The sequence below is a fragment of the Pseudomonas sp. CC11G genome, from assembly GCF_056174845.1.
Genome location: NZ_JBWBZC010000004.1, coordinates 228,635 through 342,845 on the forward strand (window position 1 = coordinate 228,635; position 114,211 = coordinate 342,845).

Genomic DNA, 114,211 nt, shown 5'->3' on the forward strand with positions numbered 1-114,211 from the left:
GGTGAAAAGACCCTGGGCACCGAGTTGCCGCAAGGGACATTGATATTTGCCGATTTGGCGGCGGTTGCCGCGCAGTTACTCCACACCCAATAGGCGGGGATTGCCCGCGACGGATAACGCTAAATGTCGATCGTGCTGGCCATCAGAATCTTCCTCTTCTATATCCTCCTCGGCGTCAGCGCCTTGCTCTGGTGCAGCCTGAGTTTCTTCATCGCACCGTTCCAATCCTTCGAAGCCCGTTATCGCTTTATCAACGTCAACTGGTGCCGCTTTGCGGTCAAGCTGACCGAAGTGATGCTCGGCATCCGCTACGAAGTAAAAGGCGCCGAAAACGTGCCTGCCCGGCCTTGCGTGATCCTCTCCAAACACCAGAGCACCTGGGAAACTTTCTTTCTGTCCTGCTACTTCGCGCCGCTCAGCCAGGTGCTGAAACGCGAGCTGTTGTATGTGCCGTTCTTCGGCTGGGCGATGGCCATGCTCAAGCCCATCGCCATCGACCGCAACAACCCCAAAGCCGCGCTAAAAGAACTGGCCAAGCAGGGCCATGAACGCTTGCAGCAAAAGATCTGGGTGCTGATTTTTCCCGAAGGCACCCGCGTACCGGCCGGGCAAATTGGCAAGTTCTCCCGCGGCGGTACCGCGTTGGCGGTAAACGCCAACCTGCCGGTGCTACCGATTGCCCATAACGCCGGTGAGTTCTGGCCCAAGCAAGGCTGGGGTAAAACCCCCGGCACGATCCAGGTCGTTATCGGCCCGGTGATGCACGCCGAAGGCACCGGCCCGCGCGCCATTGCTGAGCTAAACGAGCGCGCTTTCAACTGGGTCGAAAAAACTCAGCGCGAGATTGGCGCCCTGTATGGCGACAACCCCATCAGCGAAACACCCGTTCAGCTCTAGCAACCAATTGATTTAAAAAGAAAAGCCCCGGCCACCGTGCCGGGGCTTTTGCGTTTGGCCAAGTACTTCACAGATTCCCCAATAGCCCGCTCGCTGTAACGCGACGTTCACCAAGCATCCCTATTGTCGGTTTGCTTGTTTATCTCGTCGGTCCAGTTTTGCTGGCAGTAGTCGCGAGAACACCTCCTTTTTTTGCCCATCTGCATAAGGACTCCTCAGATGACTACTGCCCTACCGTTGGCCCTTTCCCTCGCCGTTTCTGCCGCGCTGCTTTCTTTCTCCACTGTCAGCTCTGCCCATGATCACGATGAGAAAGTCAGCAAGAGCCTGTACAACCGCGAAGCCCGGGGCGACATCACCGAATACGCCGGCGCACGCCGTGTGGGCCGTGACCTGACCGACTCGATCAAGGCGTCGCTGTCCGACCGCAAAGCCAAGAACGTGATTCTGCTGATCGGCGACGGCATGGGCGACTCGGAAATCACCCTGGCTCGTAACTACGCCGAAGGTGCGGGTGGCTACTTCAAAGGCATCGACGCCTTGCCAATTACCGGCCAATACACGCACTACGCGCTGCACAAAGACACCGGCAAGCCGGACTATGTGACCGACTCGGCCGCCTCGGCTACCGCCTGGTCCACCGGCGTCAAAACCTACAACGGTGCACTGGGTGTGGATATCCACGAGAAGCCCCACCAGACCATTCTGGAGCTGGCCAAACTGCGTGGCATGGCCACCGGCAACGTCTCCACCGCCGAACTGCAAGATGCAACGCCGGCGGCACTGTTCTCCCACGTGACCGGCCGCAAATGCTACGGCCCGGTTGCCACCACTGCTCAATGCCCAAGCAACGCCTTGGAGAAGGGCGGTGCTGGCTCGATCACCGAGCAATTGCTCAATGTGCGTCCGGACGTAACTCTGGGCGGCGGCGCCGCCACTTTTGCCGAAGTCGCCAAGGCCGGTAAATGGTCGGGCAAAACCCTGCGCGATCAAGCCGCTGCCCGTGGCTTCGTGCTGGTGGAAGATGCCGCAGCCCTGAAGAAAATTCGCGTCGCCAACCAGAAACAGCCGGTGATTGGTCTGTTCTCGCCAGGCAATATGCCAACCCGTTGGACCGGCCCGACTGCCACCTATCACGGCAACCTGAACCAGGCGCCGGTTACCTGCCAACCAAACGCTGCCCGCACTGCCGCTACCCCGACCCTGGCTGAAATGACCGTTAAAGCGATCGACCTGCTCAAGGACAACCGCAACGGTTTCTTCCTGCAGATTGAAGGCGCGTCCATCGACAAGCAGGACCATGCCGCCAACCCATGCGGCCAGATTGGCGAAACCGTTGACCTGGATGAAGCCGTACAAATGGCCCTGGCTTTCGCTAAAGCTGATGGCAATACACTGGTTATCGTGACCGCGGACCACGCCCACTCCAGCCAGATCGTGGCGCTCGAAACTTCGGCACCTGGTTTGACGCAAGCGCTGAACACCAAAGACGGCGCCGTGATGGCGGTGAGCTACGGCAACTCGGAAGGGTCGTCGCAGGAACACACCGGTACTCAACTGCGTGTAGCGGCTTATGGGCCGCATGCGGCTAACGTTACCGGTCTGACTGACCAGACTGACCTGTACTTCACCATGCGTAATGCGCTGGGCTTGAAGTAAGGTGATTTAAACGGCCAGGGAGGGCCGTTTTAAGCTGTTTAAACAAAAACCCCAGCTCAGCGCTGGGGTTTTTGTTTGTCGGGTTAAAACAGGGGCTTAGAAATCCAGGTTCGAAACCGCCAAGGCGTTGGCTTCGATGAAGTCGCGGCGCGGTTCCACTTCGTCACCCATCAGGGTGTTGAAGATCTGGTCGGCGCTGATCGCATCTTCGATGGTCACTTTCAGCATGCGGCGTGCGTCCGGGTCCATGGTGGTTTCCCACAGTTGGTCCGGGTTCATTTCACCCAGCCCTTTATAGCGCTGGATGCTGTGACGCTTGGTGCTCTCGGCAAGAAGCCAGGTAAGGGCTTCTTTGAACGTGGTAACCGGTTTCTTGCGTTCGCCACGTTTCACGTAGGCGCCTTCTTCCAGCAAGCTGTTCAACTGCTCGCCGAGAGAGGTAACGGTTTTGTAGTCGTTACTGGCGAAGAAGTCGCGGTTGAAGGTGACAAAGTTGGAAACGCCGTGGGAAATCAACTCGACTTCCGGCAGCCACAGGTGACGTTCCTGGTCTTCACGCAGGTTGGTTTTGTACACCAGACCGGATTTCTCCATGGTGCGCAGACGCTCGTTGAGCTTCTCCAACCAGGCTTGCATGCCGGCTTGATCGCTAAGGTTGTCCAGGCTTACCGCCGGCAGGTACACGAAGTGCTCGGTGAGCTCTTGCGGGTAAATGCGCGAGAGACGCTTGAGGGTCTTCATCACCATGCGGTAGTTGTTGACCAGACGCTCCAGCGGCTCGCCGCCAATGCCAGGATCGTTTTCGTTGACGTGCAAGGTGGCGTCTTCGAGGGCCGATTGGGTCATGTATTCCTCCATGGCCTCGTCGTCCTTGATGTACTGCTCTTGCTTGCCTTTCTTCACTTTGTACAACGGCGGCTGAGCGATATAGATGTAGCCACGCTCTACCAGCTCAGGCAGCTGACGGAAGAAGAAGGTCAACAGCAGCGTACGGATGTGCGAGCCGTCGACGTCGGCGTCCGTCATGATGATGATGTTGTGATAGCGCAGTTTGTCGATGTTGTATTCGTCACGACCAATACCGCAGCCAAGGGCGGTGATCAGCGTGCCGACTTCCTGCGAGGAAATCATACGGTCGAAACGTGCGCGTTCCACGTTCAGGATCTTGCCCTTGAGCGGCAGAATCGCTTGGGTCTTGCGGTTACGTCCCTGCTTGGCGGAGCCGCCAGCAGAGTCCCCTTCCACTAAGTACAGTTCGGAGAGGGCAGGGTCTTTCTCTTGGCAGTCGGCCAGTTTTCCCGGTAGCCCGGCGATATCCAGGGCACCTTTACGACGGGTCATTTCCCGCGCTTTACGGGCGGCTTCACGAGCGCGCGCGGCGTCGATCATCTTGCCGACCACGGCCTTGGCTTCGTTGGGGTTTTCCAACAGGAAGTCGGAGAAGTACTTGCCCATTTCCTGTTCGACCGCGGTTTTCACCTCGGAGGAAACCAGCTTGTCTTTAGTCTGCGAGCTGAATTTCGGGTCCGGAACCTTTACCGAAATAATGGCAGTCAGGCCTTCACGAGCATCGTCACCGGTGGTGGCGATCTTGTGTTTCTTGGCCAGACCTTCCTGCTCGATATAGGCGTTCAGGTTACGGGTCAACGCCGAGCGGAAGCCCGCCAGGTGAGTACCGCCGTCGCGCTGCGGAATGTTGTTGGTGAAGCAGAGCAGGTTCTCGTTGAAGCTGTCGTTCCACTGCAGAGCGACTTCAACGCCCACGCCATCGTCTCGCTGAACGTTGAAGTGGAACACCTGGTTGACCGCAGTCTTGTTGGTGTTCAGGTATTCAACGAACGCACGCAGGCCACCTTCGTATTTGAACAACTCTTCCTTGCCGCTGCGCTCGTCCTTGAGAACGATGCCGACACCTGAGTTCAGGAAGGACAGTTCACGCAGACGCTTGGCCAGAATGTCCCAGCTGAAGTGGATGTTCTTGAACGTGTCGGAGGACGGTTTGAAGTGGATTTCGGTACCGGTTTTATCGGTATCGCCCACGGTACGCATCGGTGCCTGAGGCACCCCGTGCACGTAGGTTTGCTCCCAGACTTTGCCGCTACGGCGAACGGTGAGCAGCAACAACTCGGAGAGGGCGTTCACTACGGAAACACCCACGCCGTGCAGACCGCCGGACACCTTATAAGAGTTGTCGTCGAACTTACCGCCGGCGTGCAGTACGGTCATGATGACCTCGGCTGCAGAAACGCCTTCTTCTTTGTGCACATCCACCGGAATACCACGGCCGTTGTCGCGCACGGTGATGGATTCGTCTGGGTGGATGATGATGCTGATGTCGTCGCAGTGCCCAGCCAGGGCTTCGTCGATGGAGTTGTCGACCACCTCAAAAACCATGTGGTGCAGACCGCTACCATCATCGGTATCACCGATATACATACCGGGCCGCTTGCGTACGGCGTCCAGGCCTTTCAGCACTTTGATGCTGGACGAATCGTACGTTTGATTTTCGCTCATGCCTTCACTCCCGATGGTCGTGGGTCTGGGTGATACAGCCATGTTCCACGTGGAACATCGCTACCGGCGTATCCGTGCGCCAGCTTCCCCGCAACAATTCATGGTCTACACAGGTGATAAACACCTGGCAGTTCAAATCTTCTAATAAACGGCACAACGCGTTTCGATGCTGCTCGTCCAACTCAGACGGCAAGTCATCCACCAGATAGATGCACTGGCCGCGTCGTGCCTGACTAACCAAATGCCCTTGGGCAATTCGCAGGGCGCATACCACTAACTTCTGCTGGCCCCGCGAAAGAATTTCGGCGGCGTTATGCGCGCCCAACCGCAAGCGCAAATCAGCGCGTTGCGGACCGGCTTGGGTATGACCGAGTTGCTGGTCGCGCTGGAGCGTGGTACTCAACACGCTCTGCAATTCCCGATCTTTATCCCAACCGCGGTAGTAACTGAGGGTCAGTCCCTCAAGCTCCACCAACTCCCGAAGTACTTCCTCAAAAGCCGGCTTAAGCGCCTGGATATAACTACGGCGATATCCATCGATTTCATCGCTGGCAAGGCACAGTTCGCGGTCCCAGGCCGCTTGCGAAACGGCGTCAAGTGTACCATGCCGCAGCCATGAGTTTCGCTGCCGCAGGGCCTTCTGGAGGCGTTGCCAGGCAGGCATAAAACGAGGTTCCACGTGGAACACTCCCCAATCCAGAAACTGCCGGCGAATCTTCGGTGCGCCTTCCAGCAAGCGAAAACTATCCGGGTTTATCAGTTGCAGCGGCAACGCTTCAGCAAGTTGTGCCGCGCTGCGTGCGTTCTGGCCATCAATACGAATCTGAAATTCACCTTGGCGATCCCGGGAAACACCGAGATTACTTTGTCCACCTTCAGCCAATTCGACCTGACCAAAAACCGTGCACGCTTCCTGCTCGTACTGAATGAACGGGCAAGAGTCGAGCGCTACGAAAGGAGCGGGCGAGGCCGAGCAGGTGAATGGCTTCGAGCAGGCTGGTTTTGCCGCTGCCGTTGGCGCCAGAAAGGATATTGATGCGGGGGGAGGGGGAGAGGGTCACCGGGTGCAGATTGCGCACCGCGGTGACCGTGACGCGACTAAGGGACATCTAGACTCGATTCAGGGTCAGAGGCGCATCGGCATGACGACGTAAGCCGAATCGTCGTTGTCCGACTCTTGTACCAGCGCGCTGCTGTTGGAGTCCGACAGAATCAGGCGAACCTGTTCGGTGGTCATCACGCCCAGCACGTCGAGCAAGTAGCTAACGTTGAAACCGATTTCCAGAGAACCGCCGTTGTAGTCGACAGCCACTTCTTCTTCAGCTTCTTCCTGTTCAGGGTTGTTTGCCTGAATTTTCAGCAAGCTATTGGCCAGCTGCAAACGAATGCCGCGGTACTTTTCGTTGGAAAGAATCGCGGTACGGCTGAACGCTTCGCGAAGTGCCTGACGATCACCCAGTACCAGTTTGTCGCCGCCTTTTGGCAGTACCCGCTCGTAATCCGGGAATTTGCCGTCGACCAGTTTCGAGGTAAAGGTGAACTCGCCAGTGGTGGCGCGAATGTGGTGTTGGCCCAACACGATATCCACGGTGCCGTCTTGCTCGGTGAGTAGACGAGCCAACTCCAGGATGCCTTTACGCGGCACGATTACCTGGTGGCGATCGGCTTGTTCGATACCGGCTTCCATCGAGCACATGGCCAGACGGTGACCGTCGGTGGCAACAGCGCGTAGTACGCCGGTCTGCACTTCGATCAGCATGCCGTTCAGGTAGTAACGAACGTCTTGCTGCGCCATGGCGAAACTGGTGCGCTCAATCAGGCGACGCAGTTTGCTTTGCACCAGGGTGAAGGTGAACGAACCCGGGCCTTCTTCGACAGTCGGGAAGTCGTTGGCAGGCAACGTGGAGAGGGTGAAGCGGCTACGGCCGGCTTTGACCACCAGCTTGGTTTCATCAACGCGGATATCGATCAACGCGTCGTTCGGCAAGCTCTTGCAGATATCCATCAGCTTGCGCGCCGGTACGGTGATTTCGCCGGATTCGGCCGGCTCTTCCAACGTCACACGACCGACCAGCTCGACCTCAAGGTCGGTACCGGTCAGCGACAACTGCTGGCCATCGACCACCAGCAGCACGTTAGACAGCACCGGCAGCGTCTGCCGGCGTTCAACCACGCCAGCGACCAGTTGCAACGGTTTCAACAGGGCTTCGCGTTGAATAGTGAAATGCATGGTCTAGTCCCTTTGCCTCGTGGGCTGCGTAATGGGTCAGGTGGTCAGCGTGCGCAGCAGGTTCTTGTAATCCTCGCGGATATCCGCGTCGGCTTCCCTAAGTTCAGCAATCTTACGGCAAGCGTGCAACACCGTGGTGTGATCACGACCGCCGAACGCATCGCCAATTTCCGGCAGGCTATGGTTGGTCAATTCTTTGGATAACGCCATAGCGACCTGCCGTGGCCGAGCAACCGAACGAGAGCGGCGCTTGGACAGCAGGTCGGAAATCTTGATCTTGTAGTACTCGGCTACGGTGCGCTGAATGTTGTCGACGCTCACCAGTTTGTCCTGGAGTGCCAACAGGTCTTTCAGCGATTCGCGAATCAGCTCGATGGTGATGTCGCGGCCCATAAAGTGAGCGTGGGCGATGACGCGTTTCAACGCGCCTTCCAGCTCACGCACGTTGGAACGAATACGTTGTGCAATAAAGAAGGCGGCGTCGTGGGGCAGGTCGACTTTGGCCTGGTCGGCCTTCTTCATCAGAATCGCCACACGGGTTTCGAGCTCAGGCGGCTCAACAGCCACCGTAAGACCCCAGCCAAAGCGCGACTTCAGACGCTCTTCCAGCCCTTCGATTTCTTTGGGATAACGGTCGCTGGTAAGAATCACCTGCTGACCGCCCTCAAGCAAAGCGTTGAAGGTGTGGAAGAACTCTTCTTGCGAGCGCTCTTTCTTGGCAAAGAACTGAATGTCATCGATCAACAGCGCATCCACCGACCGGTAAAAGCGCTTGAAATCGTTGATGGCATTCAGTTGCAGCGCCTTGACCATGTCGGCCACGAAACGCTCGGAATGCAGGTACACGACCTTGGCATTCGGGTTCTTCTTTAATAGATGGTTACCCACCGCGTGCATCAAGTGGGTTTTACCCAAACCTACGCCGCCATACAAAAACAACGGGTTGTAGCCATGCTTAGGGTTATCCGCCACCTGCCAGGCTGCTGCGCGCGCGAGCTGGTTGGATTTACCTTCGACGAAATTCTCGAAGGTAAAAGTGCGGTTCAGGTAACTAGTGTGCTTGAGTGCGCCTTCGATTTGCACCGTGCGCTCGGTACGCACGGGTGCCGTTTGCGAACTGGCTCCGGCCATAGGGTCGAAGCTAGCGCGTGATGGCTCGCTGTTAACCGACATCACTATGGGTTCTTCGCGTACCTGCGGACTGACGGGGGCAGCAACCGGCTGCTGAGGGGCCGGCATCGGCGAACGGGCAACGGCGGCGCGTTTGCTTCCTATCAATAGGGAGATCGCTGGAGCCATGCCTTCGCTGCGTTCGTTCAGCAGCTCAAGCAGACGGCCCATGTACTTTTCGTTGACCCAATCGAGCACAAAGCGATTTGGCGCGAACACACGCAGTTCATCGCTGGAGGCTTCAACCTGCAGCGGACGAATCCAGGTATTGAATTGCTGGGCCGGCAGCTCATCGCGTAGAAGCTCTACACACTGCTGCCAAAGTTCCACAGACACAGAAATCCCCTAATACAAATAGGCCGCAAGGCCCAAAACAGCCAGCATTGTACCCACACCCAAGGGTAGTTATCCACATGCAGGCGAAAGTTTTCGCCACGTAAAATCAACGTGTTATTCGGTTTTCCATCGAAAAGACACAGCGGATTTAAACCCTGTGGATAACCGCGCCTAAGCCAGCGGGATAACCCTGGGGAGAAGTGCGTGGAAAACTGGCCTGTGCATAAAACGGCGTTTCATCCCCAGCTTATACGCAGCCTTGGTACAGGCTACCCACTTGTTCTGGACAGGGTTATCATTCGCCACAGCCCTTGGTATCAAAGACGTGCAGCACCTTATCCACAGAAAAGGTGCTGGCTAAGAGTAGTTAATATTTCAAAAAAGATTTAAATCTCTCTTCTTAATATTCTTTATTTACCCAAACCTCTCAATCAGACCCTCCCTACAGAAATGTTGGTTGGAAATTGACCTGACCGCCTGGTTTCTCTAGAATTGCCGGTCTCTTAAAACGGGGGCCATTCCGGCCCGTTGTCGACCACCCAGGTAACGCACCATGAAACGCACTTTCCAACCAAGCACTATCAAGCGCGCTCGCACCCACGGCTTCCGTGCCCGTATGGCTACCAAGAACGGCCGCGCTGTTCTGTCCCGTCGCCGTGCCAAAGGCCGTAAGCGTCTGGCCGTTTGATAATTCGGCATCGGTGGTGAGTCAAGACTTCGGTCGGGAAAAGCGCCTGCTGACCCCTCGACAATTCAAGATAGTCTTTGACTCCCCCAGCGGTAAGGTTCCGGGTAAGAACGTCCTGCTCCTCGCGCGCAACAACGATCTCGATCATCCCCGCCTGGGTTTGGTTATCGGCAAGAAGAGCGTCAAGCTCTCTGTTGAGCGCAATCGCCTCAAGCGAGTCATCCGCGATTCATTCCGCCTCAACCAGGACAATCTGGTCGGCTGGGATATTGTGGTTGTCGCGCGTAAAGGCCTAGGTGATCTGGAGAATCCCGAATTGGCTCAACAGTTCGGCAAACTCTGGAAACGCTTGGCACGTAGCAAGCCGAGCCCGGAAGTTCTTCCGCAAGCGGGGGTTGTCGACAGTCCCCATGCGTAAACTGGCACTCGCTTCGATTCAGGTTTATCGCTACGCCATCAGTCCTTTGATGGCCAGTCACTGTCGTTTCTACCCCAGCTGTTCCTGCTACGCGTATGAAGCCATTGAACACCATGGTTTCATACGCGGCGGCTTGCTGACGCTCCGTCGGCTAGGTCGTTGTCACCCATGGAATCCCGGTGGTTACGATCCGGTTCCAGGCGCCCCCATTTCCCGACCCCTTCGATGGCCGAGTAATCATGGATATTAAACGCTCGATCCTGATCGCCGCGCTCGCAATCGTGTCCTACGTCATGGTTCTCAAGTGGAACGAAGACTATGGCCAAACGGCTCTGCCGACTGCGAATACCGCCGCTGCGACCAGCAACACCGCTGCGCTGCCCGACGTCCCTGCTGCCAATACTGGCGCCAGTGACGTACCAAGCGCGCCGTCCGCCCAACCGGAAGCAACTGCTGCTGCGCCTCAAGCCAGCAAGGACCTGATCCGCGTTAAGACCGACGTACTGGAGCTGGCCATCGATCCAAGCGGTGGCGACATCGTTCAGCTGACCCTGCCGCAATACCCACGTCGCCAGGACCGCCCGGACGTTCCGTTCCAGCTGTTCGACAACGGTAACGAGCGCACCTACCTGGCCCAGAGCGGCCTGATCGGCAGCAATGCACCGGATTCGGCCGGCGGCCGTGCGGTGTGGCAGAGCGCCCAGAAGAGCTACCAATTGGCTGACGGCCAGAACACCCTGGTGGTTGATCTGACTTACGCCAAAGACGGCATCAACTACATCAAGCGTTACAGCCTCAAACGTGGCTTGAACCTTGAGTGCTCGGCCAAAGAGCAGGAACTGAAAAAACCAGGTTGCGTCGATCCGTCTTCCTACCAGGTTGATGTGCGTTACCTGATCGACAACCAGAGCAGCACCGCCTGGGCCGGCAACATGTACGCCCAGCTCAAGCGCGACAACAGCGATGACCCGTCGAAGACCGCCGCCACCAGCACCGCTACGTACCTCGGTGCAGCGATGGCGACACATGATTCGGCCTACAAAAAAGTGTCGATGAAAGACATCGACAAAGCCCCGGTCAAAGAAACCGTCAAAGGCGGCTGGGTTGCTTGGTTGCAGCACTACTTCGTGACTGCCTGGATTCCAAACCAGGACAACGACAACAGTGTGCAAACCCGCAAAGACACCCAAGGCAACTACATCGTCGGCTTTACCACCCCAAGCGTCAGCGTTGCGCCGGGTAGCAAAGGCGAAGTATCGGCCATTCTCTACGCCGGTCCGAAAATCCAGAAGCACCTGGGCACCCTCGCCCCAGGCCTGGAACTGACCGTCGACTACGGCATTCTGTGGTTTATCGCTCAGCCGATCTTCTGGCTGCTGCAACATATCCACAGCATCCTCGGTAACTGGGGCTGGTCGATCATCGTGCTGACCATGCTGATCAAAGGCCTGTTCTTCCCGCTGTCGGCTGCCAGCTACAAGTCGATGGCGCGCATGCGTGCCGTGGCGCCGAAACTGGCTGCCCTGAAAGAACAACATGGCGATGACCGGCAGAAAATGTCGCAAGCCATGATGGAGCTGTACAAGAAAGAGAAGATCAACCCGTTGGGGGGCTGCCTGCCGATTCTGGTGCAGATGCCGGTTTTCCTCGCCTTGTACTGGGTGCTGCTGGAAAGCGTCGAGATGCGTCAGGCACCTTGGATGTTCTGGATCACCGACCTGTCCATCAAAGACCCGTTCTTCATTCTGCCGTTGATCATGGGCGCCACCATGTTCATCCAGCAGCAGCTGAACCCCGCGCCGCCGGATCCGATGCAAGCCAAGGTGATGAAAATGATGCCGATCATCTTCACCTTCTTCTTCCTGTGGTTCCCGGCCGGTCTGGTGCTGTATTGGGTAGTGAACAACTGCTTGTCCATCACTCAGCAGTGGTTTATCACCCGCAAGATCGAAGCCGCTACCAAGGCCGCCAACGCCTAAGCCTGGCTTGCTAAGCTGAACAAGCGCCCTGCCCGAGCAATACGTGGCGGGGCGTTTTGCTATTTGCCCCCTGCTATGTCCGAAGAGAAGCGCCATGAGCAACGTCCGAGAAACCATTGCAGCCGTCGCCACCGCCCAGGGGCGCGCCGGTGTCGGCATCGTCCGCGTTTCCGGCCCCAAGGCCCAGGCGATTGCCGAAGCCATCAGCCAGCGCCAACTGAAACCGCGGTACGCCCATTACGGGCCGTTCCACGGCGAACAGGATCGGGTGCTCGATGAAGGCCTGGCGTTGTACTTTCCCGGCCCGAATTCCTTTACCGGAGAAGACGTATTGGAGCTGCAGGGACACGGCGGCCCGGTGGTGCTCGATTTGCTGTTGCGGCGCTGCCTGCAGCTGGGCGCCCGTCTCGCCCGCCCAGGTGAATTCAGCGAACGCGCCTTTCTCAATGACAAGCTCGACCTGGCCCAAGCCGAAGCGATCGCCGACCTGATCGAAGCCAGCTCGGAACAAGCGGCGCGCAACGCCCTGCGTTCTTTGCAAGGCGAGTTTTCGCGGCGTGTGCATGGCCTTACCGAACGGCTGATTTCCCTGCGCATCTATGTGGAAGCGGCCATCGACTTCCCGGAAGAAGAAATCGACTTCCTCGCTGACGGCCATGTGTTGGCGATGCTCAACGACGTGCGCAGCGACCTGACAGCCGTGCAGCGCGAAGCCAACCAGGGCGCATTGCTGCGTGACGGCATGACGGTGGTGATCGCCGGGCGCCCCAACGCCGGAAAATCGAGCCTGCTTAACGCCTTGGCAGGGCGAGAAGCGGCCATCGTGACGGAGATCGCCGGCACCACCCGCGACGTATTGCGCGAACATATCCACATCGACGGTATGCCGCTCCATGTGGTGGACACGGCGGGTCTACGCGACACCGATGACCAAGTGGAGAAGATCGGCGTGGAGCGCGCGCTGAAGGCCATTGGCGAGGCTGACCGCGTGCTGTTGGTGGTCGACGCTACGTCAGCTGAAGCGGTCGACCCTTTTGCGCTCTGGCCAGAGTTCCTCAGCCAACGCCCGGATATGGCCAAAGTCACCCTTATTCGCAACAAGGCCGACCTCACCGGTGAGCCGGTGGCGCTGGAAGTGAGTGAGGACGGCCACGTCACCATCAGCTTGTCCGCCCGTTCCTCAGCCGGCCTCGAACTGCTGCGCGACCACCTTAAAGCCTGCATGGGCTTCGAGCAGACCGCAGAAAGCAGCTTTAGCGCTCGCAGACGGCACCTGGAAGCGTTACAGCAGGCCAGCCAGTCTCTTGAGCATGGTTATGCACAGCTTACCCTGGCCGGCGCCGGCGAGTTACTGGCCGAAGATCTGCGCATTGCCCAGCAGGCATTGGGCGAAATCACCGGCGCATTCAGCTCGGATGATCTGCTAGGCCGCATCTTTTCGAGCTTCTGCATCGGCAAATAGTCTTCGCCGCTTCATTTAAACCCGGTCAGACCGGGTTTTTTTTATGTCTTAAAATCATCAACAGGCTCGAAATAAACCCTGTGGATAACCGCCCCTAAGCCCAGTCGATAACCAGGGGGCAAAGCTGGGGATGAAATGGCCTGTGCACAAGTAGGCGTTCCATCCACAGGTTTAAGGCGGTTATCCAGAAGGCTCCGGACTAGATGACCACAGCCTTATACAATTCCATCCACCGCGTCAGTGCTGGCTTGCAGCGTTCTATCCACAGAAAACAGGCTCATAAGTAATAAACATAAAAACAAAGCTTTAAAAAAATTCTCTTCTCTCTTTCTTTATTAACCGACCTACTTGGCCAACCTGAACCATTGGCTATTTTTTGTTCAAAAGGCTTCTTTCAAACCGGCTAAATCCCTATACTTGCCGCCTTTCCGCTTTTCCAAGTACGCCGGGCCGTCAAAAGCCGCCGGGTCAGTTAAAAGCCTCCCCCAATTCTCAACAGGCACGAGGTGCGTGGTGGATTTCCCTTCCCGTTTTGATGTCATCGTTATCGGCGGCGGCCATGCAGGCACTGAAGCAGCGCTCGCTGCTGCACGCATGGGCGTGAAAACCCTGCTGCTGAGCCACAACGTCGACACCCTCGGGCATATGAGCTGCAACCCTGCCATTGGCGGCATCGGTAAAAGCCATCTGGTGAAAGAAATCGACGCGCTCGGCGGTGCCATGGCTGAAGCCACCGACAAAGGTGGTATCCAGTTCCGTGTGCTCAACAGCCGCAAAGGCCCGGCGGTACGCGCCACTCGCGCTCAAGCCGATCGCATGCTGTACAAAGCAGCGATTCGCGAAACATTGGAAAACCAGCCGAACCTGTGGATATTTCAGCAATCCTGTGACGACCTGATCGTTGAACAGGACCAGGTGCGCGGCGTAGTCACCCAGATGGGCCTGCGTTTCTTCGCAGAATCCGTGGTCTTGACCACCGGGACGTTCCTCGGTGGACTTATCCACATTGGTCTGCAGAACCATTCCGGCGGCCGCGCCGGTGATCCACCTTCGATTGCTCTCGCCCACCGTCTGCGTGAACACCCGCTGCGCGTCGGTCGCCTGAAAACCGGTACGCCGCCGCGTATCGATGGTCGCTCGGTCGATTTCTCGGTAATGACCGAGCAACCTGGTGATACCCCGATTCCCGTCATGTCGTTCCTCGGCAACAAGGAACAGCATCCCCGTCAGGTCAGTTGCTGGATTACCCACACTAACGCCCGGACCCACGAAATCATCGCCGCCAACCTCAACCGGTCGCCGATGTATTCCGGGGTTATCGAAGGCATTGGCCCACGCTACTGCCCGTCGATTGAAGACAAGATTCACCGCTTTGCCGACAAAGACAGCCACCAGGTGTTTATCGAGCCTGAAGGCCTGAATACCCACGAGCTGTACCCCAACGGCATTTCCACCTCGTTGCCGTTCGACGTGCAACTGGAATTGGTGCGCTCCATTCGCGGGATGGAAAACGCCCATATCGTTCGCCCGGGCTACGCCATCGAGTACGACTACTTCGACCCGCGCGATCTGAAATACAGCCTGGAAACCAAAGTGATTGCCGGCCTGTTCTTTGCCGGGCAAATCAATGGCACAACCGGCTACGAGGAAGCGGGAGCGCAAGGCCTGCTGGCCGGTGCCAACGCCGCATTGCGTGCGCAGGGCAAAGACAGCTGGTGCCCGCGTCGCGACGAGGCCTACATCGGCGTGCTGGTCGATGACCTGATCACCCTCGGCACCCAAGAGCCGTACCGCATGTTTACCTCGCGTGCCGAGTACCGCCTGATCCTGCGTGAAGACAACGCCGACCTACGCCTGACCGAAAAAGGCCGCGAGCTGGGCCTGGTCGATGACCGCCGCTGGGCCGCGTTCTGCGCCAAGCGCGAAGGCATCGAGCAGGAAGAGCAGCGTCTGAAAAGCACCTGGGTGCGTCCGAACACGCCGCAGGGCGATGCCATTGCCGAGCGTTTTGGCACGCCGCTGACCCACGAGTACAACCTGCTCAACCTGCTGACCCGCCCGGAAATCGACTACGCCGGTCTGATCGAGGTTACCGGCCCGGGCCATGACGACCCGCAGGTGTCCGAGCAAGTTGAAATCAAGACCAAGTACGCCGGCTACATCGATCGCCAGCAAGACGAAATTGTCCGCCTGCGTGCCAGCGAAAACACCAAGCTGCCGGCCGATATCGACTACGCCGCCATCGCCGGTTTATCCAAAGAGATTCAAAGCAAGCTTGGCCAGGCCCGCCCGGAAACCCTGGGGCAGGCTTCGCGTATTCCAGGTGTGACGCCGGCGGCCATTTCCCTGCTGATGATCAACCTGAAAAAACGCAGTGCCGGTCGTGAGCTGGAGCAAAGCGCCTGATGTCCATGGTTACCGCGCAACACGCCGAAGAATTGTCCCGTGGTGCCGCCGAGCTAGGCGTCGAACTCAGCGAACAGCAACACAGCCAACTGCTGGCCTACCTGGCCTTGTTGATCAAGTGGAACAAGGCTTACAACCTGACCGCCGTGCGCGACCCCGACGAAATGGTCTCGCGCCATCTGCTCGACAGCTTGAGCGTGGTGCCCTTTGTCGCCGAAGGCGGCAGTACTTGGCTGGACGTTGGCAGTGGCGGCGGGATGCCGGGCGTTCCCTTGGCGATCCTGTTCCCCGAGCGCCAATTCACCCTGCTGGACTCCAACGGTAAGAAAACCCGTTTTCTGACTCAGGTGAAACTCGAACTCAAGCTGACCAACCTCGAAGTTATCCACAGCCGAGTCGAGGGCTTCACGCCGCCGACGCCGTTCACCGGTATCTGCTCACGCGCCTTCAGCTCGCTGCAGGACTTTTCCGAGTGGACCCGCCACCTGGGCGACACCGATACCCGTTGGTTGGCCATGAAAGGCGTGCACCCCGACGACGAGCTTCAAGCCCTGCCAGCCGACTTTAAATTGGCTGCAACGCACGTCCTCAAGGTTCCCGGTTGCCAAGGTCAACGGCATCTGTTGATACTGCGCCGCATCATATGATCGGGACTGACGCTGACCATGGCTAAAGTATTCGCCATCGCCAACCAGAAAGGCGGTGTGGCCAAGACCACTACCTGCATCAACCTGGCGGCTTCACTGGTTGCGACCAAGCGTCGTGTGCTGCTGATCGACCTCGATCCACAGGGCAACGCCACCACTGGCAGCGGTGTGGATAAGTTGGCCCTGGAGCATTCGATCTACGACGTGTTGATCGGCGAATGCGATCTGGGTCAGGCCATGCAGTTTTCCGAGCATGGCGGTTACCAACTGCTGCCGGCTAACCGCGATCTGACTGCTGCCGAAGTGGCGCTGCTGGATATGCCGGCCAAGGAAAACCGTCTGCGCGAAGCGCTGGCGCCGATCCGCGAAAATTACGACTACATCCTCATCGATTGCCCACCGTCTCTGTCAATGCTGACAGTCAACGCGCTGGTCGCAGCCGATGGGGTGATCATTCCGATGCAGTGCGAGTACTACGCACTGGAAGGGCTTACCGACTTGGTGAACTCGATTCAGCGCATCGGCAAGCTGCTGAACCCGTCGTTGAAAATCGAAGGCCTGCTGCGCACCATGTATGACCCGCGCATCAGCCTGACCAACGATGTGTCTGCCCAACTCAAAGAACACTTCGGTGATCAGCTTTACGACACCGTGATTCCCCGCAACGTACGTCTGGCCGAGGCGCCAAGCTTTGGCATGCCGGCCCTGGCGTACGACAAGCAATCCCGTGGCGCCCTCGCCTACTTGGCACTGGCCGGTGAACTGTCCCGGCGTCAGCGCAATGCCACCCGAACCGCAAAAGCATAAGGATTATCCATGGCCAGCAAAAAACGAGGTCTCGGACGCGGACTGGACGCCCTGCTGGGCGGCACCAGTGTCAACGGTTTGCAGGAAGAAGCCGCGCAGGTCGATACCCGTGAGCTGCAATATGTGCCACTGGACCTGATTCAGCGCGGCAAGTACCAGCCGCGCCGCGATATGGACAGCACCGCTCTGGAAGAACTGGCTCAGTCCATTCGCGCCCAGGGCGTGATGCAACCGATTGTGGTGCGGCCGATCGGCACCGGTCGTTTCGAGATCATCGCCGGTGAGCGCCGTTGGCGCGCGAGCCAGCTGGCTGGTCTGGACAAGATTCCCGCCATGGTTCGCGAAGTGCCGGACGAAGCCGCCATCGCCATGGCGCTGATCGAAAACATCCAGCGCGAAGACCTCAATCCGATTGAAGAAGCCGTGGCCTTGCAGCGTCTGCAGCAAGAGTTCCAGCTCACTCAGCAGCAAGTGGCCGAAGCGGTGGGTAAATCGCGGGTGACCATCACCAACCTGCTGCGGTTGATCGCCCTGCCCGAAGAAATCAAAACCCTGTTGTCCCACGGCGATCTGGAAATGGGCCATGCCCGTGCTTTGCTCGGTTTGCCGGCAGAACAACAGGTTGAAGGGGCGCGACATGTTGTCGCACGAGCTCTGACTGTGCGCCAAACCGAGGCACTGGTTCGCCAGTGGTTGAGCACCAAAGAGAAGCCGGTAGTGGCCGCCAAAGTCGATCCGGACATCAGTCGGCTCGAACAGCGCCTGGCTGAGCGCCTGGGCTCTCCAGTGCAGATCAAGCATGGGCAGAAGGGCAAAGGGCAGCTGGTTATCCGCTATAACTCACTGGATGAGCTGCAAGGGGTTTTGGCCCACATCCGATGAAGCCTTTCCCGACATATTCAGTTATGTAGCGTGTGATCGGAAATCACTACCGAGCAGTTGAATAGGGGGGATCGCCCCCTATACTCTGCGCGCATTTTGTCGGCACAAACTATGCCAAGTCGTTGATTTACGGCGACTGACACCAGAGGCCGAAAGCCGGAGAAACCTGTGATGGATGCACGCACGCCCAACCGCCTGCCCTTCCATCGTTTACCGGTGTTTCCCGTGCTGTTCGTTCAACTCGTCGTATTGCTGTTGGCTGCCGTCGTTTTGTGGCAATGGCGCGGTACGGTAAGTGGGTACTCTGGCGCGCTCGGCGGTTTGATCGCCTGGTTACCGAACATGTATTTCGCCCAAAAGGCTTTCCGGTTTACCGGAGCTCGGGCGGCCCAAGCGATAGTCCGGTCTTTTTATGCCGGTGAAGCGGGCAAGCTGATTCTTACGGCAGTGCTTTTTGCGCTGACGTTCGCAGGGGTGAAACCATTGGATGCGCTGGCAGTATTCGGCGTGTTCTTCCTGACCCAGTTGGTCAATTGGTTCGCACCGCTGCTCACTAGAACAAGATTTTTGAGACCTTAGGGCGTTTGAGGCAAACATGGCAGAACAAACCGCTTCGGGCTATATCCAGCACCACTTGCAGAACCTGACTTTCGGGAAAACGCATACCGGTGATTGGGGCTTTGCCCACACTGCACAAGAAGCCAAAGAAATGGGTTTCTGGGCATTCCACGTCGACACCCTGGGCTGGTCCGTTGCCCTGGGTCTGATCTTCATCCTGCTGTTCCGCATGGCGGCCAAGAAAGCCACCTCCGGCCAACCTGGCGGTCTGCAGAACTTCGTTGAAGTGATGATCGAGTTCGTCGACACCAGCGTTAAGGACAGCTTCCACGGCCGCAACAAGCTTATCGCGCCCCTGGCTCTGACCATTTTCGTCTGGGTGTTCCTGATGAACGCCGTCGACTTGGTGCCGGTGGACTGGATTCCACAGCTGGCCATCCTGATCACGGGCGACCACCACATTCCGTTCCGCGCCGTTTCCACCACAGACCCGAATGCCACCCTCGGCATGGCCCTGTCGGTGTTCGCGCTGATCATTTTCTACAGCATCAAAGTGAAGGGCATCGGTGGTTTCATCGGTGAACTGACTCTGCATCCATTCGGCAGCAAGAACATCGCGGTTCAGATCCTTCTGATTCCGGTCAACTTCCTGCTGGAGTTCGTCACCCTGGTCGCCAAGCCTATTTCGTTGGCACTGCGGTTGTTCGGCAACATGTACGCCGGTGAGCTGGTGTTCATTCTGATCGCTGTGATGTTCGGCAGTGGTCTACTGTGGCTGAGCGGCTTGGGCGTGGTGTTGCAGTGGGCGTGGGCGGTATTCCACATCCTGATCATCACCCTGCAAGCGTTCATCTTCATGATGCTCACCATCGTTTATCTGTCGATGGCGCACGAAGACAACCACTGATAGCGCGCAAGCGCTGTGAGTGAGCGGCCCCTGCCTGGGGCCGCAGCCCGCAAGGGCAGGCAAGTTCGCTTTACTGCTTTACCTTAAAAACCTTAAACCAATACGACATAAAAGTCGGGAGGAAAGATGGAAACTGTAGTTGGTCTGACCGCGATCGCCGTAGCACTGCTGATTGGCCTGGGTGCCCTGGGTACCGCCATTGGTTTCGGCCTGCTGGGCGGCAAATTCCTGGAAGGCGCTGCGCGTCAGCCGGAAATGGTTCCAATGCTGCAAGTTAAAATGTTCATCGTGGCTGGTCTGCTCGACGCCGTGACCATGATCGGCGTTGGTATCGCACTGTTCTTCACCTTCGCGAACCCCTTCGTTGGTCAACTCGCAGGCTAATCACTCGTTTACGAGTGATTGGTTTGCCGGACAACGAACGAGCGAGGTGTTGGCGTGAACATTAATGCAACCCTGATTGGCCAGTCCGTTGCCTTCTTCATCTTTGTGCTCTTTTGCATGAAGTTCGTGTGGCCTCCGGTCATCGCGGCTTTGCAAGAGCGTCAAAAGAAGATTGCTGATGGTCTGGACGCTGCTAGCCGTGCAGCTCGCGACTTGGAGCTTGCCCACGAGAAAGTGGGTCAGCAACTGCGCGAAGCCAAAACGCAAGCAGCTGAAATCATTGAGCAAGCCAAAAAGCGCGCTACCCAGATCGTCGACGAAGCTCGCGATCAGGCCCGTGTTGAAGGTGAGCGCCTGAAGTCTCAGGCTCAGGCCGAGATCGAACAGGAATTGAACAGCGTCAAAGACGCCCTGCGCGCCCAATTGGGTGGCTTGGCTGTCAGCGGTGCTGAGAAGATTCTGGGCGCCACTATCGACCAAAACGCGCATGCGGAGCTGGTTTCCAAACTGGCAGCCGAAATTTAAGCGAGGGCGCGATCATGGCAGAACTGACCACGTTGGCCCGACCTTACGCCAAGGCAGCTTTTGAGTACGCTCAGGCCCACCAGCAACTGGCCAATTGGTCAGCCATGCTCGGCCTGGCTGCGGCGGTGTCGCAAGACGCCACCGTACTTAGCGTGCTTACGGCCCCGCGTTTGACGAGTACAGACAAGGCCACCACCTTCATTGAGGTGTGTGGTGACAAGTTCGATGCCAAGGTACAGAACTTCATCCAGGTATTAGCCGAGCACAACCGTATCGAGCTACTGCCGCAAATCGCCGAATTGTTCGAGCTGTTGAAAGCCGAGCAGGAAAAATCGGTTGATGTGGATGTAACCAGTGCCTTTGCATTGAACGACGAACAGCAAGACAAACTCGCCAAGGTTCTCAGTGCACGGCTCGGCCGGGAAGTGCGCCTGCACGCTGCGGAGGATGCCAGCCTTATTGGTGGCGTCGTAATCCGCGCCGGCGACCTGGTAATCGATGGCTCAGTCCGCGGCAAAATCGCGAAACTAGCCGAAGCATTGAAACTTTGAGTTTGAAGGGGCAGCAGAGCAATGCAGCAACTCAATCCTTCCGAAATTAGTGAAATCATCAAGGGTCGCATCGACAAGCTCGATGTGGCCTCCCAAGCCCGCAACGAAGGCACCATCGTCAGCGTGTCTGACGGTATTGTGCGGATCTACGGTCTCGCCGACGCTATGTATGGCGAAATGATCGAGTTCCCGGGCGGCGTCTATGGCATGGCCATGAACCTTGAGCGCGACTCTGTCGGCGCCGTGGTTCTGGGTGCATACCAGTCGCTGGCTGAAGGCATGAGCGCCAAGTGCACCGGCCGCATCCTCGAAGTTCCGGTTGGTCCGGAACTGCTGGGTCGCGTAGTCGATGCCCTGGGTAATCCTGTCGACGGTAAAGGCCCGCTGAACAACGTCGCTACCGACGCGGTTGAAAAGGTTGCACCAGGCGTGATCTGGCGTAAATCGGTCGACCAGCCAGTGCAAACTGGCTACAAGGCCGTCGATGCCATGATCCCGGTTGGTCGCGGTCAGCGTGAGCTGATCATCGGTGACCGTCAGATCGGTAAAACCGCTCTGGCCATCGACGCCATCATCAACCAGAAAAACAGCGGCATTTACTGCGTCTACGTGGCAATCGGTCAGAAGCAATCGACCATCGCCAACGTGGTTCGCAAGCTGGAAGAAAACGGCGCGTTGGCTAACACCATCATCGTCGCTGCCAGTGCCTCCGAATCCGCTGCGCTGCAATTCATTGCACCGTACGCCGGTTGCACCATGGGCGAATACTTCCGTGACCGCGGTGAAGATGCGCTGATCGTTTATGACGATCTGTCCAAGCAGGCTGTGGCGTATCGCCAGATCTCCCTGCTGCTGCGTCGTCCACCAGGCCGCGAAGCCTACCCAGGTGACGTGTTCTATCTCCACAGCCGTCTGCTGGAGCGCGCATCCCGCGTTTCCGAAGAGTACGTAGAGAAGTTCACCAACGGCGCTGTGACTGGCAAAACCGGTTCCTTGACCGCTCTGCCGATCATCGAAACTCAAGCTGGCGACGTTTCCGCGTTCGTTCCGACCAACGTGATTTCCATCACCGACGGTCAGATCTTCCTGGAATCGGCCATGTTCAACTCCGGTATCCGTCCGGCAGTGAACGCCGGTGTTTCGGTATCGCGTGTTGGTGGTGCCGCTCAGACCAAGATCATCAAGAAGCTCTCCGGTGGTATCCGTACCGCTCTGGCTCAGTACCGTGAATTGGCCGCTTTCGCCCAGTTCGCTTCTGACCTGGACGAAGCCACCCGTAAGCAGCTTGAGCATGGTCAGCGCGTTACCGAGCTGATGAAGCAGAAGCAATATGCGCCGATGTCCACCGCCGACATGGCGTTGTCCCTGTATGCCGCCGAGCGTGGCTACCTGGTCGACGTCGAGATCGCCAAGATCGGTAGCTTCGAACAAGCGCTGATTGCTTACTTCAACCGCGATCTGGCCGAACTGATGGCCAAGATCAACGTGAAGGGTGACTTCAACGACGAAATCGACGCTGGCATGAAAGCCGGTATCGAGAAGTTCAAAGCCACCCAAACCTGGTAAGCCGCGATGGGGGCCTCGGCCCCCATCCTGCTAGCCGATAGGTGTACCTATATAGGTGTTGCATGGCAGGCGCAAAAGAGATTCGCAGCAAGATTGCGAGCATCAAAAGCACGCAAAAGATCACCAGCGCCATGGAAAAGGTCGCTGTCAGCAAGATGCGCAGAGCACAAATGCGCATGGCTGCCAGCCGTCCTTACGCGGAGCGTATCCGCCAGGTGATTGGTCATCTGGCCAACGCTAACCCGGAATACCGTCACCCGTTCATGATCGACCGCGAAGTTAAGCGTGTTGGTTATGTGGTGGTGAGCAGTGACCGTGGTCTGTGCGGTGGCTTGAATACCAACCTGTTCAAGGCCCTGGTCAAGGACATGGCGGCAAACCGCGAACAAGGCGTAGAGATTGATATCTGCGTAGTAGGCAGCAAGGGTGCGGCGTTTTTCCGCAACTTCGGCGGTAACGTCGTCGCTGCAATCAGCCACCTGGGCGAAGAGCCGTCGATCAATGATCTGATCGGCAGCGTCAAGGTGATGCTGGATGCCTACCTGGATGGCCGTATTGATCGCCTGTCCGTGGTTTCCAACAAGTTCATCAACACGATGACGCAGAAGCCGACAGTGGAACAGTTGATTCCGTTGGAAGCCGATCCGGATCAAGATCTCAAGCATCACTGGGACTATCTCTACGAACCCGACGCCAAAGAGCTGCTTGACGGCCTGATGGTGCGCTACGTGGAGTCGCAGGTGTACCAGGCGGTGGTCGAGAACAACGCTGCTGAACAAGCAGCCCGGATGATCGCGATGAAGAATGCGACTGACAACGCCGGTGATCTGATCAGCGATCTACAGCTGATCTACAACAAGGCACGTCAGGCGGCGATCACCCAAGAGATCTCGGAAATCGTTGGCGGCGCTGCCGCGGTTTGATACCGGTTCAAATATTCAGAGGATCCAGCTATGAGTAGCGGACGTATCGTACAAATCATCGGCGCCGTGATCGACGTGGAATTCCCACGTGATCAGGTTCCGAGCATCTACGACGCCTTGAAAGTTCAAGGCGCCGAAACCACCCTCGAAGTTCAGCAGCAGCTGGGCGACGGCGTGGTTCGTACCATTGCGATGGGCTCGACCGAAGGCTTGAAGCGCGGTCTGGACGTCAGCAACACCGGCGCAGCCATCTCCGTACCAGTCGGTAAAGCGACCCTGGGCCGGATCATGGACGTACTGGGCAACCCAATCGACGAAGCCGGTCCGATCGGCGAAGAAGAGCGTTGGGGCATTCACCGCCCAGCACCGTCCTTCGCGGAACAAGCTGGCGGCAACGACCTCCTGGAAACTGGCATCAAGGTTATCGACCTGGTTTGCCCGTTTGCCAAAGGCGGCAAGGTTGGTCTGTTCGGTGGTGCCGGTGTTGGTAAAACCGTAAACATGATGGAGCTGATCCGTAACATCGCGATCGAACACAGCGGTTATTCCGTGTTCGCCGGTGTGGGTGAGCGTACTCGTGAAGGTAACGACTTCTACCACGAGATGAAGGACTCCAACGTTCTCGACAAAGTAGCCTTGGTCTACGGTCAGATGAACGAGCCACCGGGCAACCGTCTGCGCGTAGCGCTGACCGGTCTGACCATGGCTGAGAAATTCCGTGACGAAGGTAACGACGTTCTGCTGTTCGTCGACAACATCTACCGTTACACCCTCGCCGGTACCGAAGTATCCGCACTGCTGGGCCGTATGCCTTCCGCGGTAGGTTACCAACCGACCCTGGCCGAAGAGATGGGCGTTCTGCAAGAACGTATTACTTCGACCAAGCAAGGTTCGATCACTTCGATCCAAGCGGTATACGTACCTGCGGACGACCTGACCGACCCGTCGCCAGCGACCACCTTTGCTCACTTGGACGCCACCGTCGTTCTGTCCCGTGACATCGCCTCCCTGGGTATCTACCCAGCGGTAGATCCACTGGACTCGACTTCGCGTCAGCTCGATCCGAACGTGATCGGCCAGGACCACTACGACACCGCTCGCGGCGTTCAGTACGTTCTGCAGCGCTACAAAGAGCTGAAAGACATCATCGCGATCCTGGGTATGGACGAGCTGTCGGAAACCGACAAGCAACTCGTATCCCGCGCTCGTAAGATTCAGCGCTTCCTGTCGCAGCCGTTCTTCGTGGCTGAAGTCTTCACCGGTGCTTCGGGTAAATACGTTTCCCTGAAAGACACCATTGCTGGCTTCAAAGGCATCCTCAACGGTGACTACGACCACCTGCCAGAACAAGCGTTCTACATGGTTGGCGGCATCGAAGAAGCTGTCGAAAAAGCCAAGAAACTGTAATCCCAGCGCCCGGCAACGGGCGCTAATCAGGGTAGGGCAAGCAAATGGCTATGACAGTCCATTGCGATATCGTCAGCGCAGAAGGCGAAATCTTCTCCGGTTTGGTGGAGATGGTGATTGCGAGCGGCAGCTTGGGTGATCTTGGTATCGCCATGGGTCACGCGCCGTTGATCACAAACCTGAAGCCGGGCCCGATTCGTCTGATCAAGCAAGGCGGCGACACCGAGGTGTTCTACATCTCCGGTGGTTTCCTGGAAGTGCAACCGAACATGGTTAAGGTTTTGGCCGACACCGTGCAACGTGCAGACGACCTGGATGAAGCTTCTGCTCAAGAGGCCGTTAAGGCCGCTGAGAAAGCTCTGCAAGAGAAAGGCTCGGAGTTCGACTACAGTGCCGCCGCTGCCCGTCTGGCCGAGGCTGCAGCCCAGCTGCGCACCGTTCAGCAAATTCGCAAGAAGTTCGGCGGCTAAGCCCGCAGCTCTTCATCGCGATGAAGTAAAAGGGTAGCCTTGGCTACCCTTTTTCTTTTTCTGAAATAGGCTTTTCCGCCCGCATAGGGCCAGCGTTCCACCTCGTAGTTGCTCCAGAAGTTCTTGTGCATTCCTCGTTGAACACCGTGTTCACCGAACCCCCAAAATTCACCCTGCTCAGGACCCCGCCCCATGTCACTCGATATCGTTATCCTCGCCGCCGGCCAAGGCACCCGCATGCGCTCCGCATTGCCCAAGGTGCTGCACCCCATCGCCGGCAAATCCATGCTGGGACACGTTATCGACACGGCGCGCAAATTGGCGCCCAGCAGCATGCAGGTGGTGATCGGCCATGGCGCCGATAAGGTCCGGGAACAGCTCGCCGCAGACGACCTGAGCTTCGCGCTGCAGGCCGAACAGCTCGGCACCGGCCACGCCGTGGCGCAGGCGCTTCCCAAACTCTCGGCAGACATCGTGCTGATCCTCTACGGCGATGTGCCGCTGATTGAAGAGCACACCCTGCAACGCCTGCTTGCCTTGGTGAACGAGCAGCAGCTCGGCCTGCTGACCGTCGAGCTGGCCGACCCCACCGGCTATGGCCGCATCCTGCGCAATGAACAGGGCAGCGTGCAGGCCATCGTCGAGCAGAAAGACGCCACCGACGCCCAACGCGCCATTCGCGAAGGCAATACCGGCATTCTCGCCGTACCGGGCAAACGCCTCGCCGATTGGCTAGGTCGCCTGTCCAACAGCAACGCCCAGGGCGAGTATTACCTCACCGACGTGATTGCCATGGCGGTGGCCGATGGCCTGGTAGTTGCCACCGAACAGGCCGGCGATGAAATGGAAGTGCTCGGCGCCAACGACCGAATCCAGTTGGCCCAACTCGAACGCCACTACCAATACCGCGCTGCCCGCCGCCTGATGGCACATGGCGTGACCCTGATCGACCCTGCACGCTTCGATGTGCGCGGTGACGTCACCGTGGGCCGCGACGTGCTTATCGACGTCAACGTCATCCTCGAAGGCCAGGTGGTGCTGGAAGATAACGTGCAGATCGGCCCGAACTGCGTCATCAAAAACACCACGCTGCGCAAAGGCGCCATCGTCAAAGCCAACAGCCACCTCGAAGGTGCCGAAGTGGGTGAAGGCGCTGACTGCGGTCCGTTCGCCCGTTTGCGCCCTGGGTCGGTACTGGGTGCCAAAGCCCATGTGGGTAACTTCGTTGAACTGAAAAACGCCGTTCTGGGTGAAGGCGCCAAGGCCGGCCACCTCAGCTACCTGGGCGACGCCGAAATTGGCGCGCGCACGAACATCGGTGCCGGCACCATCACCTGCAACTACGACGGCGCCAACAAGCACCGCACCGTGCTGGGCGCCGACGTATTTATTGGTTCCAACAGTGCCCTGGTGGCGCCGGTCACCCTGGGAGATGGGGCTACCACCGGTGCCGGCTCGGTGATCACTGCTGACGTTCCCGCCGAAACCCTGGGCGTGGGCCGCGCCAAGCAGCGCAACATCGAAGGCTGGAAGCGCCCGGTCAAAAAATAACGCCTGACCGATCTCCAGCAAATTTCCCCTTGACGCAAAACCTTCGGTTTGTTTTGATTCGCGCACTTATCTTTCGAATCGAAACTTACGAATGTCGAAGCGCAACACACCGCAACGTCGCCACACCATCCTTGCCTTGCTCGCCGAGCACGGCGAGGTGAGTGTCGATGAGCTGTCCAAAGCCTTCGCTACCTCCGAAGTCACCATCCGCAAAGACCTCGCGGCACTGGAAACCAACGGCCTGCTCTTACGCCGTTACGGTGGCGCTGTAACGATGCCTCAAGAGCTTATTGCCGACAGCGCGCAACCGGTTTCCCAGTACAAACAAGCCATCGCCCGCGCCGGCGTCGCCTGCATAAAGGAACACGCGCGCATCATCATCGACAGTGGCACCACTACCGCCGCGATGATTCCGCAGCTCGGTCACAAGCCTGGCCTGGTGGTCATGACCAACTCCCTGAATGTGGCCAGCGCCCTGAGCGAACTGGAACACGAGCCCGTGCTGCTGATGACCGGCGGCACCTGGGACCCCCACTCCGAATCCTTCCAGGGCCAGGTCGCCGAACAGGTGCTGCGCTCCTATGATTTCGACCAACTGTTCATCGGCGCCGACGGCATCGACCTGGCGCGCGGCACCACCACCTTCAACGAACTGCTGGGCCTTAGTCGCGTCATGGCTGACGTGGCCCGCGAAGTGATCGTGATGGTCGAGTCCGACAAAATTGGCCGCAAGATTCCCAACCTGGAACTGCCCTGGAGCAGCGTCCAAACCCTGATCACCGATGACCGCCTCGACCCCGAGGCGCGAGCATCCATCACCGCGCGTGGGGTCAACCTCATCTGCGCGGCGTTACCTGCTTAAGGAGAAAGTTATGTGTGGCATCGTCGGCGCCGTCGCTGAGCGCAACATCACCGCCATCCTCGTCGAAGGTCTGAAACGTCTGGAATACCGCGGCTACGACAGCGCAGGCCTGGCGGTTTTCAGCAATGAGGGCGTACTCGAGCGCCGCCGCCGCGTCGGCAAAGTGAGCGAACTGGAACAGGCCCTGGCCGGTGAACCGCTGGCCGGCCGCCTCGGTATTGCCCACACCCGTTGGGCCACCCATGGCGCGCCGAGCGAGCGCAACGCCCACCCGCATTTTTCCGGCAGCGACCTGGCGGTGGTGCACAACGGCATCATCGAAAACCACGAAGTCCTGCGCAAACAGCTGCAAGGCCTGGGTTACGTATTCAGCTCGGACACCGACACCGAAGTCATCGTCCACCTGCTCGACCACAAGCTGAAAGAACTCGGTGATCTGACCATCGCCCTCAAGGCCACGGTCAAAGAACTGCACGGTGCCTACGGCCTGGCCGTGATCAGCGCCAAGCAACCCGACCGCCTAATCGCCGCCCGTAGCGGCAGCCCGCTGGTGATCGGCCTGGGTCTGGGCGAGAACTTCCTCGCCTCTGACCAGTTGGCCCTGCGCCAGGTCACTGACCGCTTTATGTACTTGGAAGAAGGCGATATCGCCGAAATTCGCCGCGACAGCGTGCAAATCTGGACCGTCGACGGTCAGCCGGTAGTGCGCGAAAGCGTGCAATACCACGAAGGCGCCGAAGCCGCCGACAAGGGCGAATACCGCCACTTTATGCTCAAGGAAATCCACGAGCAGCCCAAGGTCGTGCAACGTACCCTCGAAGGCCGTTTGGGCACCGACCACGTGCTGGTTCAAGCCTTCGGCCCGCAAGCGGCCGAGCTGTTCGCCAAGGTGCAGAACGTACAGATCGTGGCGTGCGGCACCAGCTTTCACGCCGGTATGGTCGCCCGTTACTGGCTCGAAGAACTGGCCGGCATTCCCTGCCAAGTCGAAGTCGCCAGCGAATTCCGCTACCGCAAGGTGGTAGTGCAGCCAGGCACCCTGTTCGTGAGCATCTCGCAATCCGGCGAAACCGCCGACACCCTGGCAGCCCTGCGCAACGGCAAGGCTAAAGGTCCGAGCAACGGCGGCTACTTGGCCAGCCTGGCGATCTGCAACGTGGGCATTAGCTCTCTGGTGCGTGAGTCCGATCTGACCCTGCTCACTCAAGCCGGCCCGGAAATCGGCGTCGCCTCTACCAAAGCCTTTACCACCCAGTTGGTGGCGCTGATGTTGCTCACCCTGTCGCTGGGCCAAGTGCGCGGAACCCTCGCTGCGGGTGTAGAAGCCGAACTGGTGGAAGAATTGCGCCGCCTGCCGACCCGCCTGGGCGAAGCCCTCGCCATGGACGGTACCGTGGAGAAAATCGCCGAACTGTTCGCCGAAAAACACCACGCCCTGTTCCTTGGCCGTGGCGCGCAATACCCGGTGGCCATGGAAGGCGCGCTCAAGCTCAAGGAAATTTCGTATATCCACGCCGAAGCCTACCCGGCCGGTGAGCTGAAGCACGGCCCGTTGGCGCTGGTCGACGCCGATATGCCGGTGGTCACCGTGGCGCCGAACAACGAGCTGCTGGAAAAGCTCAAATCCAACCTGCAGGAAGTGCGCGCCCGTGGTGGCGAGCTGATTGTCTTCGCGGACGTGCAGGCCAACATGAGCAACGGCGAGGGCACCCACGTCATCAACATGCCGCATATCTCCGACGCCCTGGCGCCGATTCTCTACACCCTGCCGTTGCAGTTGCTGTCCTACTACGTGGCCGTTTTGCGCGGTACCGACGTAGATCAGCCACGTAACCTGGCCAAGAGCGTCACCGTGGAATAACTCCACCCGCTACCACACAGTGAGATTTTTCATTGAAAGTGGTTGAAAGTATTTTTATGTTTTTCGCTTAAAAACGAATAAATACTTTCTTTAATCGGGTTTAAGCCCAGTGACAAGAAAACCATGTGCTAGTATTTTTTCAAATTGGTCCTGAAATTGAAGAAATACTGCCATGCCGAAAAAAACCGCACCCCTCCTGCCATCTGCGGAGCGGCTGCTGCGCCAGTTGGGCGAACGAATTGAACTCGCCCGCAAGCGTCGCAAGATAACCGCGACACAGATGGCGGCGCGCGCCGGTATGAGCGCCCCCACGTTGCGAGCCCTGGAGAGCGGTAGCCCCGCAGTGACCATCGGCGCCTACGTGTCTGTGTTAGTAGCGTTGGGGCTGGAGAAGGACCTCGAACTGCTTGCACGCACCGACGAGTTAGGCCGAGATCTGCAAGATGCGGAGTTGAAAGGGCGTTCTTCAGTCGAGCGCATCAAGCCAACGCTGACTCCGTCGCGCACGGCGCCAGGGGACAATCTGGTGCTCGCTGCTGCGCAAGAGAAAATCCCGACGTCAGCTGCCGCTGCCAGCCGAAGCCAGACCAGTTCTGAACTGGCGAAGGCGATTTTAGGGGACGACGATGCCTGAACGGATCTTCGTGTACGCCGACTGGAATGAAATAGAACCGGTGTTGCTTGGCACCCTTCACGCCCGCAGATTGGCAGTTTCCGAGCGAATGGAGTTCGAGTACGCGCGAGCTGTTCTGCACACCCGTCATACGCACATTGCAATTGACCCTCGAATTCAGCCCTACGAGGGGCGGCAATACCCTGCAGGCAATATTTTTGGTTGTTTCGCTGACTCCTCGCCTGATCGTTGGGGGCGCCTGCTCATGGACCGTCGCTTGGAACGAGATAAGCGCGCAGGAATAGCTGCGCAGGACGTGCGGCTATTCGAGTCGGATTACCTCATCGGTGTGCATGACGCTTACCGGGTAGGGGGCTTGCGCTTCAAGGTGGCCGAAGACGGAGAGTTCCTGGATAGCCATGCGCAGCAGGCGGCTCCGCCTATGGCCCGTATGCGTGAGCTGGAAGAGGCTTCGCGTCGTTTCGAAGCGGGCGAGGATCAAGGGGCTCAGGGACAGGACTGGATTCGGATGCTCATTGCTCCAGGCGGCTCGCTGGGTGGCGCAAGGCCCAAGGCAAGCGTCGTCGATGATGATAATTCCCTGTGGATAGGGAAGTTCCCGAGCAACAGGGACACCCATGATGTGGGCGCCTGGGAGATGGTCGTCAACACCTTGGCCCAAGGCTGCGGGCTGAATGTGGCAGAAGGAAAAGCGCAACGGTATGCGAGTGAACATCACTGTTTCATGGTCAAGCGCTTCGACAGAACAGCCAAGGGCGGTCGGCGGCATTTTGCTTCAGCGATGACCCTGACCGAACACCAGGACGGTGACGGGCATGAAACGGGGGCGAGCTATCTGGAGATCGCCGAGGTATTGATCAGGCAGGGGGCTGCTGCCGACAAGGACCTTGGCGAGCTGTGGGGAAGAATTGTCTTCAACATGCTGGTTTCAAATACGGATGACCATCTGCGAAACCATGGTTTTCTGTTAGACCCCGAGCGCGGTTGGCGCCTGTCGCCTGCCTATGACATGAACCCTGTACCGGGTGAGACGGGCTTGAGGCTCAATGTTTCAGAGGCAGATAACGCCATCGATCTTGGTTTGGCACTCGATGTAGCCGGCTACTTCCGGGTGGCTCCGGACCAGGCCAGGCAAACCATAGAGCGCTTCCAGCACGTCATCAGGAAATGGCCCAGGGTCGCCCGCCATCTGGGGATTCCCGCCAATGAGCAAATGCGGATGGCGCCCGCATTCAGGCTGGCTGGTTAGTTCGCGCAAGAAGCCCGCGACGTTCCACGTCAGCAGCCGTGGATAACTTATCCACAGCCTGTTCACTCCTCCATCCCGCCTGTCACGAAATGAAAAGCCCCTGTCGTGCGATGAGAAGCACCCGTACGGGCCCCGGTTCTACAGTCCAATCCACGCTATTGGTGGCTCATAACAAGACTGGAGAACAGGCATGGCCAAAGCCGTCCGATTTTACGAGGCAGGGGGTCCGGAGGTTCTGCGTTACGAGGATGTCGAGGTCGGCGAACCCGGCCCCGGTCACGTGCGCATCCGCCATGTAGCCGTCGGCTTGAACTATGCCGACACCTACTTTCGCAATGGCACTTATGCCATCCCGCTGCCCAACGGCATCGGCGTGGAAGCCGCCGGCGTGGTGGTGGCCCTTGGTGAAGGCGTCACCAACGTCAGCGTCGGTGACCGCGTCACCTACACCGGCTTTATCAACACCCTCGGCGCCTACAGCACCGAGCGCCTGATTCCTGCGGCGCCGTTGATCAAACTGCCGGAAACCATTGCCTTCGAAACGGCAGCGGCAATGACCATGCGCGGCCTCACCTCGGCCTACCTGATGCGCCGCATTCACGCCTTCAAACCGGGCGACAGCATCTTGCTGCACGCGGCAGCGGGTGGCGTCGGCCTGATCGTTTCGCAGTGGGCCAAGCTGCTCGGCCTCAACGTGATCGGCACCGTTTCCACCGATGCCAAAGCTGAAGTGGCGCGTGCCCACGGCTGCGACCACACCATTAACTATGGCGTGGAAGACGTGGCCAAGCGGGTGCGCGAGCTGACCGATGGCCGTGGTGTGGATGTGGTGTTCGACAGCGTGGGAAAAACCACGTTTGCCGGCTCCCTCGACTCGCTAAAACGTCGCGGCCTGCTGGTGTGCGTGGGCACCGCTTCCGGACCGATTCCACCGTTCGACCCGGCGCTGCTGGCCGTCAAAGGCTCGCTATTCGTGACTCGCCCGGCATTGGCCGACTACATCGCCGACCCGGCGGAAAAAGCCGAACTGGCCGGTGAGCTGTTCGACCACGTCGGTAGCGGCCGCATCAAGATCGAGATCAACCAGCACTACGCGCTGCAAGACGCCGTGCAGGCGCATCGCGATCTGGAGTCGCGCAAAACCACTGGCTCATCGATTTTCGTCATTTGAGGAGCGTGCCATGCGAGTCGAACAACTGACCTGCGCTCTTGGTGCCGAACTGAGTGGCGTCAACCTCGGCGAGGCCGCCCGCGACGACGGCCTGTTTGCCGAAATCAAAGCGCTGTTGCTGCAACACAAGGTGCTGTTTCTGCGCGATCAGGATTTCAGCCGCGCCGAACACGTGGCCTTTGCCCGGCGCTTTGGCGAGCTGGAAGACCACCCGGTGGCCGGCAGCGACCCGGAGTATCCGGGCCTGGTGCGCATCTACAAATCGCCGGACGCGCCGAACGACCGCTACGAAAATGCCTGGCACACCGACGCTACCTGGCGCGAGATGCCGCCGATGGGGTGTGTGCTGCGCTGCGTGGAATGCCCGCCGGTGGGCGGCGACACCATGTGGGCGAACATGGGCCTGGCCTACGAAAACCTGCCGGCCGAGATCAAAAGCAAAATCGAAGGCCTGCGTGCTCGCCACAGTATCGAGGCCAGTTTCGGTGCGGCCATGCCGCTCGAAAAACGCCTGGCACTCAAGGCCATGTACCCCGACGCCGAGCATCCGGTGGTGCGTACCCATCCGGAAACCGGCGAGAAGGTGCTGTTCGTCAACGCCTTCACCACCCACTTCAGCAACTACCACACCGCCGCCAACGTGCGGTTTGGCCAAGACGCCAACCCCGGTGCGGGCGAGCTGCTGCGCTATCTGATCAGCCAGGCGTACATCCCCGAACACCAGGTGCGCTGGCGCTGGAAGCCCAACAGCGTGGCGATCTGGGACAACCGCTCTACCCAGCACTACGCCGTCATGGATTACCCGGCCTGCCATCGCAAGATGGAGCGCACCGGCATCATCGGCGACAAACCGTTCTAGACCCCTTTCGGCCTGCTCCGTTTTCTACCGTGCCGGAGCGGGCCTTTTTAACAAGAATAAAAGAGAGGCCCCATGCAATTCTTCGACGACTCGCTGCACCCGGAAAACATGGAAAAGGTGGTAATCACCGTTGCCCCCTACGGCCCGGAATGGATGCCTGCCGACTTCCCGGAAGACATTCCGGTGACCATGGACGAGCAAGTGCAAAAGGCCGTGGACTGCTATGAAGCGGGCGCCACCGTGCTGCACTTGCACGTACGTGAACTGGACGGCACCGGCTCCAAGCGCCTGTCCAAATTCAACGAGCTGATCGCCGGCGTACGCGCCGCGGTGCCAGACATGATTATTCAGGTCGGCGGCTCGATCTCGTTTGCTCCCGAGGGCGATGGCGAAGCGGCCAAATGGCTGTCCGACGACACCCGCCATATGCTCGCCGAGCTGACACCCAAGCCCGACCAGGTGACGGTGGCAATCAACACCACCCAGATGAACATCATGGAGCTGCTCCACCCGGAATACCTGGCGGGCACCTCGCTGGACAACCCGGGCATCCACGCCGCCTACAGCGAAATGACCGTGCCGGCCGGCCCGGGCTGGGTGGCTGAGCACCTCAAGCGTCTGTGCGCCAACGGCATTCAGCCGCACTTCCAGCTCACCGGCATGCACGCCCTGGAAACCCTGGAACGCATGGTGCGCAAAGGCCTCTACAAAGGCCCGCTGAACCTGACCTGGATCGGCATCGGCGGCGGTTTCGACGGCCCGAATCCGTTCAACTTCTTCAACTTTATCCACCGCGCTCCGGATGGCTGCACCCTGACGGCCGAGTCGTTGCTGAAGAACGTGCTGCCGTTCAACGCGATGGCGTTGGCCATGGGTCTGCACCCACGCGTGGGCATTGAAGACACCATCATCGACCAGCACGGCAAGCGCTTCAGCTCGGTGCAGCAGATTCAGCAAACCGTGCGCGTGGCCCACGAGCTGGGTCGTGAAATCGCCAGCGGCAAAGAGGCGCGCGATATCTACCGCATTGGCGTGCAGTACGACAGCGTTGAGCAAACCTTGCAGGCCAACGGCATGGCGCCCAACCGCCGCGCCGGGCAGCTCGGCGTGCCGCAGCGCAGCTAAGGTAATGGGTACCCCGCGCCCCGGCGCGGGGGTGCCTGACCGCACCACTAAAACAATAACAAGCAGTTGCAGTGCAACGAGGAGGCGTCATGGCCTTTCATCACAGCGTGGGCGACGAGGTCGACACCTCGGTCGGCATTCCCCGCAGCTATGCCTGGGTCGTTTTTGCCCTGACCTTCGGCCTGCTCATTTCCGACTACATGTCACGCCAGGTCCTCAACGCCGTGTTCCCGCTGCTGAAAAGCGAGTGGAGCCTGTCCGATAGCCAGCTGGGCATGCTCAGCGGTGTGGTCGCCTTGATGGTCGGCTTGCTGACCTTTCCGTTGTCGCTGCTCGCCGACCGTATCGGGCGGGTGCGCAGCCTGGCCTTCATGGCGCTGCTGTGGAGCATCGCCACCCTGATCTGCGGCCTGGCCGAGCGCTACGAGCAAATGTTTGTGGCGCGGTTTCTGGTGGGCGTTGGCGAGGCGGCTTACGGCAGTGTCGGCATTGCCGTGGTGTTGTCGGTATTTCCCAAACATATGCGCGCCACCCTCACCGCTGCGTTTATGGCCGGCGGCATGTTCGGCTCGGTGCTGGGCATGGCCTTGGGCGGCGCCATTGCCGCGCACTTTGGCTGGCGCACGGCGTTTATCGGCATGGCCCTGTTCGGCCTGCTGTTGGCTGCCTGCTATCCGCTGATCGTCAGCGAGGCACGGGTGTCGCACACGCGTTTTACCAGCGCCGCTCAACAAGCCGCACAAAAGGCGACGCGGCCCCTGCGTACCTTGTATGCCAGCCGCTCCGTGGTGGCGGCGTATATCGGCAGCGGCCTGCAATTGTTTGTCGCCGGCACGGTGATTGTGTGGATGCCCAGCTACCTCAACCGCTACTACGCAATGGGCACCGACAAGGCCGGCGCATTGGCCGGCCTGATTGTGCTGTGCAGCGGCGCCGGGATGATTCTGTGCGGCATGCTCAGCGACCGCCTGTGCCGCGATGCGCCGGCACGCAAAATCGCCCTGGCCGTTGCTTATTGCCTGGGCAGTTGCCTGCTGTTGTCGCTGGCGTTTGCGTTGCCGCCGGGGCCGGCGCAGTTGCTGCTGATCGGCCTGGGCATGTTGATTGCCGCCGGCACCACCGGTCCTGCAGGGGCCATGGTCGCCAACCTCACCCATTACTCGGTGCACGGCACGGCGTTTGCCACCCTGACCCTGGCCAATAACCTGTTGGGTCTGGCGCCAGGTCCCTTTATTACCGGGCGGCTGTCGGATGTATTCGGGCTGCAAACGGCTTTCCAACTGGTACCGCTGGTGAGCATCGGCGCCGCAGCGGTGTTCTTCTATGCCCGTTGCCATTACCTGAACGACATCGCCCGGCTGCGCGGTGAGCCCAGCGCGCAAGAGCCTGTTGCGCCGCAGCTGGAGGCGCAGTCATGAGCCGTGCCCTGCGTATCGACGTGGCGTTCGACTTTATCTGCCCCTGGTGCCTGATCGGCAAACGGCAACTAGAACAGGCCGTGGCCCAGTTGCGGCAAGCGTTGCCCGACCAAGGCGTGAGCATCGACTGGCAGGGCGTCCAGCTGTTGCCCCATCTGCCTGCCATCGGCGAATCGTTTCACGACTTCTACCTACGCCGCCTGGGCAGCGAAGCCGCCGTGCGCGGTCGGCAGATGCAGGTGCAGCAGGCCGCCGAGGCTGTTGGCCTGCACTTCAATTTCGAGCGCATCCCGCGGATGCCCAATACAGCCGACGCTCACCGCCTGCTGTGTCAGGCCAAGGTGCTGGGCAGCCCGCAACAGCGCGACCAGTTGTTGGAGCGCTTATTCGCCGCGCATTTCCAGCACGGCGAAGACCTGGGCAACACCAACACCCTGCTGGCCATTGCCGAAGCCTGCGGCTACCCGCGTGAACCCATGGCGCGGGCGCTGTACAGCGACGGCAGGCCGTTTCAAGCGCCGCAAGGTAGCGCCAACAGCGTGCCGACGTTTGTCTTCGACCAGCAGTTGCAGCTCGAAGGCGCGCAGCCGGCCGAGCGGTTGCTGCAGGGCATGCACGCGGCGCTGAGCGTGCCGGTGCAAAGCAGCTCGCTGGTATGAGCCGCAGTGTTGTCGTGCCGGCCGCTCAGGTGCCGGCGGCCGGCCAGCGCGCGCTGCTGGAGCTTGCCGGCCACAGCATTGCGCTGTTCAACCTCGACGGGCACTTCCATGCCATTGCCGACAGTTGCCCCCATCAGGGCTCTTCGCTGTGCGCGGGCCACCTGCAAGGTCGGGTCATTCAATGCCGCGCCCACGGCCTGCGGTTCGACCTGGCCAGCGGCTACTTGCTCAACTCCACCGCGCTCAAGGTGACCACCTACCCGGTGCGCACCGAGGGCGAGCAGTTATTTATCGTTATCGAGGACTCCGCGCCATGAGCGCCATCGCTCTCACTCATTTCAACGACCGCGCCCGCGTATTGGCGCCGGGTATCACCGTCAGCCTGGTGGTCGCCGCCGCTGCCACCTTTCTGTCCGAACATTACGGCGCGCCGGTCATGCTGTTCGCCTTGCTGCTCGGGCTGGCCCTGAACTTTCTGGCCGGCGAAGGCAGCTGCAAGGCCGGCATCGAATTCACCGCCCGCACGGTGCTGCGCATTGGCGTCGCGCTGCTCGGCATGCGCATCACCCTGGAACAAATTGCCGCCCTGGGCTGGAAGCCGGTCGCGCTGGTCGTGGTGTTGGTGCTGGTCACCATCGGCTGTTCGGTGCTGGCTGCCAGGGCCATGGGTTTTCAGCGCCTGTTCGGCATGCTGACCGGCGGCGCTACGGCCATCTGCGGCGCGTCGGCGGCGCTGGCCCTGGCCGCTGCGTTGCCCAACCACCCGAAAAAAGAGCGCGCCACGCTGTTTACCGTGATTGGTGTGTCGGCGTTGTCGACTCTGGCGATGATCCTCTACCCCATGATCGCCAACGCGTTGGGCTTGTCGCCGCAACAGGCGGGGATCTTTCTCGGCGCCACCATTCACGACGTGGCGCAGGTGGTTGGCGCCGGCTACAGCATGTCGCCGGAAACCGGCGATATCGCCACGGTGGTCAAGCTGATGCGCGTGGCCATGTTGTTGCCGGTGATTCTTTGCGCGGCTCTGATCACCCGTGCCCAGGGCGTGGAGCCGGGCACCCAGCGGCCGCCGTTGCTGCCCTGGTTTGCCGTCGGTTTTCTGATTCTGGCGTGCATCAACAGCACCGGCTGGGTGCCGGCGCTGGTGCAGACCGGCGTCAACGAGGCTTCGCGCTGGTGCCTGGTGGTGTCCATCGCGGCGTTGGGCATGAAGACCCAACTCAAGGAGCTGGCCACGGTTGGCATCAAGCCGATTCTGCTGATGGTCGGTGAGACCGTTTTTCTGGTCGTTCTGGTGCTGCTGGTGATGCGCTGGGGCCTCTGACCGGCTACTTCTCGCGGCGCATGCCGTGCTCGCTGCGCCAGGCCGCTGGCGGAATGCCGAACTGGCTGATAAACCAGCGGGTAAACGAGCTGGGCATTGAATAGCCGAGCATGTCGGCGATACGCCCCAGCGAATAGCCGGGGTTTTCCAGGTAGCGGATCACCAGGTCACGGCGCACGCCATTGATCAAGTCGCTGAACGTCGCCTCGTTCTCTTCGAGGCGCCGCTGCAAGGTGCGCACGTTCATGCCCATGGCCATCGCGATTTGCTCGATGGTGGCCCGCCCCATGGGCAGCAACAGGTAGATGGCCTTGCGCACCTCGAACATCAGCGGCGAGTCCTGCTCCACCTGCAACGAGTCGAGAAAACGCTGGGCGTATCGCGCCATACCGGGGTCGGCCTGGGGGTTGGGCACGTCAAAGTCCGCCGCGTGGCAGACGATGCCGTTGAACTCGCTGTTGAATTCCACCTTGGGACCCAATACCCGACGATGCACTTGCACATCGTCGGGCGCGGCGTGGGTGAAGTTGACGCTGATCGGCCGCCAGTGGGTGCCGAGCAACGCGGCGCACAACCGGTACATCACGCCAATCGCCAGCTCATTGCCCTGCCGGCAACTGAGGCCCGCAGCGGTCACCACTTCCTCGCGGATGATCACCATGCTGCCGGCTTCTTCGATATAGATCGCCAACGAGTCATTAAGCAGGTGGCGGTATTGCACCACCACCTGCAACGCCTCGCGCAGGGTGCGTTGGTGGGTGAGTAGCAGGCTGACCGCGCCGAAGTCAGCAAGCTGGCGCGACTCGGCCATGCGCAGGCCGAAGTTGAGGCAGCCGCTGGCAGTGGCGGCGTTTTCCAGCACGCGCACGGCGGCATCGATGGGGATGCGTTGTTCCGGGTCCTGCAGCTGACTCTTGCTCAGGCCCACGTCATTCAGCAGCGCCTGGGGCTTGAGGCCCAGGTGCTGGGCGACCTCCAGGAAGTTGGTCAAAACCGCTGCGCGAACCAGTGTTGTCATTGTTCTAGTTCCTTCACAGGCACGGCCGTTTCAACGACCGCCGCGCATGATGCCCGATGCCCGCCCGAGCGGTCACGGGGATGTCACGAAATGAGAAATGGCACCCGTAACCCAGACTCTAGCAGCGTTCGATGACCACGACAGGCCCCCGTGGCCATGGCGTTGGCGCGGGGCTGTCATGAATAGCGAAATGGCTGACGCTTAATGTGAAGCGTCGCCAGGGCCCCGGCCTCTACTGTCTGCTCAACCCCGGCGTCTGTGCGCGCCGAACCCGGATTGGCAGTCAGGAGCTCCCTGTGGCGAACACCTCCGAAGTCACCGTGCTTTTTATTCCCGGCCTGCGCGACCACGTGGCGGAGCATTGGCAAACCCTGCTCGCCGCGCGCCTGCCCAATAGCCGCACGGTGCCGCCGCTGGAACGGGATGGCTTGAGCCTGGCCGCCCGAGTCGAGGCCATTCAGTGCGCACTGGATGCAATCGATGGCCCGGTGGTGTTGGTGGCGCACAGCGCCGGTGTGCTGATGACCGTGCACTGGGCGGCGCGTTATTCGCGGCCGATCCTCGGCGCCTTGCTGGTCACCCCGCCGGACCTTAGCTGCGCCTGGCCGGCCCAGTACCCAAGCCCGCAGGTGCTCGAGCAAAACGGTTGGTCGCCGTTACCGGCCGGGCCGCTGCCGTTTCCCAGCATCGTCGCTGCCAGCAGCAACGATCACCTGGCCAGCGTGGATGCCGTGCGGCTGATGGCCCGCGACTGGGGCGCCGAGCTGGTCGAGTTGGGCGCGGTAGGCCACCTCAACCCGGCTTCAGGCTACGGCGAATGGCCGCAGGCCGAAGCGCTGCTCAAGCGATTGCTGGGCTAAGGCCCGATACGGACGCACGCAATCCTTCCAACCCCACAAGGAACCCCTTTTACCCGCCCGCGCGGCCACCCCGCGTGTGCGACCTGCAGCAACCCATAACAACAAAAAGCGGAGTCACGCGATGTACAACACTAACAAACAGCACCGCCCGCCCTTGCGTCGAAGCCTGTTGGCCACCGCCATGGTGCTGGCCACCGTGCCGGCCGCCCAGGCCTTTGAAGTGGACGCCGGTAACCCGGACCTGTCCCTGCGCTTCGACAACACCGTGAAGTACAACTACGGCGTGCGCACCGAAAGCGCCGATACCCGCATGCTCGGCACGCCGAACAACAACGACGGCGACTACAACTTCCGCAAAGCCGGCACCAACATCACCAATCGCCTCGACCTGCTGACTGAACTGGATGTGGTCTACCAGAACCGTATGGGGATGCGCGTCAGCGGCGCCAGCTGGTACGACAAGGCGTATGACAACACCGGCTCCAACGCCAACCCGTTCGTCAACGGCAATGGCGACTACTCCTCCATCGCCGGCTGGGGTGGCCGACCTGCTGCTCCGGCGGTATTCGGCAGCTCGCACCTGAGCAACTATGCGCAGCGCTATTACAGCGGGCCGTCCGGCGAGATTCTGGATGCGTTCGTGTTCTACAGCACCGAAGTGGGCGAGCAATCGCTGCTGAGCATGAAGGCCGGCCAGCACAACGTGTTCTGGGGCGAAACCATCCTCAACCCGGTGCACTCGATCAGCTACGGCCAATCGGGCCTGGACCTGGCCAAACTGGCCGCCTCGCCGGGCACCGAAGCCAAAGAACTGTTCGTGCCGCGCAACCAGCTGTCCACCAGCTTCACCCTTAACTCCGAGTGGTCGTTCGGCGCTCAGTACTTCCTCGATTGGGATGCGGCGCGGCTGCCGGAAGCGGGCACCTACTACGGCTCTTCCGACCTGATTGGCGAAGGTGCGCAGTCGTTCATTCTGGGTCATACCGGCGGCATCGGTCTGGCTGGCCCGAACGGCACGTTGAGCAATATTCGCCGTGGCGACGACCTGACCCCGGACAACAGTGGCGACTGGGGCGTGATGGCCAAGTGGGCCCCCGAGTGGCTGGATGGCACCCTGGGTTTCTACTACCGCAAAACGTCCGACATCCTCCCGCAAGCCGTGCTCGATGCACGCAAATTGACCCTAGTCGGCAACGTGGCGGGCCTGCGTAACTCCATCGAAACCACGTCTTATCGCCTGGCCTACGGCGAGGACATCGATATCTATGGCCTCAGCCTCTCCAAGGACTTCGGCGGCGTTAGCGTCGGCAGCGACCTGAACGTTCGTCACGGCATGCCGCTGGCCAGTATTCCGGCGATTTACAGCCCGCTCCTGGTGAGCGGTGGCGGCCCGCTGACTCCGCGCTTTGCCAGTACTGGTGTGGTCGATGCCCCGCTGCACGAAGGCGACAGCATGAGCGCCACCGGCGACACGTTGCACTTCGTGTTGAACGGGCTGATGGCGCTGCCCAAGACTGCGTTCTTCGACGCCGCGAGCCTGTTGGGCGAGGTGTATTACAGCAACCTGCTGAGCCTCGATAGCAAGAACGAGGCGCTCTACAAAGGCAAGAGCACTTACCACGGCATCGACAAGGCTACCCGCGATAACTGGGGCATCGCCGTCAACTTCACCCCCACCTGGTATCAGGTGATGCCCGGTGTGGACCTGAGCGCGCCGATGTCCATCAACGTCGGTATCGACGGCGTTTCGCCGGTCGCCGCCGGCGGTGCCGAAGACACCGGCAACTACGCCTTCGGCGTCAGTGCGGCGGTTTACAACCAGTACTACGTCGACCTCAAGTACGTGGACTCCTTCGGCGACACCGAAAAATGCAAAAACGGCGCCACCGACGGTGCGCTGCCCAACGCCCTGGACGCGACCCAGCGTTACACCTGCTACGCCGGTGGCTACTCGTCGTTCTCCGGTGGCGGTGCCAGCGGCGAAGACCGCGGCGCGGTTTACCTGACGTTTAAAACCACCTTCTGATCCACGAATTACCCGCCTCAGCGCAGGAGAACAACAAGATGAAATTCGTGCACACCGTACTGTCTGTATCACTCGCCCTGGCCATGGCCGGCCAGGCCCATGCCGCCGTTTCCGCAACTGAAGCGGCGCAACTGGGCACCAGCCTCACCGCCATTGGCGCACAAGTGGCCGGCAACGCCGACGGCAGCATCCCGGCCTACACCGGCGGCCTGAATCAGGCGCCGGCGGGCTTCAAAAGCGGCGACAGCGTGCGCCCTGATCCTTTCGCCAGCGAAAAACCGCTGGTGGTGATCGATGGCAAAAACGTCGACCAATACAAAGACCAGCTCACCGCCACCACCGTGGAACTGGCCAAGCGCTTTCCCAGTTTTCGCGTTGAGCTCTACCCCACCCACCGTACCGCTGCCGTGCCGCAGGCCGTGCAAGACAACAGCGTGAAAAACGCCACCGGTGCCAAATCGCTGGAAGGCGGGCTGGCCATCGATAACGTGCTGCCGGGCGTACCGTTCCCGATTCCGCAGTCGGGCGCCGAAGCCATGTGGAATTTTCTGCTGCGCTACCAGGGCGTAACCATCAACTCCAAGTACGACTCGTGGAACGTCGACTCCGCCGGCGTGGCCAGCCTGGCCACCACCGGGCAGGCGTTTATCAGCTACCCGATCTACGAGGACATGGCCAAGCCGATTACCGCCAGCGCCACCTACTACCAGATGAAGCTGTACTACACGGCGCCGGCCCGCCGTGCCGGTGAGGCGATCATGCTTAACGATGCCGCCAACCCGTTGCAGCAACCGCGCCGCGCCTGGCAATACCTGCCCGGCGTGCGTCGGGTGAAGCTGGCGCCCAACCTCGCCTACGACACGCCGAACCCGGGCACCGCCGGCGCCGGCACCTACGACGACGTGTTCGTGTTCAACGGCGCGCTGGACCGCTTCGACTGGAAGCTGGTGGGCAAGCAGGAAATGATCGTTCCCTACAACACGTATCGCCTGACATACGCCCCGGACGCCAAAACCATCACCACGCCCAACCACCTGGCGCCGGACCTGGTGCGCTGGGAAAAACACCGCGTGTGGGTAGTGGAAGGCACGCTGAAAAGCGGCGCTCGCCACGTGTACGCCAAGCGTCGCTTCTACCTCGACGAAGACAGCTGGGTCGCTTTGGCCTCGGACCAATACGACGGTCATGGCCAGCTCTATCGCGGCTCGTTTGCCTTCCTGAGCCAGAGCTACGACAAGACCGTGCCGGACTCCACGCCCTTCATGATCTACGACCTGGTGGGTGGCTCGTACAACATCAACGGCGTGGTCGGCCCGTACGGCGGCATCCACTACATCGACGCGCTATCGAAGGCGCAGTGGTCACCCGAGTCGCTGGCTGGCGCGGGCATCCGCTGAGTTCGGGCGCCGGTGGGCATAGCGCCTATGCCCGCCGGCGCACCTTTAATGCCGAGATAGACCATGAACATTTTCATCAATGCCCTGCGACCTTTGCTGGCGCTGCTCCTGTGCAGCGTGTGCCTGGGTGCGCGGGCAGATTTTATCGACGTGCTGGATCTGTCTGCGCGTATCAGCCCGCTCGCCAGCGTGGCGCCGCTGAATGCCGTGCGCCGCTGCGGCGAGCGCCTGGTGGCGGTCGGGCAACGCGGTCATGTGCTGGTGGCCGACACCGCCGCCGGCCCCTGGCAACAAGCCCAGGTGGCCGCGAGCAGCGACCTGACTGCCGTGTACTGTCCCAGCGGCGAGCAAGGCTGGGCCGTGGGCCATGACGGGGTGATTCTGCACAGCGCCGACACCGGTCAGCACTGGACCAAACAACTCGACGGGCGCCAGATCGGCGCACTGATGCAGGCGCGGTATTCGGCGTTGGCCAATGCCGACCCGGCCAATGAAGAGTGGGCCAGCCGCGTGGCCGAAGCGCAGCGCATGGTGGAAGAGGGCGCCGACAAGCCGCTGCTGGATGTGTGGTTCGCCAACGACCAGCTCGGCTATGCCGTCGGCGTGTTCGGCCTGATCTTGCGCACCGACGATGGCGGCCAGCACTGGCAGCCCTTCGGCGAGTACACCGACAACCCGCAACGCCTGCACCTGAACGCCATCACCGCCGTCGACGGCGTGCCCTATATCGCCGGTGAGCAGGGCCTGTTGCTGCGCTGGAACGCCGAGCAGGGGCGCTTTGTCGCCCTGCAAACCCCGTACACCGGAAGCTTTTTCGGCGTAATCGGCGCCGCGAACGAACTGCTGGTGTACGGCCTGCGCGGCCATGTGTTGCGCAGCACCGACGAGGGCGCCACCTGGCAGCAGCTGGACACCGGCGTGCAAAGCAATATCACCGCCGCCGCGCGCGATGCTGCCGGGCACTTTGTATTTTTCACCCAGGCCGGGCATGTGCTGCGCCTGAACGTCTCGGGCCAGGCCCTGCAAGTGGTGCCACAAGCCGAGATGGCGCCGATCAGCGCCGCCCAGTTCAGCGCCGACGACAGCCTGGTGCTGGTCGGCAACCGCGGCGTGCGCAGCCAGCGCCTGCCCTAACCCGGTCAACGAGAAACCATCATGGGCTCCATCAAACAAGACAACATGCCGGTGATCCGCGACCTGCGCGATTTCGACCCCGCCAGCGGCAACCTGCTGGAGCGCCTGCTGTTCAACCACCGGCCGTGGTTTATCGCTCTTATTGCGCTGCTTTCGGTGCTGTTCGCCTACATGGCGCTCACCCGTCTGGAACTGCGGCCCAGCTTTGAAAAGATGATTCCGCAGAGCCAGCCCTATATCCGCAACTTCCTCGACAACCGCGACCAGCTGCGCGGCCTGGGCAACTCGGTGCGGGTGGTGGTGGAGAATCAGGCCGGCGATATCTTCGACCCGGCGTACCTCGCGGTGCTCAAGCAGGTGAACGACGATCTGTTCCTCACCCCCGGCGTCGACCGCGCCTGGCTGCGTTCGCTGTGGGCGCCCAGCGTGCGCTGGACCGAAGTGACCGAGGAGGGCTTTCAGGGCGGCGCGGTGATGCCCGATGCCTACGACGGCTCGGCCAGCAGCATCGAACAACTGCGCCAGAACATTGCCCGCGCCGGTGTGGTGGGCAGCCTGGTGGCCAACGATTTCCGCTCAAGCATGCTGGTGGTGCCGCTGCTGGATAAGGACTCCGCCACCGGCCACGGCATCGACTACTACGCCTTCGCCAAACGCCTGGAGGCGCTGCGCGACAAGGTTGAGCAGATCAACGCCACGGCGCAGGGCAAAGGCCCATACAGCGTGCGGGTGATCGGCTTCGCCAAATTGGTGGGCGAATTGATCGACGGGCTGGTGCAGGTCATGGCCTTTTTCGCCCTGGCCGTGGCCGCAGCATTCACCATTATTTTTCTCTACACCCGCTGCCTGCGTAGCACCTTGCTGGTGATTGGCTGCTCGTTGCTGGCGGTGGTCTGGCAACTGGGCATCGTTGCCTGGCTGGGTTACAGCATCGACCCGTATTCGGTGCTGGTGCCGTTTCTGATCTTCGCCATTGGCGTGTCCCATGCCGCGCAGAAAATGAACGGCATCATGCAAGACATCGCCCGTGGCACCCACAAGCTGATCGCCGCGCGCTACACCTTTCGCCGTCTATTTATCGCCGGGGTGACCGCGCTGCTGGCCGACGCCGTGGGGTTTGCCGTGCTGATGCTGATCGACATTCCGGTGATCCAGGACCTGGCCATCGCCGCCAGCATTGGTGTGGCCGTGCTGGTATTTACCAGCCTGCTGCTGATGCCGATTGCACTGTCCTATGTCGGCGTTGGCGCCAAGGCTGCCGAGCGTGCGCTGCGCATCGACACCCGCGCGGAGCAGCACCGTGGGTTCGGCCGCATGTGGGATGGCCTCAACCGCTTCACCACGCCGAAGTGGGCCACCGTCACCGTGCTGCTGGCGGCCCTGCTCGGTGTGGGCGGCTACCTGGTGAGCCTGCACCTGCAGATTGGCGACCTCGACCGGGGCGCGCCGGAGCTGCGCGCCGACTCGCGCTACAACCTCGACAACGCGTACATCACCAGCCACTACACGCTGTCCAGCGACCTGTTTGCGGTGATGATCAAAACCCCGGCCGAGGGCTGTCTGGACTACCGCACCCTGGTGCTCGCCGACCGGCTGGCCTGGGAGCTGCAACAGCATCCCGGAGTGCAGACCACCGTGTCGCTGGTGAACGCAGTACGGCAGATCACCGCCGGCTCATTCGAAGGCAACCCGAAAATGGCCAGCCTGCAGCGCAACCAGGACGTGCTCAACTACGCCGCCCAGCAAGCCTCAGTGAACGCCCCGGAACTGTTCAACAACCGCTGTTCGGTGATGCCAGTAATCGCCTTTCTCAAAGACCACAAAGCCGAAACCCTCGACGGCGTGGTGGCCATCGCCGAACGCTTCGCCCGCGACAACAGCACCGACGACCGCCAATTCCTGCTGGCCGCCGGCAGTGCCGGTATCGAAGCGGCGACCAATATGGTGGTGCGCGATGCCAACCGCAGCATGCTGTTGTACGTGTACCTGGCCGTGGCGATTTTCTGCCTGATCACCTTCCGCAGCTGGCGCGCCATGCTGGTGGCGCTGCTGCCGCTGGTGCTGACCTCGGTGCTGTGCGAAGCGTTGATGGTGGTGATGGGCATTGGTGTGAAAGTCGCCACCTTGCCGGTGATTGCCCTAGGCGTGGGCATCGGCGTGGACTACGCGTTGTACCTGCTGAGCGTGCAACTGCACTACCAACGCCAAGGCCGCAGCCTGAGCGATGCCTACCGCAGCGCCGTGGCGTTTACCGGGCGGGTGGTGGCGTTGGTCGGCATTACTCTGGCGGCCGGCGTGGTGTGCTGGGTGTGGTCGCCGATCAAATTCCAGGCGGACATGGGCATCCTGCTGACCTTTATGCTGCTGTGGAACATGCTGGGGGCGCTGATCCTGATTCCCGCGTTGTCGCACTTTCTGCTGCGTAACGTTGGCCAGACGCAACCGCTATCGGCCGAGGGCGCCGTTCAGCCCGCCGAGCCTTTGCACACCCCCAGTCGAGCGGCGAAGCTGTGCGCCTCTTTTCCGGCAGAAGATAAACCCCATGCACCCTTGGCAAACTCCCGCTGCCGTCCTGCAAGTCCGTCGAATACTGACTAGCTACCGCCACTGGTTCGGCGTCGAGCTGCTGCCCGGCGCCCTCGCCCTGAGCGCCGGGCAACTGGCCGAAACGGCCTACCATGCGCCGCGTACCTTGCTCTCCCACGGCACCCAGGCCGACCCCATCCTCAACTACGGCAACGCCGCCACCCTGGGGTTGTGGGGTTATAGCTGGGACGAACTCACCGCCACACCTTCACGCCTCACCGCCGAACCGATGGAGCGCAGCGAGCGCCACCGGTTTCTGGAGCAGGTGAGCCGCGACGGACACGTCGCTGACTACCGTGGCATTCGCATCGCCAAGAACGGCCAACGGTTCTGGATAGAACAGGCGGCGGTGTGGAATGTGCTCGACGAGCACGGCGAGAAGATTGGCCAGGCCGCCAGTTTTAGCGATTGGTTGGCCATCGCGTAGGTTGGGTTAAGCCGTAGGCGAAGCCCAACACTGCGGTTCGCAAGTGTCCTGTTTGACGGCAATGGTGGCGCTGATAAGGGCGTATCGTTGGGCGTCGCTTTGCTCAACCCAACCTACGAACCCACGAACTAATCAGCCCCATCAGGCTCTGAAACCTGCGGTTATCTATTACAACGCAAGTTGTAATAGCCGCCCGCCATACTCGGCGGCACTGATGGTTTAGAGCGGAGCGTGTAATGAAAGGCCTGTTTGCTTCCAGAGTTGTGCAGGGCTGTTTGGCCCTAGCGCTGGTTAGCACCGCCGCGATGGCCCAGCACAACCGCTACTTCGAGCGCGTGTGGTTCCAGATCGAACAAGCGGAAAACCCCGCCGGCCAGGCAAAGTTGCCGGGCTTTAAAGTGGATATCGAAGGGCGCGCCATCGGCGATCTCACCAATGTGTCCGCCTTGTCCTTCGACACCGAGCGACAAACCCTGGTCAGCGTCACCAACCAGCGCCCGCACTTTCTCGAGTTGTCTCTGGACGGCGAACTGCTACGCAGCATCCCCCTGTTGGGCTTCAAAGACCCGGAAGCCATCGAATACATCAGCCCTGGTGTGTACGTAATCGTCGAAGAACGCCGCCGCCGGCTGACCGAAGTGCACATCAACGCCGCCACCACCCAGATCGACATCGACGACCCCATCAACGCCCATCAACTGGACCTCAGCAGCGTCGGCGAAGAAAACAAAGGCTTCGAAGGCCTGGCCTACGACGCCGCCAACGAGCGTCTGTTTATTGCCAAAGAGCGCGACCCGATGCGCATCTTCGAAGTGAGCGGCTTTATGCACCACGGCCCCGGCCCGCTGCGCCTGCAAGTGCGCACCGACCCCGAGCGCGACCAGCGCCTGTTCCTCACCGACCTTTCGAGCCTCTACTACGACGGCGCCACCCAACACCTGTGGGCGCTTTCCGATGAGTCGAAAATGATCGTCGAACTCGACCAGCACGGCGAACCGCTCAGCAGCCTCAACCTGCGCGCGGGCAACCTGGGCCTGAAAGCCGATGTGCCGCAGGCCGAAGGCATGACGATGGGCAGCAATGGGGATTTGTATCTGGTGAGTGAGCCGAATCTGTTTTATCGGTTTAAGCGGACCGTTGAGTAGGGCGTAATGCCAGATTGACGAGTGGACAGGTTGACAGGTTGACGCTTGAGCTTCGCCCCACTAGCCTGCGGTTGTGGTTCACGCCAGCTAAGGACACCTCCCATGACGACCGCCGCCCGACTTCCTAACTCTGACAACAGCCCCCTTGCAGCGGCGAAAGCGATGTTGCTGGAGGGGTTTGCAGCCTTTCTGGAGAAAGTGCCCGAACCCGCGTTGGTTGAGCTGGCGGTCTTCAGTGAAGAGCCAGAGTTCTTCTGGCGGCTGTTGGGCCGGCTGGATAGCGACGACATAAAGAAGCTCAGCATCGGGGTTCGCAATCAAATCGCTTTTGCCAAAGGCAAGGGCCGCCTGTTTGAGCAGGTAAAGGCTTGCTACGAGTTACTCGACTCGCAAACCACCTGCACACTGCTGGGCATTAGCCGGCAGGCGTTAAGTAAAAAAGTGCAGGCAGGTCAGGTGCTGGCGTTCACCAACGGCTCTGCCAAGCACTACCCCGCTTTCCAGTTCGTAAACAACGCGGTAATTCCCGAGGTCGCCAAATTGGTCAGGGAAACCGGCGTTGAATTAAACGAAGTTGAATTCAACGTATTGATTGGTTTCCTTGGCGTAGGAATGGATTTTTCTGATCCGTTCGAGCCGGAAAATAAACACCGTCGTTACGCGCTGCTCTCCGATGAAGCAGCTTTCAACATCATTATTCGGGACTACAAAAACCGCTTTGAAATGGGCAAGTGAATAACTTCCCTCAACCGAAGGGCACCTGAATACGGAGCAGGAACTCCATTATCGATTCTCCGCAGCCCAGCTCCGTTTCTATGCGATGGCTTATAGCCCAACCCCCAAAAACCACCGGTAATACGGATTCCCGCTATCCCGCTGCATCACCCCGCGCACCGCCTGTTCCCACTCCTGCCGTTTTCCCTGATAAGCCAACAACCCCGCCCCATAAAAACTCTGCAGCCGTTCCTGCTGATCGGTCACCGCGTTGATCAGCGCGTCATTAGCATTCACCAACGGCGGCCGGGTGGTTTTGCCGAGGAGGGCGGGCAACGTGCGGGTGATTTCATCGGCTTTTACCCAGGGGGCGTATTCGATGCGGGGGTAGTCGTCGGTTACGGCGCGGACGTCGCCGGCGAAGCTTTCCAGGCCGGCGCGGTCGGTTACCCAGGTGCCGAGCAGCGCTGCCGGGTTGGCGATGCCGACTTGGCGCAGGGCGCTTACCACGTCGGGTTGTTCGAAGCGTTGGGCGATGCGGGTGGCGTCCAGCGGCATTGGCTGTTGCGAGCCCACCAAGAGCATTTCGTGGAACTCGGTGGTCCACAGCGAGGCGTGGGGGAAGACGTCGAGGAAGGCGCGTACCAGGGCGCGGCTTTCATCGAGGGTTTGGGTGGGCAGCGGCAGCCATTGGGCGACGATGCCGTTGCTGTTCAGTCGGCTGGCGGCCAGTTGGTAGAAGTCGCGTGAATACAGGTTCACCACGCCGGCCGCCGACGGTGGTGGCGGTTCGAGGGTAATCAGGTCGTAGGTGTCGGCATTGCGCAGCAGTTCGCGGCGACCGTCGCGCAGGCGGATGTCCAGGCGCGGGTCGCTGCCGGCGTTGAAGTTGCCTTTGAACAGGGAAGCGGCACTCACCACTGCTGGTAGCAGTTCGGCGACCACGCGGGTTTGCAGGCCGGGGTATTGCAGCAGGGCGCCGGCGGTGATGCCGGTGCCAAAGCCAATCACCAGCGCTGAGTGCGGTTCGCCGCTGTGGATAAGTAGCGGCAGCAGCGCTTGCAGGCGCATATAGCGCAGCGACGGCATGGCATCGCCGGTGTTGGATACGCCCTGGATATACAGGCGGTTGAAGCGTTGTTGCGGGTTGCCCTGGGTGACCACGGCCACTGTGCCGCCGCTGCCTTCTTCATAAAAAGCCAGGGTGCCTTTCTGGGCGCCGGGCAGGAGTTCTGCCAGGGTTTGTGGCGGGGTGAAGAGGCCGACGGCGACCGAGGCCAGCGCGACGACTGTTACGACATTGCGCAACCGGTGGGTCACCCGCTCGCCAAAGCTCACGGCGATCAGGCCGATCAAACCGGCGAGCACCGCCAGCAAACCGAGGCTATGCACCAGGCCGAGAAACGGGATCAGCACAAAGCCGCAGAGCATCACGCCGACGATGCCACCGAGGGTGTTCAACGCCACGATGGCGCCGACATCACGGCCCACATGGCGGCTGTCCACGGCCAGGCGCAGGGCCAGGGGGAAGGCGGCGCCGAGTAGGGTGGTGGGCAAAAAGACGATGGTTAGTGCCGCGACCAGAAAGCGTGCGCACATGCCGGCCAGTTCATTGCCGGTGGCGATCAGCATCCAGGCTTCCACATGGCTTTGCGCGTCCACCAGCCAGCGGCCGAGGCCGGCGATTTCCAGCAGGGCCAGCAGGCCGGCGCCGGCGATCAATAGCCCGAACAGGCCCCACGGGTCGCGCAGCGTATCGGCGCGCCGGGCGTACAAGGCGCTGCCGAGCACTAGGCCGAAGAGATACGTGGCGAGCATCACCGAGAAGGCAAAGGTGCGGGTGCTCATAAATTGCACGATGGCTTGCGACCACAGCACTTCGTAGCCCAGCGCCACACCGCCGGCGACGGTGTACAGCACCAATGCCAGCCGTGCGGCGTTGCTGCGCGGGTTGCGCTCGAGCATCGGCGTGGCGGGCGTCAGGCGTTGGCCACGGTGTTGCCACAAGGCACCCAGGGCGGCGAGCAGGTTGAGCGAGGCGGCGGCGAACGCGGTACCGCGCACGCCGAGCCAGGGAATTAATACAAAGGCAGTGAGCAGTGTGCCGGCAATGGCGCCGGCGGTATTGGCGGCATACAGGCGGCCGCCGGCGCTGGCGAGCTGGCCGGTCGCCGGGCCAATGGCGCGCATCAGCACGGGCAAGGTGCCGCCCATCAAAAAGGCCGGAATGCCCACCAGGGCGAAGGGCAGCAACCAGGCCAGCAGGCCGACCTGCGCTTCCAGGCGGGCAAACAAACCGGCGGCATTGCCCAGGCCATAGGTGGCGGCAATGCCGAGTACGGCGACCACCAGTTCCAGGCCGGCGTAAAGCATCACGGGCCGCGCCAGGCGATCGGCCAGGCGGCCAAAAGCCAGGCCGCCAAAAGCCAAACCAGCGAAAAACGCGCTGACACCGGTGGTGATGGCGTACACCTCGACGCCGACCACCAACGACAGTTGTTTTATCCACAGCACTTGGTAAATCAGGGCCGCGCCGCCGGAAACAACAGCAGCAAGGCGCAAATAAGCAGGGCCGGATTGGCCGCAACAGGAGTGACGCTAGAGGCGTGAGCAGAGGACTTCGAACGGCTCGCAGACGGCATTGTGAAGCGGTCCTTGTTCAATGGCGGGTGCGGATAAAAGCGTAAACAGAACGAAACCGGCGCGAGGGCCGGTTCCGAAGTAAAACAGGTTGCTCGCCACCTGACGAGCAACGGTTAGCGGCTACGGTTTAGCCGGTGCGTTTTTCTTCATTTCTGCTTCGATCTGCGCGTCTACCGCTGACCGAACCTGATCGACACTGAAGCTCGCCGGTTTCTGGCTAGGCGGGTAGGCCACGAAGGTTTGCAGGAAGGCGGCCGACTTCATTACCGCGATTTCGGTCAGGTAAACGTTCTGCGTGGTCCAGTCGTAGTACTGGTCAGACACCACATCTGCACGTTCGTAGGGGTCCATGCGCAGGTTGAAGATTTTCGGCACCCGCAGGCAAACGAAAGGTTCGCTCCACACCTTGAAACCACCTGGCGCACGTTGTTCGCAGAACACCGCTTTCCAGTTTTTGTAGCGCATCGAAACCAGAACGCCGTCGTCGTTGAAGTAGTAAAACTCCTTACGCTCGCTCTCTGGTTTTTGCCCGGTGATGTAGGGCAGTTGGTTGTAGCCGTCCAGGTGCACTTTGAAGCTCTTGCCACCGGTGGTCGGTGCCCAGCCTTTAAGCAGTTTTTCCTTCACGTCGGGATCGCCGACTGCTGCCAACAGGGTGGGAAACCAGTCCAGACCCGAGAACATTTCGTTGGAGACTTCACCCGGCTTGATCTTGCCCGGCCAACGAATCATCGCCGGCACCCGGAAGGCGCCTTCCCAGTTGGAGTTCTTCTCGTTGCGGAACGGCGTGGTCGCCGCGTCTGGCCAGGAGAACTGGTTCGGGCCGTTGTCGGTGGTGTACAGCACGATGGTGTTGTCGGTTATTTTCAGCTCGTCGAGGGTGTTGAGCAGTTTGCCCACATCGCCGTCGTGCTCGACCATGCCGTCGGCGTAATCGTTGCCTGGCATGCCGCTCTGGCCCTTCATCGAGTCACGGATGTGGGTGTAGAGGTGCATGCGGGTGGTATTCATCCAGACGAAGAACGGCTTGTCGGCCGCGACTTGTTTCTTGATGAATTCCTGGGCGGCGGCGGTGGTTTCGTCGTCGATGGTTTCCATGCGTTTTTTGGTCAGCGGGCCAGTGTCCTCAATCTTGCCGTCGGCAAAGCTGTGGATAACCCCGCGTGGCGATGCGGCTTTGACGAAGTCCGGTTCGTCTTTTGGCCAGTAGGCACGCTCCGGTTCTTCTTCGGCATTGAGGTGGTACAGGTTGCCGAAAAATTCGTCGAAGCCGTGGGCCGTTGGCAGGTATTCGTCGCGGTCACCCAAGTGGTTTTTACCAAACTGGCCGGTGGCATAGCCCTGGCTTTTGAGCGCCTGGGCGATGGTGATGTCACGTGCCTGCAAGCCTACCGGAGCACCGGGCACGCCTACCTTGGATAACCCGGTACGCAGCGTTGCCTGCCCGGTAATAAACGTCGAACGCCCCGCCGTGCAACTGTTCTCGGCGTAGTAGTCGGTGAACATCATGCCTTCCTTGGCAATGCGGTCGATGTTCGGCGTTTTATAGCCGACCACGCCGAAGGAATAGGCGCTGATATTGGTCTGGCCGATATCGTCGCCGAATATCACCAGGATGTTGGGTTTGTCAGCGGCGCCGGCGGTTGCCGAGAGCCCCATCACCGCGGCGGCGGTCAACGCCAACCTCGGGAGCCATTTGCGTACGCGCGTCATTGTCTTGCCTCCATTTCATCCATAAACCGCCGGCAGGCGGCCAACTGATTACTCCGAATACTTCCGTTGTAGCGGCCTGCGTTTGGGGCGGACCGTGACGTTCGACTACCTTCGGGTGCTGCGTTTTTTCGCTTAACTTCGGTTACGGTGCTTCAAAGGGGTACACCCTTTTCCACTCTTTGCTCATGTCCACCACCGTCCATTTTTCGGCGATGGCTTGGGTCAGTGCTTTGTCCAGCTGGCCGATTTGTGAAGGGTGGTCGTAGGCCCATTCGCGGGTGGCGTCGGTGTGGTGCACCAGGCCCATCAGCCGTTTGCCCTTGCCCGCTGCCGTCCACTGGAGCATTTGCTGGTCACCGTCGGAATTGCCAAAGGCCAGGATGGGCCGGCGGCCGATGATGGAGTCGATGCTCTCCGGTTTGCCGGGACCGTCGTCGTTATGGCCCAGCTTTGGCTGGCGCAGAATCACCGGTTTGCCGTCGTTGTACTGGTACTGGGTGACAAACGTGGTGCCGATCACCTGCTCCGGCGGAATGCCGTAGACCTCTTCGGCGAAGGTGCGCATAAAGGCCACTTCGCCGCCGGACACGATGTAGGTTTTAAAGCCATTGGCGCGCAGGTAAGCGAGCAGCTCGAGCATCGGCTGGAACACCATTTCGGTGTACGGCTTCTGGGTTTTCGGGTGTTTGGCCTTGGCCAGCCAGGCGCGGGCATTGGCCTCGAATTGTTCGGTGGTGATGCCGGAGTGGGTCACCCCCACCACCTTGAGCAGGCCTTGCATACCGGTGGCTTCGAAGGCTTTTTTATCGCCCGTGAGCAGGGCGTTTAGCGCCGGGTCTTTTTTCCATTCCGGGTGCTCGGGCGCCAGGCGTTTGAATTCATCAAAGGAAAACAACAGCTCGAAATACGCGGGTTGTTCGCTCCACAGAGTGCCGTCGTTATCGAACACGGCAATGCGCTCTGCCGGCGGCACAAAGTCTTTGCCGCCTTCTTCGGTAACCGCCTGCACGAAGGTAGTGATGGCCTGTTTGGAGGGGCCATCGTTCCACGCCGGCAGCGGGTCGGCGGCCTGCGCCAAGGCCGGCAGCAAGGCCACCAACCAGAGCCAGTGCAGCAGCGAAACGGGGCGGTTAAATCGAGTCATGGGCGGTCCTTTGCGTGACGTGGATTCAAGGCTTTAAGTGCATGGGCCGAAGGCCTTGCTGCAGGCTTCAGCGCGTCGTGCAGTTCGGGGAGCAACGGCTCCGATACTGGCCAAATAGAGGCACCTTGGCCCTCTTTGGCATAGCGTTGGTTGAGCAAGCCTAGCAGCCGTTTTGCCGGTGGGAGGGGAACTTGCACAAATGTGCGAAAACCTGCCGAGCGGCGCAGCCACTGGTACAGCGCTGTGAGCTGCGGCGGCTGATGCTGGAGCTGGCCGGGAACCTGTTGCCAGGCGTAGTCGGCACTGGCCAGCCAAGCCAAACGGCGCGATTCACGCAGGCTTTGCCACGCCGCGCGAACACGGCGCCACCAGGGGCGGCCGGTATAAATCAGTAACAACATCAGCACAGCGGCGATGGCCACCAACCAATAGCCAGTCAGGTGCAGGCGGCGGTTCTGGCCCAATGTGGCGAGGTCGGCGGTGATGGAAAACGGTGCCTTGTAACTGGCGTTGGCGCTGGCTTTGAAGTCGACGGCCGGCACGCTGACGCTGCGCTTTTGCTGGCTGCTGTTATCCCACCAACTCAGCTCAATGGCTGGCAGTGTGAAGCTGCCGCTCTGGTCCACGCGGTAGCTGATGCTGTCGATCCGCCGCCCGCCGGTGAAGCCGCCTCGGCCATCGCTGATGGGCTCGATACGCGGTGCAGCGGGGAAGGCGGACAACCCGTCGACCGCCTTCTGCGCAGGTGTCGGCAGTTGCATGGCTTGGGCGCCATCGGCTTCCAGGGTCAGCTCGCGCACCACGCTGTCGCCAACCTTCAATTCGCCTTCGGGTAGGCTGATGCGCTGACTAAAACGCAGGGCGTTGGCCACCAGCACCGGCTCGCCGGCGGCGAACCCGGGCGGCAACTGGGCCGTGAAATTCAACGGCAGGCTATGCACGGTGATAGGCGCCGTGGCTTGCCCCGGTGTAGCGGTGACGGCCAACGCCGGAATGGCAAATACCTGGGCCTGGTTGGGGGTGATCAGGTAGGCATAGCGCAGGCCGAACAGGGTTTTGCCGTTCTGTTCCTTGTTGTATTTCTCCGCCTCGCCGCCAGGCGCCTGCACCAGAGCGCCGGGCAATTGCAGTGGTTCCAACTGCGGCGCGCTGGTGAACCAGGCGTCGGTAAATACGGTGACCTCCAGGCGCACGGTGCTCCCCACCATCACCTGCCCGGCCGGCTCCAGCTGCGCTTCCACTTGCAACTGCGGGGCATCGGCCCACGCCAGCCACGGCAGAAAACCCACCACCAGCAACATGCGCTTCATGGCTGCACCTGCTTGGCTGGCGAGTTGGCTGCCGCATCCTGCAGGCTGAATTTCTGCTTGAGAAACTTGGCCGGCGAGGTGCTGAGGTTCTGCAGCCACAGCTCGTCGGAAGCGGCCTTTTCCACCACCACGTTTTTGCCTTTGCCGGCCGGGTGCTGGTTGTCCACTTTGGTTTCGTCCGGTTTTACATCCGGGGCTTTTTCCGCCGCGTCGTCGTAGTCCTTTTGCAGGGCGATGGCCAAGGCCAGGTTGAAGGTGGCTTCGGGGAATTGCGGTTGCAGTTTTAGCGCCTGGGTATACGCGGCGATGGCCTGGGCGAACTTGAAGCGGCGGGTGTAGATATTGCCCAGGTAAAAATACGCCGGGGCGGTGTTCAGCCGGGCGAAGCTGGCCAACGCCAGGTCGTAGTCCGAGCCTTTATACGCGGCGATGCCTTGCCAATACGGATCGTGAAACGCGGCGGCGGCCTCGGGCATATGGTCGTGCTCGAAGGCCCAGCGGCCTTGTTGATCGGGGGTGAAAAACGCGTCCATGATCACCCCGGCCTGGGCGGGCGCCGGGTTGATCGCCAAGCCGCTGGCCAGCAACACGGCGGCGGTCCAGTGCAGGCTCCAGCCGCGACGAATAGCCAGCAAAGCCAGCAGCGCCAGCGGCCAGGTCAGCCAGTAACCGGCGTCTTTCCAGTGCACGTCCTGCTGGGCGTCGTTGGCGTCCTGAAAGTGTTTTTGCGCGTGCAGTTCTATCCAGTCGAGGTCGTCGTTGTTCAGGGTCAGGCTGCCCAGCGGCGCGTCCGCTGCATCGGCCAATTGTTTGAGGGCGGCTTGATCGAAGCTGCCGAGTACCGGGCGGCCGTTGCTGTCGATCACCGGCTGGCCGCTGCCATCGCGCACCATGCCGCCATCGGCATTGCCGACGGCGAGTACCAGCACTTGCAGGTCGCTGCCGTCGAGGTGCTTGGGCAGGTCGGCGAACTGCTGGCTATCGGCGCCATCGGTGACCAACACCAACGTGCCCGGTTGCGACTCTTCGCCATTGTTAAGCAGCCGTTTGGCCTGCTCGATGGCGCCAATCGCATCCTTGCCCTGGCGCTCGATCAGGCCTGTGGATAACGCCTGAAGAAAGCCATCCAGCAGGTCGGCATCATCGGTCGGCGGCAACACCAGGTGGGCGCTGCCGGCGTAGGCCACCAGCCCCGTGCGTGCGCCGGCGCGGCGTTGAATCAGGTCGTGCAGCTTGTGCTTGGCCGCTTGCAGGCGCGTGGGGGAAATATCGCTGGCGTCCATCGATGGCGACAGGTCCAACGCCAGAATCAGCGGCGCGCGGTTTTCCACAAAGGCTGGGCGGTCTTGCTGCCAGGTCGGCCCGGCAGCGGCAATGCCGCCGAGTACCAACATTGCCGCCACCAGGTGCACCGGTCGCCAGCGCTGCTGCTCGGTGGGGGCAATCAGCAGATGGCGCAGCAGGTGCGGGGCGATGCTGGTGCCCAGGCGTTTGATCAGGTCCTGGTTATGCCGCCAGACCAAAACCAGCGCGATGCCGGCCGCGATCAGCAACAGCCACAGCGGCCGCAGAAAATGGAAGGCAGCCAGGTCGATGTCCATCAGCCCTCCTGCTTCTTGGGTGCGGGCTCAAACCGCAGCCGCGAGACCAGCAACGTCAGCAGGTGATACGCCAGCATCAGCAACAAGGCGGCGCCCAGCGGCAGCCAGAAAAAATCGCGCTTGGGCTGGTGGCTGAGTTTTTTCACGTCGTGCGGGGTCAGGCGGTCGAGGGTGGCGTACACCTGCTCCAGCGCCGCGCGGTCGCCGGCCTGGAAGAACTGGCCGCCGGTGGTGCTGGCGATACGTTGCAGGGCGGTGAGGTCCACCTTGGCTTCGCCCTCGGCCGTTGGGTCACCAATGCCGATGGTGTGAATCACGATGCCTTTGGCCGCGGCCATCTGTGCCGCATGGTCCGGTGGAATGGCGCTGCTGGTGTCGTTGCCGTCGGTGAGCAGAATCAGCACCTTGTCGGTTTCCTGGGCCTTGTCCAACAGCTTGATGGTCATCCCGATGGCATCGCCAATCGCGGTATTGGGCCCGGCCATGCCGATGCCCACTTCATCGAGCAGGATATTCAGGCTGCTGTGGTCGCGGGTCAGCGGTGCTTGGGCAAAGGCCCCGGTGCCGAACACGATCAGGCCCAGGCGATCGTCTTTGCGCTGGGCAATAAAGCCGCGCACCACTTCTTTCACCACGCTCAGCCGGTCGCTGCGCTGGCCGGCGGCGTTGGTGAGGTCGGTGGTTTCCATGGACTGGGAAATATCCACCGCCAGCATCAGATCGCGGACCGGCTCGGTGCGCGTAAGCGGCGGCTCCACCCACACCGGGCGCGCCGCCGCCACCAACACCAAGGCCCACACCAGCAAATTGAGCAGCAGTTGCCAGCGGCTGTCGCGGCTGGCGGCCGCGCTGGGCACCTGGCCGACGGCGCGGCTCATGGCGGCAAAAAACGGCACGCGCAGCGCCGTGCGCCCCTCGCGATAAGGTCGCAGCCAGCGGTAGCCCAACCACGGCAGCGGCAGCAACAGCAGCAACCAGGGGTAATCAAGCTGCCACATGGTGTGTCTCCACCCAGCGCCGCGTTTGCGCCAGCAGCGCCGCGCCGCGTGCGCTGGCCAGGGCCTGCAGCTGCGCCGGCGGCGCGTAGGCCAACTGCGCCAGTTGCCGGGCAAAGTCGGCTGGCAGTTGTTCGCGGCTGCGGTCTTGCAGAAAGCGCTGCCACTGCTCGCCGCCGAGGCTGGCCGCTGTTACATCGCCCGGCATCGAAAGCGCCACGCGTTTAAGCAATTCCGGCAAGTCGCGCAGCGCCTCGCTATTGGCGGCGTAGGCCTGTTCCAGCTCGGCCAGGCGCAGCAACGCTTCGCGGCGATAACGGTCGCGCCGCCAGCGCCAATAACGCCAGGCGGCGAACGCCAGCACGGCGATGACCAGCGCCGCCAGCAACACCAACCAGCCCCAGGTTTGCGGCATATAGCTGACCGGTGCGGGCAAGGCGATTTCTTTCAGCTGGCTGATATCCGGGCGGTCGCTCATTGCACGGTGCTGCCCAGTTCACGGCCTAGTTCGCGGCGCAGTTGCGGCAGGGCCTCTTCGCCGGTGCTGAACAACATCAACGGCACCTGGCTGCGGCGCAGCAGGTCGGCCACCTCGTGCAAACGGCCGGCGAGAAAACTGCTCAAGGGCTGGCGCACCTGTTTGCGCTCCACGGCCAACTCCACCTGCAACTTGCCCTGGGTGACCAACACGCGGCCGGTGCCCGGCAGCTTGAGGGCCAGCGGGTCGATGACCTGCATGGCCACCACGTCGTTATGCGCCGACAGCTCGCGCAGCAGTTGCAGGGTGCGCGGGCCGGCGCCGGCGAAGTCGCTGACGATGCAAATCAGGTGGTCGTGGCCGGCCACTTGCAGGCAGCGTTGCAGCACCTGGTCGAGCTGGTCTTCACCTTCGGCATCGGGGCTTTGTGCATGCAGCGCCTGGTTCTGCCGGGCGATGCTGGCAAACAGTTGCTGCAAGCGCGCGCGGCTGCGCAGCGGGGCGATGGCCTCGATACGCTGGTCGTTGAATACCAGCCCGCCGACCCGGTCGCCGGCATGAAAGGCCATCCACGCGGCCAACGCGCCCAGCTCGGCGGCGGTGACGGATTTGAAGCTGCGCGCCGAGCCGAAAAACATCGCCATGCGCTGGTCCACCACGATCAGCGCCGGGCGGTCGCGCTCTTCGGTGTAGCTGCGCACCACCGGTTTGCCGGTGCGCAAGGAGGCGCGCCAGTCGAGGTGGCGCAGGTCATCGCCCGGTTGGTAGCGGCGCAGCTCGTCAAAATTCAGCCCGCGACCGCGCAGGCGCGAAGCATGGGCGCCAGCCAGAATGCTGGCGCGTGGCTGGCGGGCGGCAAAGCTCAAGCCCTGCGCCTGAAACTCCAGGGCCATCAGTTGCGCGAGGCCGGTGTACACCAGGCCGTCGATTTCCACGCGGGGCGCGTTCATGGCAGCTAGGCCGGAATGGCCACGCGGTCGAGCAGACGGTCCAGCACCTGATCGGCGCTGATGCCATCGGCCACGGCGTCGTAGCTCAGTTGCAGGCGGTGACGCAGCACCGGGTGCAGCACGGCGCGCACATCGTCGGGGCTGACAAACTCCTGCCCGTTCAGCCAGGCATGCGCCCGCGCCACGCGGTCGAGGCTGATGCCGCCACGCGGACTGGCGCCGATGGCCAGCCAGCGGCCGAGGTCGGCGTCGTAGTCGGCGGGGTGGCGGGTGGCGTTGATCAGGTCGATGAGATAGGTATCGATGGCCGGCGCCACATGAATGCCGGCGACCTCTTTGCGCGCGGCGAAAATCGCCCCTTCATCGAGGGTAAACGTGGGCTTGTCACCGCCATGGCCGCCGCCGGCTTGTTCCTCTTCGCGCAGCAGGCGCAGCACCTGGCTTTCGTCGGCAGGTTGCGGGTAGTCGAGCGTAATCTTCATCAGAAAACGGTCCATCTGCGCTTCAGGCAGTGGGTAGGTGCCTTCCTGCTCTATCGGGTTTTGCGTGGCCAGCACGCAGAACAACGGCGGCATCGGGTGGCTGGTGCCGGCCACGGTGATTTGCCGTTCTTCCATCGCTTCGAGCAACGCGGCCTGCACCTTGGCCGGGGCGCGGTTGATTTCGTCGGCGAGAATCAAATTGCCGAACAGCGGGCCCGGCTGAAAGCGGATCTCGTTTTTGCCCTCCACCTGGTGCAACACCTCGGCGCCGGTGATGTCCGAGGGCAGCAGGTCGGGGGTGAACTGGATACGGCTCATCTTTGTGGCCAGGTGCTTGGCCAGGGCTTTTACCGTGCGGGTTTTGGCCAGCCCCGGCAGGCTTTCCAGCAGCAGGTGGCCGTTGGCCAACAGGCCCAGCAGCACCTGGCGAATCACCGCTTCCTGGCCCAGCACGCTTTCGGCGATGGCGGTCTGCAGGGCGAGGATGTCGTTGCGTACGGTCATGCTGTGCTCCTTGTTGCCGCGCGGCTAAAACATAAAGGTTGGAATCACCGGGGTGATATTCAGACGGAAATTCCAGCGGCTGCTGATCTGGTCGTCGGGGTGAATCACCGCGTACTGCACCTCGCCGGTAAACCGCACCGGCAATTTGCCGAAGTTGAAAATGCGCCCGGCGCCAATGCCGATGGGGAAGGTCACCTTGTTGCCGCTCTTGGCTTCCCAGTTCACGGTGATATTCGGCGTCATGCCCACGCGCCACTGCTCGGGGCCGGGGATTACTTTTTCGATGAAGTACTGAATGTTGGTCAGGCTGACGTCTTTGCGGTCGCCATCGCCGCCCACCGACCACCAGTGCTGCGGGAAGATGCCCAGGGTCCAGTCCGGCCCCAGGTAGGCGGCCACGAACGCCGGGCCCAGCGAGTATTTGCCGGTGCCCAGCACGTCTTCGTCGGCGGTGGGGAACATCGCCGTCGGGCCCACGCCCCACACCAGCTTGCCGCCGCCGTCGAAGTGGATCGGCTGCTTGGGCGAGAACACCCCTACGTAGGTCAGGTCGCCAAAGCCGCTGGTGCGGTCGAAGGGGTCTTGCACCACGCCGGGAAAGTCCGGGTTGCTAAGAATTTCGCCGGCGCTGTGGCCGACCAGTTCACCGGCATCGCGGTTAATCGGGGCGCTGATATAGGTGAGGGGAATGCGGTTGATCAGGTTCCAGTCTTCGCCGATGGAAATCGGAAAGGTCGGCATAAAACTGTATTTGCCCAGGTAGCGCGTGCCGTTACTGTTCGGCCCTTTGAGGGCGGTGTAGTCGAACTGGTTGGCGAGCATCACCAGGTTGCCCACCGGGTTGTCCATGAGTTTGGCGATTTGCGCGGTCGATGGATTGCAGCCGGCCTTCACCACCTCTTTCAGGTCGATGTCGAAGTTCTGTTGCAGACGCTGGCAGGTCTCGGCATCGGCCTTGCCGGTAGGTGCGGCGGCGCCGAGGGCCGGCAGGTTGTCGTCGGCATTGGCTGCCGCGCTGCACAACAGCGCGAGCACGGTGCAGCGCTGGATCAAGGCAGCCATTACCAGACGTACTGCAGGCGAACAGTCCAGATATTGGTATCGGCCGCATCGCTCTGGGGTTCGTAGCTGTCGGTGTACGCCACCAGCCCGCCAAAGTTGGGCGACAACATAAAGCCCAGGCTCGCGCCGACAGTTTTGTTTTCCTGCTCGTTGTCTTGCGCGCTGCCGTTCACCTTGGTTTCGCCGCCCTTGGCGTAGGTGCCGTCGAGCGATACCCACAGGGCGCGGTTGATGGTGTAGCTGTAGTGGCCCTCGATGGTGCCGAGCGGGCGCTGTTCGAGTTTGTTGCTGCCGATGTAGTCCTCGTTGTCGGTGTAGAACGACACGTAGGCGTTGAGCTCCAGCCAGGTCGGGCCGAACGGCGTACCGAACGCCAGCTCGGGTTTTACCGACCAGCGATTGGCGCCGATATTGATCACTTGTTTCTTGTCGTAATCCCCGGTCGGCGCGGTGACATACAGGGCGTATGAAAGGAATGTTTCCGGCTGCCAGGTGGCGAATTCTTCTTTGGTCACCGCCGGGCCACCAAAGATATTGCTGGCGAACACGGCCGTAACATCGCCCATGCCGCTGCCGTGTTTGTCGTCGGTGAAAAACACTGAGTTATCTAGCTTTGCATCGCCGTCGGCATATGGAATCAGCAACTGGAAGGCGGCGTTCTTGCCGCCGAAATCAAAGCTGCGGGCCAGACGCAGAATGTAGATATTGGCGTCCAGCGACAGGCCATCGACCGGAAAGGCGCCGTCGATGGGGGTGTTGGAATCCATCTTGTTCCAGTAGCCGAAGATGAAGTTCATATCGATGGGCGTGTTCTGCCAATCGCGGGCATTGTCGGCCTGGGCAAGCAGGGGGCACGTGGCCAAGGCGACGATAGAAAAGCGGCGCAGCAACGGCGCATAAATCGAATACTGCATGGCGTACCTCTTCCGTTAGGTAACGCTGTACGACACAGCCCAGACGTTCCGATGTGTTGATTTACTGGTAGTGAATGACGATGCCTTTCAAACGCCGGCCTTCGATGGCCTCGATATCGCGGTTCCACAGCGGGCCGTTGACCACGGCCGCCACGGGTTGAATCTTGTCGTAGACCACCACCACGGCGTCGCCGCCGATTTTCGCTGCTTCGTCTTTAAGCTTCTGCTCGATATCGGTGACCGGTGGCGCCGGTTCGGTGCTGGCTTCAAGTACCACTTCGCCCAGGCGCACATGCGGGCGCGTGGGTTCGCTGCGCAGCACTTCTACGTTGGCCGGGTTGGTGGGGGCGGCATGGGCCGCGCCGACGTACTCAGTGGTGCGCGCGTCGATATTCGCGCACGCGGCCACGCTGGCCAGCACCGCAGCGGCCAGGCCGGCCCGTACATACAGGGATAATTGATGGCTAACTGACATTCTCCGAATCCTTCCTGAGCTCTCTAATTCGCCGCCTGCCGGTGGGATCACAGTGCCGGCGCGCTCGGATGAAGTTAGCAGCGATTCGAAGATTGGCCAGTCCGTCTATGCCGAATTGCACTAAAGCTGTGCAATGGTTTTTCAGCATCGGTCGTTGTTGGCAGGAAAACTATGTCTCCTGCCCAAGTCTGGATTCCCGCCTTCGCGGGAATGACGGAGTGGGGTGCAAAGAACTCCGTCATCCCCGCGCAGGCGGGGATCCAGAATCTCTCAGGGGAAAAGAGTCGTCGCCGGCACTAGACCTCGCGCAACGCCTTCAAATCGCTGAGCTGCTGCCCTTGTGCATCAAAGTTATCCACAGCCAGCCAACGCTCGTAGCCCTTGGCAATCTCTGGCCATTCGCTGTCGATGATCGAGAACCAGGCGGTGTCGCGGTTACGGTCCTTGATCACCATGTGCTGGCGGAACAGGCCTTCGTAGCTAAACCCGAAACGTTCGGCGGCGCGCTTGGAGCGGGCGTTACCGTTGTTGCACTTCCATTCCAGGCGACGGTAACCGTTGTCGAAGGCGTGCTTGGCCAGCAGGTAAATCACTTCGGTGGCCTGCACGCTGCGCTGCATCACGCGGCCGTAGCAGATATGGCCAATCTCGATGCTGCCGTGCACCGGGGCGATGGTCAGGTAGCTGAGCAGGCCTTGCACCTGGCCGCTGACTTGTTCCACCACGGCGAAAAACAGTGGGTCTTTGCTGGCGGCATTGTTGGTCAGCCAGGTATCGAAGGCGGCGCGCTCGGTGAACGGGCCGTATGGCAGGTAATCCCACAGCAGCGGGTCGGAGTCGGGGCCTTGCAATGCCTGCCACAAATCATCGCCATGGCGTGCCGGGTCGAGGGCTTCCAGGCGTACGGTGCGGCCTTGCAGGGTGTCGCGGGTGGGAGCGGCGACGGGTGTCCAGTTCAGGTGCGGGGTCAGGCTCATGGGGCGGTTCCTGGCGATATTAGGAAAAGAGTTTGCGGTACTGCACGAAGCCCGAGCGGTCGGCGACCTTGTCGTATAGGTGCATGGCATCGGTATTGGTTTCGTGGGTCAGCCAATGCACGCGTGAGGCGCCGGCGGCCTTGGCTTGCTGGTACACGTGTTCGATCAATTGGCGGCCGATGCCACCGCCGCGAATGCCTTCGTCCACATACAGGTCTTGCAGGTAGCAGTAGTTGCCGACCGTCCAGGTGGAGCGGTGGTAAATAAAATGCACCAGGCCCACGGCCTTGTCGCCTTGCCAGGCCAGCGCGGCGTTTATGGGTTCGCTGCCGTCGAGAAAACGCTGCCAGGTGATGGCGCTGGTCTCGTCGCTGATCACGGCTTTATAGAAGCGCTGGTAGCCCAGCCACAGCGGCAGCCAGGCGGCGTGGTCGGCGGCGGTTATGGCGCGGATGCTCAAGGTGCTCATGGTGTTCTCCTTTACTTGGCGCCGTGGGGTGGCATGCGTGCGGCCAGTTCGGCCTCGTTGGTCAGGCCGCTGCCGGCGAGGTTCTCGCGCACGCTGTCGTAATCGGTTTTGTCGCGGTTCTGGCCCAGCTTCCATTTGCCTTCGAGCCGCTCGATGGGCAGTTCGAAGCCGACGATGGCGCGCAGCATGCTGTCGATATAGGCCGGCGGGGCTTCGTCGAGGGTCCAGGGCTGGGCGCGGCCTTGTTCGTGGTGTGCGGTCAGTTCGCTGAGCAACGCGCGCAGGCGCTGCGGGTCATCAAAGGTTTCGGCGCGGCCGTACGCGTGTATAGCGATGTAGTTCCAGGTGGGTACCGCTTTGCCGTGTTCGGCTTTGCTCGGGTAGTAACCGGGGCTGATATAGGCCTGCTCGCCGGGGAAAATCACCAGCACCTCGCTGCCTGCCTGAAAGCTTTTCCACTGCGGGTTGGCTTTGGCGAAGTGGCCTTTCAGGGTGCCGAAGCGGCCGGCGCCGGGCACCAGAAGCAAGGGCAGATGGCTGGCTTGCATGCCGTTTTCGTTGTGGCTAATCAGAATGGCCAGGGGTGTTTGCACCATCTGCGCGTGCAGGGTGGGCAGGTCTTCTTCGCGGAATGCGGCGGGCGTGTACATGGTGGCTCTCCAACAGATGGACCGATGCTAGGGGAGGTATTGGTCTGTTGTAAGAGCCATTTATGGCTATTTTCATAGGGCCAATTTAATCTCGGAGCCTTTCCTTGGGAGCGCCGCCATGCCGCCCACACCGTTGCCGTTCGACCCCTCCGGCATCCAGCTGGACCGCAAGCAAGGCTTGTCCCGCCAGCTTTATCAGGCCTTGCGCGAGCGGATTCTCGGCGGCCAGCTCGGCAGCCTGGTGCGCATGCCGGCAACCCGCGATCTGGCTGAAGCCTTGGGCGTGTCGCGCAATACCGTGGTGCGCGCCTATGACCAGCTGTATGCCGAAGGCTATCTGCAAGGGCGGATTGGCGATGGCACCTATGTGGCGGAGTTGGCCACCAAGGGCCGGGGCAAGGCGGCAAAAAAGCCTGTCGAAACCCCCGCCAGCGCACCGCAAAGCAATCTGCTTCAGCGCCTGCAGACCGAACATCTGCCCGAGCCGCGCCTGGACGCTCCGCGCGCCTTTCGCGTTGGTATTCCAGCCTTTGACCTGTTCCCCTTCGAAACCTGGGCGCGTTTGCAGGCTAATTTCTGGCGTCGCCCGCCGATGGCCAGCCTGGGTTACGGCAACGCCGCCGGCGACCCGCAATTGCGCGAGCTGATCGCCGCTTACCTGCGCAATAGCCGCGGGCTGGTCTGCGACCCGGCGCAGGTGATCATCACCAGTGGCGCGCAGCAGGCCATCAGCTTATGCGCGCAAATGCTGGTGAATGTCGGCGACAGCGTGGCGGTGGAAAACCCCGGCTACCGTGCGGCCGGTAAGGCGTTTGCGCTGGCTGGTGCGCGGTTGCATGGCGTGGCGGTGGATGAGGACGGTTTTGATAGCCGTGAGCTGGCCGGGCTCAAGGATTGTCGCCTGGCGTATGTCACTCCTTCGCACCAATACCCGACCGGCGTGACGCTGTCTCTGCCCCGGCGTTTGCAGCTTCTGGAATGGGCGGCGCGGGAGCAGGCATGGATTGTCGAGGACGATTACGACGGCGAGTACCGGTATCGCGGTACGCCGTTGTCGCCGCTGGCCGCGTTGGATCAGCATGGCCGGGTGTTGTATGTCGGCACCTTTTCCAAGATCGCCTTTCCCGGTTTGCGCTTGGGTTATTTAGTCGTCCCACCTGCGCTGACTGCTGCCTTTAGTCAGGTGCGTGCGCTGGGGGTGCGCCATTCGGAAATCGGCACCCAGGCGGTGATGGCCGAGTTTATTGCCGCCGGCCATTTTCAGCGCCATATCCGTCGCATGCGCCGCGCCGCTCAGGCACGCCGTGACGCTTTGCTCAAAGGCTGGCCAAGCGATGTAGCCGGCTGCCAGCCATTGCCGTCCGTGGACGCCGGCCTGCATCTGAGCGTGCGGGTGGCCAGTCGCGCGCGGGAGCTGGAGTTGGTGGAAAAGGCCGCCGCCGTGGGCGTGGAGCTCAATGCCTTGAGCGATTACTGGCTGGCAGATTCACCTGGCAGTGCTGATGACCGCGCGGGGCTGGTGCTGGGATTTGCCGGGGTGAACGAGGCGGAAATTGCCATCGCCCTGGCTGCGCTGAAGAAAGCCTGGAGGCAATAAAAAACCCGGAGCAAGCTCCGGGTTTTTTGTACGGCGAACGGGCTTAGTTCTGACGGATGCCCGCCACCAGCCATGGCGCGTTGTCGCCATTGGCGCGCTCCATGCGCCAGCTTTCGCTGAAGGCTTCGCCCTGGTCGAAACGCGAGGTTTTGACGATGCCGCTGAAGGTCAGGGTGGCCACGGTTTTGTCGGCCAATTCGTCGATACCGTCGAGCTGCGCGTGCAGGTCTTCCACGTAGGTGGACTGGAAACCGTCGCCCAGATCGGCACGTTCGGTTTTCAGGAAGCTGAGCATTTGCGGGGTGACGAACTCGGCAATCTTGTCCATTTCCGCGGAGTCCCAATGCTGTTGCAGGGCCATAAAGTGCTCTTTGCCGGCTTCGACAAAACGCTGCTCATTGAACCAGCTCGGTGCATTGATCACCGGGGCGACAGGTGCCGCCGCGCTGCTGCTGCCAAAGATGGTATTGGCTGGCGGAATAACTGTCTGGTTTGGCGGCAGGTCGCGCTGCATCGGTGCATAACCACCCACGCTCGCCGGCTGTGCAGTGTTCTGCTGGCGGCGACGTGCGGCGATAAACCGGAAGATCACAAAGGCGATCAGGCCGATGATCAGGAAGTCGAACATTTGCATGCCCTGGAAACCACCGCCCATAAACATCGAGGCCAGCAGACCGCCGGCGGCCAGGCCAGCCAACGGGCCCAACCAGCGCGAGGCGCCGCCCGCAGCAGCAGCGGCAGGTGCAGCTTTACCCGGTGCAGCGGCTTGGCCGGCTGGCGGGGTGGCTTGACGGGTTTGGTGGGTAGGCGCGGAGCCGAAGGATTTACCGCCGCCCATGCGCTTTGCATTGGCGTCGAGGCTGAGCGTCAACGCGACGCAGAGCATCATGGCCAGGCTGATGAAACGCTTCATTTCGCAACTCTCTCAATAAGGATCAACGCGCGCCATGTTGCACAGGGCGCCCTGTGAAGACCAGCGGCAGAATGTTTCCGGATTTATGCCCTGACGCTTAATGGCTGTCAGGACTGCAGCCAGGCTTAACGCGCAACTGATGATCTTTACGTAGGACAATGCTGCCCGGCTTGCCGTTCGTGTAATCGAAGTTACGGCTAAACCAGGCGGCCGACTCCGCTAGCGTGGCGTTGATCGGCGGCACGGCGAACTCCCAGTACGGGTCGTCGTCCAGCCGGCAGTCGCCGCTCAATTGATAGAGCGGCGCGTCGTTGTCCACCCCGCCTTGCTGCGGCTCCGGTTCAAACGGCGTGCTGATCAGCACCAGGCCCTGGGTGTCGTCGTTCTGGTACTGGCGCAGCAGCTCATTGCCGCGCACATCCAGCAGGCCTTTGCCAACACGCTCGAAGCCGAACGGTTGGGTCTTGATCAGGTAACCGGCACTGCGCAGGTACACCCAGCCCGGTTTGCTGTTATCGAACGGGTGGGCGGGGTAGGCCACGGTTTCCAGGTAGTCCAGACGCCGTTTGCCGGCGGCATCGGAATACAGCCGAAGCAGCTCGTAGGCGCCTTCGCCGCGCGCCTTGATCAGGGCGTCGCCCTCGCCGATGGGCAGCACTTCACGCAGGCGCAGGTCTTCACCGTATTGCCCGGCGATGGCGCGGTGCACCGTGTTGCCTTCGCGTAGCTGATAAACCAACTGCTCGACCGGCGCGCCGCCTTCTTGCGGGCGGTAGGCAAAGCGCAGTTCTTCAAGCTGCCACTGCGCGCCACGGGTAAGCACCCGCGTGGTGGCCGGCAATACGCAGCGTTGCTGGCGCATGGCGGCGGTGATACCGGGCAGGGTTTCATCCAGACAAAGGTCTTCGGCCATCACCGTCTGCATCGGGTACGGTTCTTTGCCGGCGCCTAGTCGCGGGTTGAGATTAAGGCCGGGGCAGGCGGCGGGCTCGGCGTCGATCGTGTCCTGGCTGTCATCGAACGTCGGGCTTTCGGTGTAGCCGATATCTTCCGGCGCGCGCGGCTGGCGGCCCAGATCCCGTTCACGCAAACCCACATACCAACGCTCCAGCGCCGGCCGCGGCAGCTGTTGCGTGGCCTTCAGACGTAGCTGCGGGGTGGCGCCGTTGATCAGCGCAAAGTTGGCGTCGAACCAGGTCGGGCCATCCTGAAAGCGCAGGGTTTCCAGCGTGGACTTCTCGATAGTCGCGTACACCAATGGGTGGGTGAACTCGAAGCTCGGCAGCACAAAGCAGGCCTTGGGCAGCGGCAACTCGGCCACCTGTTTGCCCTGGCTGATGCTGACCGCGTGAAGGGTCGAGGTTGGGCCGCGAAAACCTTCTTCAGCCAGCAGGGCGAGATCGCCGCGCACATCCAGCAATACGCCGGCGCCGACATCCACCACCCGCAACGGATTGAGCTGCACCAGGTGCAGGTTGTGTTCCTGCTGCACCGACACCCAGCCCGGCAGGCGCGCATCGGTAAACCAGTTTTGCGTCAGGTCTTTAAGCAGCAGCTGGCTGCGCAGCTTGTCGTCATCCACCTGCAATTTGGCCAACCTATAGCTGCCATCGTTGCCGTAGACCACCAATGCCTCATTGGGCCCGGTGCTGAGGGCGTCCCAGATGGCGGCATCACTGCCGTTGGCGCCAAAGGCCTTGCCGAGTTTGTCATCGCTGAGCACGCGGCCATTCATACGCAGGGTGAAGGTCACCTCGTCGCGCAGCATGCCGGTGTTCCAGTCGCGTTTCTGGCTGACTTTACGTTCGACCGAGAGGGGCGGCGCGTCTTTGCCGAACCAGCCGGCGACGGCTGTGAGGGGGATTAGAAAAGAGGTGAGCAAAGCCAACAAAGGAGTGAAGCGCACGGCGATTCCTTGCGTAGGTTGGGTTGAGCCGCAGGCGAAGCCCAACGTTGCGATTCCATTCTGTTGGGCTTCGCGATGCTCAACCCAACCTACGAGCCACTCTTAGAGTGGCTCCAACTTCGCGTACCCCATCATCAACCACTTGCTGCCTTCAGCCGCAAAATTCACCTGCACCCGCGCCTGCGCGCCGGCACCTTCGAAGTTGAGGATCACGCCCTCGCCAAACAGCGCATGTTTCACCGCCTGGCCTAACCGGAATTCGGTGTCCGGCACTTCGGCGTTGGCGAACATGCTGCTGGTGTTGGCGCCCTTGTTGCTGCTGCCATACGGGCGGCTGACGCTGTTGGACAGGCGCACTTCCTGAATCAGCGCCGGCGGTACTTCGCGCACGAAGCGCGAGACTTTGTTGTACGTCTCGCTGCCATACAGGCGGCGGGTTTCGGCGTAGGTGAGCACCAGGTTCTGCATGGCGCGGGTAATGCCCACGTAGGCCAGGCGGCGTTCTTCTTCAAGGCGGCCGGGTTCTTCCAGGCTCATCTTGTGCGGGAACAGGCCTTCTTCCATGCCCACCAAAAACACCAGCGGGAATTCCAGACCTTTGGCGCTGTGCAGGGTCATCAGTTGCACGCTGTCTTCGTGTTCGTCGGCTTGCGAGTCGCCGGCTTCCAGCGAGGCGTGGCCGAGGAAGGCGGCGAGCGGGGTCTGGTCGTCTTCTTCGTTGTTCTCGAAGTTGCGCGCGGCGCTCACCAGTTCCTCAAGGTTTTCCACCCGGGCCTGGCCTTTTTCGCCTTTTTCTTCCTTGTGGTAGGTGATCAGCCCGGACTGCTCGATCACCGTCTGGGTCATCAGGTGCAGGGGCATGTCCATCACTTTGGCGGCGAGGTTTTCGATCAGCTCGATAAACCCGCCCAGCGCGGTGGCGGCGCGGCCGGTCACACCTTTATTGACGACCAACTGGCGCAGGGCTTCATACATCGACAGGTCGCTGTGGCGCGCATGGTCGCGAATGGCTTCGACGGTTTTCTCGCCAATGCCACGGGCTGGCACGTTGATCACCCGTTCCAGTGCGGCGTCGTTGCCACGGCCTTCGAGCAGGCGCAGGTAGGCCATGGCGTTCTTGATTTCGGCCCGTTCGAAGAAGCGCTGGCCGCCGTAGATGCGGTAGGGAATCTTCTCGCGCAGCAGGGCTTCTTCGAGCACCCGCGACTGGGCGTTGGAGCGGTACAAAATGGCGATTTCGCTGCGCAACAGACCGTTTTTGCGCAGCTGGTCTTCGATGGTTTCCACCACGTAGCGCGCTTCGTCGTGCTCATTGAACGCGGCGTACAGGCTGATGGCGTCGCCTTCGCCACCGTCGGTCCACAGTTCTTTGCCCAGGCGCCCGCTGTTGTTGACGATCAGCGCGTTGGCGGCCTTGAGGATGCTCGCCGTGGAGCGGTAGTTCTGCTCCAGGCGAATGGTTTGCGCATCCGGGAAGTCGCTGGAGTACTGGTGAATGTTTTCGATCTTGGCGCCGCGCCAGCCGTAGATGGACTGGTCGTCATCGCCCACCACCATAAGGCTGTCGCCGCCTTTGCCGAGCAGGCGCAGCCAGGCGTATTGCACGGCGTTGGTGTCCTGGAACTCGTCCACCAGAATGTGCCGGAAACGGCGCTGGTAGTGCTCCAGCAAACCGGGATGGTCGCGCCACAGGTCGAGGGCGCGCAGCAGCAGTTCGGAAAAGTCGATAACCCCGGCGCGCAGGCAGGCCGCTTCGTAGGCCTCGTAAATGCTGCGCATGGTGGCCAGAAACATATCGCCGCCGGGCTGAATGTGTTTGGGCCGCAGGCCTTCGTCTTTCTGGCCGTTGATAAACCATTGCGCCTGGCGCGCCGGCCAGCGCTGTTCGTCCAGCCCCAGCTCGCGGATAACGCGTTTGACCAGGCGTTGCTGGTCGTCGCTGTCCAGAATCTGGAAGCTCTGGCTCAGCCCGGCTTCCTGCCAGTGCGCCCGCAACAGACGGTGCGCCAGGCCGTGGAAGGTGCCCACCCACATGCCGGCCGGGTTCAGCCCCAGCAACTGCTCGATGCGATGGCGCATCTCGGCAGCGGCCTTGTTGGTGAAGGTCACCGACAAAATGGAGTGCGGCGAGGCGTTTTCGACCTGGATCAACCAGGCGATACGGTGCACCAGCACTCGGGTTTTGCCGGAACCTGCGCCGGCCAGAACCAACTGACGACCCAGCGGGGCCGCTACGGCCTGGCGTTGAGCATCGTTGAGGGAATTGAGCAGAAAGGAGAGATCGTCGCGCATCGCGGCATTCTAGGGGGCTGGGGTAGTCAGGGCAAACGCCGCAAGTCCCATTTGTACACCCGTACCAATACCGACGACTGGTAAGTCTGTAGTCGTACGCCTGTCCTCCTATCGAAAGTAAGGGGTATTCAGGTTGAAAATGCCGATATTGAGCCTTGGGCATGGGCCAAGGCTTGTGTATGCTCCGGCCACGACTAGGCATAACCATTACAAGAAAAGGGCCTATGACCGCTCAATCCAGGCGTCCTCTCGACCTGCCCTTGGCAGAGACCGATCGAGACATCCGCCAGCTGTTTGCCACCGACATTGCTGTGGAGCGCACTCGTCTGTTGTACGAGGGCTCACGCATTCCCACGCTCTTCATGCTGCTCTGCGGCCTGGCCTGCGCTTACCTGTTATGGGAGCCGCGCGGCGGATTGCTGCTGGCCGGCTGGCTGGTGGGCGTGGTGAGCCTGGCAGTGCTGCGACTGATTCAGGTGGCTGCGTTCAATGCCGCCTTGCCCTCGCGGCAGGCCAAACCGATCTGGCGGCAGATGTTTCTGCTCGGCGCGTTCTGCTCGGGCGTGGCCCTGGCCATTGGCGCCATCGCTCTGGTGCCGCCGGATGCCTTCTTTCAGCAAGTATTGATGTTCGGCCTGATCAGCGCGGCGATTCTGTCTGCCAGTGTCGCCTATGCCGTCAGCCTTACCGCCTTTCTGACCTTCGCCTTGCCCTGCCTGGTGCCCGCGGTGGCGTATCTGCTGTTCGCTGGCGAGCCGATGCAACAAGGCTGGGGCGTGCTGGGCCTGATTCTGTTTGGCGCCTTGCTGGTGGTGGCCTGGCAGGTGAACCGCCTGGTGCAGCGCAGCCTGGTGCAACGTTTCCATAACCAGGCGCTGATCAGCCGTCTGGAACACGCCAAATCCCAGGCCGAAGGTTTGAATGGCGAGCTGGCCCGCGAGATCGAGCAGCGCCGCCGCGCCGAGCGCGAGCTGCGTGACGCCCATAACGACCTGGAAATGCGCGTGGCTCAGCGCACCCTGGAACTCGACGCCGCCAGCCATGCCCTGAGCAAAAGCGAAGCGCGCCTGGCCCTGGCCCTGGAAGCCAGTGAGCTGGGCATGTGGGACTGGAACCTGATCAGTGACGAGGTGCATCACTCACGGCTGAAGGAAATTTTCGGCCTCGACCCCGAAGCCGTCACCGTGATGCTGCGCGACCTCAAACCGCGCCTGCATCCCGAAGACCTACCGCTGTTGCGCCGCACGTTGGTAGAGCATATGAAAGGCCTGTCCGACGGCTACGAGATCGAATACCGCGTGCGCCACGCCAACAACCAATGGCTGTGGATTGAAGACCGCGGCCGCGCCGTGGAGCGCGATGCCAGCGGCCGGGTCACGCGCATGCTCGGCACCCGCCGCGATATCACCGCGTGGAAAATGCGTGACGAAGAACAGCGCCTGGCCGGCATCGTGTTCGAGGCCGCCAGCGAAGGCATCATCATTCTCGACCCGGACTACAAGGTGCTGGCCGTCAACCAAGCCTACAGCGCCGTGACCGGCTACAGCGCCGAGGAAGTGCACGGCCAGACCGTGGCGCGGATGATCGGCAGCCGCGACACGCGCCGCCAATACGAAGTCATCCGCCAGGAGCTGGAGCACACCGGCAAATGGCAGGGCGAGCTGGTGGAAACCCGCAAGAACGGCGAGCTCTACCCGCAATGGCTGCAACTGAACGTGGTGCGTGATGCCCGCGGGCGGGTCAGCCATATCGTCGGTTTCTTCGCCGACCTGTCGTCGCGCCGCGAGGCCGAAGAGCGCCTGCGTTACCTGTCGCACTACGACGAACTCACCGGGCTGGCCAACCGCACGCTGTTCAAGGCGCGGCTGCACGAAGCCAGCCAACGCGCGCGCAATGGCGAACGCACGCTGGCGCTGCTGCATATCGACCTGGACCGCTTCAAGCTGCTCAACGACAGCCTTGGCCATGAAGTGGCCGACCAGCTGCTGCGGCAGATGAGCCGGCGCCTGACCCAGTCGATGCCCGAGGCCGACACCCTGGCGCGGCTGTCCGGCGATGAATTTGCGGTGATCCTCGATAGCTACGGCAGCCTGTCCAACCTCGCGCGCCTGGCCAGCCGGCTGCTGACCAAGCTGCGCATGCCGATGACCGTGGGCGGCCAGGAACTGGTGGTCAGCGCCTCCATCGGCATCAGCCTGCTGCCGGACAACGCGCGGGAAATGAGCGCGCTGATCAGCCAGGCGAACATGGCCATGCAACACGCCAAACACCTGGGTGGTAACACGTTCCAGTTCTTCACCGACAACTTGCAGGCTTGCACGTTGGAGCGCCTGCAACTGGAAAACCAGCTGCGCAAGGGCATTGAGCTGAACCAGCTGGAAGTGTTCTACCAACCGAAACTGTGCCTGGCCACCGACACCCTGGCCTCGGCCGAAGCGCTGGTGCGCTGGCGTCATCCGGACCTGGGCCTGGTGCCGCCGGGCGACTTTATCGGCCTGGCCGAAGAAACCGGCCTTATCGCGCCCATCGGCGAATTCGTGCTGCGCCAAGCCTGCCGTCAGGCGCGTGAATGGCAACTGCTGGGGCTGGCGGATATTCGCGTGTCGGTGAACCTCTCGGTGCACCAACTGCGCCAGGGCAACCTCACCAGTCTGGTGCGCCAGGTGCTCGACGAAACCGGCCTGGCGCCGCATTTCCTCGAGCTGGAACTGACCGAAAGCCAGCTGCTGGATAACGTCGAGAATGTGATCACCACCTTCCACCAGCTGCGGCAGATGGGCGTGAAACTGGCCATCGACGATTTCGGCACCGGCTATTCGTCGCTGAGCTACCTCAAGCGTTTCCCGGTGGACTTCGTGAAGATCGACCAGTCGTTTATCCGCGACCTGTCGGCCAACGGCGAAGACGCCGCCATCACCCGCGCGATTATCGCCATGGCCCATAGCCTGGAGCTGAAAGTGGTGGCCGAAGGGGTGGAAACCCAGGCGCAGATGGACTTCCTCAAGGCCCAGCAGTGCGACGAGATTCAGGGCTTTCTGATCAGCCGGCCCTTGGCGGCGGAGCATTTTGTGAAGCTGCTGCTGGAGCAGAGCAGCATCGCGTCCTGATGCACCGTCACTCTTAACCTCTACCGTCATTCCCGCGCAGGCGGGAATCCAGAATTTTGGACAGGACGATTATTTTCGTACGACGCGAGATTCTGGGTCCCCGCCTGCGCGGGGACGACGGGAGTGTGTGCTAAGTAACTGCGACACCTTCGTGGTTTTTTCCGTACCTGCTGCACAAATTCAACCTTCGCCTGCGCTGCCATCGCCAGCCTGTGCCGGACCTCGCAATTGCTTATCGCCAACCTCGCCATCATGCGCGGCCGCACGCGCCCAGCGTGGTTTAACGATAAGGAGAGCCGACATGCTCAAGAAGTATCCCCGCCTGCTGACGGCTCTGGCCCTGGCCACCACAGCGTTGCTGCCCAACGCCGCCCTTGCCTTGAGCGTTGGCGAAGCTCAGGTGCTGTCCAGCCTTAGCCAGCCGCTGCGGGCGCAGATCGAGTTGCAGGGTGTGCGTGACCTTGGCGCCGAAGAAGTGAAAGTGCGCCTGGCCTCGCCCGAAGCGTTCAAGAAAGCCGGCATCGAACGCGATGGCGCCGTTCTGGCGCTGCAGTTCGACACCAAACTCAATGCCAAAGGGCAGAGCATCATCCGCGTGACCACCACGCGTCCGATCACCGAGCCGTACCTTAATTTTCTGGTGGAAGTGAATTCGCCGGACGGTATGCAGCTGCGCGAATACAGCCTGCTGATCGATCCTCCGAACTACGCTTTTGCCGCTCCGGCACCGGTGAGCGCACCGGTAGCCGCTGCCGTGCCGGCGTTGAAAGCCGTGGCACCGGTTGCCGCCGCGCCCGCCGTTGCTGCGAAACCAGCGGTTAGCCCGAACGCTGAAGGTCCGGTAGCGGGCGGCCAATACCGCACGCGTAACAACGACCGCTTGTGGGATATCGCCCAAGCTATTCGCGGCGACGCCTCGCCGCACCAGGCCATGCTGGCGATTCAGCGCCTGAACCCGGACGCCTTCAACAACGGCGATATCAACCGCCTGAAAAGCGCGCAGAACCTGCAACTGCCTAACCGCGAACAGCTGCACGCCACTGACCGTACTCAAGCCCTGGCCCAGCTGGACGCGCGCAAACGCAGCGAAGCCGGCAGCGCGCCGGCCGCCGCCACAGCCAGCGACAAGCTCAGCCTGGTAGGCGAGCAAGGCAGCGGCCGTGCCGAACACAAAGACGGCGCCAAAGGCAGCAAAGCCGCCGCCAAGCAGGAAGCCGACAACCGCCTGGCCGTCACCCAGGAAGAACTCGCCCAGGCCCGTCGCGAAGGCGAAGAATTGTCTAGCCGAGTGGCCGACCTGCAATCGCAGCTGGATAAATTGCAGCGCCTGATCGTGCTCAAAGACAACCAACTGGCTGAACTGACGGCGCGCTTGGCCAAGCTCAATAACGACGCTGAAGCGCAGGGTGAGTTGGCGCAGGTGCAGCCGACTGCCAGTCGTTGATTTCAAGGAAACCTAAAAGCCCGCACCGGCTGGGTAAGCCGGCGCAGGGCACCGAAGTGCGCTAGGGAAGGCGCGCATCGCTGGGCGGATAGCCCTCGCAACGGATGCGATGCGCGTGGCGTAAGCCGCAGCTCAGGTGAGTGCGGCGTCGGCCGGGGTCAGGCGCCGGGAACCAGAGCCTGGGTGCGGCCCAAAGGCCGCGGGGTTCAAAACAAAACACCCGTCGTCCCAGCGAAGGCTGGGACCCAGAGGTTCGCAAGGAACGTATTCCTTGAAGATTCTGGATCCCAGCCTGCGCTGGGATGACGGTGGTGGGAATTAGCCAATAGTCATAAGGCTGGCATTACCACCGGCCGCAGCGGTGTTGATGCTCAACGCGTGCTCAATCAGCAACCGCTCCAACGGAATATCCGTCTCGCCTTTGTTCAAGCCATGCACGCCGATGATGGCGCCTTTGCGTTGCGCTGCCAGTTCGCACACGGCACGCAGTTGGTCGGAGTCGCCGTGGTGCAGGATGGCGTCGAAGGCGGTTTCGCTGGTGCTCCAGTCGGCCACCTGTTGGATGCGTTTCTGCACTTCTTTAGGCAAACCGTTGAACAGTTCCTGGGTCAACGGTTGGTCCTGCCAGATCACCTGACTGCCTACCGCCAGCGCGGCGGCCAGCTGTACGAGCAGGTCGCTACGTTCTTCGGCCAGGCACAGCACGTGCTCACGCGGCAGCAGGCTGTAGGTGTTGCGCTCGCCAGTCGGGCCGGCCAGCACATGCACGCTGCCGCTTTGCGCCAGTTCGTTGAACAGGGCGCTGAGGGCGGCCAGATCGGGTTCCTGTTGCGCGGCCCAGTTATCGAAGGCTTGCAGGGCGTCGCTCTGTTCGGCGGGCAACTTGCTGGAACCGCCCAGCTGCTTGGCCACCGCATCTTGCGGGCGGGTGGACAGCAGGCGGTACATATACAGCGGGCCGCCGGCTTTCGGGCCGGTGCCGCTGAGGCCTTCACCGCCAAACGGCTGCACGCCGACCACGGCACCGACGATATTGCGGTTTACGTACAGGTTGCCGACGTTGGCGCTGTTCACCACCTGGGCGATGGTTTCGTCGATGCGGGTGTGCACGCCGAGGGTCAGGCCGTAGCCGCTGGCATTGATCTGCTCCAGCAGGCTGGCGAGGTTGGCACGCTGGTAGCGCACCACGTGCAGCACCGGGCCGAAGATTTCCCGTTGCAGCTCGCTGAAGCTCTCCAGCTCGATCAGGGTGGGTATCACGAAAGTGCCGCGTTTGATCTCGTCTGCTTTGGCGCGAGCGGCCTGGAACACGCTGCGGCCTTTTTCCCGCATGGCGGCGATATGCGCTTCGATGCCGGCTTTGGCTTCGGCGTCGATCACCGGGCCGATATCCGTGCTCAGGCGCTCTGGATTGCCGAGGCTGTATTCGGCCATGGCGCCTTTGAGCATTTCGATCACGCGCTCGGCCACATCTTCCTGCACACACAGCACGCGTAGCGCCGAGCAGCGTTGGCCGGCGCTGTCGAAGGCCGAGGACAGCACGTCCATCACTACCTGTTCGGTGAGGGCCGAGGAGTCGACGATCATGGTGTTCAAACCGCCGGTTTCGGCGATCAGCGGAATGGTGCGGCCCTGGGCATCCAAACGGCCGGCGATATTGCGCTGGATAATGCCGGCAACTTCGGTAGACCCGGTGAACATCACGCCGCGCACACGCTCATCGGCAATCAGCCGCGCACCGACTGTTTCGCCACGGCCCGGCAGCAACTGCACGGCGCCGCCCGGCACGCCGGCTTCGAGCAGAATGCGCACGGCTTGCGCGGCGATCAGCGGGGTTTGCTCGGCCGGTTTGGCCAGCACGGTGTTGCCGGCCGCGAGGGCCGCAGCCACCTGGCCGGAGAAGATCGCCAGCGGGAAGTTCCACGGGCTGATGCACACCACCGGGCCCAGTGGACGGTGGCTGTCGTTGCTGAAGAAGTCGCGCGCTTGAGCGGCGTAGTAGCGCAGGAAGTCCACCGCTTCACGCACCTCGCTGATGGCGTTGGCGAAGCTCTTGCCGGCTTCGCGTACCAGCAGGCCCATCAGCTGCTGCATTTCCGCTTCCATCTGGTCGGCGGCACGTTCCAGTACGGCGGCGCGCTCGCCCGGCGTGGTGGCTTGCCAGATCTGGCCGCTGGAGACGGCGCACAGCACGGCGCTTTTGATATCCGCTTCGCTGGCTTCACTCACATGGCCCACGGTATCGCGGCGGTCGGCCGGGTTTTTCACCGCTTCGGCGGAGGCCGGCGCCGGGGTATCGCAACCGAGCATTGGCAGGGCCACATAGCGGTTATTGGTGCTGCTCAGCAGCGCGGAGGACAGCGAACCCAGGCGGTGTTCGTTGGCCAGGTCGATGCCTTCGGAGTTCAAGCGGGCGTCGCCATACAGGGCGCGCGGCAGGGCGATGCGCGGGTGCGGCAGGCCCAGGCCACCTTCGGCAGCGGCCATTTGCTCGATCTGCAGCACCGGGTCGAGCACCAGCTCTTTGATGGAAATGCTGTGGTCGGCAATGCGGTTAACGAACGAAGTGTTCGCGCCGTTTTCCAGCAGACGGCGCACCAGATACGCCAGCAAGGTTTCGTGGCTGCCCACCGGCGCGTAGATGCGGCACGGTCGGTTCAGCTTGCCATCGGCCACCTTGCCCACCACCTGCTCATACAGCGGTTCGCCCATGCCATGCAGGCACTGAAACTCGTACTGGCCGGGGTAATAGTTCTGCCCGGCGATCTGGTAGATGGCCGACAGCGAGTGGGCATTGTGGGTGGCGAATTGCGGGTAGATGGCTTCCGGCACGGCGAGCAGTTTGCGTGCGCAGGCAATGTAGGAAACGTCGGTGTACGGCTTGCGCGTATACACCGGGTAGCCTTCCAGACCGTCGACCTGGGCGCGTTTGATTTCGCTGTCCCAATACGCGCCTTTCACCAGACGGATCATCAGGCGATGACGGCTGCGTTTGGCCAGGTCGATGACGTAATCGATCACATACGGGCAGCGCTTCTGGTAGGCCTGAATAACAAAGCCGATGCCGTTCCAGCCGGCCAGGGTCGGGTCGAAGCACAGGCGTTCGAGCAGGTCGAGCGAGAGCTCCAGGCGGTCGGCTTCTTCAGCGTCGATATTCAGACCAATGTCGTACTGCTTGGCCAGTTGCGTAAGGCTCAGCAGGATCGGGTACAGCTCATCCATCACCCGCTCGTACTGCGCGCGGCTGTAACGCGGATGCAGTGCCGACAGCTTGATGGAAATGCCCGGGCCTTCGTAAATGCCGCGACCGTGGGAAGCCTTGCCGATGGCGTGAATCGCCTGCTCGTAAGACGCCAGGTAGCGCTTGGCGTCGGCGTCGGTGAGGGCCGCCTCGCCGAGCATGTCGTAGGAATAACGGAAGCCTTTGCTTTCCATGGTGGCGGCGTTGGCCAGCGCTTCGGCGATGGTTTCGCCGGTGACGAACTGCTCGCCCATCAGGCGCATGGACATGTCCACGCCCTTGCGAATCAGCGGCTCGCCGCCTTTGCCGATCAGGCGGTTAAGCGAGGTGGCCAGGCCGGCCTCGTTGTGGGTGGCGACCAATTTGCCAGTGATCAGCAGGCCCCACGAGGCGGCGTTGACGAACATCGACGGGCTGTTGCCCAGGTGCTGGCTCCAGTTGCCGTTGCTGATCTTGTCGCGGATCAGCGCGTCGCGGGTGGCTTTGTCCGGAATGCGCAACAGCGCTTCGGCCAGGCACATCAGCGCCACACCTTCTTGCGACGACAGCGAAAACTCCTGCAGCAAACCCTGCACCAGGCCCTGACGGCCACCGGCGTTTTTCTGGTTGCGCAGTTTTTCGGCGATGCCCATGGCCAGCTTGTTGGTGGCCTCGGCTTGTTCCTTCGGCAGACGCGCCTGCTCCAACAGCATGGCCAGCGCCTCTGGCTCGGGGCGACGGTACGCGGAGGTAATGGCAGCGCGCAGCACCGATTGCGGCAGGATGCTTTCGGCAAAATCGAGGAAGCATTGCAGGCCTTGTTCGGTCAGGGCTTCCAGCGGTTCTTCACCCAGGGCGGCAGCGACACCGGAGAGTTCCGGCGGGGTCAGACCGCCTTCTACCTGTTCCAGGTAATTGAAGATCGCCTGCTTGATCAGCCAGTGCGGCGTGCGGTCGATCGACTGAGCTGCCAGTTTGAGGCGCTCGCGGGTAGCGTCATCAAGTTTTACGCCGAGGGTGGTGGTCGCCATGGGGGGTATCCTGAAGTAGATCGCGCAATGCAAATTCAGCGTGGATTAAACCCGTTGAAAGTCAAAGGTGCAACCAGGCGCAACCTTTTTATCTTAAAGGTATGTAGGCCTTGGATGACGGGCCTCCGCACTGCGTTACCTTTCTGCACCTGCCCGGTGCGTCCCGGGTTTACGACGGTTTTCGGTGCTACAAAATGGATCGTTTTTGCAGCGTTTTTGCAAAAGGTGCAACCGACGAACGCACATGACGTTCGTCGTCCCAGCGCAGGCTGGGACCCAGAATTTCATGGTGAAACTCCCCGCGCGCCTCAACACAACCGAACCGGCAAGCCCCGAAACTTGTCTTCACTGCGCCCCCCTCTATAACTCAACGATCCGCTGTCAGTAGAAGGCCCTATGTCACTCAACTCACCGTCTTCTTATATCCGCTCAGAGTGGCTGCTGATTGCCTTCCTGGCCCTGAGCGGCTGTGGCTCGCGCACGGTGCAGCCGCCACAACCCAGCCCGGCGGACATTCAAAGCGCGGTGGTGAAGCTGCTGCCCGGCACCGTGAGTGATCGTCAGGGGTGGGCCACCGATATTCAGGTGGCCTTTACCACCCAGCAACTGGATGCCAGTACGCGCAACCTGTGCTCGGTGTTGGCGGTGGCCGAGCAGGAGTCCACCTACCAGGCCGACCCGCAGGTGCCAGGCCTGGGCAAAATCGCCCGGCAAGAAATCGATCGGCGCGCGGCGCGCCTGCATATTCCCGGTTTTCTGGTGAGCGCCGCGCTGGAGCTGCAATCGTCCACCGGCAAAACCTACAACCAGCGCCTGGCCACCGTGCGCAGCGAAAAACAGCTGAGCGCCATCTTCGACGACTTTATCGGCATGGTGCCCCTGGGCGGCCAGCTGTTCGGCACCTTCAACCCGGTGCACACCGGCGGCCCCATGCAAGTGAGCATCGCCTTTGCCGAACAGCACGCCAGCGGTTACCCCTACTCCTATAAAGGCACCTTGCGCCAGGAAGTATTCAGCCGACGTGGCGGCCTGTACTTCGGCACTCTGCACCTGCTGGGTTACCCCGCTGACTACCCGGAGCCGCTGTACCGCTTCGCCGACTTCAACGCCGGCTGGTACGCCAGCCGCAACGCCGCCTTTCAGCGCGCGGTCAGCCAACTGAGCGGCATCGAACTGACCCTGGACGGCGACGTGCTGGTGCCGGGTTCGATACTGCCCAGCTCCACCGAAAAAGCCGTACGCACCCTGGGAAAACGCCTGGCCCTCAGCGACACCGCCATCCGCCGCGCCCTGGAAAAAGGCGAAACCCTCGAGTTTGAAGACACCGACCTGTACGCCGATGTGTTCAGCCTCGCCGACCAGCGCGCCGGTAAACCGGTACCGCGGGCGATCCTGCCGGGCATCACCCTGAAAAGCCCGAAAATCACCCGCAACCTGACCACCGCCTGGTTTGCCCAGCGGGTGGATGAGCGTTATCGCCGGTGTTTGCAGCGGGGTGGGAAGTAAGGCGCAGGGCCTGTTCGCGCTGGGAGAAGATACCCAGCGGATCCTTGGCGTGATCGCGGTGGTAGTGGCGGCGTTGAAGGTCAGCCAGCGCCAGAAGTGGGGAAGGTTGGGAGGATTCGCCAGAAAGCTGGATCGGCGCAGGGAATGGTCTGCCAACGCTCAACGCGAACTCAGACGGCAGGCGCAGACCGGGGTGCTATTCGCCGACCCGCGTCAGTCTCTACGTTACATCCATTGGTGGCTTTGGATGGAATGCGTCATGGACGATCTGGTCAGGGAAGTTATCCCGCTGCTGCAATACCTGATTCCGGGCTTTCTTGCCGCCTGGATTTTTTATTCACTGACCCCCTTCAAGCGTCCGGATAGCTTCGGTCAGATTGTGCAGGCGCTGATTTTTACCTTTGTCATTCACGGGCTGGTGGCCGCATTTGGTTGGGTGCTGACCGGATTTGGCGATCGCGTTTTCTCTGTGGGCCATTGGGGCGCTGTAGCGCAATCTTTGTGTTCATTTGTTGTGGCGGTATTGCTTGGTTTGTGGTCGTGTTACATCGCTAACAATGACAACCTTCATCGGTTGCTCCGAAAAAGAAAGATCACTGCTCAGACCTCCTACTCTTCGGAATGGTTTAGCACGTTCACCAGTTATCCACGGTATGTCGTTTTGCATTTATCTGATGAGCGACGGCTGTACGGATGGCCGTCAGAATGGCCGGCTGGCCCAACTGCTGGACAGTTCGTTCTCCAGGAACCAAGCTGGCTTGACGATAAAGGGACCGAGACTCCACTCAAGGCAGAAGTTCTAGTGATCGACGCAACAAAAGTCCAATGGGTAGAATTTTCCCCTCCACAACCGAGGACCTGCAAATGACTGCCAGAGCTCCCCAGCCATTACCCGGTCGTTCGCGCCCGGCCCTGGCGGAAGATGGCAAGACCGTACTTCCGGCCACCATTGTTCGCCCCCAGGCCTCCGCTGCGCCGCCACCGCCTAAAAAGGCGTTGCGCGATTAAGTGCCAGCACTAAGCGAGCGTCTTATGCGCCGCCGCTGCCAAACGGCAGCAGTGTGATTCAGTAGGCACCTGCGTGCGTGAATTGCCGCTCGGGCAGATGGTTTTGCAGCGTGGCCCCGCCTAACATTCCCTGCCTGCAGCGGGTGTTCTATACCTACATTCAGGCCCGTTGCAGTGCGGCGGGTAGTCACCACACACACCGCCTGGCGGTAGATTGGCGAACGGGCACAGAGGCCGAAAAAACTCTCTGAATTTTCCTCAGTAGTAGCGCTCCAAACCCGCAGGCACTCGTGGGCGCGGGCGCAGGTTTGCGGGGTAGGGTGGGACGATGTCTTTTCTAATGGACAGCCACGCGTGCGTTGGCTGGGGTGGCGAGATGGCTGAGCGCATTCGTGCGTTTAACTGGGCGAGCACAGACCTCGGCGCCATCGACACCTGGTCGAAAAGCCTGTGCACCAATGTGCAGATGCTGCTGGCTTCCCCCGTTCCCCTGGTGATGCTCTGGGATCGCCCCGGCTACATGATCTACAACGACGCCTACGCCGAGTTCGCTGGCGGCCGTCATCCCTATTTGCTGGGCACCCCCGTTGAGCTGGGCTGGCCGGAAGTAGCGGACTTCAATCGCAATATCGTCGATGTCTGCCTTACCGGCGGTACGCTTTCCTACGCCAACAAAGAGCTGGTGCTGCTGCGCAACGGCCGGCCGGAAGAGGTCTGGCTTGACCTGCACTACAGCCCCGTGAGCGACGACAATGGTGAGCCAGCCGGCGTTATCGCCGTCGTGGTGGAAATCACCGCGCGGGTTATTTCGGAGCGCCAGCGCAGCGAAGCCGAGACAGCCTTTCATGCCGCCGATGAACGTTTGCAACTGGCCCTCAACGCGGGCGCGTTGTTAGGGTCATTCGTCTGGGATGTGGCCAACGACCAGCTCTCCGGCGACGAGCGTTTTGCCCGCACGTTCTCTTACCCGCTGGACCAACCGCTGGATAATCTGCCCATTTCCAGCGCCAATGCCGTCATCCATCCTGACGATTACCCTCGCGTCGACCGGCTGGTGCAATACACCCTCAAACAAGGTGGCCCCTACAACGCCGAGTACCGTATTCGTCGGCCCGATGGCCAATACCTGTGGGTGCAGGCCAGTGGGCGTTGCGAGTTCGACGACGCCGGCAAGCCGCTGCGTTTTCCCGGCCTGATTTTCGATATTCATGAGCGCAAGGTGGCGGAAGAATCGCTGCTACAGCTGACCCGTACGCTGGAGCAGCGGGTCGCGGCGGAGGTACAGGCACGCTCAGACGTCGAAGCGCGGTTACGCCAGGCGCAGAAACTGGAAGCCATCGGCGGCCTTACCGGCGGAGTGGCCCACGACTTCAACAATCTGCTGCAAGTGATCGCCTCCAACCTGCACCTGCTCGCCCGCCAGGAGCCCGACAACACCAACGTGCAACGGCGCCTGAGCTCGGCGTTGGCGGCAGTGGAAAAGGGCGCCAAGCTTTCCTCGCAACTGCTCGCCTTTGCCCGTCAACAGCCCTTGTCGCCGGCGGTGTACAGCCTTACCAGCCTGTACGACGGCCTGGGCGAAGTGCTGCAGCGCGCACTGGGGGAGATGATCCATATCGACCTGCAACTGACGGCCGAGCCGTGGAGCGTGCACGTTGACCGCAACCAGCTGGAAAACGCCCTGCTCAACCTGGCGCTCAATGCCCGCGACGCCATGCGCGGCGAGGGCACCATCCGCATTCATGCCGATAACGTGATGCTGGACGCCGCGTTTTGCGAAGGCAAAGAAATCGGCGTGGGCGACTACGTGCACCTGTCCATCGCCGACACCGGCAGCGGCATGAGCGCCGAGGTGCTGGGCCATGCCTTCGAACCCTTCTTCACCACTAAACCCAACGGCCACGGCACCGGCCTGGGCCTGAGCATGGTGTTCGGCTTCGTGAAACAAAGCGGCGGCCATATCGAAATGACCAGCCAGCTGGGGCTTGGCAGTATCGTGCACCTGTACTTCCCGCGCAGCACCCTGGCCGAGGAGGCGCAGCCCGCGGTACAGGCCGGCGGCGATGAAGCCTCGGCCGGCGGAGAAATCATTCTGGTGGTCGAAGACAACGCCGATGTGCGCAGCACCGTCGACGAGCTGTTGCAGCAACTGGGCTACAATGTGTTGCTGGCCGCCAATGGCGATGCGGCGATGGACGTTCTGCAAAGCGGCGCCCATGTCGACCTGATATTCACCGACGTAGTGATGCCCGGCACCGTTAAAAGCGCCGACCTGGCCGCCTGGGCCAAACTGCAAAAGCCCGCCATCCCCGTGCTGTTCACCTCCGGCCACACCCGCGACATCATCTCGCGCAACCACCAGCTCACCCCGGATATCCACCTGCTCAGCAAACCCTACGGCCCGCAGGCGCTGATGGATATGTTGAAGCTGGTACTCGCCTAGCCTTTACTGGGTTAGCTAAGCACTTCACGTTTTTGCCCGCCGCGGATCGATTCACCTGAACTCCTGGCGCAAAGCGTGAGTCCCACTCGGGTACGAAGAATTCTGGATCACGCTTGTGGATAGACGATTTGACGCGACCCGGCCGGGCACGGCGGTACGCAGAGGGAAATGTATGACTGAACTACAAAGCACCGACGAGTTGCTCGAAGAGCTGTTTGGCGACCCCAAGGCAGCGGCTGCCGCAGCCAGACAACGCCTGGCAACCCCACCGTGCCGGCGAGTCGAGCCACGCCACGAAGACGTGCAGCTGCAACTCGACCCCCAAGTACTGGAAGCCTTCCGCGCCGCCGGTAGCGACTGGCAACGGCGCATCAACCTGGCCCTGAGCACCTGGCTGGCGGAAAACGACCCCAAGCAGATGCACAGCGCCTGAGCGCACTGATCCACCACAACGGGGCCTTTCAAGGCCCCGTTTTTGTTGGTGCCGGGCGTTGGAAGGTGCCGGGCGCTTATTATTTTTCCCACACGAATTCCCCCGATTGCCTGCGGACCCTGCTGGCTTTGGCAGGTTGATCCTTAGCGTTGCCGCCTTTCTAATAGGGAAAAAATTTCCCTAGCAGGAATACTGTGGCTACATTAAAAAGTACCGGCGCCTGGAAGATCAAAATCTACCCAAACGACCATCCGCCTCCGCACTTCCATGTGCAGACGGCCGACGGTGAATCGTTGGTGGAAATTCTCCCTCTGAGGGTGAGCCGCAACGGCGCCAACCAGCGGGCGCAGAAAGAGGCGCTGGCTTGGGCACTGCAGAACCAAGCCACATTGACCCGCGTCTGGAATGAACAGAACTACAGGAGCGACGCATGAACAGTAAGTTGCGTGTTGCTGCGGTGGAGCCACTGCCCGGCAAACAATCACTGCGCATTACCTGGAGCGACGGCCGCGTACTGAGCGTGAACCTGGCCGAATCGATACGAGCCTTCGACGTATTGGCGCCCCTGCACGACGCGGCGCTGTTCCAGCAGGCCCAAGTAGGCGAATGGGGTTTTGACGTGGTGTGGCCAGGCGATATCGAACTGTCCGCCTCCACGCTGTATCGATTGGCCATGGAGCAAGCCGGTGAAGCTATGCCCAAAAGTGCCTTCAAGGAATGGATGCACCGCCACGGTTTGTCGCTCACCGGCGCGGCAGAAGCGCTGCACCTCACCCGTCGCACCATTACCGCGTACAGCTCGGGCCCCAATCCCATCCCGTATCACATCGCGTTGGCGTGCAAAGGCTGGGAAGTGATGCAGGGCACGGGTGGATACCAAGTGGCTGAATCCGGCCGAGGTCAGTACCGAGTCGAGGCTGCCTTACCCGCCTCGACAGCGCCGGTAAAGCCCGCCAGCAAGCGTAAGCAAACGCTAAGGAACACCAACAAAAACGGGGCCAACTGAACGGAGGCCCCGTTTTTTATTCGCCTAACGCCTACAGCGACGGATGACAGGCATCCACCATGGCGCGGGCCATTTCATTGAGATACTGCGCCGCATCGGCTTCGGCGCTTTTGCCGGAGCTATTGAGCATCAGCCATTCCACACACTTCATCAGAATGGACGCCTGCTCCAACGCATACCCCACCGGCACACCTGCATTGACGCGTAAGAGCGCCTTGCCATCCGCTTTGCAGAACTGGACGGCTTGGGTGACGGGTTTAGTGCTTTCAGTTGTAGTCATGATGAAACTCCAGTTATCAAAGGAGCCGACACCATCACTTCCACATGAATGGTGGCGACTGTACGTGGGGTGGAAGACCGGAAAACTGGCAACCGGCATACCCGAAGGTATCCCACGCACAGCCGCCATAACGTAGCAGGTAAAAAAAAGCGCCTGCTGAGTTGGTGGCGCTGGTGCACCAGATTTCCGATGGGCTTCCACACCCAGTCACTGAGTTTGCAGTGACGGGATGAATATGGAGCGACCTGTGAACGCTGGCAACCCAAGGGTAACTGCGTGCAACTTTTCCCACAGCATTTATTCAACATGCCGCGCCTTCATTGCTCGTTCGACGACATTCAGCCCCAATATTTGGGAAAGCAATCGAGGCTGAAGCCTCTCCCACAGGGTAATGAGGTCACTTGTAGGAGAGGCTTCAGCCTCGAGCTTTTGATCTGGCTTTTGATCTGGCTTTTGATCCGCCCGCCCCTTTAGCGCCAGGCCGAGCGTAGTCGTTGCGTAGGGGGTCGTAGCGGCCGGGAGCCGCGGAGAGGGATGGGGCCATGGATGGCCCTCAGCCCGGCCCCTGGAGCGACGACGGAGGGAGGGGACCCGAAGCGCAGCGTAGGGCCCAGGTAGGGGCAAGCCGTTTTGGTTTCTTTTATGGCGACTGATAAAAGAAACTCGCGCGTAAGGCGCGAAACAAAACGCTCAGCACCCGCGATAAAGAAGAACACCCCATCAACTCAAGCGCACTGAAACCAAGCACCCCTGCCAACCCCTGGTGCGCTATTGCCACATAACGTCAGCCTAACAACCAGAGCGATCTACCCAACCCTTTGAATCCCCGCGGTTTTCACCAACCCGCCCCCGCCTGGCACCGACCTTGCTACATCCCTCCCGAACGGGATGAGTTATCCGCGTCGGCACCGCCGTCACAAAGCTGCTCATGACGCTTGGCACACAGGAGCTGTAACCAGAGGCGAACTAGGGTTCCGGTCCACACACGTGGACGCTGGTCCGAGAGTTTTCCGGCCCTAAGGAGTAGGGCTACACGGCGGGAGAAAAGCCCGGGAGACGTGATGTCATCCCGTGCCTGTTTCTCTAACGTGTAGGAGTGTTGCCATGACCACGCCGTTGTCTTGCTTCAAGCTTCCTTCGTTGCGCAAAAGCCTGCTCGGGGCTTGCCTGGCCACCGCTGCCAGCCTCTTGCCCATCGCCTCTCAAGCCGCTGAAACCCTGAAAATCGGTACCGTTGTCTGGGCCGGTTACGCGCCGTTTTATGTCGCCGACAAACTCGACCTGTACAAGGCCCATGGCCTCAAAGTCGAACTGCAGTTCTTCAATGACCCAGCGTTAGTGCCGACCGCCATGGCCGGCGGCGCACTGGATGGCGGCATGCTCACCTACGACCAGGTGGTCGGCGGCACCGCCAAGGGCCTCAAGCAGAAGGTGGTGATGCCCATCGACTTCTCCAACGGCGGCGATGCCATCGTGGCCGACAAATCCATCACCTCGGTAAAAGACTTCAAAGGCAAGAAGGTCGGCTACAACCCGCTGTCGCCGTCTGACTTCCTGCTGGCCTATGCCCTGAAATCCAACGGCCTGACCGAGAAAGACATCAACCCAATCAACATGACCCCGGAAAGCATTCCCGGCGCCATGGCCTCTGGCAGCCTGCCGGTCGGTGTGACCTACGAGCCGAACGTGTCGCAGATTCTCGGCATGCCGGGCGACAAGTTCCACGTGGTGTATTCCTCCAAAGAAGCCCCTGGCCTGATCACCGACGTGCTGGTGTTCGACGAGAAGGTCATCGCCAAACGCAAAGTCGCCATCACCGCGCTGATGCAGGGTTATGTCGACGGCCTGGCGTATATCAAAAGCCATCCTGAAGAGTCCGCTGAAATCATCGGCAAAGTCCTGGGCGTAAGCGCCAAGGAAGCCACCGAGCAAATGAGCGGCGTGTACAACATTCCGCTGGCGGAAATGAGCAAGAACTTCGAGAAATCCGACGCCACCAGTTCCTTCTTCGGTAGCGGCGCGGTGATCGGCACCCTGCTCAAAGACAACGGCCAAATCGCGACCATCCCGGATTTCGCCACCACCTTTGACGCGTCCTTCGTCGAAGCCCTGGCCAAGTAAGGCAGGCACACGACATCACGTTGCCGGTGCGCAGGCCATGCGCACCCATGGCAACGCCGATTAAAGAGGAGCCAAAATGTCGACCCAAATTTTCCGCTACGCCGACGGCAAATTGCCTAACAGCCTGGCGTTCGCCTACGTCTTCGCCACATACATCGGCGGCTTCGCCCTGCTGTTCAACGCGAGCCTCTGGTTGAACCTGCTCGGCACCCTATTGCTGGGGCACGCGATGATCATCGCGGCCTACCTGATTCACGAATTCGCCCACGGCACCATTTTCGCCAAGCCCAAACACAATGAATGGGCCGGCGAGGTCTGCAGCTGGCTGTGTGGCAGTTGCTACGCCGGCTTCCAGTACCTGCGCAAAAAACACATGCGCCACCACGTCGACCGCGCAGACGTGATCACCTTCGACACCAAGGTATTCATGAACGCCTGCCCGGTGTGGCTGCGCAAAGTCATTCTGGCGCTGGAGTGGGCGTATATCCCGGCCATCGAGCTGGTGATGCATTACTACGTGGTGGTGTTGCCCTTTATCACCCAGGACGAAAAACACCGCGCCAACCGCAAGAAAGTGTTGCTCACCCTGGCCATCCGCTCGGTGCTGTTTGCCGTGCTCGCCGCCGTGTCGTTCAAGGCGCTGGTGCTCTATTGCGTGGCCTGGATGCTGATGCTCACCGTGCTGCGTTTTGCCGATGCCTACCAGCACACCTACGACGCCTTTGCAGTGCTGGAAGACGGCGGCGCGATCCCCAACGACAAGGTGCGCGACCGCGTGTACGAGCAGCACAACACCTACAGCAACGTGGTGTCGGCACGCTGGCCGGCGCTCAACTTGCTGCTGCTGAATTTCTCGTACCACAACGCCCACCACGAAAAACCGGTGGCGCCCTGGTACCGCCTGCCGGCTTTGCACCGCGAGCTGTATGGCAGCGATTACGCGCAAGTGCTGCCCATGCACCTGCTGCTGAAAAGCTTCCACGAGCACCGCCTGCGCCGGGTGATCGATGACCACTACGGCGAAGTGGCGGCCCCCGAACAACAGCGGCGTGCCGATGGTTTTTACGGCGCGGTGGGCGTGTCTTTTCTGACGGCGGTATAAGCGATGAACCTCGATTACACCGGCAAAACCGTGCTGCTCACCGGCGCCGCCAGCGGCATCGGCAAGGGCCTGGCACGTGCCTTCGCCGAGCAGGGCGCGCGCCTGGAATTGCTCGACCGCAATGGTGAGGCGCTCGCCGCCGTGGCGGACGAGTTGCACAACCTCACCGCCGTCACGGTCAGCACCCTGGACCTGAGCGACAGCGCCGCCATCGCGGCATTTGCCGCCGGCCGCGAAGGGCGCCCGATCGATGTGCTGATCAATAACGCCGGCGTCGAATACGCCACGCCGCTGAGCGACACCGGCACCGAGGCCGATGCCCACTGGCAGGCGCTGCTGGATAACAACGTCGCCTCGATGCTGCGCCTGACCCGTGCCCTGCAAGGCCAGCTCAAGGCCGGCAGCAGCATCATCAATCAGGCATCAATTTGGGGCCTGAAGGGTGTGCCGGGGTTTAGCGCTTACGTGGCGAGCAAACACGCGGTGATCGGCTTGACCCGTTCGCTGGCTTGGGAACTCGGCCCCCGGCATATCCGCGTGAACGCGGTATGCCCCGGCTGGATCGGCACTGACGCGGCCATGCGCTCGCTCAAGGTAATGGCCGATACCAACGGCCGCAGCGAGGCTGATGAGCTGGCGATTATTCTCGCCGCCCAGGCCGTGCCGGAATTGCTCACGCCGGCGGACCTGGCCGGCACCTTTCTGTTTCTCGGCAGCGCCCTGGCCCTGCCACTGACCGGGCAAGCGCTGTCGGTCAGCCATGGCGAGGTGATGCACTGATGAGCGACTTGCCTCTGAGTGGCCAGGTGGCCCTGGTAACCGGCGCCGCCACCGGCATTGGCCGGGCAACCGTACTGGCATTGGCGGCAGCGGGCGCCAAGGTGTGGATCAATCATCTTGGCCAGGCCCAGGCTGCCACCGGCCTGGTGGCGCGTATTACGTCGGGCGGCGGCTGGGCGCGGGCGGTAGAGGCGGATGTCAGTTCTGCTGCGCAAGTGGCCGTCATGTTCGAAGAGATTTTTGCCGCCGGCGCCCTGGATATTCTGGTGAACAACGCCGGCATCATTCTGGAAAAACCGTTTCTGGAAACCAGCGAAGACGACTGGGCCAGCTTGCTGGGCGTCGACCTGAGCGCCGTATACCGCTGCTGCCGCCACGCCCTGGAACATATGCAGCCGCGCGGCTCGGGCAGCATCGTCAATATCGCTTCCGAGCTCGGCCAACTGGGCCGGGAAAAGTACGCGGCGTATTGCGCAGCCAAGGCCGGGGTGATCGGCCTGACCAAATCCCTGGCCCGCGAATTCGCCCCGGCCATTCGTATTAACGGCGTGGCGCCCGGCCCGGTGGATACGCCGATGGTCAGCGTGGAAAACATGAGCAGCGAGATGATCGCCAAGGAAGTCGCCATTCCCGCCGGCCGCCTCGGCCGCCCGGAAGAAATCGCCGCCGCCGTGCTGTTTTTGGTCTCGCCACAAGCCAGCTTTTTTCAGGGGCAAATGCTCGGCGCCAATGGCGGCGCGTGGATGGGCGGATGATCAGGCTGCTGCTTAAACCGGAAAGCATTCTGCTGTTCGCCGCCGTGCTTTGGGGGCTGGGCTGGATGCCGCTGCACCATTTTGCCGCGCAGGGTTTGAGCGGCATGCCGGTGGTGCTGGCGACTTACGGGTTGCTGTGTGTGTTAGCGATTCCGGTGCTGATCTGGCAGCGCGCGGCCTGGTGGTCGCAGCGCTGGGGGCTGTTGGCCATCGGCGTGCTGGGCGGGTTTGGTACCGGCGGTCTGGTCGGCGCGTTGTCCGAAGGCGATGTGGTGCGGGTCATGCTGCTGTTTTACCTGGCGCCGGTGTGGGGCCTGCTCGGCGGCTGGCTGGCGCTGGGTGAAAAACTCAGCGGCGAACGGTTGCTTGCTTTGGGGCTGGCGATGGCGGGTATCGCGCTGACGCTGGGCTTGAGCCGCGACACCTTCAAACCGCTGACCGGCGCCGACTGGATGGCGCTGATCGCCGGCTTCGCCTTTGCCATGAACAACCTGGTGACCCGCGCCGCAGACCAGGTGCCGCTGGCCAGCAAGGCGGTGGTGGCGTTCCTCGGCAGTGCGGCGGTTGGCGCAGTGTTTTGTGTACTGCAAAGCACGCCGTTGCCGCCGATGTCGTTGACGCTGTGGTGGCAGGTGCTGCTGTTCGGTTTGTTCTGGCTGCTGGCCATGAGCACCGCGCAATACGGTTTTAGCCATGTCGAGATCGGCCGCGCCTCGGTGCTGGTGGTCGTCGAACTGGTGGTGGCGGTGCTGACCAGTGCCTGGTTTGGCGACCGTGATATCGGCCTGCGCGAATGGTGCGGCGGCGCGCTGGTGACCCTCGCCGCCGTGCTGGCTGCCCGTCCACCGCGGGCTATTCGCGAACAACCTTGTGAGGCTTCTTGATGACAACAGTACGCATGGACCAACTCAGCTGGGTGGAATACGAGCGCCAGGTGCGCGAGCTGTCCCCCGTGGTATTTCTGCCCTGCGGCGCCACCGAGCAACATGGTCCGCACCTGCCGCTGGGCACCGATGCCCTGTTGGCCAGCGCGCTGTGTGAAGACGTGGCGGGCAAGGTCGGCGGCCTGGTGGCCCCGGCGCTGTCGTACGGCTACAAGTCGCAGCCCAAATGCGGTGGCGGCAACCATTTTTGCGGCACCACCAGCCTCGACGGTCAAACCCTGATCGCTCTGGTGCGCGACGCCGTGCGCGAGTTCGCCCGCCACGGCGTTACCCGATTGGTGTTGGTGGACGGCCATTACGAAAACCAGTGGTTTGTCACCGAAGGCATCGAGCTCGCCATGCGTGAGTTGGGCAAAGACACGAAGCTCGAAGTGATGCGTCTGGAGCACTGGGATTTTTGCACCGAGGAAACCCTGGCGGCGGTGTTCCCCAATGGCTTTCCGGGTTTCGCCCTGGAACATGCGGCCGTTATCGAAACCTCGTTGATGCTGCATTACCTGCCCAACCTGGTGCGCATCGACCTGATTCCCGACGAGCCACCGGCCGACTTCCCGCCCTACGACATGTACCCGAGCCGCAAGGAGTGGGTGCCGGCCTCCGGCGTGCTGTCTTCGGCCAAAGGCTCGACGCCGGAAAAGGGCGCGCGCATGGCCGCCGATATCACCCAAGGCATCGCCCAGGCAGTGCGCAAGGAGTTTCGCCTGTGAGCACGGCGCTGATCGTCATCGACATGCAGCGCGATTTTTGCGCGCCTGGCGGGTACGCCGATCAGGCCGGGCTGGATATCAGTTTGCTGCGTGCGCCGATTCCGGCCATCCAGAACCTGCTGGCCTGCGCCCGTGCCCAGGGCCTGCTGGTGCTGCATACCCGCGAAGGGCATCGGCCGGATTTAAGCGATTTGCCCGAACCCAAACGCCTGCGTGCGGAAAACGCCGGTGCACCGATTGGCCACCCCGGCCCGCTGGGGCGTTTGCTGGTGCGTGGCGAGTTCGGCCATGACCTGATCGATGAGCTGCAGCCGTTGCCGGGCGAGCCGGTGATCGACAAGCCCGGCTACAGCGCGTTTGCCAGCACGGATTTGGACCTGCTGCTGCGCAATCGCGGCATCCGTCATCTGCTGATTACCGGCGTCACCACGGAAGTGTGCGTGTCGTCGACGCTGCGCAGCGCCGTGGACCTGGGTTACGCCTGCACGCTGGTGAGCGATGCCTGCGGCTCGGGGTATCCCGAACTGCATGCGGCGGCGTTGGCCATGGTGGATGTAGAAGGGGGGTTGTTTGGCCGGGTGTGCGACAGTCAGCGCCTGATCGCGGAGCTTCAGTCATGAGTGGTTCACCCCTAACGTCTGCCCCGGTACCCGACCGCTATCTGGGCGTTTGGCAGCGCACCTTGCTGACCACCACCAGCGGCGTGCGCGACACCAGCACCCAGGTGTACTGGCTGCAAACCGCACGGCTGTTTGCCGACTTGCGTATTCCGCTGCCGGCGCCGCAGACCGTGCGCGAGCTGATCACCCAGGCCGGGTTTGCCGGCGTGACCGAAATCACCGAGCCGGCCGACAGTGCCGAGCTGTGCCATTGGCACCGTGCGTTCGACGTACAGCCGCCGCGCGGCAGCGAAGACATCGGCGCCATGCACTTTGAAAACTCTGAGCGGGTGCTGGAAGACGGCCTCGACGGCAGCTACCACGAAGTGTGGGAGCGCCTGCCGCACTCCATCGGCCGCAACTGGGGCGAATGGCTGGTGGCCGCCGATGGCCGTCAGGGCTGCTTGTTGCTGGCTGGCGACTATTTTGTGTTTGCCGCCAGCCGGCACAAACCGCTGCCGCCGGCGGGTTCCCTGCTGGCGCTGCTGGAAGCGGGTGCCTGCCCGATACATCTGTTGGAGTGCGAGCTGTCGTTCGGCCGCCATCATCATGGCAAGCAGCCGTGGCAGATCGAGCTGTCGACCATTCCCGAGCGCATCGGCCAGGCGTTATTGCCGGCCAGCATCGACCCCGACCACGTCGAGCAGCTGTGCGCCGCCGACACCCTGGCGCAGCTCGGCCATGTGCTGCCCCTGGGCGGCTGGCGCCGGCGTACGAATCCTATTTTTTCCCGTCCCGAGGAGGCCTTGTCATGAGCGCCCATCAACCGTTGCCCGAACCCCAAGCGGCGGCGCAGCCCACGCGCCCGAGCTGGTGGGTGATCCGTGGCGAGCTCTCGCGCGGTGCCGTGTGGGGCCTGGCCGCTGCCGGCCTGATTCTGCCGTTGCTGGTCTGGTGGGCGTACACCGCCGCAGGCCTGGCCAACCCGATGTTTATGCCCGGCCCCGACGCGGTGCTGGCGCGGGTCGGCCGTTGGTGGACCGATGAAGGCCTGCTGACCGATATCGGCATCAGCGTGTACCGGGTGATGACCGGCTTTCTGCTCTCGGCGCTGTTTGCGCTGCCGCTGGGGTTGTACATCGGCACTTACCGGCCGGTGCAGGCCTTCCTGGAGCCGCTCACCGACTTTATCCGCTACATGCCGGCGGTGGCCTTTATCCCGCTGGTGATGCTGTGGGTTGGCATCGATGAAAGCTCGAAGATTCTGATCATCTTTATCGGCACCTTTTTTCAAATGGTGTTGATGGTGGCCGAAGACGTACGCCGGGTGCCGATGGCGCAGATTGAAGCGGCGCAGACCATGGGCGCCAGCCGCAGCGAGATTGTGAAATTGGTGATTCTGCCGTCGGCCCGTCCGGCGTTGCTCGACACCCTGCGCATCACCTGTGGCTGGGCCTGGACTTACCTGGTGGTGGCCGAACTGGTAGCCGCCAACTCGGGCCTGGGTTACGCCATTCTCAAAGCTCAGCGCTATATGCAAACCGACAAGATTTTCGCCGGCATCCTGTTGATCGGCGTTATCGGCCTGCTCACCGACCAGGCATTCCGCTGGCTCGGCCGTGTGGCCTTTCCCTGGTTGAAGAGGTAATCACCATGACCGATGCCAAGATAAAAATCCGCCAGGTCAGCAAGGTCTTCAAAACCCGCAACCGCGACGTGCAGGCCCTGCAAGACATCAACCTGGATATCCAGCGCAACGAATTCATTACCTTCGTCGGCGCCTCGGGCTGCGGCAAGTCCACCCTGCTGCGCAGCATCGGCGGGCTGGAGCAGCACAGCCGCGGCGAGATTCTGCTTGATGGCCGCGCCGTAAACGGCCCCGGCATCGACCGCGCCATGGTGTTTCAGCACTACAGCCTGTACCCATGGCTGAACGTGATGCAGAACATCAAGTTCTGCCGCCAGCTCAAGGTGGTGTCCGACACGGTGAAAAGCGACGCCGATATCGAGGTGGCCAGCGGCCGTGCCGATGCGTTGCTTAATCTGATGGGCCTGTCGGCGTTTCACCAGGCGTACCCGAACCAGCTCTCCGGCGGCATGCAGCAGCGGGTAGCGATTGCCCGCGCGTTGATGCCCAAGCCGGAAATTCTGCTGATGGACGAACCCTTCGGCGCCCTGGATGCGCAAACCCGCGAAGTGATGCACGACCTGATTCGCCATGTGCACCGTTTGGAGAAAAGCACGATTCTGTTCGTCACCCATGACGTGGAAGAGGCGATTTACCTCGGCGGCCGTGTGGTGTTGATGGCGCCGCGCCCTGGGCGTATCGACACCATCTACGACGTGCCGCTGCCGGCCGAGCGCAATCAAGACATGAAACTGTCGCCTGAATTTCTTACCTTGAAACGTGAGATTCTGGCGCGGATCCGCGAAACCTCGGGCATGAGCACCGATTTGGAACTCCTCGAGCAGCTGACGCGCACCCAACCGGCGGCGTTGTAAGGCTACACTCCGTCATCCCCGCCGCGAGCGGGGACGACGAGAGGCCGCAACTAACCGCCAACCGTCCGGTCTCACTTCAGCACGGCGTGAAATTTGCTTTTCCAACCGTAGCCGCTTCACCCCCTTCTAATAAGAAACTTCTGATACTTCCCTTGCTGGGTGGCGTTCTGCCGAGAATAATCGCCGCCGTCGAGTGACCGACTGCGGCTGTGTGTATGTGAGGGATAACGTGAATAGCAGCTTTTCGATTACGCCCTATATGGGCATTACCGTGATGATTCCGGTGTTGTTGTTGATCGCCGCCTGGCTGAACTACAGCGCCTCGCGCCGTGTGGCTCAGCTGTGGCTGGCCGTGGTGGTGCTCGCCTACGGTGCAGTGATGATCAGCAAAGTGGCATTCAAGGGCTGGGGCCACGGCCTGGAAACTTTCAACATTGCCGTGTTCAGCGGCCATGCCATGAATGCCTGCCTGATGCTGCCGGTAGCGCTGAGCCTGTTGGTGCGCCAATGGCGCCCGCTGCTGCGCTGGCCGGTGGCGCTGGCGGCGATGGTATGGGGTTGGTATTTCGCCGTGACCATCGTCGCGCCCACTGTGCACCCCGTGTCTGAAGCCGTTGCCGGTGCGTTGATCGGCAGCCTGGGGTCGCTCACCTTTCTGGCCTTGGTCGACCGTGTGGAAATTCGCCCCTTGCCGGCCCGTGCCATGGCCATGGGCCTGACGGTGATTGCCGTGTGCGCAAGCTTCCCCAAATACACCGCCGAAGGTGTGCTCAATCACTTCGCCATTACCCTGTCGGGTGCCGAAGAGCCGTATATCAAACCGTCCTGGCACGAGTCGCCTACGGCGCAATCGTCGCGCTGATGAGTACACGTTGGTTGCTGGCAGCAGGGGTGATAGTCGCCCTGCCGGTCGGCGGTTATCTGTGGGCCAAGGCTGAGCACTACCCCGTCGAGGCAGTCGACCGCGCTCAGGCCTTTATCACGCTGCTCGAAGCGGGGCAGCTGGATAAAGCCCAGGCGCTGGCGCTGAGCAATGAGTACGTTGGTCGCACGCCGGCCGAATTCGCCGCGCTGATGCAGCGTCAACTCTGCACCGTCGACCGCGTGGAATGGACCGCCCCGCCACAAACCAACGGCAATCGCCTGCGCCGCTGGTGGAATAACAGCGCCGTGGAAATGCCCGAGGTGGACGTGGAATTTGAGGGCGCCTGCTTGCTCAAGGTCACCCTGCGTTACGGCGACGACGGCCAATGGCGGGTCTTCAACATGCAGCGCCACGCCGGCTGACGCCCACCCCAGTTTTTGCCTAACCCACGACGACAAAAAACCTAATTTCGCTATGGCCTGGGTGTGGACAGAATGCGGGCATCGTCATTCCGTCAATCGATTTCAGGGCGTCCCCATGAGCAAACCCACCCACACCCGCATTCGCATGTTCAACACCAAGGACACCTACCCCAACCAGACCCTGGACAACGACCTGTGCCAGGCCGTGCGGGCCGGCAATACCGTGTATGTGCGCGGGCAGGTGGGTACTGACTTCGAAGGCAACCTGGTGGGCCTGGGCGACCCGCGCGCACAAGCCGAACAAGCCATGAAAAACCTCAAGCAACTGCTGGAGGAGGCGGGCAGCGACCTGAGCCATATCGTGAAAACCACCACCTACCTGACCGACCCCCGCTACCGCGAGCCTGTTTACCAGGAAGTGGGCAAGTGGTTGAAAGGGGTGTTCCCGATTTCCACCGGGCTGGTCGTCTCGGCATTGGGCCAACCGCAGTGGTTGATGGAAATTGACGTTATCGCTGTTATTCCGGATGACTGGAAATGACCTTCTCCATCGTCGGCCGCTGCGCCGAAACCGGCCAACTGGGCATCGCCATCAGTTCCTCCAGCATTGCCGTGGGTGCCCGCTGCCCGTGGGTGCGCGGCGGGATTGGCGCGGTGTCCACGCAGAACATCACTTTGCCGGCCCTGGGCCCGGAAATTCTCGATTTGCTGGAGCAAGGCGCCAGTGCCAGCGAAGCGCTGGACAAGGCCCTGACCACCCACGGCTTTAGCCAATTCCGCCAGGTGACGGTCATCGACCATCACGGCGCCACCGCGCTGTTTACCGGCAGCGAAGCGCTGGGGCTGCACAATGCCGTAGCCGGCGAGCAATGCGTGGCGGCGGGTAATTTGCTGTCCAGCCCGCAGGTGATCGAGGCGATGGTGGCTGCGTTCGAAGGCAGCAGCGGTGAAGCGTTGGCGGATCGTTTGCTGGCGGCGATGAATGCGGCGATGGCCGCTGGCGGCGAAGCCGGGCCGGTGCATTCGGCGGCGATGTCGGTGGTGAGCGATTTGCTTTGGCCGATTGTCGATTTGCGCGTGGACTGGGCCGAGCACAACCCGATTGGTGAACTGGGTGAATTGTGGACGGCGTACCGCCCACAGATGCAGGACTACATCACCCGCGCCCTCGACCCGACCAAAGCGCCGAGCTACGGTGTGCCAGGGGACGAGTGAGCGAGTGAGATTTCGGCGTAGGTTGGGTTGAGCGCAGCGAAGCCCAACATTGCGATCGCCCGTTGGGCTTCGCTGCGCTCAACCCAACCTACGTTTCGCGTTCACCGATTTTGAGGCCTTCATGCCCACCAGCCGCGACCTGCTATCCCATCTAATCGCCTTCGACACCGTCAGCCGCGAGTCGAACCTGGCGTTGATCGAATTCGTGCGCGACTACCTCACGGATCTGGGCATCGACAGCGAGCTGATCTACAGCGACGACCGCCGCAAAGCCAATCTATATGCACGTCTCGGCCCTGCTGGCGCCGGTGGTGTGATGCTCTCCGGGCATAGCGATGTGGTGCCGGTCGACGGCCAGGCCTGGACCGTACCGCCTTTCGAAATGACCGAGCGGGACGGCAAGCTTTACGGCCGTGGCACTGCGGACATGAAGGGCTATATCGCCTGCGTGCTGGCCGCCTTGCCGGGCTTTCTTGCCAAGCCCTTGCGCGTGCCGCTGCACCTGGCGATTTCCTATGACGAAGAGGTCGGCTGCCTCGGTGTGCGCAGCCTGATCGAAGCCCTGGAAGGCCGCCCCGAGCGCCCCAGCCTGTGCATCATCGGCGAGCCAACGTTTATGCGTCCGGTGCTCGGCCACAAGGGCAAGCTCGGCATGCGCTGCGAAGTGCACGGCGCCGCCTGCCATTCGGCCTATGCGCCGCAGGGCGTGAATGCCATCGAATACGCCGCCAAGTTGATCAGCCGCCTCGGCGAAATCGGTCAGCGCCTGGCCGCTAAAGAACGCCATGACGTGCGCTTCGACCCGCCGTATTCCACTGTGCAAACCGGCACCATCAGCGGCGGCAGCGCCCTGAATATCGTGCCTGAACACTGCCGTTTCGACTTTGAAGTGCGCACCTTGCCGGCCGATAACGCCGAGCAGGTCGCCAGTGAATTGCAGGCGTATGCCGCCGAGCTGGTGCCGCAGATGAATGCCGTGCAGCCGGGCACTGGCATTCGGTTTACGCCGATCAGCGCGTACCCGGGCTTGGTCACGGCGGCCGACAGCGAAGCGGCGAAGTTGCTGGCGCTTATCAGCGGTTCGGATGATTTCGGCACCGTGGCGTTTGGCACGGAGGGCGGGTTATTCGATCAGGCCGGCATCGCCACGGTGGTGTGCGGGCCGGGCAGCATGGACCAGGGGCATAAGCCGGATGAGTTTGTGAGTGTGGAGCAGCTGGGGCAGTGCGATGCCATGTTGGCGCGGTTGGCAGAGTGGATGCAGGTCTCCCATTAACCCCCCGTGATTCCCGCCTGCGCGGGAATGACGGGTGATTAAGTCACGTGCAGTGTTTACGGCCGATACAGCTTCAGGCTCTCCACCCGCGACCGATATGCCGCCAGCCGTTCCTTCAACTCACCTTTACGCTGCGACGCCACGCAGTGCAGCAACACATTCAGCGCACTGGTCAGCCCGCCGGTGGATTCCAGAATCAGCCCGGTCTTGGTTTTCATGGTGATGATCAGCGGCGTATCGATGTGCCGGGCAATCCCGTATTCGTCGGTGAACACCACCAGGTCCGTGTCGCTTTGCAGGCAGTTGTTGGCGAAGGCGATACCGGCGTCGGCGTAGGGTGCGATGTCGATCAGAATCACGCAGCAGCGCTTGTCGCGGCTGTCGATCCAACGCCCCAGCACGCCGCTGTAGAGGTCGAGAAATTCCACGCCGCTGCGCACCAGCGACAGGCGATTGGCAAAGTCTTCGGCCAGCCCCTTGATGGTTTGAAACCCACACACAAACACCCGCTCGGCCAGGCTTACGCGCTGCACGATGTCTTGCCAGTGCTGGCTGCCCATTTGCGCGGCGAAGGCGCTGAGGGCTTCGATTTCCTCGTTGAGGTGGGCCAGCAGGTCGTCCGGCTGCTGGTCTACGCGCTCGATCAGCGTGGTGTTGAGCAGCGATTGAATGCGCACGTCATCGCGCAATTCTTCCTTGAGGGTCTTGAGGCCCTTGTAGCCCAGGCGGCGCAAAAAACGGCTGACGGTGTTGGGGCTGACCTTGCTCTTCTCGGCCAGGCTCGCGCCGTTTTCAAAGGCGATGGTTTCCCGGTTGGCCTGGATATAGGCCCACAAGGTGCGTTCTGCGGGGGTCAGCTTGCCGTCCAGTTGTTCCATTTTGCTATCGAGCATGCCTGCGCTCCGGCTGGCTAAAAATAAAAGTCTGACACGAGTATGTCAGAGTGTTGATCTTTGGAAGAAATATATTCTATTCTCGGTACGCCATACAAAAAAGGCTCGTCCAGCAGATGAAGGCGCTCAGACCTTCCACGATATCGCCGAACAGCCCTCGCAATTCCTGCCGCAACAACAGTGCCAGGCCACGCCTTGCGCAATCAAAACAGTGGAGAACAGGAACATGCTCGACCTTATCACCCGTCCCCTGCGCCAGCTTTCCTTGCCCGCCGTTATCGGCGGCATCCTCGCCCTCAGCGCCGGCGCCACCCAGGCCGCCGAAGAGCTGCGCCTGTACAACTGGGGCGACTATATCAACCCGGAAGTACTCACCCGCTTTACCGCCGAAACCGGCATCAAGGTCGGCCTGGATACCTACGGCAGCAACGAGGAAATGCTCGCCAAGCTGCAAGCCGGCGCCACCGGTTACGACATCGTGTTCCCCTCGGTGCATATGCACGACACCATGGCCGCGCTGAACCTGCTGGAAAAACCGATATCAACCAGAGCCCGGCGTTCAAGAACATCGACCCGGCCTACCTGCGGGCCAAGTCCGACCCCAAGGGCGAGTACTGCATGCCCTACGCCTGGGGCACGGTCGGCATCTTCTACAACAAGAGCAAGGTGAGCAAACCCATCGAAACCTGGACCGACTTCTTCAACGAAGCGAAGGCCGGCAAGAAGGTGGTAATGCTCGACGATATGCGTGAAGTGCTCGGCGTGGGCCTGATCAGCAATGGCCTGTCGGTGAACACCACCAGCGTCGACGACCTCAAGGTGGCGCAGGACTGGCTGCTGGAACGCAAACCGCTGATTTCCGCCTTCACCTATGAAAGCGTACCGATGGTGCAGTCGGGCGATGTGGTGGCCGCGCAGTATTTTGTCGGCGCCCTGATGTACGTGAAACAAGACCCGGCCAACCTCACCTACGTGATTCCGAAGGAAGGCGCGACCATGTATCAGGAAGATATGTGCGTGCTCAAAACCGCCCCCAACAAGGCCAATGCCAAGCGCTTTATGGAGTTCTTCCTGCGCCCGGAAATCGCCTCGCTCAACACCATCCAGCAAACCAACGGCACTCCCAATGCCGAGGCGCTGAAACTGCTGCCGGCTGAGCTGAAAGACAACCCGGCTGCCAACCCACCGGCAGACGTGAAGGCCAAGCTGCAGATCTTCAATGACCTGGGCAAAGACCTGAAGAAATACGACCGCGCGTGGACGCGGGTGCGCACCGCGAACTAACAGCGGACACCTCTCTGCTCTATGTGGGAGAGGCTTTAGCCTCGATGCTTTTGACCTGTTCAGGATCGATCGAGGCTGAAGCCTCTCCCACAGGGTTCTCCGATCGCCACGCCACCATGCCCCCGCTTTACCGGAGCTGTTCATGTCTCACGCCAATACCCCGGTGGTCGAAATCAAGGCTGCCGTGAAGCATTACCGTACGCCTGAAGGTCAGGCGGTGCGGGCTCTCGATGGAGTCGATCTGAGTGTCGGCGCCAATGAATTTGTCACCTTGCTGGGGCCGTCTGGCTGCGGCAAAACCACCTTGCTGCGGGCCATCAGCGGCTTCGAGCAATTGGACAGCGGCAGCCTGATCATTCAGGGCCAGCCGATGAACGATGTGCCGGCCTACCAACGCCCGGTGAATACGGTGTTTCAGAGTTACGCGCTGTTCCCGCATCTGAGCGTGGGCGACAACGTGGGCTACGCCCTGGAAGTGCGTGGCGTGCCGCGCAAGGAACGCGATACCCGTGTTGGCGAAGCGCTGGAAATGGTCGGCATGGGCGGCCTGCAAAAGCGCAAACCGGGTCTGCTCTCCGGTGGCCAGCAACAGCGCGTGGCTCTGGCCCGCGCAATCGTCAATCGGCCGGCCTTGCTGCTGCTCGATGAGCCGCTGTCGGCGCTCGACCGCCACCTGCGCCAGAGCATGCAGCGCGAGCTGAAAAAGCTGCAGAGCGAGTTGGGCATCGCCTTTGTGTTCGTGACCCACGACCAGGAAGAAGCCCTGACCATGTCCGACCGCATCGTGGTGCTGAACGGCGGCCATGTGCAGCAGATCGGTCGCCCGGAGGAAATCTACGACCGCCCGGCCAACGCCTTCGTCGCCGGCTTTATCGGCGAGAGCAATCTGTTCAAGGCGCGAGTCAGCGCGGTGGATGAGCAGCATGCCGAGCTGATCAGTGAAGCCGGCGACACCCTGCGCGTACGGCGTGGCGAACTGCAGCTCAACCAGCACGTGCAGGTGCTGCTGCGCCCCGAGCACTTCCACCTCGACTGCCCCGCCAACGTTAACGCCAACGCCGATGGCCATGCCTGGCTGGAAGGCGTGGTGGAACAAACCGTGTTTGTCGGCAAAGACTTCGAAGTGAGCATGCGCACGCCCCAGGGCAGCCAGGTAAAAGCCGTGGTGCGTGACGCCGCGCGCCAGGCCCTGCAACGCCTGCACGCCGGCGAAACCCTGCGCCTGTGGTACGCCAGTGAAGCAGCGCATGTGCTGGCGGGAGAGGCGTGATGAGCGGCCTGACCCTGCAAGGCCGCAATCGCCTGCGACTATTCGGTTTGCTTAGCCCGGTGACGTTGCTGATCGGCGGCTTCTTTGTCGCGCCGCTGCTGATCATGGCCGCCTATAGCCTGGCCGAGCCCGGTATGTACGGCGGCGTGGTGTGGAATTTCTACCCGGACAGTTTCGGCCGCGTGCTTGGCTGGGCCGATGGCACCAATGAAGAGTTCGATATCGTCTACCTGGAAATCATCTTGCGCTCGTTTCGCATTGCGCTGCTCACGGTGCTGGTGTCGCTGCTGGTGTGTTACCCGGTGGCGTTCTGGGTTAGCCGGCTGAACGAGCGCAAGCGCAATTTCTTTCTGTTTCTGATCACCCTGCCGTTCTTCGCCAGCCTGATCGTGCGCCTGTACGCGTGGGTGCTGATTCTGCGCCCCAGCGGGTTTCTCAATCAGTTCCTGCACAACATCGGCATCCACGCCGACCTGGACCTGATCTACAGCGAAACCGCCGTGCTGATCGGCCTGGTCTATATCTTTATCCCGTTTATGTTCCTGCCGATCTACGCCAGCGTGGAGAAGCTCGACCGCCGCCTGATCGAAGCCTCGCAAGACCTCGGCGCCAGCCGCTGGCAAACCTTCCGCAAAGTGATTCTGCCGCTGACCATGCCCGGCGTGGCGGCCGGCTCGATCATTGTGTTTATCCCCAGTTTGGGCAATTTCATCGTGCCGTCGCTGCTCGGCGGCGCCAAGGTGCTGATGATCGGCAGCCTGGTGGAACAGCAATTTCTCGCCGCCCGTAACTGGCCGTTTGGCGCCGCGCTGGCGATGTTGCTGATGGCCAGCGTGTTGGTGTTTTTGCTGCTGTATGTGCGCAGCCTGAATCGCGGGCAAGCGCTGGAGGGTCGGCCATGATGCGTCGTCTCGGGCAACACCTGCTGTCGGGCTATAGCCTGTTGTTCTTCGTGTTTCTCTACCTACCGATTGGCCTGATCTTCGTCTACTCGTTCAATGGCAACCCGCTGAACATGATGATCTGGGGCGGCTTCTCGCTGGACTGGTACCGCTCGATTTTCGGCATGGCCAATCACCTGGCGGACAACGTGCAGTACATCGAGTCCACCGACCAACTGCTGGGCGCGCTGCGCACCAGTTTGAGCGTGGCGTTGATTACCGCGCTGATCAGCACGGTTATCGGCACCCTCACGGCGTTGGCCTTGGCGCGCTTTCGGTTCCGCCTGCAGGGCTTCTACCGCATGTTGCTGTTTATGCCGATGATGATGCCGGACGTGGTGCTGGGTATTTCCCTGCTGATTTTCTTCGTCAACATCGGCATTCCGCTGGGCAAGGTGTCGATCATCATCGGCCACTGCAGTTTTCTGGTGAGCTACGTGTTTATCGTCGTCAGCGCGCGTTTGGCGGGGATGGACACGCGGCTGGAAGAAGCCTCGGCGGACCTCGGCGCCAACCCCTGGTACACCTTCCGCCGCATCACCTTGCCGATGATTCTGCCGGGCGTGATTGGCGGTGCGCTGCTGTCGTTCATCATTTCCATGGACGACCTGGTGATCACCTACTTTATCTCCGGCGTCGACTCCACCACGTTGCCCGTTTACATCTACGGCATGATCCGCCGCGGTATCAAACCCGAGATCAACGCCATCGCCACCCTGCTGATTCTGGCCTCGCTGCTGATTGCGGCGGTGGGCCTGTACCTGCGCAACCGTCAACCCGCTGCACTGAAAGCCGAGGACTCCCATGGCTCCTAACAAGCCCCGCGCCCGCCAACTTGGCCTGGCCTTTCCCGGCCGCACCGGCCAAGGCAACGCCATTACCGATGTGCCCGGTGTGTTGGTTGGTTACCAGAACGTCGAGGGTACGGCGGCCAACGGCAAACGCATCCAGACCGGCGTCACCGCCATTTTGCCGCGCGGTTATGAGCCCGAGCCGATGCCGGTGTGGGCCGGTTTCTCGGCCTTGAATGGCAACGGCGAAATGACCGGTACGCACTGGATTGAAGACGGCGGCTACTTCGTCGGCCCGGTGTGCCTGACCAACTCCCATAGCGTCGGCATCGTGCACCAGGCCGCCACGCGCTGGACCATCGAGCACTACGCCAAAGCCTGGGAAAGCAATCATCTGTGGGCCATGCCGGTAGTAGCGGAAACCTACGACGGCGTAATCAACGACATCAACGGCCTGCACGTCACCGAAGCCCACGCCCGTGCCGCGCTGGATGGCGCCATGACCGGGCCGCTTGCCGAAGGCAACGTCGGCGGCGGCAACGGCATGATCGCCTACGGCTTCAAGGGCGGCACCGGCACGGCGTCGCGCCTCATTGAAGTAGACGGTAAAACCTACACCCTCGGCGTGCTGCTGCAAGCCAACCATGGCATGCGTGACTGGTTCAAAGTGCTGGGCGTACCGGTGGGGGAACGGTTGCCGGATGAGCTGCCTGATGGCTTGGACCGTGAGCGTGGATCGATTGTGGTGATCATCGCGACCGATGCGCCGATGTTGCCGCACCAGCTGCGGCGGTTGGCCCGCCGTGCGGGGTTGGGCGTGGGGTTGGCGGGGACGCCGGGGGGCAATAATTCCGGGGATATTTTCCTCGCGTTGAGCGTCGCCAATCCACGGGCGATGCCGCAGCTAAGCGGGCCGCTGCAGAACCTGGATTATCTGAATGACGATTGCTTTGACGCGTTTTATCTCGCGGCGGTGCAGGGCACGGATGAGGCGATTTTGAATGCCATGCTGGCGGCTGAGGACTCGCCGATGCAGAAGCCGGTTGGGGTGTGTCGGGCGTTGGATGGGGAGCGGTTGTTGGCGGCGATGACGTCGTAGCCGCATGGGTTTCGCTGCGCTCTACCCATCCTACGGTTTTGCGCAGTCCCGTAGGATGGGTAGAGCACAGCGAAACCCATCAAGAGCGGGCCGCTATTTCCCAAGCTCCTGCTGACAATAATCCGCAAACAACTGCGCCACCTTGGTCAGCTGCGAGCGCTTCAACCACGCCGCCACCAGCCCCGAGCCGGTCACGTCTTCGGCGATATTCACTGCCACCACTTTCTGCCCGTCATACGTGCATTCCGAGTGCGGCCGCGTCACCAATACCGAGAAGCCAAACCCCTGGCCGACCATGCCGCGCACCATCTCGATGGAGGGCGAGCTGAAGGCGATATGCGGGGTCAGCCCCAGCTCTTCGAACAGGCTGACGAAGTAGGTACGACTGGGCAGCACGTCGAGCAGAATCATCGGCTCCAACGCCAGATCACGCAGCGACACCTGCGCTTGTTGGGCGAAGCGGTGGTCGGCTGGCAGCAGCGCATAGGGGCGCGCCGGCGGCATCAGCGGTTGCGTTTCGATGGTGCCGTCCAGGTCGTGGTCGTAGAGGATCGCGAGGTCGAAACTGCCGGACGTCAGGCCCTGCACCAGCTCCTGTTGTTCGCCGTCACGGATGCGGATTTCCACGCCCGGGTACATCGCGTTAAAGCCGGCAATCAGGCGCGGCAGGTACAGCGGCGCCACGGTTTCGAAACAACCGATGTCGATCTGCCCGGCAATGATGTCGTTATCGGCCAGGGCGTTCTGTTCGAACTCCTTGGCCATGCGCAGCAGTTCCTGCGCCTTGCGGTAAAAGCGCGCGCCGCTGGGGGTGAGCGACACGCCTTGGGCGTGGTGGCGGATAAACAGCTGCACGCCGAAGCTTTCTTCCAGGCCCTTGATCGCCGTGGAAATCGACGGCTGGGCGATATACAGCTTGCGCGAGGCCTCGGCGACGCTGCCGCATTCCACGGTGGTGACGAAATATTTAAGTTGGCGCAGGGTATAGGCGGCCACGACAAACCTCGGGTAGGACATTTCCGTGCACACCTTACCGCGTTGGCGGGGCCGGACGTGCACACCTTTTTTCGCAGCACAGGGCATATTTTTCTTGGCCGGTTGCTTGCTACAACCGTAGTCGGCTCGTAGCAAAAGCCGTACACACTCATCATAAAAACAAGGGAGGTAGCAGCATGCGTCTGGCGCTCTGGCAAACCGAAGGACACCCCGGCGATATCGCCGCCAACCTGGCCGATCTTGCGGTGCAGGCCCGCGCGGCTGCCGCTGCTGGCGCGCAGTTGCTGTTGTGTTCGGAGCTGTGGCTGGGCGGCTATAACCTGCGCGCGCAACCGGCCGAGCCCGTTGATGGCCCGTCGGCCCAGCGCATCGCCGAACTGGCCCGCGAACATGGCATCGCCATCTGCTACGGCTACGCCGAAACCCACGAGAGCGGCGGCAAACCCTATAACGCCGCGCAAGTCATCGATGCCAGCGGCGCGCGGCTGTGCAACTACCGCAAAACCCATTTGTTCGGCGCGTTCGAGCGCACGTTGTTTACGCCCGGCGAACGCCTGGAGCAGCCGTTCGAATTCAACGGTTGGAGCATTGGCTTGTTGATCTGCTTCGACGTGGAATTTCCGGAGAACGTGCGCAAGCTGACCCTGCAAGGCGCCGAACTGTTGCTGATCCCCACCGCGTTGACCCCGGAGTACGGCGCCGTACCCAACCTGATCGTGCCGGCGCGTGCGGTGGAGAATCAGCTGTTTGTCGCCTACTGCAACCACAGCGGTGTCGAGGCGGGGCTGGCCTTTCTCGGCGGCTCCTGCGTGGCGGCGCCGGATGGCAGCAAGCTGGCCAGCGCGGCCAATGGCGAGGCGCTCTTGGTGGTGGATCTGGATCATGGGCAGCGGGCGGCACAGGAAAGCACGTTCCCCTACCTCGCCGGTCGGCGGCCGGAGATCTACACCGACGTATAAACCTTGTAGGAGCGAGCTTGCTCGCGAAGCTTTTTAAGATCCCAAGCTTCGCGACCAAGGTCGCTCCTACAAGGATCGCGTTGATGCTGAAAAGCGAGATGCACGGTTATCTCGCATTCGGCACCACCTTGGTGCGCCCCAAAGCAGCTTTTTCATATACCCCGAAGACATTTTTAATAATTTTCCTATCCAGCCCGTTCCGCCACCATCGCTCTCACCAAAAGGTTATCGGCGAGAGGGCGACGGGGTGTTTGAGCTAACTGACTGGCAACAACGGGCTGGCGCCATGCGTTTCCCAACGCAGGCGTTTATTGGCGGGCAACACGTGCCAGCACAGTCCGGGGCGACTTTTGCAGCGATTAACCCGGCAACGGGCGACACGCTGGCCCAGGTTGCCGCCTGCAGCGATGTGGATGTGGATGCTGCCGTTCGTGCGGCGCGTCAGGCATTCGAAGCCGGGGTCTGGTCCCGTCGTTCTCCTACCGAACGCAAGGCGGTGCTGCTGCGCCTCGCTGAACTGATTCTGGAAAACCGCGAAGAGCTAGCCCTGCTGGACTCGCTGAACATGGGCAAGCCGGTGATGGATGCCTACAACGTCGACGTACCGGGCGCCGCTGGCGTAATCCGTTGGTACGCCGAAGCGCTGGACAAGCTCTACGACGAAATCGCCCCCAGCGCGCACAACGTGCTCGCCACCATCACCCGTGAAGCCCTGGGTGTGGTCGCCGCCGTAGTGCCGTGGAATTTCCCGCTGGATATGGCCGCCTGGAAACTCGCCCCGGCCCTGGCTGCCGGTAACTCGGTGCTGCTCAAGCCGGCCGAGCAATCGCCGTTCTCGGCGCTGCGTCTGGCCGAGCTGGCGCTGGAAGCCGGTATTCCGGCCGGTGTGCTCAACGTGGTGCCGGGCCTGGGCGAACACGCCGGCAAGGCCATGGGCCTGCACCCGGATATCGACTGCCTGGCGTTCACCGGCTCCACGGAAGTGGGCAAATATTTTATGCAGTATTCCGCTCAGTCGAACCTCAAGCAGGTGTGGCTGGAGTGCGGCGGCAAGAGCGCCAATCTGGTGTTTGCCGATTGCGATCTGGACCTGGCGGCGGAGAAAGCCGCGTTCGGCATCTTCTTTAACCAAGGCGAAGTGTGCTCGGCCAACTCGCGCTTACTGGTGGAGCGCTCGGTGCACGATGAGTTCGTTAAGCGTCTGGTCGCCAAAGCCCAGGGCTGGCAGCCGGGTGATCCGCTGGACCCGAAAAGCACCACCGGCGCCATCGTTGAAGCGCGGCAGACCGAGCGGGTGATGAGCTATATCCGTGGCGCCCACGAGCAAGGCGCGCAGCTGGCGTGTGGCGGCGAGCAGCTGACGTTCAACGGCTCCAACAACTTTATTCAGCCGACCATCTTCACCGGCGTAACGGCAGATATGCGCCTGGCGCAGGAAGAGGTGTTCGGCCCGGTGCTGGCGGTGATTCCGTTCGACAGCGAAGAAGAAGCCGTGCGCCTGGCCAACGACAGCATCTACGGCCTGGCCGCCTCGCTGTGGACCGACAACCTGCACCGCGCCCATCGGGTGGCCAAGCAATTGCGCGCCGGCACCGTATCGGTCAATACCGTCGATGCGCTGGATGTGACGGTGCCGTTTGGCGGCGGCAAGCAATCCGGTTTTGGCCGCGACCTATCCCTGCATTCGTTCGACAAATACACCCAGTTGAAAACCACCTGGTTCCAACTGCGATAAGAAAAGATCTGGAGACATTTAGATGACTGCCCCGACGCCCAAACGCGAAACCAGCGACTACCAGGCCTCTGACGCCGCTCACCACATCCACGCCTTTCTCGACCAGAAAGCGTTGAACGCCGAAGGGCCGCGGGTGATTGTGCGCGGTGAGCGTTTGCACCTGTGGGACAACGACGGCAACAGCTACCTCGACGGCATGTCCGGCCTGTGGTGCACCAACCTCGGGTATGGCCGCCGCGACCTGTCGGCCGCCGCCACCCAGCAGATGGAGCAGCTGCCGTACTACAACATGTTTTTCCACACCACCCACCCGTCGGTGGTGGAGCTGTCCGAGCTGCTCTTTAGCCTGCTGCCGGGCCACTACAGCCACGCGATTTACACCAACTCCGGCTCCGAAGCCAACGAGGTGCTGATCCGCACCGTGCGCCGTTACTGGCAGATTCTTGGCAAGCCCGAGAAGAAAATCATGATCGGCCGCTGGAACGGTTACCACGGCTCCACGCTCGCTGCCACGGCCCTGGGCGGCATGAAATTCATGCACGAGATGGGCGGCATGATTCCCGATGTCGAGCACATCGACGAGCCGTACTGGTACGCCCACGAGGGCAACCTGACCCCGGCTGAATTCGGTCTGAAAGCGGCGCAGCAACTGGAAGAGAAAATTCTCGCGCTGGGCGCCGAGAACGTCGCCGGCTTTATCGCCGAGCCGTTCCAAGGTGCTGGCGGCATGATCTTCCCGCCGGAAAGCTACTGGCCGGAAATTCAGCGCATCTGCAAGAAGTACGACGTGCTGCTGTGCGCCGACGAAGTGATCGGTGGGTTTGGCCGCACCGGCGAATGGTTCGCCCACGAATACTTCGGCTTCGAGCCCGACACCCTGTCCATCGCCAAGGGCCTGACCTCCGGCTATATCCCCATGGGCGGTCTGATTCTCAGCAAGCGTATGGCCGAAGTACTGGTAGAGCAGGGCGGCGTATTCGCCCACGGCCTGACCTATTCCGGCCACCCGGTGGCGGCGGCCGTGGCCATCGCCAACCTCAAGGCGCTGCGTGATGAAGGTGTGGTCACCCAGGTGAAAACCGACACCGGCCCGTACCTGCAAAGCTGCCTGCGCGAAGTGTTCGGCAACCACCCGTTGGTGGGCGAAATTCAAGGCGCCGGCCTGGTCGCCGCGCTGCAATTTGCCGAAGACAAAGCCACCCGCAAACGCTTCGCCAATGAAAACGACATCGCCTGGCGCTGCCGGACCATTGGTTTTGAAGAGGGGCTGATTATTCGCTCCACTTTGGGCCGCATGATCATGGCGCCGGCGCTGGTGGCTACCCGTGGTGAGCTGGATGAGTTGGTGGCCAAGACGAAGCGTGCGGTGGACCGTACGGCGCAGGAGTTGGGTTTGCTTTGAGATTCTGGATCCCTGCCTGCGCAGGGATGACGGTGGTCTTCTCAAAACCTCCGTCATTCCTGCGAAGGCAGGAATCCAGGTGCGAGGAACCCGCAGGTAACACCAGCAAAGATTTTGTGTGCAACACCGCAGAACAAGAACCCCGCCCAACAGAGGCCGGGTCACGGAATACCTTGGCCGTTGGCCATTACTGCCCCGCAATTCAATCAATAACTAAGCCATCAGGCTGTGGGAGTGTTCCATGCGTAAGTCCTTGCTCAAGCGTGTCTCGCTGTCCCTCGTTTTAGCCGCCGTCGCCACTGGCGCGCAGGCTGGCAAATTGTCCATCGGTCACACCACCTGGGTGGGCTACGGCACCCTGTACCTGGCTCGCGATCTGGGCTACTTCAAAGATGCCGGCCTGGACCTGGAACTGACTACCATCGAAGAAGCCTCGATGTACATGGCCGCCCAGGCGTCGGGCAAGCTCTCCGGTTCGGCGTCGACCATCGACGAAATTCTCAAATACCGCTCCAAAGACTTCTGCTTCAAAACCGTGGCCGCGCTGGATGAAAGCCATGGCGGCGACGGCATCGTGGTCACCAAAGACATCAAGAGCATCAAAGACCTCAAAGGCAAATCGGTGGCCGTGAACGAAGGTTCGGTGTCGCAGTTCTGGCTGTCTTACCTGCTGAAGAAAGAAGGCATGAGCATGGCCGACGTCGAGGTGCAGAACATGACCGCCGATGACGCTGCCGGCGCCTTTATCGCCGGCCGTATTCCAGCCGCCGTGACCTGGGAACCGAACCTGACCATGGTCAAGCAGAAGGGCACCGGCAACGTGCTGGTCGACAGTTCGTCGACCCCTGGCGTGATCGTCGATGTGGTCGCGCTGTCGTGCGATGTGATCGAAAAACAACCTGAGGATGTGAAAGCCCTGGTGGCCGGTTTGTACAAAGCCGTGCAGTACACCAAGGACCATCCAAAAGAGGCCTACACCATCATGGCCAAAGGCGTGGGCGGCTACCTGTCCAAGCCTGAAGACCTGGCAGAAGCGGCCAAGGGCGTGAAGTTCTACGACCAGCCGATGAGCGAAAAACTGCTCGGCACCCAAGGCAAACCGGGTGACATCGCCGAGATCATCAAGATGGCGAATGAAACCTGGAGCGAGCTGCAGGGCAAGCCTTTCACCGTCAGCTATGACGACCTGGTCGACACCTCGTTCGTCACGCCGTAACGCCTTTCACGCTGCGTGTTCCGGCACGCAGCGTGCTTCTCTCTGCCTTGTTTTCCCTGCCTTATGTGGAGGTGGCGTTGTGGCCACTACTCGTTCCTGGATCAACCGCTGCCTGACCCCCAAGGTCGGCTTGCCGGTGAAAATCGTTTTTGCTGCCAGCACCCTGTGCTGGTTGGCGGTACTCGGCCTGTGGGTCGGCCTGTCGTATGGCGGCGTGGTGCCGACCATGTTTTTGCCCACCCCCGGTGCGGTGTTCGACGCCGCCGTGCGCCTGACCAACGATGGCACCCTGGCCAAACACGTCGGTGCAAGCCTTGAGGTGGTGCTGATCGGCTTTGCTATCTCTTCCCTGGTCGCGGTGCCGTTGGGCCTGCTGAT

General features: G+C 61.4%; 100 protein-coding genes, 3 pseudogenes and 1 riboswitch (2 of these 104 cut by a window edge). Of the genes and pseudogenes, 76 read left to right on the plus strand and 27 right to left on the minus strand.

The genetic code is table 11. The features are described from left to right. From gmhB to phoA, 3 genes and pseudogenes are all read left to right on the plus strand, one after another. Positions 1–93 (plus strand): annotated as a pseudogene (gene gmhB / locus AC0V2S_RS07365) (D-glycero-beta-D-manno-heptose 1,7-bisphosphate 7-phosphatase); it begins 443 nt to the left of the window's first position. A 30-nt stretch (positions 94–123) separates the two neighbouring features. Further along, positions 124–897 (plus strand): lysophospholipid acyltransferase family protein, encoded by a 774-nt coding sequence (locus AC0V2S_RS07370; RefSeq protein ID WP_475509176.1) that lies wholly within the window; start codon positions 124–126, stop codon positions 895–897. Between the two features lie 219 nt (positions 898–1,116). Then, positions 1,117–2,556, plus strand: a complete 1,440-nt coding sequence (phoA, locus tag AC0V2S_RS07375; protein ID WP_475509177.1) for an alkaline phosphatase — start codon at positions 1,117–1,119, stop codon at positions 2,554–2,556. A gap of 96 nt (positions 2,557–2,652) precedes the next feature. Here phoA and gyrB read toward each other — a convergent pair whose 3' ends face one another. From gyrB to dnaA, 4 genes and pseudogenes are all read right to left on the minus strand, one after another. Then, positions 2,653–5,070: a DNA topoisomerase (ATP-hydrolyzing) subunit B gene (gene gyrB, locus AC0V2S_RS07380; RefSeq protein WP_475509178.1), complete on the minus strand. Its 2,418-nt coding sequence runs from the start codon at positions 5,068–5,070 to the stop codon at positions 2,653–2,655. A gap of 4 nt (positions 5,071–5,074) precedes the next feature. Beyond that, positions 5,075–6,179: pseudogene (gene recF / locus AC0V2S_RS07385) on the minus strand (DNA replication/repair protein RecF). Positions 6,180–6,196: 17 nt separating this feature from the next. Next, entirely contained in the window at positions 6,197–7,300 is a 1,104-nt protein-coding gene (dnaN, locus tag AC0V2S_RS07390) for a DNA polymerase III subunit beta (RefSeq protein WP_475509179.1), read from the minus strand. A gap of 36 nt (positions 7,301–7,336) precedes the next feature. Then, entirely contained in the window at positions 7,337–8,806 is a 1,470-nt protein-coding gene (gene dnaA / locus AC0V2S_RS07395; RefSeq protein ID WP_475509180.1) for a chromosomal replication initiator protein DnaA, read from the minus strand. Between the two features lie 553 nt (positions 8,807–9,359). Between dnaA and rpmH the strand changes: the two genes are divergently transcribed. The 30 genes from rpmH (at position 9,360) to AC0V2S_RS07545 (ending at position 38,099) form a co-directional block, all read left to right on the plus strand. Beyond that, the gene (rpmH, locus tag AC0V2S_RS07400) at positions 9,360–9,494 is read left to right on the plus strand and encodes a 50S ribosomal protein L34 (RefSeq protein WP_002551315.1); all 135 of its coding nucleotides are present in this window, start codon (positions 9,360–9,362) and stop codon (positions 9,492–9,494) included. 16 nt (positions 9,495–9,510) lie between these two features. Further along, entirely contained in the window at positions 9,511–9,912 is a 402-nt protein-coding gene (gene rnpA, locus AC0V2S_RS07405; protein WP_475509181.1) for a ribonuclease P protein component, read from the plus strand. Further along, positions 9,905–10,162, plus strand: a complete 258-nt coding sequence (yidD, locus tag AC0V2S_RS07410; protein ID WP_475509182.1) for a membrane protein insertion efficiency factor YidD — start codon at positions 9,905–9,907, stop codon at positions 10,160–10,162. Before rnpA ends, yidD begins: the two co-directional genes overlap by 8 nt. Then, entirely contained in the window at positions 10,152–11,891 is a 1,740-nt protein-coding gene (gene yidC / locus AC0V2S_RS07415; RefSeq protein WP_475509183.1) for a membrane protein insertase YidC, read from the plus strand. Before yidD ends, yidC begins: the two co-directional genes overlap by 11 nt. A 94-nt stretch (positions 11,892–11,985) precedes the next feature. After that, a complete protein-coding gene (mnmE, locus tag AC0V2S_RS07420; protein ID WP_475509184.1) occupies positions 11,986–13,353 on the plus strand; it encodes a tRNA uridine-5-carboxymethylaminomethyl(34) synthesis GTPase MnmE in 1,368 nt (455 codons plus the stop codon). A 513-nt stretch (positions 13,354–13,866) separates the two neighbouring features. Next, positions 13,867–15,759, plus strand: a complete 1,893-nt coding sequence (mnmG, locus tag AC0V2S_RS07425; RefSeq protein ID WP_475509185.1) for a tRNA uridine-5-carboxymethylaminomethyl(34) synthesis enzyme MnmG — start codon at positions 13,867–13,869, stop codon at positions 15,757–15,759. Continuing rightward, a complete protein-coding gene (gene rsmG, locus AC0V2S_RS07430) occupies positions 15,759–16,406 on the plus strand; it encodes a 16S rRNA (guanine(527)-N(7))-methyltransferase RsmG (RefSeq protein WP_475509186.1) in 648 nt (215 codons plus the stop codon). The genes mnmG and rsmG overlap by 1 nt, the downstream gene beginning before the upstream one ends. Before the next feature lie 18 nt (positions 16,407–16,424). Then, the gene (locus tag AC0V2S_RS07435) at positions 16,425–17,213 is read left to right on the plus strand and encodes a ParA family protein (protein ID WP_475509187.1); all 789 of its coding nucleotides are present in this window, start codon (positions 16,425–16,427) and stop codon (positions 17,211–17,213) included. A gap of 9 nt (positions 17,214–17,222) precedes the next feature. Then, a complete protein-coding gene (locus AC0V2S_RS07440) occupies positions 17,223–18,095 on the plus strand; it encodes a ParB/RepB/Spo0J family partition protein (protein ID WP_475509188.1) in 873 nt (290 codons plus the stop codon). Between the two features lie 171 nt (positions 18,096–18,266). Next, a complete protein-coding gene (locus AC0V2S_RS07445) occupies positions 18,267–18,674 on the plus strand; it encodes a F0F1 ATP synthase subunit I (protein WP_475509189.1) in 408 nt (135 codons plus the stop codon). Between the two features lie 16 nt (positions 18,675–18,690). Continuing rightward, the gene (atpB, locus tag AC0V2S_RS07450; protein ID WP_475509190.1) at positions 18,691–19,560 is read left to right on the plus strand and encodes a F0F1 ATP synthase subunit A; all 870 of its coding nucleotides are present in this window, start codon (positions 18,691–18,693) and stop codon (positions 19,558–19,560) included. A 126-nt stretch (positions 19,561–19,686) separates the two neighbouring features. Further along, complete coding sequence (gene atpE / locus AC0V2S_RS07455) at positions 19,687–19,944, plus strand: F0F1 ATP synthase subunit C (RefSeq protein WP_002555987.1); 258 nt, start codon at positions 19,687–19,689, stop codon at positions 19,942–19,944. A gap of 54 nt (positions 19,945–19,998) precedes the next feature. Beyond that, complete coding sequence (locus AC0V2S_RS07460) at positions 19,999–20,469, plus strand: F0F1 ATP synthase subunit B (protein WP_108095250.1); 471 nt, start codon at positions 19,999–20,001, stop codon at positions 20,467–20,469. 14 nt (positions 20,470–20,483) lie between these two features. Then, a complete protein-coding gene (locus AC0V2S_RS07465) occupies positions 20,484–21,020 on the plus strand; it encodes a F0F1 ATP synthase subunit delta (RefSeq protein WP_475509191.1) in 537 nt (178 codons plus the stop codon). Between the two features lie 21 nt (positions 21,021–21,041). Further along, positions 21,042–22,586 carry a F0F1 ATP synthase subunit alpha gene (gene atpA / locus AC0V2S_RS07470; protein WP_475509192.1) on the plus strand — a complete coding sequence of 515 codons (1,545 nt, stop codon included), beginning with the start codon at positions 21,042–21,044 and terminating at the stop codon, positions 22,584–22,586. A gap of 62 nt (positions 22,587–22,648) precedes the next feature. Next, the gene (atpG, locus tag AC0V2S_RS07475; RefSeq protein WP_475509193.1) at positions 22,649–23,509 is read left to right on the plus strand and encodes a F0F1 ATP synthase subunit gamma; all 861 of its coding nucleotides are present in this window, start codon (positions 22,649–22,651) and stop codon (positions 23,507–23,509) included. Positions 23,510–23,539: 30 nt separating this feature from the next. Next, positions 23,540–24,916: a F0F1 ATP synthase subunit beta gene (atpD, locus tag AC0V2S_RS07480; protein ID WP_475509194.1), complete on the plus strand. Its 1,377-nt coding sequence runs from the start codon at positions 23,540–23,542 to the stop codon at positions 24,914–24,916. A gap of 44 nt (positions 24,917–24,960) precedes the next feature. Continuing rightward, positions 24,961–25,386 (plus strand): F0F1 ATP synthase subunit epsilon, encoded by a 426-nt coding sequence (locus tag AC0V2S_RS07485; RefSeq protein ID WP_475509195.1) that lies wholly within the window; start codon positions 24,961–24,963, stop codon positions 25,384–25,386. Positions 25,387–25,578: 192 nt separating this feature from the next. Continuing rightward, the gene (glmU, locus tag AC0V2S_RS07490; protein ID WP_475509196.1) at positions 25,579–26,937 is read left to right on the plus strand and encodes a bifunctional UDP-N-acetylglucosamine diphosphorylase/glucosamine-1-phosphate N-acetyltransferase GlmU; all 1,359 of its coding nucleotides are present in this window, start codon (positions 25,579–25,581) and stop codon (positions 26,935–26,937) included. A 91-nt stretch (positions 26,938–27,028) separates the two neighbouring features. Further along, the gene (locus tag AC0V2S_RS07495) at positions 27,029–27,799 is read left to right on the plus strand and encodes a DeoR/GlpR family DNA-binding transcription regulator (RefSeq protein WP_475509197.1); all 771 of its coding nucleotides are present in this window, start codon (positions 27,029–27,031) and stop codon (positions 27,797–27,799) included. A 10-nt stretch (positions 27,800–27,809) separates the two neighbouring features. Continuing rightward, positions 27,810–29,660: a glutamine--fructose-6-phosphate transaminase (isomerizing) gene (gene glmS / locus AC0V2S_RS07500; RefSeq protein WP_475509198.1), complete on the plus strand. Its 1,851-nt coding sequence runs from the start codon at positions 27,810–27,812 to the stop codon at positions 29,658–29,660. Positions 29,661–29,832: 172 nt separating this feature from the next. Then, positions 29,833–30,294, plus strand: a complete 462-nt coding sequence (locus AC0V2S_RS07505; RefSeq protein ID WP_475509199.1) for a helix-turn-helix domain-containing protein — start codon at positions 29,833–29,835, stop codon at positions 30,292–30,294. Beyond that, complete coding sequence (locus tag AC0V2S_RS07510) at positions 30,287–31,543, plus strand: type II toxin-antitoxin system HipA family toxin (RefSeq protein ID WP_475509200.1); 1,257 nt, start codon at positions 30,287–30,289, stop codon at positions 31,541–31,543. Before AC0V2S_RS07505 ends, AC0V2S_RS07510 begins: the two co-directional genes overlap by 8 nt. Positions 31,544–31,733: 190 nt before the next feature. After that, positions 31,734–32,714, plus strand: coding sequence for a quinone oxidoreductase family protein (locus AC0V2S_RS07515; protein ID WP_475509201.1), 981 nt, complete (start codon positions 31,734–31,736; stop codon positions 32,712–32,714). Between the two features lie 10 nt (positions 32,715–32,724). After that, the gene (locus AC0V2S_RS07520) at positions 32,725–33,573 is read left to right on the plus strand and encodes a TauD/TfdA dioxygenase family protein (RefSeq protein ID WP_475509202.1); all 849 of its coding nucleotides are present in this window, start codon (positions 32,725–32,727) and stop codon (positions 33,571–33,573) included. Positions 33,574–33,645: 72 nt separating this feature from the next. Beyond that, a complete protein-coding gene (locus AC0V2S_RS07525; protein ID WP_475509203.1) occupies positions 33,646–34,698 on the plus strand; it encodes a beta-keto acid cleavage family enzyme in 1,053 nt (350 codons plus the stop codon). A gap of 89 nt (positions 34,699–34,787) precedes the next feature. Beyond that, positions 34,788–36,116 carry an MFS transporter gene (locus AC0V2S_RS07530; protein ID WP_475509204.1) on the plus strand — a complete coding sequence of 443 codons (1,329 nt, stop codon included), beginning with the start codon at positions 34,788–34,790 and terminating at the stop codon, positions 36,114–36,116. Continuing rightward, on the plus strand, positions 36,113–36,775 hold the full coding sequence (locus AC0V2S_RS07535) for a DsbA family oxidoreductase (protein WP_475509205.1): 663 nt from the start codon (positions 36,113–36,115) through the stop codon (positions 36,773–36,775). Before AC0V2S_RS07530 ends, AC0V2S_RS07535 begins: the two co-directional genes overlap by 4 nt. Beyond that, positions 36,772–37,092: a Rieske (2Fe-2S) protein gene (locus tag AC0V2S_RS07540; protein WP_475509206.1), complete on the plus strand. Its 321-nt coding sequence runs from the start codon at positions 36,772–36,774 to the stop codon at positions 37,090–37,092. The genes AC0V2S_RS07535 and AC0V2S_RS07540 overlap by 4 nt, the downstream gene beginning before the upstream one ends. Then, a complete protein-coding gene (locus AC0V2S_RS07545; RefSeq protein WP_475509207.1) occupies positions 37,089–38,099 on the plus strand; it encodes a YeiH family protein in 1,011 nt (336 codons plus the stop codon). Before AC0V2S_RS07540 ends, AC0V2S_RS07545 begins: the two co-directional genes overlap by 4 nt. A gap of 4 nt (positions 38,100–38,103) precedes the next feature. Here the strand turns inward: AC0V2S_RS07545 and AC0V2S_RS07550 are convergent, their stop codons facing one another. Continuing rightward, positions 38,104–39,117, minus strand: coding sequence for an AraC family transcriptional regulator (locus AC0V2S_RS07550; RefSeq protein ID WP_475509208.1), 1,014 nt, complete (start codon positions 39,115–39,117; stop codon positions 38,104–38,106). 296 nt (positions 39,118–39,413) lie between these two features. Between AC0V2S_RS07550 and AC0V2S_RS07555 the strand changes: the two genes are divergently transcribed. The 8 genes from AC0V2S_RS07555 to AC0V2S_RS07590 all read left to right on the plus strand — a co-directional run bounded on the left by AC0V2S_RS07555 (position 39,414) and on the right by AC0V2S_RS07590 (position 49,427). Further along, positions 39,414–39,977 (plus strand): RBBP9/YdeN family alpha/beta hydrolase, encoded by a 564-nt coding sequence (locus AC0V2S_RS07555; protein WP_475509209.1) that lies wholly within the window; start codon positions 39,414–39,416, stop codon positions 39,975–39,977. Between the two features lie 121 nt (positions 39,978–40,098). After that, complete coding sequence (locus AC0V2S_RS07560) at positions 40,099–42,003, plus strand: DUF1302 domain-containing protein (RefSeq protein ID WP_475509210.1); 1,905 nt, start codon at positions 40,099–40,101, stop codon at positions 42,001–42,003. A 38-nt stretch (positions 42,004–42,041) separates the two neighbouring features. Beyond that, complete coding sequence (locus AC0V2S_RS07565) at positions 42,042–43,400, plus strand: DUF1329 domain-containing protein (protein ID WP_475509211.1); 1,359 nt, start codon at positions 42,042–42,044, stop codon at positions 43,398–43,400. Positions 43,401–43,463: 63 nt separating this feature from the next. Beyond that, positions 43,464–44,534 carry a WD40/YVTN/BNR-like repeat-containing protein gene (locus tag AC0V2S_RS07570; protein WP_475509212.1) on the plus strand — a complete coding sequence of 357 codons (1,071 nt, stop codon included), beginning with the start codon at positions 43,464–43,466 and terminating at the stop codon, positions 44,532–44,534. 21 nt (positions 44,535–44,555) lie between these two features. Further along, a complete protein-coding gene (locus tag AC0V2S_RS07575; protein WP_475509213.1) occupies positions 44,556–47,132 on the plus strand; it encodes an efflux RND transporter permease subunit in 2,577 nt (858 codons plus the stop codon). Then, positions 47,077–47,547, plus strand: a complete 471-nt coding sequence (locus AC0V2S_RS07580) for an MEKHLA domain-containing protein (protein WP_475509214.1) — start codon at positions 47,077–47,079, stop codon at positions 47,545–47,547. The genes AC0V2S_RS07575 and AC0V2S_RS07580 overlap by 56 nt, the downstream gene beginning before the upstream one ends. Positions 47,548–47,783: 236 nt before the next feature. Beyond that, the gene (locus AC0V2S_RS07585; protein WP_475509215.1) at positions 47,784–48,692 is read left to right on the plus strand and encodes an SdiA-regulated domain-containing protein; all 909 of its coding nucleotides are present in this window, start codon (positions 47,784–47,786) and stop codon (positions 48,690–48,692) included. Positions 48,693–48,794: 102 nt separating this feature from the next. Next, a complete protein-coding gene (locus AC0V2S_RS07590; RefSeq protein WP_475509216.1) occupies positions 48,795–49,427 on the plus strand; it encodes a hypothetical protein in 633 nt (210 codons plus the stop codon). Between the two features lie 90 nt (positions 49,428–49,517). Here the strand turns inward: AC0V2S_RS07590 and AC0V2S_RS07595 are convergent. The 15 genes and pseudogenes from AC0V2S_RS07595 to AC0V2S_RS07665 form a co-directional block, all read right to left on the minus strand. Beyond that, positions 49,518–52,048 (minus strand): annotated as a pseudogene (locus AC0V2S_RS07595) (spermidine synthase). Positions 52,049–52,169: 121 nt separating this feature from the next. Next, positions 52,170–53,762, minus strand: a complete 1,593-nt coding sequence (locus AC0V2S_RS07600) for an arylsulfatase (protein WP_475509217.1) — start codon at positions 53,760–53,762, stop codon at positions 52,170–52,172. A gap of 142 nt (positions 53,763–53,904) precedes the next feature. Further along, positions 53,905–54,906 carry an HAD family hydrolase gene (locus AC0V2S_RS07605; protein ID WP_475509218.1) on the minus strand — a complete coding sequence of 334 codons (1,002 nt, stop codon included), beginning with the start codon at positions 54,904–54,906 and terminating at the stop codon, positions 53,905–53,907. Next, a complete protein-coding gene (locus tag AC0V2S_RS07610; RefSeq protein WP_475509219.1) occupies positions 54,903–56,216 on the minus strand; it encodes a BatD family protein in 1,314 nt (437 codons plus the stop codon). The genes AC0V2S_RS07605 and AC0V2S_RS07610 overlap by 4 nt, the downstream gene beginning before the upstream one ends. Continuing rightward, entirely contained in the window at positions 56,213–57,817 is a 1,605-nt protein-coding gene (locus tag AC0V2S_RS07615) for a VWA domain-containing protein (RefSeq protein WP_475509220.1), read from the minus strand. The genes AC0V2S_RS07610 and AC0V2S_RS07615 overlap by 4 nt, the downstream gene beginning before the upstream one ends. Next, a complete protein-coding gene (locus tag AC0V2S_RS07620) occupies positions 57,817–58,815 on the minus strand; it encodes a vWA domain-containing protein (protein ID WP_475509221.1) in 999 nt (332 codons plus the stop codon). Before AC0V2S_RS07620 ends, AC0V2S_RS07615 begins: the two co-directional genes overlap by 1 nt. Further along, a complete protein-coding gene (locus tag AC0V2S_RS07625; protein ID WP_475509222.1) occupies positions 58,802–59,290 on the minus strand; it encodes a DUF4381 domain-containing protein in 489 nt (162 codons plus the stop codon). Before AC0V2S_RS07625 ends, AC0V2S_RS07620 begins: the two co-directional genes overlap by 14 nt. Next, on the minus strand, positions 59,287–60,240 hold the full coding sequence (locus AC0V2S_RS07630) for a DUF58 domain-containing protein (RefSeq protein ID WP_475509223.1): 954 nt from the start codon (positions 60,238–60,240) through the stop codon (positions 59,287–59,289). The genes AC0V2S_RS07625 and AC0V2S_RS07630 overlap by 4 nt, the downstream gene beginning before the upstream one ends. A 5-nt stretch (positions 60,241–60,245) precedes the next feature. Continuing rightward, a complete protein-coding gene (locus tag AC0V2S_RS07635) occupies positions 60,246–61,226 on the minus strand; it encodes an AAA family ATPase (RefSeq protein WP_475509224.1) in 981 nt (326 codons plus the stop codon). Between the two features lie 24 nt (positions 61,227–61,250). Further along, a complete protein-coding gene (locus AC0V2S_RS07640) occupies positions 61,251–62,288 on the minus strand; it encodes a transporter family protein (RefSeq protein WP_475509225.1) in 1,038 nt (345 codons plus the stop codon). Next, positions 62,288–63,202 (minus strand): transporter, encoded by a 915-nt coding sequence (locus AC0V2S_RS07645; protein ID WP_475509226.1) that lies wholly within the window; start codon positions 63,200–63,202, stop codon positions 62,288–62,290. The genes AC0V2S_RS07640 and AC0V2S_RS07645 overlap by 1 nt, the downstream gene beginning before the upstream one ends. Before the next feature lie 61 nt (positions 63,203–63,263). Beyond that, entirely contained in the window at positions 63,264–63,677 is a 414-nt protein-coding gene (locus tag AC0V2S_RS07650; RefSeq protein WP_475509227.1) for a hypothetical protein, read from the minus strand. 296 nt (positions 63,678–63,973) lie between these two features. Continuing rightward, positions 63,974–64,648, minus strand: a complete 675-nt coding sequence (locus tag AC0V2S_RS07655) for a GNAT family N-acetyltransferase (protein ID WP_475509334.1) — start codon at positions 64,646–64,648, stop codon at positions 63,974–63,976. Positions 64,649–64,673: 25 nt separating this feature from the next. Further along, positions 64,674–65,123 (minus strand): GNAT family N-acetyltransferase, encoded by a 450-nt coding sequence (locus tag AC0V2S_RS07660; protein WP_475509228.1) that lies wholly within the window; start codon positions 65,121–65,123, stop codon positions 64,674–64,676. 11 nt (positions 65,124–65,134) lie between these two features. After that, positions 65,135–65,773: an FMN-binding negative transcriptional regulator gene (locus AC0V2S_RS07665; protein ID WP_475509229.1), complete on the minus strand. Its 639-nt coding sequence runs from the start codon at positions 65,771–65,773 to the stop codon at positions 65,135–65,137. 118 nt (positions 65,774–65,891) lie between these two features. On the opposite strand from AC0V2S_RS07665, the gene pdxR reads away from it, so the two are divergent. After that, the gene (gene pdxR, locus AC0V2S_RS07670; protein WP_475509230.1) at positions 65,892–67,370 is read left to right on the plus strand and encodes a MocR-like pyridoxine biosynthesis transcription factor PdxR; all 1,479 of its coding nucleotides are present in this window, start codon (positions 65,892–65,894) and stop codon (positions 67,368–67,370) included. A gap of 43 nt (positions 67,371–67,413) precedes the next feature. On the opposite strand, the gene AC0V2S_RS07675 is transcribed toward pdxR, so the two are convergent. From AC0V2S_RS07675 to uvrD, 3 genes are all read right to left on the minus strand, one after another. Beyond that, positions 67,414–68,283: a Tim44 domain-containing protein gene (locus AC0V2S_RS07675; protein WP_475509231.1), complete on the minus strand. Its 870-nt coding sequence runs from the start codon at positions 68,281–68,283 to the stop codon at positions 67,414–67,416. Positions 68,284–68,380: 97 nt separating this feature from the next. Then, complete coding sequence (locus AC0V2S_RS07680) at positions 68,381–70,189, minus strand: hypothetical protein (RefSeq protein WP_475509232.1); 1,809 nt, start codon at positions 70,187–70,189, stop codon at positions 68,381–68,383. A gap of 102 nt (positions 70,190–70,291) precedes the next feature. Next, positions 70,292–72,481 (minus strand): DNA helicase II, encoded by a 2,190-nt coding sequence (uvrD, locus tag AC0V2S_RS07685; protein WP_475509233.1) that lies wholly within the window; start codon positions 72,479–72,481, stop codon positions 70,292–70,294. Between the two features lie 224 nt (positions 72,482–72,705). On the opposite strand from uvrD, the gene AC0V2S_RS07690 reads away from it, so the two are divergent. Both AC0V2S_RS07690 and AC0V2S_RS07695 read left to right on the plus strand, forming a co-directional pair. After that, complete coding sequence (locus AC0V2S_RS07690) at positions 72,706–75,588, plus strand: EAL domain-containing protein (protein WP_475509234.1); 2,883 nt, start codon at positions 72,706–72,708, stop codon at positions 75,586–75,588. 301 nt (positions 75,589–75,889) lie between these two features. Further along, positions 75,890–77,032, plus strand: a complete 1,143-nt coding sequence (locus AC0V2S_RS07695) for a type IV pilus assembly protein FimV (RefSeq protein ID WP_475509235.1) — start codon at positions 75,890–75,892, stop codon at positions 77,030–77,032. Positions 77,033–77,350: 318 nt separating this feature from the next. Here the strand turns inward: AC0V2S_RS07695 and putA are convergent, their stop codons facing one another. Then, positions 77,351–81,283 (minus strand): trifunctional transcriptional regulator/proline dehydrogenase/L-glutamate gamma-semialdehyde dehydrogenase, encoded by a 3,933-nt coding sequence (gene putA / locus AC0V2S_RS07700; protein WP_475509236.1) that lies wholly within the window; start codon positions 81,281–81,283, stop codon positions 77,351–77,353. A gap of 396 nt (positions 81,284–81,679) precedes the next feature. Between putA and AC0V2S_RS07705 the strand changes: the two genes are divergently transcribed. The 6 genes from AC0V2S_RS07705 (at position 81,680) to AC0V2S_RS07730 (ending at position 87,679) form a co-directional block, all read left to right on the plus strand. Next, complete coding sequence (locus AC0V2S_RS07705) at positions 81,680–82,789, plus strand: DUF1615 domain-containing protein (RefSeq protein WP_475509237.1); 1,110 nt, start codon at positions 81,680–81,682, stop codon at positions 82,787–82,789. Positions 82,790–83,048: 259 nt separating this feature from the next. After that, entirely contained in the window at positions 83,049–83,657 is a 609-nt protein-coding gene (locus tag AC0V2S_RS07710) for a DUF6338 family protein (protein WP_475509335.1), read from the plus strand. Between the two features lie 468 nt (positions 83,658–84,125). Beyond that, positions 84,126–86,240: a hybrid sensor histidine kinase/response regulator gene (locus AC0V2S_RS07715; RefSeq protein WP_475509238.1), complete on the plus strand. Its 2,115-nt coding sequence runs from the start codon at positions 84,126–84,128 to the stop codon at positions 86,238–86,240. A gap of 172 nt (positions 86,241–86,412) precedes the next feature. After that, positions 86,413–86,673: a BrnA antitoxin family protein gene (locus tag AC0V2S_RS07720; protein ID WP_475509239.1), complete on the plus strand. Its 261-nt coding sequence runs from the start codon at positions 86,413–86,415 to the stop codon at positions 86,671–86,673. A gap of 194 nt (positions 86,674–86,867) precedes the next feature. Beyond that, positions 86,868–87,107, plus strand: coding sequence for a DUF4160 domain-containing protein (locus AC0V2S_RS07725; RefSeq protein ID WP_475509240.1), 240 nt, complete (start codon positions 86,868–86,870; stop codon positions 87,105–87,107). Next, positions 87,104–87,679: a DUF2442 domain-containing protein gene (locus tag AC0V2S_RS07730; RefSeq protein WP_475509241.1), complete on the plus strand. Its 576-nt coding sequence runs from the start codon at positions 87,104–87,106 to the stop codon at positions 87,677–87,679. The genes AC0V2S_RS07725 and AC0V2S_RS07730 overlap by 4 nt, the downstream gene beginning before the upstream one ends. Positions 87,680–87,710: 31 nt before the next feature. Here the strand turns inward: AC0V2S_RS07730 and AC0V2S_RS07735 are convergent, their stop codons facing one another. Beyond that, a complete protein-coding gene (locus AC0V2S_RS07735) occupies positions 87,711–87,959 on the minus strand; it encodes a DUF3077 domain-containing protein (protein ID WP_475509242.1) in 249 nt (82 codons plus the stop codon). Positions 87,960–88,914: 955 nt separating this feature from the next. Next, a riboswitch (guanidine-I (ykkC/yxkD leader) is annotated at positions 88,915–89,017 on the plus strand. Between the two features lie 46 nt (positions 89,018–89,063). Here AC0V2S_RS07735 and AC0V2S_RS07740 point away from each other — a divergent pair. The 15 genes from AC0V2S_RS07740 (at position 89,064) to argE (ending at position 101,247) form a co-directional block, all read left to right on the plus strand. Next, on the plus strand, positions 89,064–90,080 hold the full coding sequence (locus tag AC0V2S_RS07740) for an ABC transporter substrate-binding protein (protein ID WP_475509243.1): 1,017 nt from the start codon (positions 89,064–89,066) through the stop codon (positions 90,078–90,080). A 76-nt stretch (positions 90,081–90,156) separates the two neighbouring features. After that, complete coding sequence (locus tag AC0V2S_RS07745) at positions 90,157–91,182, plus strand: fatty acid desaturase family protein (RefSeq protein ID WP_475509244.1); 1,026 nt, start codon at positions 90,157–90,159, stop codon at positions 91,180–91,182. A 3-nt stretch (positions 91,183–91,185) separates the two neighbouring features. Continuing rightward, complete coding sequence (locus AC0V2S_RS07750) at positions 91,186–91,962, plus strand: SDR family NAD(P)-dependent oxidoreductase (protein ID WP_475509245.1); 777 nt, start codon at positions 91,186–91,188, stop codon at positions 91,960–91,962. Then, positions 91,962–92,717 (plus strand): SDR family NAD(P)-dependent oxidoreductase, encoded by a 756-nt coding sequence (locus tag AC0V2S_RS07755; protein ID WP_475509246.1) that lies wholly within the window; start codon positions 91,962–91,964, stop codon positions 92,715–92,717. The genes AC0V2S_RS07750 and AC0V2S_RS07755 overlap by 1 nt, the downstream gene beginning before the upstream one ends. After that, positions 92,714–93,601: a DMT family transporter gene (locus tag AC0V2S_RS07760; RefSeq protein WP_475509247.1), complete on the plus strand. Its 888-nt coding sequence runs from the start codon at positions 92,714–92,716 to the stop codon at positions 93,599–93,601. The genes AC0V2S_RS07755 and AC0V2S_RS07760 overlap by 4 nt, the downstream gene beginning before the upstream one ends. Continuing rightward, complete coding sequence (locus AC0V2S_RS07765; protein ID WP_475509248.1) at positions 93,601–94,368, plus strand: creatininase; 768 nt, start codon at positions 93,601–93,603, stop codon at positions 94,366–94,368. Before AC0V2S_RS07760 ends, AC0V2S_RS07765 begins: the two co-directional genes overlap by 1 nt. Continuing rightward, on the plus strand, positions 94,365–94,988 hold the full coding sequence (locus tag AC0V2S_RS07770; protein WP_475509249.1) for a cysteine hydrolase family protein: 624 nt from the start codon (positions 94,365–94,367) through the stop codon (positions 94,986–94,988). Before AC0V2S_RS07765 ends, AC0V2S_RS07770 begins: the two co-directional genes overlap by 4 nt. Further along, on the plus strand, positions 94,985–95,782 hold the full coding sequence (locus AC0V2S_RS07775) for a hypothetical protein (RefSeq protein WP_475509250.1): 798 nt from the start codon (positions 94,985–94,987) through the stop codon (positions 95,780–95,782). The genes AC0V2S_RS07770 and AC0V2S_RS07775 overlap by 4 nt, the downstream gene beginning before the upstream one ends. Continuing rightward, entirely contained in the window at positions 95,779–96,615 is an 837-nt protein-coding gene (locus tag AC0V2S_RS07780) for an ABC transporter permease (RefSeq protein ID WP_475509251.1), read from the plus strand. The genes AC0V2S_RS07775 and AC0V2S_RS07780 overlap by 4 nt, the downstream gene beginning before the upstream one ends. 5 nt (positions 96,616–96,620) lie before the next feature. Beyond that, complete coding sequence (locus AC0V2S_RS07785; RefSeq protein WP_475509252.1) at positions 96,621–97,469, plus strand: ABC transporter ATP-binding protein; 849 nt, start codon at positions 96,621–96,623, stop codon at positions 97,467–97,469. Positions 97,470–97,698: 229 nt separating this feature from the next. Next, the gene (locus AC0V2S_RS07790) at positions 97,699–98,331 is read left to right on the plus strand and encodes a hypothetical protein (RefSeq protein ID WP_475509253.1); all 633 of its coding nucleotides are present in this window, start codon (positions 97,699–97,701) and stop codon (positions 98,329–98,331) included. Beyond that, positions 98,331–98,756, plus strand: a complete 426-nt coding sequence (locus AC0V2S_RS07795; protein WP_475509254.1) for a hypothetical protein — start codon at positions 98,331–98,333, stop codon at positions 98,754–98,756. The genes AC0V2S_RS07790 and AC0V2S_RS07795 overlap by 1 nt, the downstream gene beginning before the upstream one ends. A 115-nt stretch (positions 98,757–98,871) precedes the next feature. Next, the gene (locus tag AC0V2S_RS07800; protein WP_475509255.1) at positions 98,872–99,297 is read left to right on the plus strand and encodes a RidA family protein; all 426 of its coding nucleotides are present in this window, start codon (positions 98,872–98,874) and stop codon (positions 99,295–99,297) included. Then, positions 99,294–99,971, plus strand: a complete 678-nt coding sequence (locus AC0V2S_RS07805) for a DUF1028 domain-containing protein (RefSeq protein ID WP_475509256.1) — start codon at positions 99,294–99,296, stop codon at positions 99,969–99,971. The genes AC0V2S_RS07800 and AC0V2S_RS07805 overlap by 4 nt, the downstream gene beginning before the upstream one ends. Before the next feature lie 121 nt (positions 99,972–100,092). Further along, positions 100,093–101,247, plus strand: a complete 1,155-nt coding sequence (gene argE / locus AC0V2S_RS07810; protein ID WP_475509257.1) for an acetylornithine deacetylase — start codon at positions 100,093–100,095, stop codon at positions 101,245–101,247. 56 nt (positions 101,248–101,303) lie between these two features. Here argE and AC0V2S_RS07815 read toward each other — a convergent pair whose 3' ends face one another. Beyond that, positions 101,304–102,140 (minus strand): MurR/RpiR family transcriptional regulator, encoded by an 837-nt coding sequence (locus AC0V2S_RS07815; RefSeq protein WP_108095168.1) that lies wholly within the window; start codon positions 102,138–102,140, stop codon positions 101,304–101,306. A 226-nt stretch (positions 102,141–102,366) separates the two neighbouring features. On the opposite strand from AC0V2S_RS07815, the gene AC0V2S_RS07820 reads away from it, so the two are divergent. From AC0V2S_RS07820 to AC0V2S_RS07845, 6 genes are all read left to right on the plus strand, one after another. Further along, the gene (locus AC0V2S_RS07820; RefSeq protein ID WP_475509340.1) at positions 102,367–102,810 is read left to right on the plus strand and encodes an ABC transporter substrate-binding protein; all 444 of its coding nucleotides are present in this window, start codon (positions 102,367–102,369) and stop codon (positions 102,808–102,810) included. Further along, on the plus strand, positions 102,723–103,424 hold the full coding sequence (locus AC0V2S_RS07825; RefSeq protein WP_475509336.1) for a polyamine ABC transporter substrate-binding protein: 702 nt from the start codon (positions 102,723–102,725) through the stop codon (positions 103,422–103,424). Before AC0V2S_RS07820 ends, AC0V2S_RS07825 begins: the two co-directional genes overlap by 88 nt. A 142-nt stretch (positions 103,425–103,566) precedes the next feature. After that, positions 103,567–104,694 carry an ABC transporter ATP-binding protein gene (locus AC0V2S_RS07830; RefSeq protein WP_475509258.1) on the plus strand — a complete coding sequence of 376 codons (1,128 nt, stop codon included), beginning with the start codon at positions 103,567–103,569 and terminating at the stop codon, positions 104,692–104,694. Next, the gene (locus tag AC0V2S_RS07835; protein ID WP_475509259.1) at positions 104,694–105,596 is read left to right on the plus strand and encodes an ABC transporter permease; all 903 of its coding nucleotides are present in this window, start codon (positions 104,694–104,696) and stop codon (positions 105,594–105,596) included. Before AC0V2S_RS07830 ends, AC0V2S_RS07835 begins: the two co-directional genes overlap by 1 nt. Next, complete coding sequence (locus AC0V2S_RS07840) at positions 105,593–106,450, plus strand: ABC transporter permease (RefSeq protein ID WP_475509260.1); 858 nt, start codon at positions 105,593–105,595, stop codon at positions 106,448–106,450. Before AC0V2S_RS07835 ends, AC0V2S_RS07840 begins: the two co-directional genes overlap by 4 nt. Continuing rightward, positions 106,440–107,525 carry a DmpA family aminopeptidase gene (locus AC0V2S_RS07845; RefSeq protein ID WP_475509261.1) on the plus strand — a complete coding sequence of 362 codons (1,086 nt, stop codon included), beginning with the start codon at positions 106,440–106,442 and terminating at the stop codon, positions 107,523–107,525. Before AC0V2S_RS07840 ends, AC0V2S_RS07845 begins: the two co-directional genes overlap by 11 nt. Before the next feature lie 93 nt (positions 107,526–107,618). On the opposite strand, the gene AC0V2S_RS07850 is transcribed toward AC0V2S_RS07845, so the two are convergent. Continuing rightward, positions 107,619–108,521, minus strand: a complete 903-nt coding sequence (locus AC0V2S_RS07850; RefSeq protein ID WP_475509337.1) for a LysR family transcriptional regulator — start codon at positions 108,519–108,521, stop codon at positions 107,619–107,621. 176 nt (positions 108,522–108,697) lie between these two features. On the opposite strand from AC0V2S_RS07850, the gene AC0V2S_RS07855 reads away from it, so the two are divergent. The 5 genes from AC0V2S_RS07855 to AC0V2S_RS07875 form a co-directional block, all read left to right on the plus strand. Continuing rightward, positions 108,698–109,480, plus strand: coding sequence for a carbon-nitrogen hydrolase family protein (locus tag AC0V2S_RS07855; RefSeq protein WP_475509262.1), 783 nt, complete (start codon positions 108,698–108,700; stop codon positions 109,478–109,480). Between the two features lie 247 nt (positions 109,481–109,727). Then, a complete protein-coding gene (locus tag AC0V2S_RS07860; protein WP_475509263.1) occupies positions 109,728–111,215 on the plus strand; it encodes an aldehyde dehydrogenase in 1,488 nt (495 codons plus the stop codon). Between the two features lie 22 nt (positions 111,216–111,237). Continuing rightward, positions 111,238–112,617, plus strand: a complete 1,380-nt coding sequence (locus AC0V2S_RS07865) for an aspartate aminotransferase family protein (protein ID WP_475509264.1) — start codon at positions 111,238–111,240, stop codon at positions 112,615–112,617. 241 nt (positions 112,618–112,858) lie between these two features. Next, positions 112,859–113,833: an ABC transporter substrate-binding protein gene (locus tag AC0V2S_RS07870; protein WP_475509265.1), complete on the plus strand. Its 975-nt coding sequence runs from the start codon at positions 112,859–112,861 to the stop codon at positions 113,831–113,833. A 79-nt stretch (positions 113,834–113,912) separates the two neighbouring features. Continuing rightward, positions 113,913–114,211 carry the 5' portion of an ABC transporter permease gene (locus AC0V2S_RS07875; RefSeq protein WP_475509266.1) on the plus strand. It continues 505 nt past the right edge of the window, so 299 of the gene's 804 nt are visible here — the first part of the coding sequence; its start codon is at positions 113,913–113,915; its stop codon lies beyond the right edge, outside the window.

What these genes read in the sequence shown, in the direction of transcription:
- AC0V2S_RS07370 (WP_475509176.1), top strand. Translation starts at nt 124, where the DNA reads ATGTCGATCGTGCTGGCCATCAGAATCTTCCTCTTCTATATCCTCCTC.
- phoA (WP_475509177.1), top strand. Translation starts at nt 1,117, where the DNA reads ATGACTACTGCCCTACCGTTGGCCCTTTCCCTCGCCGTTTCTGCCGCG.
- gyrB (WP_475509178.1), bottom strand. Translation starts at nt 5,070, where the DNA reads ATGAGCGAAAATCAAACGTACGATTCGTCCAGCATCAAAGTGCTGAAA.
- dnaN (WP_475509179.1), bottom strand. Translation starts at nt 7,300, where the DNA reads ATGCATTTCACTATTCAACGCGAAGCCCTGTTGAAACCGTTGCAACTG.
- rpmH (WP_002551315.1), top strand. Translation starts at nt 9,360, where the DNA reads ATGAAACGCACTTTCCAACCAAGCACTATCAAGCGCGCTCGCACCCAC.
- yidD (WP_475509182.1), top strand. Translation starts at nt 9,905, where the DNA reads ATGCGTAAACTGGCACTCGCTTCGATTCAGGTTTATCGCTACGCCATC.
- yidC (WP_475509183.1), top strand. Translation starts at nt 10,152, where the DNA reads ATGGATATTAAACGCTCGATCCTGATCGCCGCGCTCGCAATCGTGTCC.
- mnmE (WP_475509184.1), top strand. Translation starts at nt 11,986, where the DNA reads ATGAGCAACGTCCGAGAAACCATTGCAGCCGTCGCCACCGCCCAGGGG.
- rsmG (WP_475509186.1), top strand. Translation starts at nt 15,759, where the DNA reads ATGTCCATGGTTACCGCGCAACACGCCGAAGAATTGTCCCGTGGTGCC.
- AC0V2S_RS07435 (WP_475509187.1), top strand. Translation starts at nt 16,425, where the DNA reads ATGGCTAAAGTATTCGCCATCGCCAACCAGAAAGGCGGTGTGGCCAAG.
- AC0V2S_RS07440 (WP_475509188.1), top strand. Translation starts at nt 17,223, where the DNA reads ATGGCCAGCAAAAAACGAGGTCTCGGACGCGGACTGGACGCCCTGCTG.
- AC0V2S_RS07445 (WP_475509189.1), top strand. Translation starts at nt 18,267, where the DNA reads ATGGATGCACGCACGCCCAACCGCCTGCCCTTCCATCGTTTACCGGTG.
- atpB (WP_475509190.1), top strand. Translation starts at nt 18,691, where the DNA reads ATGGCAGAACAAACCGCTTCGGGCTATATCCAGCACCACTTGCAGAAC.
- atpE (WP_002555987.1), top strand. Translation starts at nt 19,687, where the DNA reads ATGGAAACTGTAGTTGGTCTGACCGCGATCGCCGTAGCACTGCTGATT.
- AC0V2S_RS07465 (WP_475509191.1), top strand. Translation starts at nt 20,484, where the DNA reads ATGGCAGAACTGACCACGTTGGCCCGACCTTACGCCAAGGCAGCTTTT.
- atpA (WP_475509192.1), top strand. Translation starts at nt 21,042, where the DNA reads ATGCAGCAACTCAATCCTTCCGAAATTAGTGAAATCATCAAGGGTCGC.
- atpG (WP_475509193.1), top strand. Translation starts at nt 22,649, where the DNA reads ATGGCAGGCGCAAAAGAGATTCGCAGCAAGATTGCGAGCATCAAAAGC.
- atpD (WP_475509194.1), top strand. Translation starts at nt 23,540, where the DNA reads ATGAGTAGCGGACGTATCGTACAAATCATCGGCGCCGTGATCGACGTG.
- AC0V2S_RS07485 (WP_475509195.1), top strand. Translation starts at nt 24,961, where the DNA reads ATGGCTATGACAGTCCATTGCGATATCGTCAGCGCAGAAGGCGAAATC.
- glmU (WP_475509196.1), top strand. Translation starts at nt 25,579, where the DNA reads ATGTCACTCGATATCGTTATCCTCGCCGCCGGCCAAGGCACCCGCATG.
- AC0V2S_RS07495 (WP_475509197.1), top strand. Translation starts at nt 27,029, where the DNA reads ATGTCGAAGCGCAACACACCGCAACGTCGCCACACCATCCTTGCCTTG.
- glmS (WP_475509198.1), top strand. Translation starts at nt 27,810, where the DNA reads ATGTGTGGCATCGTCGGCGCCGTCGCTGAGCGCAACATCACCGCCATC.
- AC0V2S_RS07505 (WP_475509199.1), top strand. Translation starts at nt 29,833, where the DNA reads ATGCCGAAAAAAACCGCACCCCTCCTGCCATCTGCGGAGCGGCTGCTG.
- AC0V2S_RS07510 (WP_475509200.1), top strand. Translation starts at nt 30,287, where the DNA reads ATGCCTGAACGGATCTTCGTGTACGCCGACTGGAATGAAATAGAACCG.
- AC0V2S_RS07515 (WP_475509201.1), top strand. Translation starts at nt 31,734, where the DNA reads ATGGCCAAAGCCGTCCGATTTTACGAGGCAGGGGGTCCGGAGGTTCTG.
- AC0V2S_RS07520 (WP_475509202.1), top strand. Translation starts at nt 32,725, where the DNA reads ATGCGAGTCGAACAACTGACCTGCGCTCTTGGTGCCGAACTGAGTGGC.
- AC0V2S_RS07525 (WP_475509203.1), top strand. Translation starts at nt 33,646, where the DNA reads ATGCAATTCTTCGACGACTCGCTGCACCCGGAAAACATGGAAAAGGTG.
- AC0V2S_RS07530 (WP_475509204.1), top strand. Translation starts at nt 34,788, where the DNA reads ATGGCCTTTCATCACAGCGTGGGCGACGAGGTCGACACCTCGGTCGGC.
- AC0V2S_RS07535 (WP_475509205.1), top strand. Translation starts at nt 36,113, where the DNA reads ATGAGCCGTGCCCTGCGTATCGACGTGGCGTTCGACTTTATCTGCCCC.
- AC0V2S_RS07540 (WP_475509206.1), top strand. Translation starts at nt 36,772, where the DNA reads ATGAGCCGCAGTGTTGTCGTGCCGGCCGCTCAGGTGCCGGCGGCCGGC.
- AC0V2S_RS07545 (WP_475509207.1), top strand. Translation starts at nt 37,089, where the DNA reads ATGAGCGCCATCGCTCTCACTCATTTCAACGACCGCGCCCGCGTATTG.
- AC0V2S_RS07550 (WP_475509208.1), bottom strand. Translation starts at nt 39,117, where the DNA reads ATGACAACACTGGTTCGCGCAGCGGTTTTGACCAACTTCCTGGAGGTC.
- AC0V2S_RS07560 (WP_475509210.1), top strand. Translation starts at nt 40,099, where the DNA reads ATGTACAACACTAACAAACAGCACCGCCCGCCCTTGCGTCGAAGCCTG.
- AC0V2S_RS07565 (WP_475509211.1), top strand. Translation starts at nt 42,042, where the DNA reads ATGAAATTCGTGCACACCGTACTGTCTGTATCACTCGCCCTGGCCATG.
- AC0V2S_RS07570 (WP_475509212.1), top strand. Translation starts at nt 43,464, where the DNA reads ATGAACATTTTCATCAATGCCCTGCGACCTTTGCTGGCGCTGCTCCTG.
- AC0V2S_RS07575 (WP_475509213.1), top strand. Translation starts at nt 44,556, where the DNA reads ATGGGCTCCATCAAACAAGACAACATGCCGGTGATCCGCGACCTGCGC.
- AC0V2S_RS07580 (WP_475509214.1), top strand. Translation starts at nt 47,077, where the DNA reads ATGCACCCTTGGCAAACTCCCGCTGCCGTCCTGCAAGTCCGTCGAATA.
- AC0V2S_RS07585 (WP_475509215.1), top strand. Translation starts at nt 47,784, where the DNA reads ATGAAAGGCCTGTTTGCTTCCAGAGTTGTGCAGGGCTGTTTGGCCCTA.
- AC0V2S_RS07590 (WP_475509216.1), top strand. Translation starts at nt 48,795, where the DNA reads ATGACGACCGCCGCCCGACTTCCTAACTCTGACAACAGCCCCCTTGCA.
- AC0V2S_RS07600 (WP_475509217.1), bottom strand. Translation starts at nt 53,762, where the DNA reads ATGACGCGCGTACGCAAATGGCTCCCGAGGTTGGCGTTGACCGCCGCC.
- AC0V2S_RS07605 (WP_475509218.1), bottom strand. Translation starts at nt 54,906, where the DNA reads ATGACTCGATTTAACCGCCCCGTTTCGCTGCTGCACTGGCTCTGGTTG.
- AC0V2S_RS07610 (WP_475509219.1), bottom strand. Translation starts at nt 56,216, where the DNA reads ATGAAGCGCATGTTGCTGGTGGTGGGTTTTCTGCCGTGGCTGGCGTGG.
- AC0V2S_RS07615 (WP_475509220.1), bottom strand. Translation starts at nt 57,817, where the DNA reads ATGGACATCGACCTGGCTGCCTTCCATTTTCTGCGGCCGCTGTGGCTG.
- AC0V2S_RS07620 (WP_475509221.1), bottom strand. Translation starts at nt 58,815, where the DNA reads ATGTGGCAGCTTGATTACCCCTGGTTGCTGCTGTTGCTGCCGCTGCCG.
- AC0V2S_RS07625 (WP_475509222.1), bottom strand. Translation starts at nt 59,290, where the DNA reads ATGAGCGACCGCCCGGATATCAGCCAGCTGAAAGAAATCGCCTTGCCC.
- AC0V2S_RS07630 (WP_475509223.1), bottom strand. Translation starts at nt 60,240, where the DNA reads ATGAACGCGCCCCGCGTGGAAATCGACGGCCTGGTGTACACCGGCCTC.
- AC0V2S_RS07635 (WP_475509224.1), bottom strand. Translation starts at nt 61,226, where the DNA reads ATGACCGTACGCAACGACATCCTCGCCCTGCAGACCGCCATCGCCGAA.
- AC0V2S_RS07640 (WP_475509225.1), bottom strand. Translation starts at nt 62,288, where the DNA reads ATGGCTGCCTTGATCCAGCGCTGCACCGTGCTCGCGCTGTTGTGCAGC.
- AC0V2S_RS07645 (WP_475509226.1), bottom strand. Translation starts at nt 63,202, where the DNA reads ATGCAGTATTCGATTTATGCGCCGTTGCTGCGCCGCTTTTCTATCGTC.
- AC0V2S_RS07650 (WP_475509227.1), bottom strand. Translation starts at nt 63,677, where the DNA reads ATGTCAGTTAGCCATCAATTATCCCTGTATGTACGGGCCGGCCTGGCC.
- AC0V2S_RS07660 (WP_475509228.1), bottom strand. Translation starts at nt 65,123, where the DNA reads ATGAGCACCTTGAGCATCCGCGCCATAACCGCCGCCGACCACGCCGCC.
- AC0V2S_RS07665 (WP_475509229.1), bottom strand. Translation starts at nt 65,773, where the DNA reads ATGTACACGCCCGCCGCATTCCGCGAAGAAGACCTGCCCACCCTGCAC.
- pdxR (WP_475509230.1), top strand. Translation starts at nt 65,892, where the DNA reads ATGCCGCCCACACCGTTGCCGTTCGACCCCTCCGGCATCCAGCTGGAC.
- AC0V2S_RS07675 (WP_475509231.1), bottom strand. Translation starts at nt 68,283, where the DNA reads ATGAAGCGTTTCATCAGCCTGGCCATGATGCTCTGCGTCGCGTTGACG.
- uvrD (WP_475509233.1), bottom strand. Translation starts at nt 72,481, where the DNA reads ATGCGCGACGATCTCTCCTTTCTGCTCAATTCCCTCAACGATGCTCAA.
- AC0V2S_RS07690 (WP_475509234.1), top strand. Translation starts at nt 72,706, where the DNA reads ATGACCGCTCAATCCAGGCGTCCTCTCGACCTGCCCTTGGCAGAGACC.
- AC0V2S_RS07695 (WP_475509235.1), top strand. Translation starts at nt 75,890, where the DNA reads ATGCTCAAGAAGTATCCCCGCCTGCTGACGGCTCTGGCCCTGGCCACC.
- putA (WP_475509236.1), bottom strand. Translation starts at nt 81,283, where the DNA reads ATGGCGACCACCACCCTCGGCGTAAAACTTGATGACGCTACCCGCGAG.
- AC0V2S_RS07705 (WP_475509237.1), top strand. Translation starts at nt 81,680, where the DNA reads ATGTCACTCAACTCACCGTCTTCTTATATCCGCTCAGAGTGGCTGCTG.
- AC0V2S_RS07710 (WP_475509335.1), top strand. Translation starts at nt 83,049, where the DNA reads ATGGACGATCTGGTCAGGGAAGTTATCCCGCTGCTGCAATACCTGATT.
- AC0V2S_RS07715 (WP_475509238.1), top strand. Translation starts at nt 84,126, where the DNA reads ATGTCTTTTCTAATGGACAGCCACGCGTGCGTTGGCTGGGGTGGCGAG.
- AC0V2S_RS07720 (WP_475509239.1), top strand. Translation starts at nt 86,413, where the DNA reads ATGACTGAACTACAAAGCACCGACGAGTTGCTCGAAGAGCTGTTTGGC.
- AC0V2S_RS07730 (WP_475509241.1), top strand. Translation starts at nt 87,104, where the DNA reads ATGAACAGTAAGTTGCGTGTTGCTGCGGTGGAGCCACTGCCCGGCAAA.
- AC0V2S_RS07735 (WP_475509242.1), bottom strand. Translation starts at nt 87,959, where the DNA reads ATGACTACAACTGAAAGCACTAAACCCGTCACCCAAGCCGTCCAGTTC.
- AC0V2S_RS07740 (WP_475509243.1), top strand. Translation starts at nt 89,064, where the DNA reads ATGACCACGCCGTTGTCTTGCTTCAAGCTTCCTTCGTTGCGCAAAAGC.
- AC0V2S_RS07745 (WP_475509244.1), top strand. Translation starts at nt 90,157, where the DNA reads ATGTCGACCCAAATTTTCCGCTACGCCGACGGCAAATTGCCTAACAGC.
- AC0V2S_RS07750 (WP_475509245.1), top strand. Translation starts at nt 91,186, where the DNA reads ATGAACCTCGATTACACCGGCAAAACCGTGCTGCTCACCGGCGCCGCC.
- AC0V2S_RS07755 (WP_475509246.1), top strand. Translation starts at nt 91,962, where the DNA reads ATGAGCGACTTGCCTCTGAGTGGCCAGGTGGCCCTGGTAACCGGCGCC.
- AC0V2S_RS07760 (WP_475509247.1), top strand. Translation starts at nt 92,714, where the DNA reads ATGATCAGGCTGCTGCTTAAACCGGAAAGCATTCTGCTGTTCGCCGCC.
- AC0V2S_RS07765 (WP_475509248.1), top strand. Translation starts at nt 93,601, where the DNA reads ATGACAACAGTACGCATGGACCAACTCAGCTGGGTGGAATACGAGCGC.
- AC0V2S_RS07775 (WP_475509250.1), top strand. Translation starts at nt 94,985, where the DNA reads ATGAGTGGTTCACCCCTAACGTCTGCCCCGGTACCCGACCGCTATCTG.
- AC0V2S_RS07780 (WP_475509251.1), top strand. Translation starts at nt 95,779, where the DNA reads ATGAGCGCCCATCAACCGTTGCCCGAACCCCAAGCGGCGGCGCAGCCC.
- AC0V2S_RS07785 (WP_475509252.1), top strand. Translation starts at nt 96,621, where the DNA reads ATGACCGATGCCAAGATAAAAATCCGCCAGGTCAGCAAGGTCTTCAAA.
- AC0V2S_RS07795 (WP_475509254.1), top strand. Translation starts at nt 98,331, where the DNA reads ATGAGTACACGTTGGTTGCTGGCAGCAGGGGTGATAGTCGCCCTGCCG.
- AC0V2S_RS07800 (WP_475509255.1), top strand. Translation starts at nt 98,872, where the DNA reads ATGAGCAAACCCACCCACACCCGCATTCGCATGTTCAACACCAAGGAC.
- AC0V2S_RS07805 (WP_475509256.1), top strand. Translation starts at nt 99,294, where the DNA reads ATGACCTTCTCCATCGTCGGCCGCTGCGCCGAAACCGGCCAACTGGGC.
- argE (WP_475509257.1), top strand. Translation starts at nt 100,093, where the DNA reads ATGCCCACCAGCCGCGACCTGCTATCCCATCTAATCGCCTTCGACACC.
- AC0V2S_RS07815 (WP_108095168.1), bottom strand. Translation starts at nt 102,140, where the DNA reads ATGCTCGATAGCAAAATGGAACAACTGGACGGCAAGCTGACCCCCGCA.
- AC0V2S_RS07820 (WP_475509340.1), top strand. Translation starts at nt 102,367, where the DNA reads ATGCTCGACCTTATCACCCGTCCCCTGCGCCAGCTTTCCTTGCCCGCC.
- AC0V2S_RS07830 (WP_475509258.1), top strand. Translation starts at nt 103,567, where the DNA reads ATGTCTCACGCCAATACCCCGGTGGTCGAAATCAAGGCTGCCGTGAAG.
- AC0V2S_RS07835 (WP_475509259.1), top strand. Translation starts at nt 104,694, where the DNA reads ATGAGCGGCCTGACCCTGCAAGGCCGCAATCGCCTGCGACTATTCGGT.
- AC0V2S_RS07840 (WP_475509260.1), top strand. Translation starts at nt 105,593, where the DNA reads ATGATGCGTCGTCTCGGGCAACACCTGCTGTCGGGCTATAGCCTGTTG.
- AC0V2S_RS07845 (WP_475509261.1), top strand. Translation starts at nt 106,440, where the DNA reads ATGGCTCCTAACAAGCCCCGCGCCCGCCAACTTGGCCTGGCCTTTCCC.
- AC0V2S_RS07855 (WP_475509262.1), top strand. Translation starts at nt 108,698, where the DNA reads ATGCGTCTGGCGCTCTGGCAAACCGAAGGACACCCCGGCGATATCGCC.
- AC0V2S_RS07865 (WP_475509264.1), top strand. Translation starts at nt 111,238, where the DNA reads ATGACTGCCCCGACGCCCAAACGCGAAACCAGCGACTACCAGGCCTCT.
- AC0V2S_RS07870 (WP_475509265.1), top strand. Translation starts at nt 112,859, where the DNA reads ATGCGTAAGTCCTTGCTCAAGCGTGTCTCGCTGTCCCTCGTTTTAGCC.